The following is a 115,343-nucleotide window of genomic DNA, read 5'->3' as shown; positions in this document are numbered from 1 at the left end:
GCGGATGACCGGCCGGCAGCGGTTCCTCCGGAAAGACGTCGAGCAGGGCGCCACGCAGGTGACCGCTCTCCAGCAGGGCCTGCAGGTCGTCCAGTACCAGGCTGCTGCCACGCCCGGCGTTGATCACGACCGCCCCTTCGGGCAGGCGGCCGAGCCGCTCGTGATCGAGCAGGCCCCGGGTTTCCGGCGTGTCCGGCAGCAGGCTGAAGATCACCCGCGACTCTGCCAGCAACCGGTTCAGCCCCGCCTCGCCGTGATGACAGGTCATCCCGTCGAGCGTTTTCGGTGAGCGGCTCCAGCCCTGCACCGGATACCCCAGCGCGGCGACCCGGCGCGCGGCGACCCGGCCCAGCGTGCCCAGGCCCACGATGCCGACCGGCCACTGCGCCTTCTCTTCCAGCGGATGCTCCTGCCAGCGCTGCTCGTGCTGCTGGCGGTGGTAGTGATCCATGCCGCGGTGAAAGTGCAGCAGGCCGTAGAGCAGATAGTCGCTCATGGACTCGCCCATGCCGGCATCTTGCAGCCGCACGAGCGGGATACCGCGGGGCAGGGCGGGGTTGGCAAGCAGCGCATCGACCCCGGCACCGGTATTGAGAATGGCCCGCAGGCGTTCGTCCTGGGCCTCGAACAGCGAGCGCGGCGGCTGCCAGACCACCAGGTAATCCGCCGGCTGTTCGCCCTCCTGCTCGGTGGTCAGGAGGCTGGCGCGGGGCAGGTGGCGGGCAAGATGTTGGCGCCACTGCTCGGCGTCGGGGGCGTGAATCAGGATCTGCATCGGGGCCTCGGCTCGGTAATACCCTTGAACGGCTATCCTGGCACGGCCCCGGTCGCCGCGTCACCGCCGTGGCCGGAGCTACAGCCAGCCGCGGTGCTTGAAGTAGAGATAGGGCGAGAGTCCGGACAGGAACATCACGCCGATCGCCAGCGGATAGCCCAGCGGCCAGTGCAGTTCGGGCATCACATCGAAGTTCATGCCGTAGATGCTGGCGATCATGGTGGGCGGCAGGAAGACCACCGAGGCGATGGAGAAGATCTTGATGATCTGGTTCTGCTGAATATTGATGAACCCCTGGGTGGTATCCATCAGGAAGTTCACCTTGTCCGACAGGAAGGTGGTGTGCGACATCAGCGCATCCACATCCTGCAGCACTTCGCGGGCCTGCTCCTGCAGCTCCGGATGGCGGCGCAGATGGCGCAGCAGGAAGTGCAGCGAGCGCTGGGTATCCATCAGGCAGAGCCGGATCTTGCCGACGCTGTCCTCGACCTTGGCCAGCCGGTCGATGGCATCCTCGAGATCGGCGTCTTCCTCCTCCAGCACCAGCTGGCTGACCTGCTCGAGATCACGATGCATGTCCTCGACGCTGTCGGCGAGGTTTTCCGCCTTCTGTTCGAAGACGGTCACCATCAGCGCCGGCGGCGAATCGACCTCGATCTGGCCGTGACGGGCGCGCAGGCGCAGCAGGCGGAAATCGGCCAGATCATCCTCGCGCAGGGTGATCAGCCGCTGGCTCTGCAGGATGAAGGCCACCGTGGCGTTGCTGTGCTTGCCTTCGCTGCGCGAGAGGAACAGCGAGTGCACATGCACCCCGTCGGCATCGGCGAAGTAGCGCGCCGAGGACTCGATCTCCTCGACATCGGTACTGGCCGGCAGCTCATCGGCCAGAAAGGCATTGAGGGCCTCGCGCTCGTTCTCATCCGCTTCATGCGCATCGATCCAGGTGGCGCGGGCGAGGCGGTCGCTCAGCGGGGCGTCGGCCAGTTCCTGAATGGTCTGATGCTCGAGGATGAAGGTGCGGATCATGAGCGACTTTCCTGATACGGGTGAACGGGCGTGCCGGCTGCGCGCCGCGATGATCCCAGAGAGTGGCACGCTCTGCCAGCGCTTTTGCCAACCCGGCCTCCCGGCAGCGGCACGCCCTGCAGCCGTTGCTGCAGGGCGCGACGGGCCGCCCGGATCAGCTGCCGGCGGCTTCCGTCAGGGTGCGCGAGTCGCAGGCCGGCGCCTCGTGATGGCTCAGCAGCGAGGCCAGGTGGGCCAGACAGAGCACGGCCAGGATGCGCTGGCGCTGGCCTTCACCCAGCGCCACCAGGCGTTTCGAGCTTTCGATGGCCGGTGCCCCGGGGCGCGCATCCCCGCGCCAGCGGATCACCAGGCTGTCACGGGGGGCGTCGATATAGTCGATCAGGCGCACTTCATCGATCATGAAGCCGACCGCACTGTCGCCGCTGGACACCACCAGCACCTGGCGGGGGGAAGGCTCGGTACCGTGGCCGAGTAGCTGACGCAGATCCACCAGCGACACGGTGCGCTCAAGGTGTTGGAAGGTCCCCGTGAAGGGCCCGCCCCCGTTGAGCAGGGTCACCCGTCGGGGCATCGGCAGTACCGCATCGACCTGATTGAGCGGCGTCACATACTGCCCGGCGGCCCCATAGCTGAGAAACGCAAAGCGCTGCCACGGGCGCTCGCCGCGATTCTCCCGGGCCTGTCGGTTGAGCGAGGCATGGATATCGGCCAGCCCGCTCAATGCCTGCTGCTCCAGCAGGACCTTGTGATCGAACAGCAGCGCAGGCGTCAGCTCCCGCGGGCTCAGCAGACCGCGTACCGCGTGTACGGCCGTATCGTCCGCGGCCAGTGGTCGGCACATGTCGAGGGTGTAGTCGATCATGCGCTCGATATGAGTGATGCCGAGCGCGATGCGACCGTGCGGGCCTTCCAGCACCACGAGGCGGGCCGGGGCCGGGGCGGGGTCGCGCTGACCGAGCAGCGCATGCGGATCGAAGACCGGGATCGTCTCCTGACGCAGGCAATGGTTGCCCAGATAGCCGGGGGCCCGGGTGACCGGCGGCGCCAGGGTCGTGCACTCGGCCACCTCCCGGACCACGGCAGCGTCGATCGCCAGGCGCAGGGCGCCATGCGCGACGATCAGTGCGCGCTGACGATCCGGAGGCATTTCCAGAGCCGCGACTTCATCGGTCGAAGGGTGGCTGACGGCCGCCTCATCGAAACTCAGCAGCATGCCCTCGAGCTCGAACAGGGCGGCCAGGTCCAGCACATGAATCGGACGCTGCTCGTCGGGATGAATGAACATGCCCGGGATCAGCGCATCCGGCGAATGACGCCGGGCGCCCAGCGTCTGCAGCTGGTGCGCTGCGATGGTGACCACATCGCGCACGTGGGCAATGCGCAGCCCGAAGCGGCCGTCACGAAAGCCGACCACGGCGACATGATCACCGGCCGGTCGCGCGGTAGCGCTGTCGTCGAGGCCGAGCAGCCGCCCCAGGTCGATGGTCGGAATCAGGGCGCCGCGCAGCGTGAAGCTGCCAAGCGCCCAGGCCGGGGCCAGTGGCCGGGGAGTGAGCGTGGTCGGCAGCGCTGTCACTTCCAGCAGGTGGGAGGCGTCCAGCGCGATCTCGCTGCCGCCGAGATCGAGAATGCCGAAAACGTGCTCACTCATGGCGCGGCGCTCCGTGCGTCTGCCGGCGGCCCTGACCGGTACGGTCAGTCGCCTCGGTCAGCTGGCGGATCAGCTGATCGACATGCCCGGCGGTCTGCAGCTGGGCCTCGGTCGTGGTCGCGATGTCCTCGATCGAGCCGGTGGTCTGTTCCACGCCCTCGGCGATCCGGCCGAAGGCATCACGGGCGCGTTGCGAGATCTCGTTGCCGCTCTCGATGCGCTTGAGCGACTCGTTCAGCAGTCGGTTGATCTGGCGGGTGGCTTCGGCAGACTTCTCCGCCAGCTTGCGCACCTCGTCGGCAACCACCGAGAACCCCAGACCGTGCTCGCCGGCGCGGGCGGCTTCGATGGCGGCATTGAAGGCCAGCAGGTTGGTCTGGGAGGCGATCTCGCCGATCACGCCGACGATCTCCTCGATGTCCTCGGCGGATTTGCGGATCGCCGTCATCGCCTCGGTGGACTCCTGCAGGGCGCGGCTGCCGCCCTCTGCCTCGCGATGGGTGGTACGGGCCAGCTCCCGGGTCAGGCGGGTGTTCTCGACAATCGAGCCGATCGAGACATTGAGCTGATGGACCGACACGCTCATGGCCTCCGACTGGGCCCGGATGTGCTGCTCCAGCTCGACCTGGTCGGTGATGTCGGTGGCGAACTTGACCACCTTGTAGGGTTCGCCGTTGCTGTCGAGAATCGGATTGTAGGTGGCCTGGATCCAGATCCTGCGGTCGAACCGGCCCAGCCGCATGAAACGTCCGGAGAAGAATTCACCGCGTGCCAGCGCCAGCCAGAAGTCGCGATATTCGCTGCTGACCACATGCTCCCGGGTACAGAACATGCGATGGTGCTGACCGACGATCTCGTCGAGCTGGTAGCCGGTGGCCTGCAAAAAGTGTTCGTTGGCCTGCAGCACATGGCCCTCGAGATCGAACTCGATGACGGCCTGAGCGCGATCGATGGCGTTGACCTTGCCCTCGAAGGCCAGCTGCGCCAGCTTCTGTTCGGTGATGTCGCTGGCCATCTTGATCACCCGGCAGGGGTGGCCGGACGCATCGAAGATCGGGTTGTAGGTGGCCTGTAGCCAGATGTCGCAGCCATCCCGGGTGCAGCGCCGGAATTCACCGCCTGCAGACTCGCCGCGGCTCAGCTTTGCCCAGAAGTCGCGATAGGCGTCACTGCGGGCATGGCGCTCATCGCAGAAGATGCGATGGTGCCGGCCCACGAGTTCGTCGAGCTGATAGCCCATCAGTTCGAGGAAGACCGGGTTGGCATCGAGAATCCTGCCCTCGAGGTCGAACTCGATGACGGCATGGGTACGAACGAGGGCACTGCCCAGCAGTTCCAGTTTCTCGCTGTTGGCAGCAAGTGTGTGCGACATGACGGTTTCTCCGGATAGCGGGGCCTGCGTGATGCCGGAACAGGGACGGACAGCGCAGGCTGGCCGGACGGCAGAACAGGCACTTCCAGCAGCTATCATCGGAACCCCGGCGGATAACTTTAACCGGCGTCGCTCCGGCGCCATCCTGCAGGGCCGCCGCCGGGCGCCGGGACGGGCACAGAAAGCTTTTGACCCGGCAGCGAGCTGCGGTGCAGACTCAGAACAGGAGTGCAATAACAATCCGATCATGGTCGATCAGCCAGTGACGGCATGTCACCGACAGGTCGTGACGGCTGTGCAGGTCCTGATTCCACGCCTGTGGCGCGCGAAACCCGGATGTTGTTACCCCGGTGTGGCCGGATGCGGTCCGGCCCTTCCGAACCCGAGTGCCATGGATGCCGAGCAAACGTCGATGACGATTCCCTCTCTGCCCTTTACCCGCGAGGAGTACGCGCAGCGGCTGTCCCGCGTGCGAGCCTCGATGGCCCGCGCCGAACTGGACGTGCTGATCGTGTCCGATCCTTCCAACATGGCCTGGCTGACCGGTTATGACGGCTGGTCCTTCTATGTGCATCAGTGCGTGCTGGTCGGCCTGAGCGGCGATCCGGTCTGGTACGGCCGCCGTCAGGACGGCAACGGCGCGATCCGCACCTGCTGGATGGACCCCGAGACCAATGTCGCCTGGTATCCGGACTACTATGTCCAGAACCCCGAGATGCATCCGATGGACTATCTCGCCCAGTCGGTCCTGCCGCAGTGGGGCTGGCACCGGGGCAACATCGGCGTGGAGATGGACAACTACTACTTCTCCGCGAAGGCCTACACCAGCCTGCAGAAGCATCTGCCGGAAGGGCACCTGCAGGATGCCACCGCGCTGGTGAACTGGTGCCGGGCGATCAAGTCGCCTACCGAGATCACCTACATGCGCCGGGCGGCGCGCATCGTCGATGAGATGCATGCCTCGATTCTCGACATGATCGAACCCGGGCTGCCCAAGAGCCGGCTGGTGGCGGAGATCTACCGCGCCGGCGTGGAGGGCACCGATGGGCACGGCGGCGATTATCCCGCCATCGTGCCGCTGCTGCCGACCGGCGCTGACGCCGCGGCCCCCCACCTGACTTGGGATGACACCCCGTTTCGCAAGGGCGAGGGTACCTTTTTCGAGGTCGCCGGCTGCTACAGGCGCTATCACGCGCCGCTATCGCGCACCATCTTTCTCGGCCGGCCCTCGCGCGACTTCCTGCGCGGGGAGTCGGCACTGCTGGAAGGGATCGAGAACGGCCTGGAAGTGGCCCGCCCCGGCAACCGCTGCTGCGATATTGCCATGGCGCTGGGAGCGGCCATGGACAAGTACGGCTTCGACCGCGGCGGCGCGCGCTGCGGCTATCCGATCGGGATCAGCTATCCGCCGGACTGGGGCGAGCGCACCATGAGTCTGCGCCCCAGTGATGAAACGGTGCTCGAGCCGGGCATGACCTTTCATTTCATGCCCGGCATGTGGATGGATGACTGGGGGCTGGAGATCACCGAGTCTATCCTGATTACCGAGCAGGGCGCCGAGACCCTGTGTGAATTCCCGCGGCAGCTGTTCGTCAAGTAGTCCGCAACAGCCCGGCCGCTCGCCGGCCGGTACCCGCCGGGGAGCGTTTGCTGACCGAAGACAAGGAGCCCGTATGCGTCCCAGCCCGATTTCCGCCACGGTCGACTTCGATGCCGATGGTGTCCAGCACGGCTTTCTCAAGCTGCCGGTGTCTCATGACGAGTCCGCCTGGGGGGCGGTGATGATCCCGGTCACCGTGGTGAAGAACGGTGAGGGCCCTACCGCCCTGCTGACCGGCGGCAACCATGGTGACGAGTACGAGGGCATTACCGCGCTGCTGAAGCTGGCCCGGTCGCTGCGCGCCGAGGAGGTCAGCGGGCGGGTGATCATCGTGCCGATGATGAACCAGCCGGCGGCCATGGCGGGCCGGCGTACCTCGCCGATGGACCGGGGCAACCTCAATCGCAGCTTTCCCGGTGATCCCGACGGCGGACCGACGAAGCAGATTGCCGACTACTTCACCCGCTATCTGGTGCCGATGTGCGACTACGCGCTCGATCTGCACTCCGGCGGGCGCACCCTCGATATCCTGCCGTTTGCCGCGGCGCACCGGCTCGAGGATCGCGAGCTGGAGCGTCGCAGCCTGCAAGGCGCGATGGATTTCGGAGCGGGCACGGCCATCATGATGTATGAGCTCGATGCCGCCGCACTCTATGACACCGCGGTGGAAAACCAGGGCAAGGTGCTGGTGACCACCGAACTGGGCGGCGGCGGCACCTCGACCCCGGCCAGCATGGAGATCAGCGAGCGTGGCGTACGCAACTTCCTGATCTTTGCCGGAATCACCGAGGGCGAGCTTCAGCGGCCGGCCCGCCAGACCTTTGTCGAAATGCCGGATGCTTCCTGCTACGTGCAGAGTGAACATGCCGGCCTGCTGGAGATGACCTGTGCGCTCGGGGGCATGGTTCGCCAGGGGGAGGTCGTCGCCCGCATCCTGGATATGACCCGTACCGGGGTCGATCCGGTGGAGTATCGCGCCGGACGGGATGGCATGGTACTGGCCCGCCGCTTCCCGGCCCGGGTCGACATGGGGGATACCATCGTGGTGATCGGCGAGGTGGTGGAAACACTGGAGCGCTGATGGCAGCCGCACCGCCGCCACCTGTCATCTTCCGCTAGCTGATACCTGCGAGGCCGTGTGAAACTCGATCGCCTTGATCTGCGCATTCTCTCGATCCTGTCGCGCGACGGGCGCATCACCAAGTCGCGGCTGGCCGAGTCGATCAACCTCTCGGTCAGCCCCTGCTGGGAGCGCGTGCGGCGACTGGAGAAGGCCGGCATCATCGAAGGCTACAGCGCCCGGATCAACCCGAAGGTGCAGGTGCGGCGCACCCCGGTCTGGATCCAGATCGAGCTCGATCATCACGGTCTCGATGTCTTCGAGCGTTTCGAGCGCACCATGAAGGAGACGCCGGAGGTGACCGAATGCGTCGCCGTGGGCGGGGGCGTCGATTACCTGGTGCGGGTCGAGGCGCGCGACATCGACCAGTACCAGCGGCTGATCGATCACTGGCTGGTGAGCGATCTTGCCATCCGCCGCTACTTCACCTATATCGTGACCCGCACTGTCAAGTCCGAGCCGCCGCCGCTGGAGCTCGACGACTCGTCGGAGAAGTGATCATCCCGGGGACAGGGTGAATTGAGCGCTTCCCGCGTTTCGTTTAGACTGGCGTCCCATCCTGGTCTGCCACTCCGCGCGGGCCGTCGTTCAGCATCCGACAGGTTCCCTCCATGACGACGCGATATATCTTCGTGACCGGTGGCGTTGTGTCTTCTCTCGGCAAGGGCATCGCCGCCGCCTCCCTGGCCGCCATCCTGGAAGCGCGTGGCCTGAAGGTCACGATCCTCAAGCTCGATCCCTATATCAACGTCGATCCGGGCACCATGAGCCCCTTCCAGCACGGCGAGGTGTTTGTCACCGAGGATGGTGCCGAAACCGACCTTGATCTGGGCCACTACGAGCGCTTCATCCGCTCGCGCATGAGCCAGGCCAACAACTTCACCACCGGTCGGGTCTACGAGCATGTCCTGCGCAAGGAGCGCCGTGGCGACTACCTGGGCGGCACGGTACAGGTCATTCCCCACATCACCGACGAGATCCAGCGGCGGATCAAGGCCGGTGGCGAAGGATACGACGTGGCGCTGGTCGAGATCGGTGGCACGGTCGGCGACATCGAATCGCTGCCGTTTCTGGAAGCCATCCGCCAGCTGCGCACCGAGGTCGGGGCGAGCCGCGCGCTGTTTCTGCATCTGACCCTGGTGCCCTACATCAAGACCGCCGGCGAGACCAAGACCAAGCCGACCCAGCACAGCGTCAAGGAGCTGCGCTCGATCGGCATCCAGCCGGACATCCTGGTCTGCCGCAGCGAGGTCGAGCTGGAGCAGGGCGAGCGTCACAAGATCGCGCTGTTCACCAACGTCGAGCAGCGGGCGGTCATCCCCATGCAGGATGCCGATACCATCTATCGGATTCCGCTGATGCTGCATGATTTCGGCCTGGACGAGATCATCTGTGACAAGCTGCGCATCGAGGCGCCGCAGGCCGATCTGTCCGAGTGGGTGCGCGTGCTGGATGCCAAGCTCAATCCGCTCAAGACCATCAACATTGCCATGGTCGGCAAGTACATGGAGCTGCTGGACGCCTACAAGTCGCTCAACGAGGCGCTGATTCACGCCGGCATCCAGACCCGGGTGAAGGTCAACATCGACTACATCGACTCCGAGGATATCGAGCGCGACGGCGTGGGCCGGCTCGAGGGCAAGGATGCCATCCTGGTGCCCGGGGGCTTCGGCTCGCGCGGGGTCGAGGGCAAGATCGCCACCGCTCGCTACGCCCGCGAACACGGCATTCCCTACCTGGGCATCTGCCTGGGCATGCAGGTGGCGGTGATCGAGTTTGCCCGCCATATCGCCGGCTGGGGGGATGCCAATTCGACCGAATTCACCCATGATACCCGCCATCCGGTGGTCGGGCTGATTACCGAATGGATCACCCCGGAAGGGCGTATCGAAGTGCGCGATGAGGCGTCCGATCTCGGTGGCACCATGCGCCTGGGGGGCCAGAGCTGCAATCTGAAGGCAGGCTCGAGGGCGCATGAGGCCTACGGCTCGGAAGCCATCGTCGAGCGCCACCGGCACCGCTACGAGATCAACGAGCAGTTCATTGATGACCTCGAGCGCGCCGGGCTGGTCATTTCGGGGCGCAGCGTCGATAACGCCCTGGTCGAGATGATCGAGCTGCCCGATCACCCCTGGTATGTGGCGTGTCAGTTCCATCCGGAATTCACTTCCACGCCGCGAGACGGCCATCCGCTGTTCACCGGCTTTGTCAACGCCGCGCTGACCCATCGCGCAGCGCGCAACCAGAAGGCCCAGGGGAGGGACGATGGCTGATTCACAGGACATGAGTGCTCAGCGTGTGATCGATATCGGGGGTGTGCGCCTGGCCAATGACCAGCCCCTGGCGCTGTTCGGCGGCATGAACGTGCTGGAGTCGCGCGAGCTGGCGATCGAGGTGGCTGATGGCTGGGCCCAGGCCGCGCGGCGGCTCGGCATGCCCTGGGTGTTCAAGGCCAGCTTCGACAAGGCCAATCGCAGCTCGATCCACTCCTTTCGCGGCCCCGGCCTCGAAAAGGGGCTGGCGATCCTCGACGAGATCCGCACCCGCTTCGATGTGCCGGTCCTGACCGACGTGCATGAGCCGGCCCAGGCCGCGCCGGCGGCCGAGGTCTGCGACGTGATTCAGCTGCCGGCGTTTCTTGCCCGCCAGACCGATCTGGTGGTGGCCATGGCCGAAACCGGTGCGGTGATCAATATCAAGAAGCCGCAGTTCATCGCCCCGCACGAGATGCGTCATATCATTGCCAAGTTCAGCGAGGCCGGTAACGAGCAGCTGACGTTGTGCGAACGTGGCTCGAGCTTCGGCTACAACAACCTGGTGGTGGATATGCTGGGCTTCGCCACCATGAAGTCGACCGGCTATCCGCTGGTGTTCGACGTCACCCACTCGCTGCAGCAGCCCGGGGGGCGGGCCGACAGTGCCGGCGGTCGCCGCGCCCAGGTCGCCGATCTGGCCCGGGCCGGCGTGGCCGTCGGGCTGGCGGGACTGTTCGTGGAGGCCCATCCCGACCCCGATCAGGCGCTGTGTGATGGTCCCTGTGCGCTGCCGCTGGACCGGCTGCCGGCCTTTCTCGAGCAGATTCAGCTGCTCGATCGCACCGTGAAGGGGCTGGCACCGTTCGAGGCGGGCTGAGCCGACCCGGACAGGTCGGCAGCATCGCAGCAGGGGGGCATCGTGATCGGCGGTGCCCCCTTTCGTTGCAAGGGCCCCGGCGGCATCACGCCCGAAGTGACAGCCGAGCTCCCTTCGGCCAGGGCACCGGATTGGCGCAGGTTCGTTCACCATGACGGGCATGAGGGCGCCCGGGCGTGCTATCCTGGTCGGCGAAGGAACCCTGGCGACTGACGCGGTACGCTGTTGCTGCAACACTGTCCCGGGCTATTGTTCCGTTTCACTCAACCTCCACCAGGGACGCTCATGATGGCAGAAATTGTTGATATCCAGGCGCTCGAGATCCTCGATTCCCGTGGCAATCCCACCGTGTTCGCCGAGGTGACGCTCAAGAGTGGCGCCCGGGGGAGTGCCGGCGCACCATCCGGGGCTTCCACCGGGTCGCGCGAGGCGCTGGAACTGCGCGATGGCGACAAGTCACGCTATCTGGGCAAGGGTGTTACCAAAGCCGTTGAAGGCATCAATACCCGGATTGCCGGGCATCTCAAGGGCATGGATGCGCTGGACCAGCAGGCAATCGATAATGCCATGCGCGAGCTGGATGGCACCGACAACAAGGGGAACCTGGGGGCCAATGCCATTCTGGCGGTTTCGCTGGCAGTGGCCGTTGCGGCGTCCCGGGAGAAGGGCGTGCCGCTCTATGCCCACGTGGCCGATCTCTATGGCACGCCGGGTCAGTATTCGATGCCGCTGCCGATGATGAACATCATGAACGGGGGCGAGCATGCCGATAACAACGTCGATATCCAGGAGTTCATGATCCAGCCCGTCGGCGCCCCGACCTTTGCCGAAGGTCTGCGCATGGGGGCCGAGGTGTTTCATGCCCTCAAGAAGGTGCTGGCCGGTCGCGGGCTGTCGACTGCCGTGGGCGACGAGGGCGGCTTCGCCCCCGATCTGGATTCCAACGCCGATGCGCTGGCAGCCATCAAGCAGGCAGTCAGTGACGCCGGCTACACCCTGGATCGCGACATTACCCTGGCATTGGACTGCGCCGCCTCGGAATTCTACCGCGATGGGCAGTATCAGCTCTCCGGCGAAAACCGCAGCTATTCCAGCGAAGGCTTTGTCGAGTATCTGGAACAGCTGGTCAACGACTACCCGGTCGTGTCGATCGAGGACGGGCTGGATGAGTCCGACTGGGATGGCTGGAAGCTGCTGACCGATCGGCTGGGCAGTCGGGTACAGCTGGTCGGCGACGACCTGTTCGTCACCAATACCCGGATCCTGAAGGAAGGGATCGAAAAGGGTGTGGGCAACTCGATCCTGATCAAGGTCAATCAGATCGGCTCGCTGACCGAAACCCTGGAAGCCGTGCGCATGGCGCGCGATGCCGGCTATACGGCCATCATCTCGCACCGCAGCGGCGAGACCGAAGACACCTTCATTTCCGATCTGGCCGTCGGCACGCGTGCCGGACAGATCAAGACCGGCTCGCTGTCGCGCAGTGATCGGGTGGCCAAGTACAACCGGTTGCTGGTCATCGAGCACCAGCTGGGGGATCAGGCGCGTTATCAGGGCCGTTCCGAGATCAAGGGCCAGTAGTTTTTGATAACCTGAATCAATCTTCAATTACGGGATTTAATCCGGCCGAGCCATTCGGCCGGATTTTTTCATGATGGCGACCTGATCCCTGCTACAGCCCCCGGCTTTGCTTGACCCCCGGTCGGGCAGATACCAACATGAGCCATATCCGGAGGCGATGCGAAGTCGCTTCCCCACTTCACTCTTTCCTCTCTCAAGTCATTGATTATCAGGTTTTTTCAGGATGAAAGCCGTGATGGATGACCTTCATTCGCCAGCAGACTGACACGGCATCGGGATTCGCTCATCAGCCCTGCTGATCACCACTACTTGCCCCTGCGGGAAGGATTCCCGCCCGGACGAGGGAGAGTCCGGGAGGTCAGGACGACGATCGGGCAAAGGGATTGCAATGGCGCGCGCGGTAGCGCAGGAAGCGCGATTCCGCGCAGGGACGTCGCCAACGGATATGAGCAAAGGGAATTGCTCGACACGGACGAAGGAGGTACGGGCGGCTGCGGCCGCCCTTTTCATGTCCGGTGAATCATGTCATGGCCGGTCAGTCATGACCCGCGCATGACCAGGCAGCGTGCCGAGCGGCACTGCCGGGCCCGGTTCAGGCCGGCGGATTGCGATCGAGCTGATCGCGCTTCTCCTTCACATCCTTCCACTCATCGGCATCCGCCGGTGGATCGATGCGCTCGTTGATATTCGGCCAGCTTTCGGCCAGCTCGGCGTTGAGTTCGATGAAATCCTCCTGGTCCGCCGGCACCTCGTCCTCGGAGTAGATGGCATTGACGGGGCACTCGGGCTCGCAGAGGGCGCAGTCGATACACTCGTCCGGGTGAATGACCAGGAAGTTGGGTCCTTCATAGAAGCAGTCGACCGGGCAGACTTCCACGCAGTCGGTGTATTTGCAGCGAATGCAGCTTTCGGTCACAACGAACGTCATGTCGCAGGCTCCCTGAAGATGGTGGGTGCCGAACGCCATCGCGTCCGGGCATGCCGGAGGCAGGTTCCGGCCGCGCACAGGTGTCATCGGCCCCTGGCTGGCCCGACGACACGAAGGCATGAAAGGGGGCATATTCTAGTGGGGCCGGCCGCATTTCGACAAGCGTGCCGGCCCTCTGCAGCGCCCGTCACAGGCGATCGCGCCACTCATAGAGCAGGGCCATGGCTTCGCGCGGGGTCAGGGCGTCGAGATCGAGCTCCCCGAGGGCCTCGAGGACCGGGTGGGGGGCGGCGGAGAACAGGTCCGACTGCACCGGATCGGGAGGCGCCGTGCGGTCGCTGTGGGCTCGGGGCGCAGGTGCATGATCGAACTCCTGCGCCTCGAGCTCCGCCAGCCGGACCCGGGCCCGTTCGATGACCGCCGGTGGCACGCCGGCCAGCTGCGCCACCTGCAGGCCGTGGCTCTGGCTGGCCGGTCCGGCCTCCACCCGGTGCATGAAGATGATGTCGTGCCCGTGTTCGGTGGCGGTGAGGTGGACGTTGTCGACCCTGTCGAACTGCTCGGCCAGCGAGGTCATCTCGAAGTAGTGGGTGGCGAACAGGGTCAGGGCACCGGCCTCGATCAGGTGTTCGGCCGTGGCCCAGGCCAGCGACAGGCCGTCGAAGGTGCTGGTGCCGCGGCCGATCTCGTCCAGCAGCACCAGACTCTCGCGCGTGGCGTTGTGCAGGATGCTGGCGGTTTCGGTCATCTCCACCATGAAGGTCGAGCGGCCGCCGGCCAGGTCGTCGGAGGAGCCGATGCGGGTGAAGATGCGATCGACCAGGCCGATTTCGGCCCGCTCCGCCGGGACGAAGGCGCCGGTGTGGGCCAGCAGGGCGATCAGTGCGTTCTGTCGCATGAAGGTGGACTTGCCGCCCATGTTGGGGCCGGTGATCACCAGCATGCGGGTCTGCTCGTCCAGGCGCAGGCCGTTGGGCACGAAGGGGTGCTGGGAGACCTGTTCGACCACCGGGTGGCGGCCCACCTCGATGTTCAGTCCCGGCTCATCCCGCATCACCGGGCGGGTCAGCATCAGGCTCTCGGCGCGCTCGCCGAAGGCAGTCAGCACATCCAGGCTGGCCAGCGCCCGGGCGGTGGCCTGCAGCGGCTGCAGTTCGGCATTGAGACGCTCCAGCAGAGTGTCATAGAGCATTTTTTCGCGGGCCAGGGCCCGGGTTTTGGCCGACAGTGCCTTGTCCTCGAACTCCTTGAGCTCGGGGATGATGAAGCGCTCGGCATTCTTGAGCGTCTGGCGGCGGATATAGTCCGTGGGCGCCTCGCGCGCCTGGGCGCGGGGAATCTCGATGTAGTAGCCATGCACCCGGTTGTAGCCGACCTTGAGCCCCTGCAGACCGGTACGCTCGCGCTCGCGGGTTTCGAGCCGGACGAGATAGTCACCGGCATTTTCATGCAGCGCGCGCAGCTCATCGAGCTCGTCGTCGAACCCCTCGCGCATCACCCCGCCGTCACGGATGACCACCGGCGGGTTATCGACAATGCCGCGCGCGAGCAGATCGGCCAGTTCCGGCCAGGGCACGAGGTGATGACGCAGCTCGTCGATGGCGGTCTCCGGGGCGAAGTCGATCAGCTGCGACGCCAGTTCGGGCAGGGTGGCCAGGGCATCGCGCAGGCGGGCCAGATCGCGCGGTCGCGCGCTGAGCAGGGCCACCCGGGCGAGAATGCGCTCGACATCGCCGATGCGTCCCAGCAGCTCGCGGAAGGGCTCGATGCGGTCACCGTCGATCAGGGCGCTCACGGCCGCCTGGCGGGCCTCGATCCGGCTGCGGTCGCGCAGTGGCCGGTTGAGCCAGCGGCGCAGCAGACGTGATCCCATCGGGGTCGAGGTGGTATCCAGCACGCTGGCCAGGGTGTTGTCGCGTCCACCGCCGAGATTGGTATCGATCTCCAGATTGCGCCGGCTGGCAGCGTCGATCACCACGGCCTCGTCGCGCGCCTCCACGCTCAGCCCGGCCACATGGGGCAGGCGCGAGCGCTGGGTGTCACGGGCGTAATCGATCAGCACGCCGGCGGCGACAATCGCCCGGGTCAGATGAGCGCAGCCGAAGCCCTGCAGATCCTGAACGCCGAACTGGTCGCACAGCAGACGCTGGGCGGTCTCGTAATCGAAGTGCCAGTCATGCCAGCGCCGCAGCCCGGGACGCGATGTCAGGGTCTCGGGCAGTCGCAGCGATTCCGCCACCAGCAGTTCGGCGGGATCGAGCCGGTGGAGTTCGGCGAGCATGTCGGCTTCGCTCTCGACCTCGAGCACGTTGAACCGACCGCTGGAGAGTTCCAGCCAGGCCATGCCCCACTGGTCACCGTGGGGGTGCAGGGCCACCAGCAGGTTGTCGCGCCGCTCATCGAGCAGGGCCTCGTCATGCAGGGTACCGGGCGTTACGATGCGTACCACGCGGCGTTCGACCGGCCCCTTGGCCGTCGCGGGGTCGCCGATCTGTTCACAGATCGCGACCGATTCGCCGGCCTTCACCAGGCGGGCCAGATAGGCTTCCGCGCTGTGGTAGGGCACGCCCGCCATGGGGATCGAGGCGCCGGCCGACTGGCCGCGGGCGGTCAGCGTGATATCGAGCAGGCTGGCGGCACGCCGGGCATCCTCATAAAAGAGTTCGTAGAAATCTCCCATGCGGTAGAACAGCAGAATGTCCGGATGCTCGCGCTTGATGCGCAGGTACTGCGCCATCATCGGCGTGTGCCGGGTAAGGTCGTCCTGAGCCACGTTCAATCGGGGTTCCCGCACTGTTGATCGGTTTGCCGGAGAGCGAATGGGGCCACCGGGTCGGGCCCGGCATCGCCTCATTCCTTGCGATGGTACAAGGTTATCATGAGCGCTGAATGATCAGCAGGGGCGGTAACGGTGGCCGGGCGCAAGACACGCGGAGCGGATGAGCCGGGCTGGCGGTGGCATGGTGTAAGCCATGCAATGAACTGTATGAAAGTTCGGGGTTCTGTCTCACCCTGAAGCCGTGTCCGGACACAACAACGACTGTCGACACGAGTCGGCAGCAGCAACAGCTTTCAGGGAGACTGTCATGTCTGCACAGCAATATACCGCCAGCAATGCCCAGGTCACCGTCACCATCGAGGAAGGCGAGGCGCGGGGCGCCACCGCCCGCCTGGTGAAAAACATCGAGGCCCTGCGCCAGACCACGCCCGAAACCGCCGGCGAGCGGATCTGGGTCGAGTACCACACCGTACGCGGCTACGGGGGTGGGCTGTTCTATCACGAGCCCGATAATGCCACCGGCCGGGATGATGGCGGCTCCCTCATCGTCACTGAAAGCGGCGATCGTTTCCGGCGCGAGTGGGGCACAAAGGAAAAGGGCGATGTGCTGCTCTGGGGGGCCGATCCCACCGGGGCGACCGGCTCGGCCGATGCCGTGCAGCGGATCGTCGATTCCGGCCTGACCGGTACCATCGTCTTTCCCAACGAGGGCGTGTTCCTGATCGATCGCACGGTGAGCATGCAGCCGGTCTCTGCCGTTGCCAGTGATGGTACGGTGACGCGCCAGGGCGAGGCCCGCATGATCCTGCGTTCGCGGATGTGGTCGCACTTCGGCTACTTCCGTGACCGGGCGGCGATCAAGCCCGGTCCGGAAGTCGATGGCGCCATGTTCTCGCATGTCTACATGGCGGAAGGGCTGGCCTTCTTCGGTCCGGATGAGCAGCGCGATGGTCATGTCTATCACGCCCTGGAGCTGGACGGTTACGTCAACAAGATCACCCGCTGCTCGTTCAACATGCCCAATGACGGCATTCTGGTCTGGGCGGGGGCCAACATCGACATCGTCTACTGCCACTTCATCGGCTGCCAGAATGCCGTACGAACGCATGGCGAAGGCGAAATCGTCACCACCTATACCTTTACCGCCAACCTCTGCCAGTACGTCGGCCATCTGATGAACTGTGCCGGCCAGCTGTGGGGCTCCCAGTTCAGCAACAACACCTGGGAGGCGTGCAGCGGCTCCATGGTCGTGGCCCAGGTGATCTTCAACTGTGGTTTCGTGACCAACTGGATCGAGGGCGGTGGCAACGAGGATGACCCCGTTCGCATCATCGACAACACCACCTATCAGCAGAACCGGGAGAACTGGGCCGCCGGCAACAACTTCCACGGCGGCGGCTGGATCAATACCCTGGCCCCTTCGGATCACAAGTACGACAACCGCTTCGGCGGGGTCAACCTGGACACCAACAAGGTGATCGTCAGCGAGGCCACCGGTTCAGGGGTCGCCCTTCGAACCGACGGGCTGCAGCAGTATCTCGATGACTGGAAGGGCCGGGTGGAGCTGGCCATCAATTCCACATCCAATCGCAACGGTGGCGCCGATATCGGTCTGAATTCGAGCAATGCCGTCAACCTGCGCGCCAGCAATGGCTATATCAATATCCGCCAGGGCGACGGCGCGATCAGCAACGAGAACAACAAGCCGATCCTGAACTACCCGGTCAGCAAGCTGCGTGATCAGGAGGTGGATACCTCGCTTGAGCTGCAGCCGGATCGCATGAACATGTTCCGTGCCAGAGTGCCGGTACTGAATACCGATCCGGACAACAGCGGGCAGAAGAAGGTGCGTCGGGTGCCCTCGGCCATGCCGTTCATCATCCACTGGAGTGGTGCCTATGAAGCCGGTCAGGGGGAAGACGAAAGCGCCTACTTCGATGTCAGCGAAGTGAAGGACAATGCCATCCAGGTTTATAACAATCACATGGAAACCCGCAGCCCGCGTCTCTGGGTCACCACCAATGATACCGGGGTCGATTTCGATCACTGGGAGGTCATTGATGCCTACAGTGGTTCCTGGAGCTCCTACGGGGTCTGCAAGGGCTTTCGGCTCTACTTTCACGATCGGTCGACCGGTGAGCCGGTCATCCCCGACAGCTTCGACATGATGCTGGTCAACAGCTGGTAAGCACCGCCTGCGATATCATGTTGCCGTGGCCCCGACGGATGTCGGGGCCCTTTTGTGTCGGTCATCCTTGCGGGGCTGGCCGGGAGGCGCTGTTGTCGCCGTCGCTGTGCTAATGTATGCAGCTGTGGTTACCGGGCCATCAGCGCGGGAGTAGAGCATGACCGACGAGACGATCCGCAGCCTGGCCGTAACGCTGGGTGAGCAGTGCCGCCGCCATGACTGCCATGTGGTCACGGCCGAGTCCTGTACCGGTGGCGGGGTGGCCGAGGCGATTACCGCGGTGGCCGGCAGTTCGGGCTGGTTCGGCACCGGCTACGTGACCTATTCCAATGCGGCCAAGCAGCAACTGCTGGGCGTTTCCGCGGCCTCGCTGGAACGCTTCGGGGCGGTCAGTGAAGCTGTGGTGCGGGAAATGGTCGCCGGCGCCTGTGCCGCCAGCGGGGCCGAACTGGGCGTGGCCATCAGTGGCATTGCCGGCCCTGAGGGCGGTTCCGACGACAAGCCGGTCGGTACCGTATGGCTGGCCTGGCAGGATGGCACCGAAGCCAGAGCCGAGTGCCACTGTTTTGCCGGGGATCGCGATGAGGTTCGCCGGGCTGCCGTGATTCGGGCGCTGGAAGGCATGAGCGCACTGCTCGAGGCGCGCGGATGAAGAATTTTCACGTGGTATGCCGGCTGTGCGCCGCGCCGTTTTTGCTTTAAAATACTGGATAAGTATACAGACATGCCGAGCCGTTCGATGCCGATGGGTTCCAGTCCTGCTGCACGCATCCGGTCCTGTCGGACGACTCCCTTGCCATGAATTGACAGGAGGACTCCATGGCTCAGGATGAAAATCGCACCAAGGCGCTCAATGCGGCGCTTTCCCAGATCGAGCGCCAGTTCGGCAAGGGTGCGGTGATGCGTATGGGCGAAGCGCCGCGGGTGGCCGTACCCTCGGTGTCGACCGGTTCGCTGGGACTGGATATCGCCCTGGGGGTTGGTGGGCTGCCCTATGGCCGGATTGTCGAGATCTTCGGCCCCGAGGCGTCGGGCAAGACCACCATCACGCTGTCGGTGATCGCCCAGGCGCAGAAGCAGGGCAAGACCTGTGCCTTCATCGACGCCGAGCATGCGCTGGACCCCACCTATGCCGAGAAGCTCGGCATCAACATTGACGACCTGCTGGTGTCGCAGCCGGATACCGGCGAGCAGGCGCTGGAAATCTGCGACATGCTGGTACGCTCCGGCGGCGTCGACGTGATCGTGGTCGACTCGGTGGCTGCCCTGACGCCGCGCGCCGAGATCGAGGGCGAGATGGGGGATGCCCACGTGGGTCTGCAGGCGCGACTGATGTCGCAGGCGCTGCGCAAGGTGACGGGCAACATCAAGAACGCCAACTGCATGGTGATGTTCGTCAACCAGATCCGCATGAAGATCGGCGTGATGTTCGGCAACCCCGAGACCACCACCGGCGGCAACGCGCTGAAGTTCTACTCCAGCGTGCGTCTCGATATCCGGCGCACCGGGTCGGTCAAGCAGGGCGACGAGGCCGTCGGCAACGAGACGCGCGTCAAGGTGGTCAAGAACAAGGTGGCGCCGCCCTTCCGGCAGGCCGAGTTCCAGATCCTCTATGGCAAGGGGATCTATCATGCCGGCGAAGTGGTCGATCTCGGCGTGCAGTGCAACCTGGTCAGCAAGGCGGGGGCCTGGTACAGCTACCAGGGCAACAAGATCGGTCAGGGCAAGGCCAATGCGGCCCAGTATCTCGAGGACAATCCCGAGACCATGCAGGAGATCGAGGATGCCATCCGCGCTCAGCTGCTGGTCCAGCCCGGCCCCCGCGAGAAGGCCGAGCAGGCCGAGCAGGACAAGCAGGAGGGCGAGGTGCCGGAAGCCTCGGCCGATGCCGATGATCAGGACGAGCTGATGTAAGCGACTGTCACGGCTCCCGGCCGGGCCCGGGCAGTGACACAGCCAGAGGGGGTGTGCGCCAGAGGCGCACACCCCCTTTTGATGTATGCCAGACGCAGACGGGAGACAGGCATGAGCGAAACAGAGCGGGACCCGCGCGAGGACGCCATCGTGCTGCTGGCTCGCCGGGAGTATTCGGCTTTCGAACTGCGTGAACGGCTGGCGCGCCGCGAGCACGAGCCCGAGGTGATCGAGCAGGTGCTGAGTACCCTGCAGGCCGAAGGGCTGCAATCCGATGCGCGGTTTGCCGAGCAGTTTGTGCGCTCGCGGATCAATCGGCTGCAGGGGCCGCGCCGGATCGAGTCCGAACTGCGCCAGCGCGGCCTCGACACGGCCCTGATCGGCGAGACCCTGGCACAGAGCGCAACGGACTGGTTCGAGCTGGCCTGCCAGGCGCTGCGACGGCGCTTCGAGGGGCCCGGCAGTGATCGGCGTGAGCAGGCCAGAAGGCTACGCTTTCTGGCGTCGCGGGGTTTCGATGGTGAACAGGGGTATCATGCCCTCGACCAGGCCTGGGAAACCCCGGAAGGGCATTGATCATGACGTGAGCGAAAGCGATTGCCGGGTCGCAAGTCTCCGGCGCTTTAGTCAGGATGTGAAGTCGTTATACTGTTCGGTTGCATGGACGCTAACATGATGGCGTCACGAACGAATGGTATCCGCGAGCGCCGCTCAAGCTGCGCGCCCGGAGAAGCGTGGCCGAACATGGCACGGCGGCCACGCATCCAGCCCTTCCATCGCTCACGGAACATCTATGAAAAGCGCCGAGATACGAAAAGCCTTTCTCAACTTCTTCGAAGAGCGCGGCCACACCCTGGTACCCTCGAGCTCGCTGGTGCCGGAGAACGACCCCACCCTGCTGTTTACCAATGCCGGCATGGTGCCGTTCAAGGAGGTCTTTCTCGGTCGCGATCAGCGCCCCTATGTGCGGGCCACCTCGGCACAGCGCTGCGTGCGGGCGGGCGGCAAGCACAACGATCTCGACAACGTCGGCTATACCGCACGTCACCACACCTTCTTCGAGATGCTCGGCAATTTCAGCTTCGGGGACTATTTCAAGCGTGAAGCGATCCAGTATGCCTGGCGCTTTCTGACCGAAGTGCTCGGACTGCCGGCGGAAAAGCTCTGGGTCACGGTACACCATAGCGATGACGAAGCGGCCGATATCTGGATCAACGAGATCGGCGTGCCGGCCGAGCGCCTGGCGAGACTCGACGAGGACAACTTCTGGCAGATGGGGGATACCGGACCCTGCGGCCCCTGCTCGGAGGTGTTCTACGATCACGGCCCGGATGTCTTCGGTGGCCCGCCCGGCTCCGCGGACGAGGATGGCGATCGCTACATCGAGATCTGGAATCTGGTCTTCATGCAGTACGATCGCGACAGTGATGGCACGCTCCATCCGCTGCCCAGCCCCTCCATCGACACCGGCATGGGGCTGGAGCGCATGGCGGCCGTGGCACAGGGCGTGCACTCCAACTACGAGATCGATCTGTTCGTCAATCTGATCAAGGCCGCCGCCCGGGCCACCGGGCAGAGCGATCCCGACCAGCCGTCGCTGCGGGTGATTGCCGATCACATCCGCTCCTGCGCCTTCCTGATTGTCGATGGGGTACTGCCTTCCAACGAGGGGCGCGGCTATGTGCTGCGGCGCATCATCCGCCGTGCCGTGCGTCACGGTCACAAGCTGGGTGCCCGTGATCCCTTCTTCCACAAGCTGGTAGCCGATCTCGATGTCGAGATGGGCGAGGCCTATCCCGCCCTGCGCGAGCGGGCCGGCCAGATCGAGAAGATCCTGCTGCGCGAAGAGGAGCAGTTCGCGCGCACCCTCGACCACGGCATGCGCCTGCTGGATGAGGCCCTGAATGCGCTTTCGGGCGATACCCTCGATGGCGAAACCATCTTCAAGCTCTATGACACCTATGGCTTTCCGTTTGATCTGACCGCGGACATCGCCCGCGAGCGCGGCGTGGCGCTTGACGAGGCCGGTTTCGAGCGTGAGCTCGAGGCCCAGCGGGAGCGGGCGCGTGCGGCCAGCCGGTTCGGTGCGGACCAGGTCAGCGAACTCAACCTCGAAGGGCGTACCGAATTCACCGGGTATGACCGGTTGCGTGATGAAGCCGACATCGTGGCGCTGCTGGATGAGCACGGCGAGCGCTGCGAGCGGCTCGAGGCCGGCAGCCACGGCACCATCATCCTGTCGCAGACTCCCTTCTACGCCGAGGCAGGGGGGCAGGTCGGCGACACCGGGACGCTCGTGACCGAACAGGCCCGCTTCGAGGTCAGCGATACCCGCAAACAGAACGACCACCACCTGCATGCCGGTTGCCTGAACGCCGGTGTCCTGCGTGTAGGGGACCGGGTCACACCGCTGGTGGCTGCCGACCGGCGCCAGGCGATCATGCGCAACCACTCGGCAACCCACCTGCTGCACGAGGCACTGCGCCGTGTGCTGGGCGATCATGTGCAGCAGAAGGGATCGCTGGTCGGACCCGATCGGCTGAGATTCGACTTCAGCCATTTCGAGTCCATTTCGCCTGCGGAGCTGGCGCAGGTCGAAGCGATGGTCAACGCTGAAATCATGGCCGATACACCGGTTACCACCCAGCAGATGAGTCTTGATGAAGCGAAGGCGCTGGGCGCCAGGGCACTGTTCGAGGCCCGCTACGGCGAGGATGTCCGCGTACTCACCATGGGCACCGAACACTTCTCGATCGAGCTGTGCGGGGGCACCCATGTGCAGCGAACCGGTCAGATCGGCCCCTTCCATCTGGTGGCCGAAAGCGGCGTGGCGGCCGGTGTCCGGCGGATCGAGGCGCTCACCGGGACAGCGGCGCTGGCGCATTTCCGCGCCCGGGAGCAGCAGCTGAATGCGCTGGCGGAGCAGCTGCGGGAGCATCCCGATCAGCTCGAATCGAGACTGGACGGCCTGCTCGAGCGCAACCGCGAGCTGGAGCGCGAGCTGGAACAGCTGCGTGGCAAGCTGGCCAGCCGGGCCGGCAATGATCTGGTGGACGAGGCCGTCGAGGTGAACGGCGTCAGGGTCATCTCCCGCCAGCTCGAAGGCGTGGGCGTCCGGGACCTGCGCGGGATGCTCGATCAGCTCAAGCAGAAGCTGGGGTCCGGAGTGGTGGTGCTCGGCGTGGCCGGTGAGGGCAAGGTCAATCTGATCGCCGGGGTCACGAAGGATCTGACCGATCGGCTCAGTGCCGGCGAGCTGATCAATGTCGTGGCCGGTCAGGTGGGCGGTCGCGGTGGCGGCCGCGCCGACATGGCCCAGGCCGGTGGCAGTGACCCTGCGGCCCTGCCGCAGGCGCTGGACAGCGTGAGCGAATGGGTGAAGTCACAGCTCAGCCACAACTGAGCCAACAACAGCCGCGGCGGGATCGGTATCCGGTCGCCGAAGGGTTACCAACAGGGAGTGACGGAACAGCTATGGCGCTCTATGTACAGAAGTTCGGGGGGACATCGGTAGGTTCGGTGGACCGGATCAAGGCCGTGGCCGAAAGGGTCCAGCGCTTTCGCAGCGAGGGCCATCAGGTGGTGGTCGTGGTCTCCGCGATGAGCGGCGAAACCAACCGTCTGATCGAGCTGGCCGGTCAGATCAACGATGACCCCACCCCGCGCGAAATGGACATGCTGGTCTCGACCGGCGAACAGGTCACCATTTCGCTGCTGGCGATGGCGCTTCACCGCCTGGGGGTGGCAGCGACTTCCTACACCGGCGCGCAGGTCGGCATTCAGACCGACAGTGCCCACACCCGGGCCCGCATTCAGAAGATCGAGACCGACGACATCCGCGCCGATCTCGACGATGGTCAGGTCGTGGTGGTGGCCGGTTTCCAGGGCGTCGACGAGGAGGGCAACATTACCACCCTCGGACGGGGCGGCTCGGATACCACCGGGGTGGCGCTGGCCGCGGCCCTGGGCGCTGACGAGTGCCAGATCTACACTGACGTCGACGGTGTCTATACGACCGACCCGCGTGTCTGCAGCGCCGCGCGACGGCTGGAGACGATTACCGTCGAGGAGATGCTGGAGATGGCGAGCCTCGGATCGAAGGTACTGCAGATCCGGGCTGTCGAGTTTGCCGGCAAGTACAATGTTCCGCTGCGCGTGCTTTCCTCCTTCGAGGAGGGGCCGGGTACCCTGATCGTTGCTGAAGAGGAAGAGAGTGCCAACATGGAAGAACCGCTGATCTCCGGTATCGCCTTCAATACCAACGAAGCCAAGCTGACCGTGCTCAACACGCCCGATGTGCCGGGGGTGGCACTGAAGATTCTGGGGCCGATCTCCGATGCCGGGATCGAGGTCGACATGATCGTGCAGAACGTGGCGCCTACCGGTGACTACACCGATTTCACCTTCACGGTGGCGAAGAGCGATTTCCGGCAGACCCAGCGGATTCTCGAGCAGCAGGTGCTGCCGAGCCTCGGCAGCGGTGAAGTGCGCGGCGATGACAGGATTGCCAAGGTCTCGCTGGTCGGGGTCGGGATGCGCTCGCACGCCGGCGTGGCGACCCGCATGTTCGGGGTGCTCGGTCAGGAGGGCATCAACATCCGGATGGTGTCCACTTCAGAGATCAAGATTTCGGTCGTTATCGACGAAAAGTTTCTCGAGCTTGCAGTCAGGTCGCTGCATACCGCTTTCGGACTGGATCAGCAGAACATCCGTCAGGAAGGGTGAGCGTGCCTGTGCGACGCCGCTGGAGTGCGGCGTCGGTCGCACGGAGTGCGTCAAGGGAGCGCAATTGGTTAACCCAGGTTGGTTTGACAGGCGTAGATGACGCATAATGCGACGCTTGATTGCCAACTGTAACTCGTAATCCGTGCGCAGGAAGTATTCGTGAAAGGGAGGTCATAATGCTCATTCTGACTCGCCGTGTCGGCGAAACCCTCATGGTCGGTGATGACATCACCGTGACCGTGCTGGGGGTAAAGGGCAATCAGGTGCGTATCGGTGTCAATGCGCCACGCAATGTCTCGGTACACCGCGAGGAAATCTACCAGCGCATTCAGACCGAGAAGACCGAGGATGAAGCCGGCGACGAGGAGCGCTGAAACCCGCTTCAGCGAGCTGTTTCGTCCGGGGTATCCCCCGGTTGCCAAAGGAATTTTTATCAATCTCTGGACAGGGCGCGATCAGTTTTGTAATATGCGCGCCGTACCGATCAAGGAGAGGTGGCCGAGTGGCTGAAGGCGCTCCCCTGCTAAGGGAGTATAGGGTTAGTAGCCCTATCGAGGGTTCGAATCCCTCTCTCTCCGCCATTTCGGTATCGTTGCAGACGTCAACGTAGCAGTTGCTGACCATCAGCTATTTTGCATGCGTCTTCATGAGTAACGGTTTTCTGTTAAGCGCCCGTAGCTCAGCTGGATAGAGTACCTGACTACGAATCAGGTGGTCGGAGGTTCGAATCCTCCCGGGCGCACCATCGTGAAAACCCTGCTCAGGCCGGAAGTGGCAAGCCGAATACAGGCGTCGATCCTGCCAAAAATATCAAAAGCGCCCGTAGCTCAGCTGGATAGAGTACCTGACTACGAATCAGGTGGTCGGAGGTTCGAATCCTCCCGGGCGCACCAGATTCCGAAAACCCTGCCTCATGGCAGGGTTTTCTCGTTTCAGGGATGCCGGCCCCTGTCCGAGGCCCCGGTCAGGCTGGCTGCCGGGGCGGTGGCGTGTCCTCGGCCTGTGCCACGAGGGGAGCGCCAAGCGCTGTCAGGAAGGGCGTCAGTTCCCGAATGCGGCGGAGTTCGACAAAGCGTTCCCCGGCTTCACGATCATGCTGGCGCATGATGTTGAGCCACTGCTTCAGCAGTGAGACCACCACCTTGTCCGGTACGGCCCTGCCGGCCCGGCGGGCATATTCCTCGAGAATCGCGCAGCGATCCTGCCAGCGTGTGGCCGGCAGCACCTCGCCGGTTGCCTGCCAGTGGTGAATGCGTGCCGCCAGCAGAGGATCAGCCAGCGCTGCGCGCCCCAGCATGACGTGGCGACAGCCGGAAATGGCCCGCGCACGCTGATACTCCTCGAGTGTCCAGATATCACCGTTGACCACGGTGTCGATGCCGACCCGCTGGCGAATGCGGCGTACCCATCGCCAGTGGGCCGGCGGGCGATAGCCCTCGCGCCGGGTACGCGCATGCACCACCAGCGAGGCCGCGCCGCCCGCCTCGGCGGCCCGGGCGCAGTCCACGGCCAGCCGCTTGTCCTCGAAGCCCAGCCGGAGCTTGGCCGTCACCGGAATACCGCTGCCTTCCAGTGCCCGATGAACCCCGGCCACGGCGGCCTCGACCCGCCGTGGCGTCTGCAGCAGCGAGGCCCCGCCATCGTGACGATTGACCGTTTTGGCCGGACAGCCGAAGTTCATGTCGATGCAGGGAGCGCCGAGTTCGGCGGCATGGCGGGCATTGTCTCCCAGCTTTTCGGGATTGGAGCCCAGCAGCTGCAGATGCACCGGGGTGCCGGAAGGTGTGGCGGCGCCGGCTGCGAGTTCGGGACAGAGGCGGTGAAAGACGCGCGGCGGCAGCCGGGTGTCGGTGACCCGCACGAACTCGGTGACCACCCAGTCGAAGCCGCCCCTGGCGGTCAGCAGATCCCGGGTGATGACATCGATCACGCCCTCCATGGGCGCCAGACCGATACGGCCGACAGCAGAAGTGGATGACATGGGAGGCAACGCAGCGGCGTGAGTGGGCGTCGTGATGACGCATGATGATCCCGCGCATGATACATCAGCTGCCGCCTGCGTTCATGACCGTCAGGCGGCCCTGATGAGGGCACTGAAAAGGCCCGTCGGGTGACGGGCCAGACGGGGGGGCGCTCCGGCAGGCGGGCTCAGGCGCTGCGTGTTCGCCAGCGATGGCGCAGGGTCATCACCACCGAAATCACGGCCAGTGTCAGCAGGGCCAGGGAGATCGGGCGGGTGAAGAACAGGCTCCAGTCCTCATTGGTCATCAGGGCGCGGCGCAGGTTGGTTTCGGCAATCGGCCCCAGGATAACCCCCAGCACCAGGGGGGCCAGTGGGTAGTGCAGCTTGTTCAGGATATAGCCGAGCAGGCCGACGCCCAGCAGCAGGTAGACATCGGTCAGGCGGTTGTTGAGCGCATAGGCTCCGATCACGCAGCAGGTCAGGACCACCGGCACGATGACATACCTGGGCACGCGGGTGACCTTCAAAAAGAGGCGCATGCTGGTCATGCAGACGGCCAGCATCAGAAAGGCGGCCACGAACATGGCCAGGAACATGCCATAAACCAGGTCAGCGTGATCCATGATCAGCCGCGGGCCGATGCTGATGCCATGAATCATCAGTGACGCCATCAGTACGGCATCCACGGCGCTACCCGGAATCCCCAGCGCGATCAGTGGAATCAGTCCGCCGCCGGCGGTCGAGGAGTTGCCGGATTCCGAGGCGACCACCCCCTCGGCCGTGCCGGTACCGAATTTCTCCGGGGTCTTCGACGCCCGGCGGGCCTGATCATAGGCAATCAGGTTGGCAATGCTTCCGCCGGCTCCGGGCACCGCGCCGATGAAGACCCCGACCAGCGAGGAGCGCAGCAGCCCCAGAGGGCGCATCAGCGTTTCGCGCAGAGCATCCAGTGGGCGAAACGAGACCTGACTCGCAATCAGCGCCTTGCCATGACGCACCTGATCGGCGTCTTCCACTTCGCCGAGCAACTGACTGACAGCGAAGATGCCGATCAGCACCACCAGAAACGGAAAGCCGGCGGCCAGCAGATCGGTATCGAAGGTAAAGCGGGGGATGCCCATCATGGGGTCGGGGCCGATGCTGGCAAGCAGCAGTCCCAGCAGCCCGCTCATCAGACCCCGCAGCACCGAACGGCCCACCAGGCTGGCGACCACTGTCATGGCGAACACGATCAGGGAGAAGTACTCCCATGCCCCCAGTTTGACGGCGACCAGCGCCAGCGGTGGCGCGGCCAGGATCAGGACAATGGCACTGATGACGGCGCCGAAGAACGAGGCCCAGACACCGATGGCCAGGGCTCGGCCGGGTTCACCGTTGCGTGCCATGGGGTAGGCATCGAAGGTGGTCGCGACCGAAGAGGGGGTACCCGGTATGCCGAGCAGCGCAGCACTGATCAATCCGCCCGTGGAACCGCCGACATAGACGGCCAGCATGGTAGCGATGCCCTGCAGCGGGGGCATCTGAAAGGTCAGCGGCTGGGTCAGCACGATCGCCATGGTAATCGTGAAACCGGGAATGGCAGCCGCCACCACCCCGGCGATGACCCCGATCAGCATGGTGAGCAGGGTGCTCAGGGTGAAGAGTTGATCGATGCTGCTGAGTAGCGCATCCATTGTTGATCTCCTGGAAGCCTTGTTGTTGTCAGTGGCTTCAGCCCAGCACGCCGGCGGGCAGCATGATGCCGAAGACGTCAGCGAACACCCATGCCAGACCGAAGGAGAACACCAGCGCAATCACGCCCGCCACACCCAGGCGGCGTGGGCTGCGTGCGCCCAGCAGGATCTGGGTGGCCAGCAGAAACGAAAGCGATGCCAGCGCAAACCCCAGCCAGGGCAGGGCCAGCAGATAGAGGGTCAGCAGGGCCAGCACTGCCAGGGCCAGCCGGTGCTGCCAGAGCCACCGGCGAATGCTGCCCGGGGCGAGCGCTGAGGTGTGTGGCAGCCGCCGCAGCTGTTCCACGATGATGGCCAGGTTGAAACAGATCAGCGCTCCCAGCACCAGGCGTGGAAAACTGCCCGAGCCCAGTGGTTCCCACATGGAAGCAGGCAGATCGCCGGCCCGCCAAAACAGCAGGGCAAATCCGATCGCCAGCAGGGCATTGAAGATGACATGGGCTAGCGCGCTGCCACGCGCCCGGTCCGAATCGGACCGGGCGGTCGACGTCGGGTCGGCGCTCATTTCTTCAGCTTCCCGGAGAGCCGGTTGAAGGTGTCATCCGTTTCGGCGAGATAGTCGCCGTAGGCTTCGGGGCCCATGTATCTGACCTCGGCGCCGGCATTATGCAAGCCCTCGATGAACGCCTCGTCCTGCGACTCTCTCTTGAGTGCCTGCGCCAGTGTCTCGATACGCGCATCGGGGGTGCCTTTCGGGGCCACGATGCCGCGTACCACGTTCAGCTCGATATCCTCGCCCAGCTCCTTGAAAGTGGGGACATCGGGGGTACGTTCGAGCCGTTCGTCGCTGCCCACGGCGAGAAAGCGCAGGTCCCCGTTCCTGACGAACTCGAGCGAGGAGGAAATGTCACCGATTGCGGCATCGATATGCCCGCCCACCAGGGCCCGAATGCGCGCCCCGGTGCCTTCGAAACCGACATAATGGAACTGCAGGTTCCCGGCATCCTCGATCATGGCGGCATCCACGTGCGGGACCCCGCCCAGGGTGACGCCCATGCGGATCTCGCCCGGGTGCGCCTTCGCGTAGGTCACGAAGTCATCCCAGTTCTGCCATGGGCTGTCGGCATTGACGACCAGATACTGCGGTGATGAGGTCATCGCGGCGACCGGTGCGAAGTCATCGTGATTCAGCGCTGTCAGCCCGGTGTCATGGGAGACCAGCAGGCCTTCATGCACCTGGCCCACGGTATAGCCGTCGGCGTCCTTCCGGCTGAGCTGCTTGAGCCCCAGGGTGCCGCTGACCCCCGGCTGATTGATGATCGGCATCGGCTGGCCGAGATAGGGCTCGATGTGATTGGAGACCACCCGCATCAGGGTGTCACTGCCGCCGCCCGGCGACCACGGCACGATGAACTGCACGGCCTGACTCGGGTAGTCATCTGCCGCCTGCGCCTGGGTCGTCGGCAGTGCGGCGCCCAGTGAAAGGCCCAGGGCCAGCGCCGCGGTCAGCGGGCGTCGCCAGCGCAGCGGGGTGGCGCCGGTATTGTCATGGGGTTCTGTCCGCGTTTTCAGGGTGTTGAATCGCATGATGTTGTCCTTGTTGGTCTGGGGTGCGAAACGACCCGGCTGTCATGGCGGTCCATCAGCCGGGATCGGCAATCGGTGGTGAACGTCCTGCGGTGGACGTTGTGTTGAGCGGCCTCCCCGAGGGTTGATGAAGTGTCTGTCCGAAGGTTCACTGGCCCAGGAAAAGGGCGCCGTAGCCGAGTCCGAGGCAGACCACGAAAGCCGGATGCAGTCGCGTCCCCATCAGCAGGATCGCAGCGACGGCCCCGATCCCCAGCGTCTGCCACAGCCCCGGGCCCTGCACCCCTTCCTGAAAGAAGGACCACACCAGGGCGCCCATCAGCACCATGATCACCGGCCGGACCCACTGGCTCATCGATTTCACCTTGATCGAATCGCGAAAGCGGTAGAGCACACCGAGGGCGACCAGCATCAGCATCAGCGACGGTGCCACGGTAGCGAAGACGGCAATCAGTGCGCCGGGGGTGCCGGCCACATCGAAGCCGATGTAGCCGGCCATCTTGGTGGCGATCGGGCTGGGCAGCGCATTGCCCAGCGCCAGCGTCTGGGCGAAGTGTTCGGCACTCATCCAGCCGTAGTGCCCGACCACCTCGTTTTCGATCAGCGGAATGATCGCCGGGCCGCCGCCATAGCCGATGATGTTGGGAATGAAAAAGGCCAGAAACAGCTGCCAGTAGATCATCCGGTCGGCTCCTTCTTCCGGCGGCGCTGCGGCTCGGGCCGCAGCAGGGCAGCGATCAGCAGGGCGGCAATCACGAGCCCCGGATGAACGTCCAGTACGAAGATCAGGCCGGCGGCTGCCAGCCCCATCAGCGCGGCGAGCCACCAGCCCAGCGAGCGGCGCGCCTTCTGCCAGAAATCCCAGGTCAGCTGTACCATCATGATCATCACGACCGGCACCACGCCCTGGCCCATGCCGGCAATCCAGCGTTCGTCACGATGCACCATGTAGAGCCCGAGCAGGGCAATCATGGCGATGATGCAGGGGACCATCACGGCCAGGGTGGCATTGAGGGCGCCGAACAGGCCGCCGACCCGATGGCCGATGGTGCCGGCCATCTTGGTGGCGATCGGCCCCGGCAGGGTATTGCCGATGGCCAGCACGTCGGAGAACTCGTCCTCGTCCATCCACTGGTAACGCTTGACCGCCTCGGCATGCACCAGCGGAATCATCGACGGGCCGCCCCCGAAGCCCAGCAGGCCGATCCGCAGGAAGGCCAGGCAGAGACGGCCCTGGGTTTGCCACGCTGCACTCATGATCAGAGTACCGCGATGGCGGAGTCGGTACGCGGCTCGGTGCCACCGCAGAGAACGCCGGTCCGTGGATCGCGAATGATGATCTGGCCGCGGCCGAAGCCGGTCGGGTCGAAGGCCAGTTCCATGTCATGACCGCGGGCGGCCATCTCGCGTACCAGGTGGGCCGGATAGCCGTGTTCGATGCCGATCCGACGGCCCCCCATCCACTGCCAGCGCGGTGCATCGAGCGCGGCCTGCGGATTGAGGTGGAAATCGAGCAGGTTCATCACCACCTGCATGTGCCCCTGGGGCTGCATGAAGCCGCCCATCACCCCGAATGGGCCGAGGGCCTCGCCCTGGCGGGTGAGAAAACCCGGAATGATGGTGTGAAACGGCCTCTTGCCGGGGACGAGGGTGTTGTCGTGATCGGGGTCGAGGGTGAAGCCGTGACCGCGGTTGTGCAGGGCAATGCCGGTCTCCGGCACCACCACGCCCGAGCCGAAGCCGTGGAAGTTGCTCTGGATGAAGGACACCATGTTGCCCTCGCCGTCGGCGGTGGCGAGGTAGACGGTGCCGCCGGCTTCGGGCTCGCCGGGGAAGGGATCGAGCGCCTGTTCGCCGATCAGATTGCGCCGGGTGGCGGCATACTCCTGGCTGAGCAGGGCGGCCACCGGGGTGCGCATGTACTCGGCATGGGCGATGAAGCGATGACCATCGGTGTAGGCGAGTTTCATCGCCTCGCACTGGCGGTGCAGCACGCTTGCGTCGTCACGCCCGTGCAGGTCGTCATAGCCGCTCATGATGTTGAGCCCCATCAGCGCCACAAGCCCCTGACCGTTGGGCGGAATCTCCCAGACATCGACGCCGCGATAGTTGGTCGAGATCGGTTCGACCCACTCCGCCCGGTGGGCGGCGAGATCGCCGGCGCGCAGGTAGCCCCCGGTTTCACGTGAGAAGGCATCGATCTTCTCGGCCAGCTCGCCGCGATAGAAGCTTTCGCAGCGGGTCTGCGCCAGCGACTCCAGGGTGCGGGCGTGTGCCTCGCTGCGAAACAGCTCGCCCGGCTGCGGTGCTCGGCCGTGGGGCGTGAAGGTATCGAACCAGGCCTGGGTCGAGGCCTGGGTGAAGGCCGGGCGAAAACGGGCCTCGGCGCGCTGCCAGAGTTCGCTGATCACCGGGGAGACCGGAAAGCCCTCACGCGCCAGCCTGATGGCGGGGGCGAGCAGCTCGCTGAAATCGAGGCGGCCGAAGCGCTCCGAGAGCGCCGCCCAGGCGGAGGGCGCGCCGGGCACCGTGACCGGCGTCCAGCCGTAGAGCGGCATCTTCTCGTGTCCCTCGCCGAGCACCGCCTCGCGGGTGAGCGAGGCCGGGGCTACGCCGCTGGCGTTGAGACCGTGCAGCTGGCCGTGGCCGCTGTCATCACGCATCCAGACCAGGGCGAAGGCGTCACCCCCGATGCCGTTGCAGGTCGGTTCGACCACGGTCAGGGCGGCTGCCGTGGCAATGGCCGCATCAACGGCGTTGCCGCCACGCGCCAGCATGTCGCGGCCGGCCTGGGCTGCCAGCGGCTGGGAAGCGGCGACCATGCCGTCGCGCGCATAGGTGGCGCTGCGCTGTGAGGGGTAGGGGTTCTGCTGGGAGAAGGGCGTCACCGGGGCGGTCTCCTGGGCGATCCTGTGAGTTGTTGTCGGCGCCGGATGATCATGTATGCTGCCGACGATGCCGTGATCGATGGAATCCGGAAAATCGATTTTTCTGTCGGTTACTATGCTGAGCCCTGCTGGACGCTGTCAACGCCTGTTCACACCGCTGAGAGAGCCACTTTTCATCATGCCCGCCGAATCCGCCTCCGGTCTTTACGACGACCTGCGCCGCGATCTGATCAATGGCTGCTACGCCGCCGGTGAAAAACTGGCGATCGGGGCGCTGAAGGAGCATTACGGGGTGGGGCTGAGCCCGCTGCGCGAGACCCTCAATCGGCTGGCGGCGGTCGGGCTGCTCGAACAGTCGCATCAGCGCGGCTTTCGTGTGCCGCGCCTGACCCGGGCCGCGCTCGATGATGTCGCCACGCTCAGACGGCAGCTGGAGGGGGAAGCGCTGGAGCAGGCCATCGCGCGCGGCGATCAGGAGTGGGAGGCCGAGCTGGTGGCCGCGCTGCACCGCCTCAAGCGGCATCAGGGCGATTTCGACAGCGCCGCCCATGAGCAGTGGGAGCTGATGCATGCCCGTTTTCACCGCGCGCTGGTGGCCGGGTGCGGCTCGCCCTGGCGGCTGCGGTTTCTGGACCAGCTCTATGACCAGTTCGATCGCTATCGACGACTGGCGCCGCAGGCGGAGCGACGCCGCGAATGGCTCGATGACCAGCACGCACAGCTGGTCGATCATGCCCTGGCCCGCGACGCCGGGCGTGCACGCCTGCTGCTCGAGGCGCACATCGAGCTTTCCTGGCAGGTAGCGCTGCAGAGCTGTACCGAATAGACCGGCTCGGGAAGGGGCCGGGGGCTGCCGGTTCAGGTCGCGGCGGGGTCGTGCAGGACCAGACGCCCGCCCAGGTGGGAGGCCAGCGCGCTGAAGTCGTCATCCCCATCCTCCGGCCAGGCCACGACCAGGGTAACGCCGTCGGCACCATAATCGGCCTGCACGATGTCACCCTCGCGTTCGCCCAGCCAGCCACGCAGTCGATGCTCATCAGCGAAATCGACCTCGACCCGAAGCTCGCGACGGGGCACCTGCAGGCGGGTGGGCAGGTCGGTCAGGGTGTGGGCGACCGTCCGGGAGTAGGCCCGCGCCAGACCGCCGGTGCCCAGTTTGATCCCGCCGAAATAGCGGATGACCACGCAGGCAATCCGGCCCAGTCCGCTGCCTTCGAGCACCTGATACATCGGTCGACCGGCCGTGCCGCCGGGTTCGCCGTCATCGGCAAAACCGATGGCCTGTTGTTCGCCGGGCGGGCCGGCGATGAAGGCGAGACAGTGATGACTGGCATCGGGGTGATGGCAACGGGCCAGTTCGAGGAGCCGGCGGGCATCGTCGGGGGTTTCGGCGGCCGCGCACCAGCCGATGAAGCGGCTCTTCTGCACCTCGAGCTCTGCCATGTGGCAGTGGTCAGTGGTGATGGCGGGGGTGCGATAGCGCAAGGGGGATCACCCGGGTTCAGGCGGCGCGGCCCGGGGCCGGCTGACGCGCCACGCCCATCACCAGCCCGAGCACCTGGACATCATCGTTTTTCAGATGGATCGGAGCCATTTCGCGATTGGCCGGCTCCAGCCGAACACCGGATTTATCGATGTAGAGCCGCTTGAGCGTCACCTCCTGATTGTTGATCAGGACCACGGCCGTTTCGCCGTTCTCGGCGGACTCGAAGCGTTCGATGATGATGATGTCACCATCATGAATGTTGCAGTCGATCATCGACTCGCCACGCACCCGCAGGGCATAGGTGTTGCGACGCACCATGCGCGAGGGGATGCGAACCGTTGCGTCGTCGTGGCAGGCCTCCATCGGCAGCCCGGCCGCGACCGTACCCAGCAGGGGAATGCCCACCAGGTCGCTGGCGTCGATCTCCTCCCAGGCGTCGTCGGTCAGGGGAATGTTGGGGCGGCGGTGCAGAAAATGCGATTCGGCGTACGACATGCAGTAACTCCCTGAGACGAAAACGGGGCATCCTGCGGATGATCGACGAGGCGCATGCCTCGTATGGGCCATCGTCGCACTCCCTGACGATGGCAGGAACTCCGATTCGGCATCATAGCAGCCGCACCCGGCCGGTGGAATGTAAAAGCACAGGGGCCGCCGCTCGGGCAGGGCTGCGTGATGGCCGCCGGTCATGCGCTCGTAATGCCCCACCAGCTGCTCGTCGATGAACGGACCGATCGGACCGGGCGCGAGTCATCGAGAGCTGCTGACTGACATGATGGCTCGCCCTGCCGGAATGCAGGCTATCGCAAGCCGGGCCCCTGTCCGAATGCGCTGTCACCTCGGGGCGTGCCCGTCGGAATCAGGTTCGGCTCAACTGCTGCTTGACGCCATCGGCAACAGCGGGGAAAGTCAGGGCGCCTTGCCCGGCGCAGCAGCCGGGTGCCGGGAACGGGAATCATGCAGAGAGCAGGGGAAACGGGACGCGCATGCGCCTGACATCGATCAAGCTGGCCGGTTTCAAGTCGTTCGTCGACCCGGTCACGGTGCCTTTCGAGGCCAACATGACGGCGATTGTCGGTCCCAACGGTTGCGGCAAGTCCAACGTCATTGATGCCGTGCGCTGGGTCATGGGGGAGTCTTCGGCCAAATACCTGCGCGGCGAATCGATGGCGGATGTCATCTTCAACGGCTCGACCGGCCGCAAGCCGGTCGGTCAGGCCTCGATCGAACTGGTCTTCGACAACAGCGCCGGCAAGCTCGGCGGCCCCTATGCCGGCTATGCCGAGATTGCGGTACGCCGGGTGGTGACCCGCGACGGTCAGTCCCAGTACTTCTTCAACGGCCAGAAGTGTCGCCGGCGCGATATCTCCGATCTGTTTCTGGGGACCGGGCTGGGGCCACGCTCCTACGCCATCATCGGTCAGGGCATGATCTCGCGGCTGATCGAGGCGCGACCCGAGGAGCTGCGCGCCACCTTCGAGGAGGCCGCCGGCATTTCGCGCTACAAGGAGCGCCGGCGCGAGACCGAAAACCGCATGCGGCGCACCCAGGAGAATCTGGAGCGGCTCGATGACCTGCGCGAGGAGCTGGACCGCCAGCTCGAACGCCTCAAGCGTCAGGCCGATGCGGCGCGCCGCTATCGCGATCTCAAGGAGCGCGAATATCGGCTGCGCGGCGAGCTGGCGCTGATGCGCGGCAATGCGCTGCGCACGCAGCAGCGCGAGCAGGAGGCCCGGGTCAGCGAGCTCGAGACCGGCATCGAGCGGGAGCTGTTGAGTCTGCGCGAGAGCGAGAACCAGCTCGAGCAGGCGCGTCAGGATCACGACGCCATGAGCGAGACGCTGGATCAGCACCAGCGTGCCTTCTATGACACCGGCGCCGAGATTGCCCGGCTCGAACAGCAGCTCGAAGCGGCCCGCGCCCGCGAGCGTCAGCTCGGCAGCGATATCGACTCGGTGGTGCGCGATATCGCCGAGATCGACCGGCTGGGCAGTGATGACGAGCAGCGCATGACCCGGCTGGGCGAGCGGCTGGCCGAGCTCGACCCCGAACGGGCAGAGGCCGCGCAAACCCTGGAAACGCTGGAGGCGCAGCTCGAGGAGGCCGACGAGGTCCGCCAGAACGCCCAGCAGGCCTGGCAGAGCTTCGATGAACAGGACCGCGAGGCACGCTTTGCCGCCGAGCGGGCCCAGGGCGAGGTCCAGCGGCTGGAACGCGCCATTGGCGAGCTGACCGATCAGATCGCCCGCAACGACAGTCGGCTGGCGGAACTGCCCGAGGCGCGCGAGCTGGAGAGCGAACGTGGCGAATGCCGCGAGCAGCTGGCCGAGCTGGATGAGCAGCGCGAGGAAGTCGAGCGTGAGCGCCAGACCGAGCGTGAGCGGCAGGACGAGGCGGAGCAGGCGATCGAGACGGCGAGCGCCGAGCGTGAGCGCAGCCGGGCGCGCCGCCATACCCTGGAAGGCGAACGCGCCTCGCTGGAGGCGCTGATCCGGGCAGCACTGGAGAGTGATGACGAGACGCTGACGCACCACCTTCAGGAACATGAGCTCGATGGCCGGCCGGTACTGGGCGAGCAGCTCGAGGTCGATGAGCACTGGGCGGCTGCGGCCGATCGGGTGCTGGCCCCCTGGCTGGCAGCGCGCACGGTGACGTCCGGCGCCTCGCTTGCGCCGCTCGTCGCACTACCCGGCGGTGAGCTGAGGCTGGTGGAAGAGACGGACAGCCGCGATGCGCCGCCGCCCGGTACCCTGGCCGAATGCGTGCGCGGTGCCCCGGCCCTGGATGAGTGGCTGGGCCGCATCCGGCTGGCGTCGAGCCATGATGAAGCCCTGGCCCGGCGTGCCGAGCTGGCGCCGGGCGAGAGCGTGCTGACCCCGGATGGCCTCTGGCTGGGGCGGCACTGGGCACTGCGTCACGCCGGCGGCGAGCGCCACGACAGCGTGATTGCCAATCGTCAGCGGCGCGATGCGCTCGATACCGAGCTGGCCGAGCTCGATGAACAGCTGGCGGGCATCGACGAGCGTCTGGATGAGGCGCGCCAGCGCCGTACGGCTGCCGGCGAGGCGCTGGAGACCCTGCATCAGCGTCAGCGCGAGCTCGAAAGCCAGCGTCAGCCACTGATGGCGCGCGAGGGGCAGCTGGCCAGTCGGCTGGAGCATGTCGAGGCGCGCCGCCGGGAGCTGGTGGAGGAGCGCGAAACGCTGACCGGCACGCTGGAAGAGCGCCGCGAGGAGTTCGAGCAGGCGCGCATGACCCACAGCGAGGCCATGGCGACGGTCGAGGACAATGCCGATCAGCGTGAGCAGCTCGATGCCCGCCGGCGCGATACCCGCGAGCAGTGGGAGGCACTGTCACGCCAGCTGACACCTCAGCGCGAGACGCTCAACCAGCTCGACATGGAACGCCAGCGTCTGGTGACCGAGCGGGAAGGGATCGAGTCGCAGCGCAACCGGGCCGGTGACCAGCGCGCCCGGCTCGAGGAGAAGCGCGAACTGCTGGTGGCGCAGCGGGAAGAGGGCATCGAGCCGATCGAGGAGATGAAGGGTCAGCTCGACGAGTATCTGGAGCGTCGGGCCCGGGAGGAGCAGGCGCTCAACGAGCGGCGTGACGAAGCCAGTGAGCTCTCGGAGCGCATGCGTCAGCTCGAGAGCGGACGCCAGGGCCACGAGCGGCGCATCGAGGAGCTGCGAGGGCAGCTCGAACAGCGCCGGATGGATGTGCAGGCCCTCTCGCTCAAGGCCGATGCCCAGTTCGAGCAGCTGCAGGAGCAGGAGCACGATCCCGAGGCGCTTGCCGCCGGTCTGGCGGAGAGTGCCGAGGAGTCGACCTGGCAGCAGGAGCTGGAGTCGGTCGGCGAGAAGATCCGGCGGCTGGGGGCGATCAACCTAGCTGCGATCGAGGAGTACGATCAGCAGGCCGAGCGGCGCGACTACATCGAGGGGCAGCATCGCGAGCTGACCGAGGCGCTGGAAACCCTCGAACGGGCGATTCGCAAGATCGACGGCGAGACGCGCAGCCGTTTCCGCCAGACCTTCGATGACGTCAACGCCGGCTTCGGTGAACTCTTTCCCCGGGTGTTCGGTGGCGGCGCGGCCTGGCTGACGATGACCGGCGAGGATCTGCTCGATACCGGGGTGGCGATCATGGCGCGGCCGCCGGGCAAGAAGAACACCACCATCCATCTGCTCTCCGGTGGCGAGAAGGCGCTGACGGCGCTCTCGCTGGTGTTCGCCATCTTCCGGCTCAATCCGGCGCCGTTCTGCATGCTCGACGAGGTCGATGCGCCGCTCGATGATGCCAATGTCGGCCGCTATGCGAAGCTGGTGCGGGAGATGTCGGAGAGCGTGCAGTTCATCTATATCACCCACAACCGGCTGGCCATGGAGGCCGGTGATCGGCTGATGGGCGTCACCATGCAGGAACCCGGCGTCTCGCGGCTGGTCTCGGTCGGGGTGGAAGAGGCCGCGGCACTTGCTGATGCCTGAAGATGCCCGAATGCTTTGAACTCCGCTCCGAAGTGCTTGCATCCCGGCTTAAATGACGTTACCAACTTGGCATAGCCCGAGGGTCCGGGGATAATTGATAATGTCGACGGCACCCCACCGGGCCTCGGCGGGGTGTTTCTGGTGCATTCGGATTGATCGGGCCATGCGACGGACGGCGTGGCGCCCATATACAAGAGACAGGCAAGGTCCATGGAATTACGTGAATGGCTCATCATCCTGGGGCTGGTACTGGTGACCATCATCATCGTTGATGGTGTGCGGCGTCTGCAGCGCCAGCGTCGCGGCCTGCGCCTCGATATCTCCCGGGATATCGATCCCGAAGATCCGCCCAAGGATCCCGAGGATATCCGTCGTGAGGAGCAGGTCAGCTGGGAGCTCCCCAACGGCGGTTCCCGGGTGGTACAGCCCACGCGTGATGAGCACGATGACGACCATTACTCCCGTGCGGGAGCCGGGGAGGATGAGGCGTTCGAGCCTGCCGATCGGCGTGATCCCCGCTGGCAGGCGCACAATCGTCGCATGGAAGAGCGCTGGCAGGCGCGGGGTGAGTCCCCGGCACGGGACGAACGCGACGCCCCCCGGTTCCGCGAACGTGATGAACGTGACCGCGGGCGGGAAGAGGCGTGGGAGTTCGACGACGAGCCGCGCGGGCCGCGGCTTGCCGCCAGTCGCGATGATGATGACATGGTCGATCCGCTGGATGATCCCGACAGCCCGCCGCTGACCCGCGACAGCCGGGCTCGGCGTGCGCCGCGTGACGAGCCGGTAGCAGAGCCCGATGATTTCCGTTCGGAGCGTCGTGACGAATCGTTCGAGTACGAGGACGAGTACGATGACGATCGGAACGAGGGTCCGCGCCGGCGCCCGCTGGCCGGACTGCGTGACTGGGCGCAGTCGCAGATCGATGCGCTTGATCAGCGTCGGGCCCAGCAGTCGCAGCAGCGCGAGGACGCCACGCGCCGGCGGGATGCCGGCCGCGAGGAGAAGAGCGAACGCCGTCAGGCGCCCGCCCGTCAGTCCGGTCACGAGCGGCCGCGACAGGATGAGACGCCTTCTGCGGAGCAGGAATCCCCGCAGTGGTCATTTGCACATGACGACGAGGCCCGTGATCTGCCGCAGGATGACGAGCCGTACGGAATGGAGGACGATTTCGAGCCACCGCGCGGTGTGGCCCGTCATCCTGCCGTGGAGCGTGCCCGTCGGCATCATGTCTCGCCGGGCCGGGCCCGCAATGCGCTGGCGGATGCCGAAGAGGTGATTGTCATCAGCGTCAATGCGCGTGACGAGGAGGGCTTCAATCGTCCCGATCTGCTGCAGCTGGTGCTTGCCTGCGGGCTGCGCTACTGCGAGGAAATGGGGGTATTCCACCGGTTCGAGGCCGAAGCCGCCGACAGCGGTCTGCAGTTCTCCATGATCAACAGCCTCAAGCCGGGGACCTTCGATCTGGAGGACATGGATGATGGCACCCTGCCGAGCGTGACCTTCCTGATGCCGCTGCCCGGCGCCGAGGATGCGCCCATGGCCTTCGAGGCGATGGTGGAAACCGCCATGGTACTGGTGCGCAATCTCGGTGGTGAGCTCAAGGACGAAAACCGCAGCGTGATGACGGCACAGACCATCGAGTTTGCCCGCCAGCGGGTGCGCGATTTCGAACGTCGCTGGCGGCTCCACCGACAGGCGCACTGAGCCTCCGCCATTTTACCGCGTTGCGGTATCGAAGCATCTTCAAGGGGCCCATCAGGGCCCCTTTTGCATGTGAGGCAGGACTGCCACGGCCGCGCGCCGAATGACCTGGCCCGATGTAGCCGGCGGCGCGATTGCCTATAATGCGGGCCCGGTGTGATCAATCAACAGGATGCCGATGAGCCAGCGTGACGATGACCCGGCCCGCGAAGCTGCCCGGCTGCGACGCGAGCTGGAAGAGGCCAACTATCACTATTACGTCGAGGATGCGCCGACCATCCCTGACGCCGACTATGACCGCATGCTGCGTCGGCTGCAGGAGATCGAGGCCGCGCATCCCGAGCTGGTGACTCCGGATTCGCCCACCCGGCGGGTCGGGGCGCAGCCGGCCGAGGGCTTTGCCGAGGTGCGCCACGCGGTGGCGATGCTGTCGCTGGACAACGCCTTCGACCATGACGAGGTCCGGGCCTTTGCCCGGCGGGTGGCCGAACGGCTCGAGCGCGATCCGGAAGCGATCGACTTCTGCTGCGAGCCCAAGCTCGACGGCCTGGCGGTATCGCTGATCTACGAGCAGGGCGTGCTGGTGCAGGGGGCGACCCGCGGCGATGGTCGTACCGGCGAGGGCATCACCGCCAACGTGCGCACCCTGAAGTCGATCCCGCTGCGCCTGCGTGGCGAGCAGCCGCCCGAGCTGCTTGAAGTTCGCGGCGAGGTCTATATCTCGCACTCCGGTTTCGAGCGTCTCAACGAGCGCGCGCGCGAAAGCGGCGGCAAGGTGTTCGCCAATCCGCGCAACGCCGCCGCCGGCAGCGTGCGCCAGCTCGACCCGGGGATTGCGGCCTCCCGGCCGCTGGAGTTCTGCGCCTATCAGGTGGCCCGCATCGACGACGAGCGCTGGCAGGCCACTCATTCGGCGCAGATGGATGGCCTGCGTCACTTCGGTTTTCGTACCAGCCCGGCGATGGAAGTGGTGACCGGCGCCGAGGGCCTGATCGATTTCTGTCAGCGGCTGGGCGAGAAGCGCGAATCACTTGATTACGACATCGACGGCGCGGTGATGAAGGTGGATGACTACCGCAGTCAGCGGGAGCTGGGCTTCGTCTCGCGTGCACCGCGCTGGGCGATGGCGTTCAAGTTCCCCGCCCAGGAGCAGACCACCACCATCAATGATGTGCGCTTTCAGGTCGGCCGGACCGGGCGCCTGACGCCGGTGGCCGAGCTCGAGCCGGTGCAGGTGGCCGGCGTCACGGTCGCCAATGCCTCGCTGCACAACATGGACGAAATCGCCCGGCTCGACGCCCGTATCGGCGATACCGTGATCGTGCGGCGTGCCGGCGATGTCATTCCCCAGATCGTGCAGGTGATCATCGAACAGCGCCCGACGCGGACCCGGGCGATCGACATGCCGGCCGAATGCCCGGTCTGCGGCTCGCGGGTCGAGCGCGCCGAAGGCGAGGTCGATGCCATCTGCAGTGGTGGGCTCTTCTGTGCCGCCCAGCGCAAGGAGGCCCTCAAGCACTTCGCCAGCCGGCGCGCACTCGACATCGACGGGCTGGGCGACAAGCTGATCGATCAGCTGGTGGAGCTGGAATGGGTGAAGACGCCGGCCGACCTGTTCCGGCTCGAGGTGACGCGTCTCAGCGAGCTGCCGCGCGTGGCAGAGAAATCCGCCACCAACCTGGTCAATGCCCTCGAACGCGCCCGGCAGACCACTCTGGCGCGGTTCATCTTTGCGCTGGGCATTCCCGAGGTCGGCGAGGCCACTGCCGGGGCACTGGCAACACATTTCGGCACCCTCGAGCGCCTGATGGCGGCCGACGAGGCGGCGCTGACCGCAGTGCCGGATATCGGCCCGGTCGTCGCGGCGCACCTCCACGCCTTCTTCGCCGAGCAGCACAACCGCGAGATCATCGACGACCTGCGCCGGATGGGGGTGACCTGGGAAGAGGTCGAGGTGGCCGAACGCCCCCGTCCGCTGACCGGAGAGACCTGGGTGCTGACCGGCACGCTCGAGGCGATGACCCGCGACGAGGCGAAGTCCCGGCTGGCGGCGCTGGGCGCGAAGGTCAGCGGCAGCGTCTCGAAAAAGACCCATGCCGTGGTCGCCGGCCCCGGGGCCGGCAGCAAGCTGGAACGGGCACGTGAGCTTGCGCTGACGATTTTCGACGAGGAGGGTTTCCTGGCCCGGCTCGAACAGCTGGAGCAGGGCGGGATGCCCGGGGAGACGCACGATGAGTGAGGGACGGTTTATCGAGGTGCCGGCGCGCATGCTGCCGGCGGATACCCTGGAGCGCCTGCTGGCGGAGTTCGTGACCCGCCAGGGCTATGACACCACCGACACCGAAGAGGGCGAGCGGGGCTGGATCGACAGTGTCCGGCACCAGCTGGATCGCGGCGAACTGCTGATCGTCCATGACCTGCAGACCGAGTTCACCGAGGTCATGACGCTCGAACAGTGGCAGGGCTTCGGCCGTCAGCTGGCCGATGACGAGGAGGAGGGTGGGTAACCGGCGGTCGTGGTTGAAGGGCCTGCGCGCGCTCCGTTAGTCTGGTCATGTAACTGAACGTTAGTGTCCGGCTGCCCGGGCATGCGACGCCATCCGTTCTCCGTTCCGGCAATGCGAGTTTCATGATGCATTACCGCCGAGTCATGGCTACCGGCTGCGATCCCCGGGGCCGCATTACCCGGCTCTGCAACTTCTCCACCGGCTGGGTGCTGGTCACCGCCACCCAGGCCATCCGCGAAATCGAGACGGGCCGCTGTCAGTACTACATCCAGGATGACTGCGGCAGCTCGGACCTGATCGTGACGCGCGACCGTGAAGGCTGTCAGCTGCAGGTCGATCCTGCCGGCGCCTCGCGGATTACCCTGGTCAACCTGCTGAACTGCTGAAGGGGCCGCCGCCCGATGGCGGCTCCCTCATGAAAAAGGCCCGCCGGATGTACCGGCGAGCCTTTTGCGTTCATGCCATGAAGGCACAGGTCGCCATCAGGCGAACAGCACCGGCACCATCAAACTCGAGATCAGCAGGATCAGTGCGCCCCCCAGCCTCGAGGAGATCTGGGCAAACGGCATCAGCTGCATGCGTCCGGCGGCCGAGAGCACGGCCACGTCACCGGTGCCTCCCATGTTGGCCATGCAGAGCCCGGCGGTAATCGCCGACTCGATCGGATAGAAGCCGACCAGCCTGCCGACCAGGCCGGCGCCGAAGGCCGCACCGGCCACCACCGCAAACACGATCAGTACATAGGTGATCGAGATGGCCTCGATGACCTGGCCCAGGTCGGTATAGGCGATGCCGATGCCGAACAGCAGGGCGAAGGTCCAGTTGCGCGCCACGAAGCGGAACCACTGGGCGGCGGACTCGTTGAGCGAATCCGGCAGCAGGCCGAGGATCTTGACCAGCGCGACCAGAATGATCATCAGCGCGTAGGGGTGCAGCGGAATCACGCTGCCGATGATCTGCCCGCTGACGAAAAAGGTCAGGGCCGCGACCAGGCCGATGCCCAGCCGGCTGATTTCCGGCGTCGATTCGCGATCGTCGATCTCCACGCCCGGCATCATCTGACCGTTGCCGGTGAGCTTCGGGGCACGCTTGCCGAGCCCGTTGAGCAGCCCGCCGATGATGATGGCAAAGACGTTGCCCAGCGCCAGGGCCGGCACCAGAATCGAGATATAGTAGCTGGCGGGCTGGCCCAGCAGCTGCTCGTAGATCTGGCTCATCGGCACCGCGCCGGCGCCCATGCCGCCGCCCATGATCGGCAGGGTGATGACCACCACGGCGTCCTGTACCGAAAAGCCCAGCAGCCAGCCGACGGCGATGGCGAACAGGCAGGCAAACAGCACCGCACAGATCAGCGGCAGGGCGAAACGGGCACCGACCTTGACCAGCACCTTTGAATCCATGCCGAGAATGCTGCCGGTGATCAGCGCGGCGATGTAAAAGTTGAGAAAGCCGCCGCCCTTCATGAAGCCGGTCACGTTATCCACCACCGACTGGGGCAGCCAGTTGATGTAAACCAGCGTGGCGGCGCCGAAGATCGCCAGGATGGCGCCGCCGCCGAGATAGCTGCGAATGATCGGCAGCCGGTCGCCGATGAAGCCCAGCAGTTCCCCCAGCAGCATCATGATCAGCAGTGCACCGATCATGCCGGTCGGCAGGGTGTCGGTCACCATCGAGACGATCAGTACCCCGACGGCGATGGCAAACAGGGGCAGCGGCAGGCCGAAGATTCGGGTCGAGGCCAGACCGCCGCTAGCGGTATGCTGCGTGCTGTACGCAGCGTGAGTCGACGAATCGCTCATCACGATCTCTCCTGCATTCCGGCCGAACGAGCGGGCCGAGGATGAACCACAGTTATTGAAATGAGGGTGTGCACCGCGACTGCCGGCCGATCGCGACCATGGCCGGGCTCGCGGACTGGCGCACGTCGGCGAGGATAAGGAATCGGCGGGTCGGGAACAGGATTGGATAAATTGACAAAGTGTTTTGTAATTAAAGAAATCGAATGATTGTCAGCCACCACAACGTCTGCCCGGGTGGGAATACCACCAAGGTCTCAGCCTGTTCACGGGGGCGGGCATGAGGCTGCGCCGCAAGCGCATGCGGCTCGGGGTGCTGGCCGCGCTGCTGTCGTTTTCGATGATCGCAGCCTCGCTGCTGCTCGCCTGGTGGCTGTTCAGTGACCAGCTGTGGGATACCGCACGGCGCCTGCAGGGCGAGCGGGTGGAGAACCTGGCGACCACCCTGGCCGCCGGCGGTGAGGTGCAGCGGGCGCTGGCCGGCGCGCCCGCCTTTTCCGACGACTCGTCGCTGCAACGGCACATGGAGGGGCTGCGAAAGCGGCTGGGGGTGGATTTCATCGTGGTCATGACGCCACAGGCGCTGCGGCTGACCCATCCCGATCCCGGGCGGATCGGCCAGCACTTTCGCGGTGATGACGAGCACCGGGCGCTGGCCGGCGAGCGTTACGTCTCGACCGCGCGCGGCACCCTGGGTGCCAGCATCCGCGGCTTTGCGCCGGTGCGCGGCCCCGGGGGCGAGGTGATCGGCGCCGTCTCGGTGGGGGTGACCCAGTCCCGGCTGGCTCCGCTCAGGGCTTCCTCGCGTCAGCAGCTGCTGGTCTGGCTGGGGCTGATCCTGCTGCTGGGAGGCGGTGGCGCCGCCTGGCTGGCGCGCACCATCAAGCGCCGCCTGCTCGACATGGAGCCGGATGACATCGCCCGGCTGGTGGCCGAACGCCGCGCCATGCTCGATGCCATGCACGAGGGGGTCATCGCCATGGATGGCGAGCGCCGGGTGAGTCTGGTCAATCCGGCGGCGCACCGGCTGCTGGCCGATGCCGGGGCGGCGCCGATCGAGCCCGGCCAACAGCTCGAGCCGCCCTGGGAGGAGAGTCTCGAGGGGGAATCCGGGGTCGACGTCCGGCTGCGACTGGGCGGGGTCTCCTTTCTCGGCAGCCATCGGCCGATGCATCGTGACCGCCGTCAGGTCGGGATGGTGATGACCTTCCGCGACAGCGGCGAACTTCAGGGGCTGGCCGAGGAGCTGACCGGGGTGCGGCGCTATGCCGAGGCACTGCGCGCCAGTACCCACGAGTTCAAGAACAAGCTGCATGTAATCCAGGGGCTGGCCCAGCTGGGTGATCTGGCGGCGCTGCGGCACTACCTGCACGAACTGGTCGAGCATCGTCACGCCGCATCGGCGTCGGTGGTCGAACGGGTGCGCGAGCCGGTGCTGGCCGGCTTTCTGCTGGGCAAGCAGAGCGAGGCGCGCGAGTGTCGCATTACCCTGACGCTGGCGGCCGAGGGAACGATCCCGGCCGCCGCCGACAGTGCGACGGTGCATGCGCTGGTGAGTATCATCGGCAATGTGCTGGAAAACGCCTTCGAGGCGCTGGCGGGTCGCGCATCACCCACGGTGGCGCTGAGCATGGTGCTGGAGGACGACACCCTGTCGCTCGCCATCCAGGACAACGGCGCCGGCATGGAGGAGGCCACCCGACAGCGCATCTTCGAGCAGGGCTTCTCCACCCGGGGCGAGCAGCGGGGGCTGGGGCTGAGCCTGGTGCGCGACCAGATCGAGTCCGCCGCGGGCGAGGTGGCCATCTACTCCTCCCCGGGTGAGGGCACACTGGTGGAGCTCACCTTTCCCTATCCCACGGGCGGGGGCTGAGGCCGCAGTTCAAAAAGGGCAGTCGGTGCCGCCAAGGGCGGCACCCGGATGGACGGAAGGTATGCGGGTACTGATCGTTGAAGATGACCCCATGGTCATGAAACTCAATATCGACTATCTGGCGCGGCTGGACGGCATGCAGCTGGCCGGGCGCTGCAGTGACGTGACCACGGCGCGGGTGGTTCTCGAGCGCGAGCCGGTCGATGTGGTGCTGCTGGACATCTATCTCGGCCCGCGCAGCGGGCTGGAGCTCGTCAGCTGGCTGCGCGAGCGCGAGCTGGAGGTCGAGATCGTACTGATCACTGCCGCCTCGGAGCCCGAAACGGTGCGCGAGGCGCGTCGGCTGGGGGTGACCGACTATCTGGTCAAGCCGTTCGAGTTCCGGCGCTTTCGCGAGGCGCTGGAAACCTGTCGCCAGCGTCGGCGCACGCTGGAGGAGCTCTCCGGCGAGGTCGATCAGCGCTCGCTGGATGCGCTGTTCCGTGCCGAGGGCAGCGCCGCCTCCGGGCGCAGTGGCGGGCTGCCCAAGGGGCTGACCCTGCATACCCTGCGCCAGGTGGTGGCGGCCATCCTGAGTCTGGAGAGCGATGAGTTTTCCACCGAGACGCTGGCCGAAACCGCCGGCATGTCGCGGGTGTCGATCCGCAAGTACCTCAAGTATCTCGCCGGACGCAGCCTGCTCAGCGAATCCTTCGCCTACGGCCAGGTCGGCCGGCCTTCCTTTGCCTATCGTCGGCTCGATCCCGAGGCGCTGCGCCAGCTGCTTGCCGAGCGCAGCGCCTTCGAACGCTGATCAGCGATTGCGGATCAGGTCGCGGATCAGCCGGCGCCCCGGATGCACGTGGTCGACCAGCCCGCGCTCCAGCGGCATCGGCTCGTCACACAGCCGGGATGCCAGCAGCTCGGCGGCCAGCGGCGCACTCACCAGACCCCGCGAGCCGTGACCGGCACTCGTCCACAGCCCCGGCAGGTACGCTCCCGGGATGGCCGGGACCCGCGTGGCGTCATGGCGCAGCAGGGCGTAGTCGTGCTGCCAGCGCTCGCCATCGGGGATCGGGCCGATCCACGGCGACTTGTCGGGCGTGGCGCAGCGAATGCCCACCCGGGCCCGGGGTGCCAGCGGCTGCAGCTGGCGGGCGAGCTCCGGCAGGGCGGCGGCGAGCCGGGCGAGATTATGGCCGTGATCCGCCTCGCGAGGGGCCATCTCCCGGTCATGCGGTGCGAAACTGGCACCGATGCTCTGGATGCCGTGATGCGGCGGTGGCGTATAGCCGTCGGCGCAGACCACGCAGCGCGGCGTAGCGACCGGAGCGTTACGCTCGAGGGTGAATTCGCTGACCTGACCGCGAATGTGCTGGATCGGCAGCCATTCGGGCGAAATGAATTCATCCAGCCGGTCGGCGCAGGCGAGCACGACCTGGTCATACTCGGCCGTGGCGCCATCATCCAGCGCAAGCTGCCAGCCGGCGCCCCCCGGGGTGAGGGCGGTCACCCGGTTGTGGCGCTGCTGTATGCCCGGTGTGGTCATCAGCGTGCGGCACAGCTCGCCGGGGGCGGCCCAGCCGGCAGCGGGGTAGTAGAGCGCGCTGCGCACGCTGTCTGCCAGCGACACCCCGGCAAGCGCCTCGGCGCGCGAGCGATCGACCCGCTCCAGCAGCGTGTCGGGCAGGTTGAAGGCGTCGATGCAGCGTCGCTGGCGCTCGTCCTCGCGTGCGGAGCCGGCCAGCTGCAGCAGCCCACAGGGTTGCCACAGGGTGTGATGAGGATCGAGCCGCTCCAGAAAGCGGGTCGCATACTGCAGCGCCGCAAGGTAGAAGCGGCTCTGGACGTTGGTTTCGGCGGCCACCCGGATATAGAGTGCGCCCTGGCGATTGCCCGAGGCGCCCTGGCCGGCAGGCTGCGGGTCGAAGACGGTTACCCGGCGCCCGCGACGGGCCAGCGCATGCGCCACGGTGGTGCCGGCCAGGCCGGCGCCGATGACGGCGATCGGCGCCTCGGCGCGGGCGGGTGGCGGTGGCTGAAACCAGGGCGTGGTGGCGCGCGCCGGCTCGACCGGGGCGTCGTGGCCGGGCGTCGGGGCCAGGTGCGCCGTGAGCATTTCGCGCTTGCGCCCGAAGCCGGGCACCTTGCGACACGCGAACCCGGCTGCCGCGAGCCCGCGACGGACCTCGCCGGCGCAGGTGAAGGTGGCCAGCGTGGCACCGGGGCGGCTGGCCGCGGCCAGCGCTTCGAACAGCACCGGTTGCCACATGTCGGGATTCCTGCCCGGCGCAAAGCCATCCAGAAACCAGGCATCCACCCGCCCATCGAGCGTGGCCAGCATCTCGAGGGCTTCGCCGAAATGCAGGTCGAGGGTCACCCGCTCATCGAGCATCAGCCGGTGCACCCCCCTCACCGGTGCCGGCCACTGCCGCAGCAGGCTGTCCACCGCCTCGCCGAGCGATGGCCAGACCGACAGCGCCTGGTGCAGGGCCTCGGCCGTGAAGGGGTGCTTCTCCACCGAGACCACATGCAGTCGCGCCTCGGGCGGGGCGTGGGCCAGAAAGCAGTGATAGGCACTCAGCACGTTGAGCCCGCTGCCGAAGCCCGTCTCGCCGATCACGAAGGGCCGCTCACCGGACCAGCGGGCAAACCGTTCGGCCAGCGCGTTGTGGTGGATAAAGACATGATGGGTCTCTTCGCGGCCGCCCTCCCGGGAGAAGTAGACATCCTCGAAGTCGATGTCGAAGGGGGCCCGGTCGCGCCACTCGAGTCGGGCCGGCGTCAGCCCCATGCGCCCGTAAGGCCCGTCATGGCGGGCGCTGTCAGTGCTGTCGGTCACGTTGGCAGGTCATCACATGCAGGAAGGATTTCACGAGACTGTATAAAAAATGACCAGTTTCGGGCGGTGGCCGATTCATCACGGCTGTGCCGATATGTTCGCGCGCATTTCACAGGATTATCCACAGCAGCTGTGAGTAACCGGCGGGCGATTTTCAACAGGGCCGTTCGGTCGGCCCGGCCCGACCGGCTTCGGCCGGCCGGACCCGGCGGGCGTCAGGGCAGTACCCGCCTGAACGGCTTGACGGTGACTTCGGCGTAGACGCCGGCGGCGACGTAGGGATCGGCATCCGCCCACTGCTGTGCGGCTTCCAGCGATTCGAACTCGGCGACCACCAGGCTGCCGGTGAAGCCGGCGTCGCCGGGGTCATTGCTGTCCACGGCCGGCAGCGGACCGGCCAGCACCAGCCGGCCCTCGTCGCGCAGCTGCTCGAGGCGGGCCAGGTGCTCGGGCCGGGCCTGCTGACGCAGGGGAGTGGAGTTTTCCACATCGGTGCTGTAGATGGCGTAGATCATGACTGGTCTTCCTTGCGGGATGAGGGGCGCTGATCGCCCGGAGGGCCACTGCCGCCATCGCGGGGCAGGTGGCGTGCCAGGTAGACGCCCTGGATCACGATGAAGAGCAGGGTCAGTCCGAGCATGCCGAACAGCTTGAAGTCGACCCAGATCTCCTCACTGAAGTTCATGAACACGAAGACGTTGACCGCGCCCATGACAATGAAGAAGCCGACCCAGGCCAGGTTGAGGCGCATCCAGACCGGCCGGGGCAGGCTGAGGTTCTTTTCCATCATGCGCTGGATCAGCGGCTTGCCGCCGATCAGCGGCGACAGCAGGAAACCGGCGGCAAACAGCCAGTTGACTACGGTCGGCTTCCACTTGATGAAGGCGCCATCCCCCATCAGCACGGTCGCGCCGCCCAGCAGGATCACCAGGGCCAGGGTGACCAGGTGCATGCGCTCCACCTTGCGATAGCGCCACCAGGTGAACAGCACCTGGACGATGGTGGCCGGAATGAGGACCGCGGTGCTGATCACGATGTCCTTTGTCCACTGGTAGACGATAAAGAACACCGCAATCGGCAGGAAATCGATGAGCATCTTCATGCACGGGCTCCAGCAGAACGGGCGGTGCGAGCGTTGACCGCGAACGGGGCAGCGCGCACCATGAAGGCTTCATTCTGACAAAGACGCTCACCCGCGTCATGCCGATGCCGCCAACCGCTGCTTCCAATTCAGCCGGTGCTCAGTCCGCCACCGGTGATGCCTCGGGCTCGCTGCCCGCCCGTTTTCATGATGCAACCGGCATCGATCTGCATCTGCACTCCACCGCCTCCGATGGCCGACTCTCGCCGGATGCGCTGCTGCACCTGTGTCACCGTCGCGGGCTGCACACCGTGGCGGTCACCGATCATGACACCGTAGCCGGGCTTGCCGAGGCGCAGCAGACGGCGCGGAGCCTGGACATGACGCTACTGCCCGGTGCCGAGCTGTCATGCCGCTGGCGCGGTATCGGGATTCATGTCGTGGCGCTGCTGCCCGCGGCACCCGGGGCGGTGCTGGCCGACGGGCTGGCGCAGTTGAGCGAGGCACGCCACCAGCGGGCGGTGGAGATCGCACGCCGGCTGGAGCGGGCCGGGCTTGCGCAGGCCTTCGAACGGGCCCGGGAGGAGGCCGGCAGCGACCGCCCGCTGGGGCGGCCCGATTTCGCCCGGGCCCTGGTGACGGCCGGGCTGGTGCCCGACCTGCCGGCAGCCTTCAAGCGCTACCTGGGCGCCGGGCGACCGGGCGATGTCAAGACCCACTGGCCGGAGCTGGCGGTCGTGGTCGACTGGATCGTGCGCGATGGCGGGGTGGCGGTGCTCGCGCACCCGCTGCGCTACCGGCTGACCCGACGCAAGCTGACCCAGCTGCTCGATGACTTCACCGCCGCCGGCGGCGAGGGCGCCGAACTGGTCAGCGGCTATCAGAACGAACAGCGCACCTACGATCTGGCCGGGCTGCTCGAGCGACGCGGCCTGTATGCCTCGCTGGGCAGCGACTTTCACTACGAGGGCGGGGCGCTGGCACCCGGCACCCTGGGTCCGCTGCCGACCGGTAATGTCGTGCCGATCTGGCAGCATCCGCGGCTGAGCGGGCATGCGACCCGTTCGGCCCCTGCCTCACTGCCAACCACGGGGAGCGTGTCATGAGTCAGTTTTTCCGGATTCATCCCGAAACGCCGCAGAAACGGCTGATCCAGCAGGCGCTGGAGATCGTGCGCAACGGCGGCGTGATTGCCTATCCCACCGATTCCGGCTATGCGCTGGGGTGTTCACTGGGAGAGAAGAAGGCGATCGAGCGCATCAAGTGGCTGCGTTCGCTCGATGATCGCCACAACTTCACCCTGGTCTGCCCCGACCTCTCCGCGATCGGTACCTATGCCAGGGTCGATAACGCCGTCTTTCGCCTGCTCAAGGCGTACACACCGGGCCCCTATACCTTCATCCTCAATGCCACCAACGAGGTGCCGCGCCTGCTGCTGCACCCCAAGCGTCGCTCGATCGGCGTGCGGGTGCCGGATCACCCCATTGCCCGCGCGCTGCTGGAAGCCTGCGAGGCGCCGCTGATGAGCGTGACGCTGATTCCGGCCGGCGAGGAGTGGCCGATGACTGACGCCGAGGAAATCCGGGAGCGCTTCGGCGCCCATCTCGATGCCGTCATCGATGGCGGCGCCTGTCATCTCGAGCCCACCACGGTGGTGGATCTGCGCGAGCTGCCACCGCAGATCGTGCGCGAGGGGCGCGGCGACACCGCGCCGTTCCGCTGAGCGCCGGCCCCGGTTCGCCGGGGCCGGAGACGGCTCAGGAGCTGGGGTCATCCCCGCCGTTATGGTGCTCGTCACGCCGCGCCTGCTCGAGTGCCCGGCGCTCCTGCTTCAGCGTTTCGCTCTCCTCGCGAAGCCGCTCGCTTTCCTGCTCCAGTGACGCCCGCTCCTTCTCCTGCTCCTCGCGGTGAGGATCCTCGCTGTCCTCGTCGAGCCAGGTGCCGCACAGCCGACAGTACTTCGCATCGCGTTCGTGACCTTCATGACCGCAGCCCGGGCAGGCCTCCTCGGAGTAGCGCTCGCGGCGGATCGAACGCATCACCTCGGCGGAGAAGACCCCGGTGGGCACGGCCAGGATCGAATAGCCGATGATCATCATCAGCGCGGAGATGATCTGGCCGACGGGCGTGACCGGGGTGATATCGCCATAGCCCACGGTCGTCAGCGTGACGATGGCCCAGTACATCGAGCGGGGAATGCTGGTAAAGCCGGCCTCGTGCGGCTCGATCAGGTAGAGGATGGCGCCGAAGATGGTGACCAGCGCCATCACCGTGATCAGAAAGACCAGGATCTTCTGCCGGCTGCGCTTGAGCGCTTCCAGCAGCATGTTGCCCTCGCCGACGAACTCCATCAGCCGCAGGACCCGGAACAGCCGCATGATGCGCAGTATGCGCACCACCAGCAGGGACTGTCCGCCCGGGATCACCAGCGACAGCCAGGAGGGCAGGATGCTGAGCAGGTCGATGATGCCGTAGACGCCGCGAGCGTAGCGCAGCGGACGGTCGAGGCAGTACAGGCGCAGCAGGTACTCGAGCGTGAACAGCCCGGTAAAGGTCCATTCGATGACGGCAAACCAGAAGCCATAGCGGGCGTTGAGGTGGGGAACGCTGTCGAGCATTACCACCAGCACGCTGATCAGGATGGCGGCAATCAGGGCCAGATCGAAGCCCTTGGCCAGCGGCGTATCCGATTCGAAGATGATCTGGAAGAGCCGGGCACGCAGCGTGCGGTGTTCCGGTTCGGATGAGTCGGTCACGACATTCTCCCGGGGGGGCAGGGGCCGCCCCGAGATCGGGGCAGGCGGAATGGGTCAGCCGGCTGGGGCCGTTTGCCGCAGGTGGGCCAGCAGGGTCAGCGAGAGCGTGCCGAAGGTGCTGTCCAGCCATGCTGGCCGGTTGAGCCGGTCGGCCAGTCGCGCGGCCAGCCCCGTCAGGATCGGATCGTCATGACGGGTCAGCGAGTCGAAGGCCCGGCGAGCGGTGAAGAGATAGCGGGTTTCACCGGTGTCGTGCCACGCATCAAGGGCGGTAAAGGCGCGCTCGACGCAGTGATCGGGCGTGTCGAGGGCGCACTCCGGCAGCGGCCAGCGCTGCTCGCGCAGGGCAACGGCGCGCTCGGCCTTGCTGGTATTGGCCGGCCGCAGCGGTACCGATTCGGCCAGCGCTTCGGCGAGCTGCCAGAGCAGGGCGGGGTCACTGCCGTGCAGCTCCAGCTCGAGCTCGTAGATGGGCGTACGGTGCTCGCCGGCAAGGATTTCGCCGCGATCGAAGGCCACTTCGACGCTGTTGTCTGCATCCAGCGACAGCTGCCAGGTCCGGCGTTCGAAGTCGGTCCGATAGACCGGCACCAGGGCCTCGCGTACCGAGGCCTGCTCGAACACGGGCAGCCCGAGCCGGGCAAGGCCGTCGGTATCGAGCGTCTCCCCGTCGAGCGGCCACTCCCACTCGCCGCGTGCGTGCAGGCCGCCGTGGCCCTGGCCGGCGGTCTTGACCGTCTGTACCACCCGATCGCCGTCACGGCGCAGGCGCAGGGCCACCCGGGCCTGCTCCAGATCGCGGTCGGGGGTATCGAAATAGGTATTGGTCAGCTGATGAATGCGGGCGGTCCGGCCGGCCAGGCGAGGGTGGGCAGGCAGCAGCCGTTCGGCCTCGGGGCCCAGGGCGAGCTTGAGCTCGATCTCCCGGGGAGAGTCGGTATTCAACATGTCAATTCGATCATCGCGGACAATAAAGGTTAATTTTTCATGACGAAGGCCACACACATTTATATACTGGCGCAGCCATTTTCAACGCGACCGACGTCATCATGGTGACCTCCAACCCCTTTTCGGCACTGTTCGGTCGATCCCCGTTTCAGCCGCTGCTGGAGCACATCGACAAGACTACCGAGTGCGCCGACCTGCTGCTTGAATTCTTCGAAGCGGCACACGCCTCGGACTGGGACAGGGCCACCGAGCTGCGCAATCGCATCAGCGATGGCGAGCACGAGGCGGACGAACTCAAGACCCGGATTCGTCTCAACCTGCCCAACAGCATGTTCCTGCCGGTATCGCGCTCCGATCTGCTCGAGCTGATCAGTGTGCAGGACAAGATAGCCAACAAGATCAAGGATGTGGCGGGCATCATGCTCGGCCGGCAGATGCAGTTGCCGGAGAGCATGGTAGGGCCGATTCGGGAATACCTCCAGACCGCTGTCGCCACGGTCCATCAGACCCGCCAGGCGCTGGCCGAGCTGGATGACCTGCTGGAGTCCGGCTTCGGTCGCAATGTTTCCGATCTGCTTGATACCCAGATCCGCGAACTGCATCGGCTCGAGCATCTGGCCGACGATCAGCAGGTCGTGGTGCGTCGCCAGCTGTTCGCGCTGGAAAGCGAGCTGCCGCCGGTCGACGTCATCTTCCTTTATCAGATCATCGACTGGATCGGCGAAGTTTCCGACCGTGCCGAGCGCGTCGGTAGCCGCCTGCAGATCCTGATGGCCCGTTGAGCGTGATGCTTCACGGCAAGCAAGCTGTTCAATAAGCGAAATCCTTCATGACCATCATTGCGCAGCACGGCGATCTCTTCGTCATTCTGGCCTGTCTGTTCGGTTTCTTCATGGCCTGGGGGGTCGGTGCCAACGATGTCGCCAACGCCATGGGCACATCGGTCGGGTCCAAGGCCATTACCATTCGTCAGGCGATCGTCATCGCCGTCATCTTCGAGTTTCTCGGCGCCTGGCTGGCCGGTGGCGAGGTCACTTCCACCATCCGCAAGGGCATCATCGACCCCGACCTGCTGCAGGAAAGCCCGCAGCTGCTGGTCTACGGCATGCTGGCCTCGCTGCTGGCCTCGGCGATCTGGCTGATGATCGCCTCCCGCAAGGGCTGGCCGGTATCCACCACCCACTCCGTGGTGGGGGCCATTGTCGGCTTTGCCGTGGCCGGTCTCGGACCGGGCTCGGTGCACTGGAGCGCAATCGGCCAGATCGTCTCGAGCTGGCTGACCTCGCCGCTGCTGGCCGGCGTCATTGCCTACCTGCTGTTCCGCTCGATCCAGCGGCTGATCTTCGAAAACGACGACCCCTTTGCCGCGGCCAAGCGCTATGTGCCGGGCTACATGTTCCTGGTGGGCTTCGTCATCGCCATGGTGACCCTGCTCAAGGGGCTGAGCCATATCGGCCTGCCGCTGGGCTTCGGCGAGAGTCTGCTGCTTTCGCTGGGGATCGGTGCCGTGGTCATGCTGATCGGCATCCTGCTGGAGCGGCGCATCGGTCGCACCCGCAACAGCGATGACCGGTTCAGCTTCTCCGGGGTCGAGCAGATCTTCGGCGTGCTGATGATGTTTACCGCCTGTGCCATGGCCTTCGCCCACGGCTCCAACGACGTGGCCAACGCGGTCGGACCGCTGGCGGCCGTGGTCAGCGTGGTGGCCAACCAGGGCAGCGTCGGGGCCTCGGCCGCACTGCCCTGGTGGGTGCTGATCCTGGGCGGTGGCGGCATCGTGGTCGGGCTGGTGACCTACGGCCACCGGGTCATCGCCACCGTCGGCACCGGGATTACCGAGCTCACCCCGTCACGCGGCTTCGCCGCCACCCTGGCAGCGGCGACCACGGTAGTGCTGGCTTCCGGCACGGGGCTGCCGATCTCCACCACCCATACCCTGGTCGGGGCGGTGCTCGGGGTCGGCCTGGCGCGCGGCATGCGTGCGCTCAACCTGCGCGTGCTGGGCACCATCGTGATCTCCTGGCTGGTGACCCTGCCGGCCGGAGCGGCGCTGTCGATCGCCTTCTTCTTCATGCTCAAGGGCATGTTCGGCTGAGCGATGCCGGATGCGCGACCGCGCCCCCGCCCGGGGGCGCGGCCGGGGCGCCGGGACTGCTATAGTGGATGCCTGCCCGTCAGTAGCATCCGGAGCCTGCCTTGAACACCGCCTTCCCCTTTGCCGACTGGTTTCGCAACTCGTCTCCCTATATTGATGCGCACCGCGGCCGCACCTTCGTCATTCTGGTCGAGAGTGAAGCGCTCGAGGGGGAGGAGCAGAGCTCGCTGATCCAGGATCTGGCCCTGCTGCATACCCTCGGGGTGCGGCTGGTGCTGGTCTTCGGTGTCCGCGGCCGCGTGGCCCGGGCGCTGGAGAGTACCGGCATCGTGCCCCGGTGCCATCAGCAGCAGGTGGTGATCGACGACTCGACCATGGACGTGGTCGAGCGCGAAATCGCCCGGCTGCGACTGTTGATCGAAGCGCAGCTCTCGCCGGGGCTGCCCAACTCACCGCTGCACGGCATGGAGATCAACGCCATCAGCGGCAATCTGGTGATGGCCCGGCCGGTCGGTATTCGCGATGGTGTCGACTTTCAGCACGCCGGGGAGGTGCGCCGAGTGCGGGCGCCGGCCATTCGGGGGCTGCTCGAACAGCAGGCGGTCGTGGTGCTGCCGCCGCTGGGCTACTCCAGTACCGGTGAGGTGTTCGATCTCGATGCGGCCGAGGTGGCGCGTGACACCGCCATTGCGCTGGCGGCCGACAAGCTGATTCTGCTCGGCCGCTCGGCCGGCCTGCACGACGCCCGGGGCCGGCTCTGTCGCCAGCTGACGCCGGGGGAGGCCAATGCGCTGGCGGATGCCTCCGACTCCTCCGCTGAACTGCAGCGCCACCTCCAGATTGCCTGCGAGGCGGCACGGCAGGGCGTCGGGCGTACCCATCTGGTGAGCTGGCAGGACCGTGATGCCCTGCTCGGTGAACTCTTCACCCGCGACGGGGTGGGCACCATGATCACCCGGGAGCGCTATGAGCAGGTACGTGCTGCACGGCTCGAGGATATCGGCGGGCTGCTGGCGCTGCTGCAGCCGCTGGAAGCCCGCGGTGTGCTGGTGACGCGTTCGCGCGAGCGGCTGGAGCAGGAGATCGACGACTATATCGTGATCGAGCGTGACGGCATGGTGATCGGCTGCGCCGCGCTGCATGCCTTTACCGAGGCGGGCTGCGGTGAACTGGCCTGTGTCGTGGTGCATGACAGCTATCGCGGGGGCGATCGCGGCAACCTGCTGCTGGGGGCCATCGAGCGCGAGGCGCGCCGCCAGGGGCTGCATGAGCTGTTTGCGCTGACCACCCACACCTCGCACTGGTTCTTCGAGCACGGCTTCACCGAAGGCGATGTTGCGGCGCTGCCCGAGCGGCGCCGCAGAAGCTGGAACCCGCAGCGCAACTCCCGGGTGCTGGTCCGCTCGCTGCCGGCCGCTTCCTGAGTGTGTCGGCCATGGCGCACCCTTTCGGGAGCGCCTGTCGCTTTCGGGAGACAGCTACAGGTTGCTGATTCAGCTGACTTTTTCGGCGCCCCTGATAAATGGTGTCGCCGCAGGGCGACGCTTTGCGCCGCTGGTGGCCGCTGCAGCCGGCCTCAACCGATCCTTCCCGCCACACCCCGCGCTGCCCTGATTTTATAACATCCTGATTTTAAAATTTTTTTAAAATAGTGGCATGCGTTTCGCTATGAGGTTGGGTGAGCGCTGAAGTCTTCGAGCGTCGACTTCAGAGAGCGGTGAGAAGGTACCGAACTCCCTGTGCGTTACCGATCCCGCCGCTCACGCTCCTCGTGATGTGTACCAACGAGTGATGAGGCGTCGCCGAACAGGGCAAGGAATGACGCAACCGGGCACGGATGCCCGGGCAAGGATGCCCCACCCCTACGGGGGAGAACACGGAAGCGCCGCCGGCGGGCGACGCTTCCTGCCGAAGAAGCCTTCGGATGACGCCCGTCATCCGGGCATGGCGGAAGACCTGGCTGTCAGTTTCCGCGATGTCGGCTTCGGGTCCCCCGGGACCCACGGTGACAGGTAGCAGCTTCGGCCAGGCGAAGATGTGAATGTCACCACTTGACCCTTCAGTTCCCTGCGTACCCTGGGCCGGCACCTTTGCCGGCCCTTTTTTGTGCGCTTTCCAAAGCCTCAATAAAGCGGATAGTGTATCCCGACTCTGTTATGCTGTGTGCGTTCGTTACATTGTTTATCTCACTGCCTTCCGGAACACGCCCATGACCTCCAGGGTTTCCCGCCGATGGCGCCCTCGCTCCCTGCTGCAGCTGGTACTGGTGGCCTTTTTCATGGTCATGCTGCCGATCGCCGTGCTGATCTATCAGGCCGGCCAGGGACTCTCGGAGCTCTCCCGACTCTCCGAGGTGAGCGCCCGGCAATCCGTCGATATCACGCGTCGTGCCCGCATGATGAGCAGTCTTGCGACCGAGCTGGAGCGCAGTGCCCGCCAGTATGCCGTGGTCGGTGATGTCAGCCTGCTGGGGATCTACAGCGACAAGCTGCATCGCTACAAGGAGCTGCTCGATGAGCATGCCCGGCTGATGCCGGATGATCCCGCGATCCGGGCCATCCGGGCGCAGCTCGGCGCCATGGGCTTTCTGGCCGGTGCGCCGCCCAGCGACTGGCAGGAGCGGCTCAACGAGTTCGACTTCTTCTCCGCCAGCACCGATGCCCTGGTCGAGCAGACGCGTCAGCTGGTCGATAACCGGATCGATGTGATTCAGGCGCGTTCGCGCGATATCCGTCAGCATCTCTGGGTGCAGACCCTGGTGCTGGTCTCGCTGTCGCTGCTGCTGATCCTGTTTTTCACCTGGCGCATCATTCGGCCGATCCGTCAGCTCGAGCGGCGCATCCTGAGTATCGGCAGCGGCGACGAACCGGAGTCGCCCGAGCTGATGCCGGGGCCGGCCGAGTTGGTACAGCTGGGCGATCGGCTCTCCTGGCTGTCCGAGCGCCTGCGCGAGCTGGAGGCCCAGAAACAGCAGTTTCTACGCCACATGTCGCACGAACTGAAAACACCGCTGTCCAGTATCCGGGAAGGGGCCGGCCTGCTGGCCGACGGTATCGTTGGCGAGCTGACACCGCGCCAGCGCGAGATCGTGCTGCTGCTCGACGACAGCAGCCAGGAGCTGCAGACGCTGATCGAACAGCTGCTCGACTACAACCTGCTGCAGCACAACCGGCGGCTGACCGTGAGCCGGTTCGATGTCGCCACGGTGGTGCATGAAGTCATTTCGCGCCACCGGCTGGCGCTGGAGCAGAAGGGCGTCAGCTGGGAGGTTCGGCGGGCACCGATCTACTGGCAGGCCGATCGGGTAAGAACCAGTCGCATTCTCGACAACCTGGTCTCCAACGTGGTGGCCTACGGCGAGGACAACGGCCGGCTGTGGATCCGGATCGAGGCCGACGACGAACAGCTCTGCGTCGAAGTGGCCAATACCGGCGTCCCGATTGCCGAAAAGGATCAGCCGCACCTGTTCGACCCCTTCTATCAGGGCGGCTCGCAGCGCAAGGGGCCGCTCAAGGGATCCGGCATCGGACTGTCGGTGGCCGCCGAAAGCGCGCGCGCCCAGGAGGGCGAACTGACGCTGGTAGAGGATCCGCAGGAGCAGGCAGAGGTCTGCTTCCGACTGACACTGCCGTGGTTTCCGATCGAGGACAACAACAGTGCCGCCTCTCGCGAAGAGCCGGCCCTGTCAGACAGAGGCTGACGAGACATGAGATACCGCTTCCTGCCCTGGCTCTGCGCCGCGCTCCTGCTGCTGGGTGGCTGCCAGGCGAACCAGACGCAGCAGACAACCGGGATACAATGTTACACCCACGGTATCCCGACGCTGGTGGATAATGGCTGCATGCTGCCGACCTGGGTGGCCTTCGGGCTCAAGTCGCAGACGGCCGATGACGGCTGGCGCGATCAGGTACTGCAGTACATGGACGGCGATACGCTGCGGGAGAAACTGGTCCGGGCCACGGCACTTGCCTGGGGCGATGCCGAGCACTGGGAAGAGGCCAGCCGGCTGTTCGAGAACAACATCGATCAGGCCCCGGTCGGCATTCGCCCGCTGCTCGAGCAGTGGCAGGGCGGGCTCGCCCAGCGCCGTCACATGCAGGACAGCAGTCAGCGACAGGGCGAGGATACCGCCGAGCTGAAGGCACATATCAAAAGACTCCGCCAGGAGAACGATCGCCTCAGTGCAAAGCTTGACGCGCTGACCGCCATCGAGGAAAGCATGAATCAGCGCCGGTCCTCACCCTGATCCCGAGAGGCCCGGTCGCTGCGAGGGCCGTCAAGGAGTATTGAGTGAAAGCAGCGCACCTACTGCTGGTCGATGATGATGTCAGCCTTTTGAGGCTGTTGAGCATGCGTCTGGAGAGTCGTGGCTACCGGGTGACCACGGCGGAGAGCGGCCGGGAAGCGCTGCGCTGTTTCGAACGGGATCGTCCCGATCTGGTGCTCTCCGACCTGCGCATGGATGAAATGGACGGGCTGGCCCTGTTTCACGAGATTCAGGCCCGCCAGCCCGGCTTGCCGGTGATCATCCTGACCGCCCACGGCTCGATCCCCGAGGCCGTCAGTGCTACCCGCCAGGGCGTGTTCGGCTTTCTCACCAAGCCCATTGATCGTCAGGAGCTGTTCAATTTCGTTGATGAGGCGCTGGCCCAGACCCCCGGGGCAGCGACCGACGAGGACCGCTGGCGCGAGGAGATCATCACCCGCTCGAATACCATGGAGCAGGTGCTGAAACAGGCCCGGCTGGTCGCCGGCAGTGATGTCAGCGTGCTGGTCAGTGGCCCCTCGGGCTCCGGCAAGGAGCTCCTGGCCAATGCCATTCACAAGGCCAGCAGCCGGCGCAATCACCCCTTCATTGCCATCAACTGCGGTGCGCTGCCCGAGCAGCTGCTGGAGAGCGAGCTGTTCGGCCATGCCCGCGGAGCCTTTACCGGGGCGGTCAGTGCCCACGAAGGGCTCTTCCAGGCCGCCGATGGCGGCACCCTGTTTCTCGATGAGATCGGGGACATGCCGCTGGCCCTGCAGGTCAAGCTGCTGCGTGCACTGCAGGAGCGCCAGATCCGCCCGCTCGGCAGCACCCGCAGCATTCCGGTGGATGTGCGCATCATCTCCGCCACCCACCGCAATCTGGATGCCGCGATGAAGTCCGGCGACTTCCGCGAGGATCTCTACTACCGCCTCAACGTCGTCAATCTGCGCCTGCCGCCACTGCAGGAGCGCGCCGAGGATGTGCCGCTGCTGGTCAAGCACATGGTGAGCCGCATTGCCGAGCGCCATAACGCCTCGGTACAGGGCTTCTCGCCCGAGGCGATCAACCTGCTGGCGACCCGCAGCTGGCCGGGCAACGTGCGCCAGCTTTTCAATGTGGTCGAGCAGTGCGTGGCGCTCTCCGGCACGCCGATCATTCCCCGCGCGCTGGTCGAGCAGGCGCTGGCCTCGGACGAGAATGCGCTGCCTTCCTTCAACGAGGCGCGCGCCGGGTTCGAGCACAGCTATCTGGTCAAGGTGCTCAAGATCACCGAAGGCAATGTCACCCAGGCCGCGCGCATTGCCGGGCGCAATCGCACCGATTTCTACAAGCTGCTCAATCGGCATGATCTGGACCCGGCCTGTTTCAAGGGGCAGGGGTAGCGCGGCTACTGCTTCAGGCGCCGCTTCACTTCCAGCTTGAGCCGCCCCTCGCCCAGCCGGGCCGTGAGCGTCTCGCCCGGCCGGGTATCATGGGCGCGGCGCACCACGCTGCCATCGCCCTGTTCGATAATGGCATAGCCGCGCTCCAGCACCCCCAGCGGGCTGACCGCATTGAGCGCACGGGCGCTGGCCTGCAGCCGCTGGCGCTGGGCGCTGACGGCGCGCGTGGTGGCACCTTCCAGCCGCCGGTTCAGGGCCGCCAGCCGGGTGCGGGCTTCCTGCAGCGCACGCTCGGGCGAGTAGGCGCGCAGGCGCTGCTGATCATGGGTGAGGTGTTCGCGCTCGCGCACCAGCCGCTGGGTTATCGCCCGCCGGGCGCGCTGCTCCAGCCGTGACAGCTGCTGGCGCTGGGCCTCCAGCCGCTCGCCGGGGTGGCGCAGCCGCGCCCGGGCGTGATCGAGCCGCTGCTGGGCCTGATCGAGCTGGTAGCGTCCGGCGCGCTCGATACGCTGATTCAGCACGTTCAGGCGATGGCGCAGCTCCTGCTGATCCGGCACCAGCCGCTCCGCCGCGGCCGAAGGCGTGGGCGCGCTGGCATCCGCGGCAAGATCGGCCAGCGTCGAGTCGATCTCGTGGCCGACCGCACTCATCACCGGAATCGGGCTGGCGTGGATCGCCCGCATCAGCGCCTCATCGTTGAAGCACCAGAGATCCTCCAGGCTGCCACCACCGCGCGTCATCAGCAGGGCGTCAAAACGGCCATCCCGCGCCGCCGCCGCCAGCGCCCGGATCATTGCAGGCGCCGCCTGATCGCCCTGCACCGGCACCGGCAGCACGCTCACCGCGAGCAGCGGCCAGCGCGCCTTCAGCACGGCCAGCACATCGCGGATCGCCGCACCGCTGGCGGAGGTGATGATGCCCAGCTGGCGCGGCGGAAAGGGCAGGGGGCGCTCGTTGGTGAAGACCCCCTCGTCGTGAAGCTTCTGCTTGAGCCGCTCCAGCGCGGCCAGCAGCGCGCCGCGACCGGCCTCCTGAACCGCCTCGACGATCAGCTGGTAGTCGCCGCGCGGCTCGAACAGCGAGACCTTCGCCCGCACCCGGATGTGATCGCCCTCGCGCATCGGCGCGGCGACAAAGCGGGCACGATTGCGAAACAGCGCACAGCTGACCTGGGCGCGATCATCCTTGAGGGTGAAGTAGAGATGCCCCGAGGCCGGGCGCGAGATCCGGGAGAGCTCGCCCTCCACCCAGATCTCGCCGAAGTCGCGCTCCAGCGCCTGACGGGCCTGACGGTTGAGGTCGGAAACGCTCAGCGCGGTAGTGGCGGCTTCGGCCATGAAGGCTCCTCGGGCAACGGCAGGGACGGCGGCAGGGATCTCAAAGGGCACATTGTACGACCCGCAAAGCAGCGTTAAAATATGCGATTAACTTTCCCGCCGGCCCGTACAACTCGCTCAGTGGACGCCTGTCATATGCTGCGTATAGCCCAGGAAGCGCTTACGTTCGACGACGTATTACTCGTTCCCGGATATTCCGACGTCCTGCCGAAGAACGTCAGCCTTCGCTCCCGCCTCACCCGCAACATCACGCTCAACATTCCGCTGCTCTCCTCCGCGATGGATACCGTCACCGAAGCCCGCCTGGCGATTGCCATGGCGCAGGAAGGCGGTATCGGCATCGTGCACAAGAGCATGTCGATCGCCGCTCAGGCCGCCGAGGTCAAGAAGGTCAAGAAGCACGAGAGCGTGATCGTCAAGGACCCCGTCACCGTCAATCCGCAGGCCAAGCTGCAGGACCTGCTGGCGATGGCCGACGAGTACGGCTACTCCGGTTTCCCGGTGGTCCAGGGGGAGACCCTGGTCGGCATCGTGACCGGGCGCGACATGCGCTTCCAGCCGGATCACAGCGACAGCGTCGAGGCGATCATGACCCCGCGCGAGAAGCTGGTGACCGTGCCCGAAGGCACGCCGCTCGATCAGATCAAGTCCCGGCTGCAGGAAAACCGCATCGAGAAGATGCCGATCGTCGATGATCAGTTCCGCCTGCGCGGGCTGGTGACGGTACGCGACATCGAGAAGGCGCGCACCTACCCCCACGCCGCCAAGGACAGCGACGGCCGCCTGCTGGTGGGCGCCGCGGTGGGTACCGGCGCCGAGACGCCGGATCGCATCCAGGCGCTGGCCGAGGCCGGGGTGGACGTGATCGTGGTGGATACCGCCCATGGCCACTCCTCCGGCGTGATCGACCGGGTGCGCTGGACCAAGGCGCACTATCCCGATGTGCAGGTGATTGCCGGCAACGTCGCCACCGCTGACGCCGCGCGCGATCTGGCCGAGGCCGGCGCCGACGGCATCAAGGTCGGCATCGGCCCGGGCTCGATCTGCACCACCCGCATCGTGGCCGGGGTTGGCGTGCCGCAGATCACCGCCGTCTCCGAGGTGGCCGAGGCGCTGCTCGAGTTCGATGTGCCGCTGATCGCCGATGGCGGCATCCGCTTCTCCGGTGATATCGCCAAGGCGATCGTTGCCGGCGCCCACTGCGTGATGGTCGGTGGCCTGCTGGCCGGCACCGAGGAAGCGCCGGGCGAGGTCGAGCTCTATCAGGGCCGCACCTACAAGGCGTATCGCGGCATGGGCTCGATGGGTGCGATGTCGCAGACCCAGGGCTCCTCGGACCGCTACTTCCAGGACAAGTCCGAAGGCGTCGAGAAGCTGGTCCCGGAAGGCATCGAAGGCCGTGTGCCCTACAAGGGGCTGATGAGCGCCATCGTCCACCAGCTGATGGGTGGCCTGCGCGCCTCGATGGGCTACACCGGCTGCCACGACATCGAGGAGATGCGCACCAAACCGCAGTTCGTGAAGATTACCGGCGCGGGCTTCGCGGAGTCGCACGTGCATGATGTGCAGATCACAAAAGAAGCTCCCAACTATCGCAGTTAAGGCACTGTCCGTGCTCGATCAGGCGGTGTTGAACAGCGGCGCGAAATTGCTCATTTACACCAGTAAACCTGAGCGCAAGTCCGATCTTCTTTCGCGCCACTGTTCGCCTGGCCTGATCGTCGCACAACCAGCGCCTCGACCGTGTAGAGCCGTGTAGAAGAACTCTCCCGAGCGGGAAGCATCAGCTTCCCGCTTGCTGTTTTTATCGTCGCCGAACGTTTGCCTGCAGAGAAGAGCGCCCCATGACCGACATTCACGCCCACAAGATCCTGATTCTCGATTTCGGCTCCCAGTACACCCAGCTGATCGCCCGGCGGATTCGCGAGATCGGTGTCTATTCGGAGGTGCGTGCCTTCGATATCACCGAGGAGGAGATTCGCGCGTACAACCCCAACGGCATCATCCTCTCCGGCGGGCCGGAGTCGGTTGCCGAGCTGGATTCGCCCCGGGCGCCGGCGTGCATCTATGAGCTCGGCCTGCCGGTGCTCGGCATCTGCTACGGCATGCAGACCATGGCGGCGCAGCTGGGCGGCGGCACCGAGGGCTCCAACAAGCGCGAGTTCGGCTATGCGCAGATCAGCGTGACCGGCGAGGACCCGCTGCTCGGCGGCATCATGGATCACGTGGGCGAGCGGGGCGATGCGCTGCTGGATGTGTGGATGAGCCACGGCGACAAGGTCGCCCACGTGCCGGAGGAGTTCGAGATCACCGCCTCCACGCCGAGCTGCCCGATTGCGGCGATGAGCTGGGCGGAGAAGCGCCTCTATGGCGTGCAGTTCCACCCCGAGGTGACGCACACCGCCCAGGGCCAGCGCATTCTCGAACGCTTCGTGGTCGAGATCTGCGGCTGCGAGAAGCTCTGGACCCCGGCGCGCATCATCGAGGATCTGGCCGCCCGGGTGCGCGATCAGGTCGGCGACCGCCACGTACTGCTCGGCCTCTCCGGCGGGGTGGACTCCTCGGTGGTCGCGGCACTCCTGCACAAGGCGATCGGCGATCAGCTCACCTGCGTGTTTGTCGACAACGGCCTGCTGCGCAAGAACGAGGCCGACCACGTGATGGAGACCTTCTCCAGCCACATGGGCGTGCGGGTGATCCGCATCGACGCCGAAGACGAGTTCCTCGGCAGGCTCGAAGGCATCGACGATCCCGAGACCAAGCGCAAGCTGATCGGCAACACGTTCATCGACGTGTTCGACCGCGAGGCCGCGAAGATCGAGGGCGTGGAGTATCTTGCCCAGGGCACCATCTACCCGGACGTGATCGAATCCGCCGCCTCCAAGACCGGCAAGGCGCACGTGATCAAATCGCACCACAACGTGGGCGGCCTGCCGGAGACCATGAAGCTCAAGCTGGTGGAGCCGCTGCGCGAGCTGTTCAAGGACGAGGTGCGCAAGCTCGGCCTCGAACTCGGCCTGCCGTACGACATGGTCTACCGCCACCCCTTCCCGGGACCGGGGCTGGGCGTGCGCATTCTTGGTGAAGTGAAGAAGGAGTACGCCGATATCCTCCGGGAGGCGGATGCCATCTTCATCGAGGAACTGCACAACTTCGACTGGTACCACAAGACCAGCCAGGCCTTTGCGGTGTTCCTGCCGGTCCGCTCGGTCGGCGTGGTAGGGGACGGCCGCCGCTACGAGTGGGTGATCGCCCTGCGCGCGGTGGAAACCATCGACTTCATGACCGCCCGCTGGGCGCACCTGCCGTATGAGCTGCTGGAGAAGGTCTCCAGCCGCATCATCAACGAGATCAGTGGTGTGTCGCGGGTGACCTATGATGTGAGCAGCAAGCCGCCCGCGACGATCGAGTGGGAGTGATAGACTATTGTTGCTTAATAGTCTTAGTTTTTAATGGAATCAATGGGAAAGAATGATGGCATCTTACGATTGGTCAAAGTTGCTCAATAACAAACGGCGCAGAAGTATGGAGGCTTCTAATGAGTCTGATATATGGAGCACTCCAAGAACGGAAATTGAAAGGGATTACGATAGAGTGGTCTTTTCAGCAGCCACTAGAAGGCTGGCAAATAAAACTCAAGTTTTCCCGATGGATGAGAATGATAGTGTCAGAACGAGGTTGACACATTCAAATGAGGTTTCAAACCTGGCCAGAGGTGCCGGGGTGATGTTAAGCAATAAAAAGTTTTTGACGGACCATGTGTGTCGCGACAGACTGATAAGGGATTTGCCTTCCGTACTTGCGGCCGTGGGCTTGGTCCATGATATGGGCAATCCACCTTTCGGACATCAAGGTGAGCAGGCTATCAGGGATTGGTTTGAATCTAAGCTTAACTCTGATGAGCTATCGGGAAGATGTTTAGACGCCAAGTTTAATGATTTTAGGCGTTTTGATGGGAATGCTCAGACTTTTCGTCTAGTAAATAGGTTGCATGCTGCAGATGGGGAGTACGGTGTTGATCTGACAGTAGCTACTTTAGCATCTATGATAAAGTATCCGGTTTTCAACTCAACTAAAAACAGTAATTACACAAAAGCTGGTGTATTTGTTTCTGAAGAAGAGATAGCCAGACAGGTATGGGAAGAGTCTGGCTTGGAAGAAGGCGTTAGACATCCGCTCACTTACATAATGGAAGCCTGTGATGACATAGCCTACGCGACAATTGATGCAGAAGATACAATTAAGAAAGGTTACGCATCTTTCAATGATCTTAAAAGATGGCTTGATGATAAAGAAATCAAGAATTCATTTAATGATATTTATAATAAGATAGATAAAAAAATAAATTATTTTGCAGCTCAGCAAAAGCTTACAAACGAGGTGAGAGACGAAGTTTCGGTTGAAATATTTCGAGCTTTAGCTATAAACCAATTCCTAAATGCAGCTGTTGAGCAGTTTAGCAATGATATGGAGAATTTGGGAGGGGGTTATTTAGAAAGTCGCGAAAGTGGTTATTATGAAATAGTGGAAGAATTTCATCTTAAGAAAGAAATTAAAGCCATGAAAGATTTCACTAAGCATTATGGATTTGGTAATCATGATGTTTTAGAATTAGAGCTTAGCGGTAGGATCTATATCCAAGGTGTAATGGATTTTGTCTGGGAAGGGATAAAAGATCTTGATGAAGGCCTTTCAAGCAGCAGTCATTATAATAAGTTTATACTTTCAAAAATATCTAGAAATTATCTCAGAGAGTTTAAGAGAGCCTACAGTGAAGCTGGAGAAGACAGGGCTGAAAAGAATTATGCGCGTTTTCAGCTGCTGGTTGATTATGTGTCTGGAATGACTGAAAATTATCTTCAAAGAACATATAATGAAATAAAACCCTTTTATGAAAAGTGCTCGTTGCGTTGAGTGGTTATGAATAGAGCTAGTAGTCTCAAAAATCTTAAAAAAAGAATTGACTATTTTCTCGACGATACTGGGAGCCAACAGGCGCCTCTGGCTGAGTTTATACAAGATAATTTCGAGGGTTGTAAACCATTTCTTTTTGGCGGTGTTGTAAGAGATTTGGCTATTCACGGATTGAATGAGTTCAAGTCTGATGTTGATATTGTTTTTTTGAATGATTTTAATATTTCCGACTTTACGATTGATGTTGAAAAAAACAAGTTTGGCGGGCATAGGGCTTTTTTTGATCGTTGGATCATAGACTTTTGGAAAGCAGAAGATACTTGGTCTTTTTCTAATGGAATATTTGTCTTCGAGGGTGTCAATTCTTTGTTGAAAACGACTCATACAAATTTCGAGTCGGTTCTCTATGATATAGAAAATAAAAAAATAATATGTTGCGAAAGATATTTTGAGGACTTGGTTTCGGGATATCTTTATATAGTTAATAAGCAAACCCCAGATCAGAAGAAAACTCTGTCCAAAGTGTTTCGGTCAATATACGAGAATGGTGTCATATCCTGCGACCAAAGCGTCGCGTCTCTTGCTGTTGAGGTATTTGATACGTGTGATTTGACGGAATTTTATGATGATTATGTTGTTACGGGTATACCCTATGCATTTTACTATAAATTGGTTAAGAGACTTCTCGACTCATGGGGGGAGCTCTTGCCTGTAGACGTTTCTGACATACATAGCAATCAAAAAGAACTTTTTTAGCATTATTTTTATCTGTTTAAAATTTGCATTGCGTCCATTTTTCGGAGGCTGCGCTGAAAAAGGCAAGTGTGGAGTCTGCGTTATCATCGGCGCGAAGATAAAGGGAGATGATAAACAGGCTGCTGTTGTGCATGGGGCGTGACATACACTGCCTTATCAAATAGCCGTTTGAGACAGTGATAATCTGAAGGGAAGGCCTAAGCATCACATGCTTAGCGCCATGTGCTGTAGCAGCATGGTGGTCTTTACGTCGACCATCTCCCAGCTTGGATTATTACCAGCGGCGGTTCCAACACTCCAATATCTTCTTTTTCGTCTTCAAGTCTGCCGCCCTTGCCGGTTCTCAGGTCGTCGTCGTAGCCGGCGATAAAAAAAGAGCTTTTTCGTAATCGAGTCCGGGGTCATGAATATTTCAAATACCTTCTCGACGTGATGAATTTTATAGCCGGCCTCTTCCTCGACATTCAGATAAACAGACACTCAGCTCGCCAAGCCTAACCACACTCGCTCCTACGGCCAGCCCTACACAGGCTAATCCAGCGACAGCCATACACCACCGACGACGGCCTCTAAAGAATTGCCGAGATACCGCGCAGATTCATTGTATTAAACGCTACGACCAAGTTGGCGTCTCGCGCCATCATATCAATGCTCTGTTCTGTGGTACCTGTAACGCCCAACTACTGATTAGCCATGCGAGGTTGACTCACACAGGCGCTTCGCGCGCCAGAGGTAGCCTGTCTTCCGATGAAAGTTCAGCATCCAATGCAGTGAGCTTCGCCAGCCTGATGGGGCGCTGGCCATTGCTTTGTTTCCTGCCGGCCGCATTCCAGGCCAGTGCCCCCGGCCCGTTATAGACTACTTCGATGCTCTGGCCCTTCGGTCGGCTAAGCACCAGAAGATGCTCCTGGTTCATGCCGGATCGCGACGGTGTTTTCCTGCGTCAGCTTGATCTCGATCTTCGTGCCATCAGGCGTTATGGCGTCGTGGGCCAGGGTGGAGGCCGGTTTCAGTTCCAGATCGAACATGTAGGCTGCCACGACTTCGCCAACGCTCCCGACCAGATGCCCATCCAGCGTGAACTTGCGGCCGGGGAACAGCCCTTCGAGGGCATCTGTTGCCGTGTAAAGCTGATCGATCAGGTCACCGACCCGGGCCCAGTAAGCTTCATCCATGGATTGTTGTGCCTTTTATTCGAATACCGTGCGGTGGAGAAGGGCGGCGCCTTGCAGGGTAACCCTACTGGAATTTCTTCACCGGGGCACTCGAGTCATAGGCTCGAATGCGCTTGGCCATCATCCTCCCGAAGCAGCTCATGCTTGCGGCGCGGGCGGCCGGCGGCTCTAGTCGCAAATGCCATCATGTCCTTCCTCGGTAGACAGGTTCGCCGCTTCGATGTCGTAGTCGATTTTCCGGATTGACCGAAGAGGTGGTCATCCGGTATTCCCGGATGTTCATCAGAAGGGCTCGCATCAGAATCCGAGCAGGTGTACGTGTTTTACCAGCCCTGATCGAAGCCGGCCGCTATTCGTCATGCGAAGCATTTACCCAATTGGCGACGATCAATCCCGGCACCCGGTCAAACTCCCGTTCGTTGTTCGTCACCACTGTGAGCCCCTGGCTGCGGGCGTGGGCGGCGATCATCAGGTCAAAAGCGCCGATCGGTGTGCCTGCGCGTTCCAACCCGGCACGTATCTGTCCGAAATGGCTGGCAGCAGCATCATTGAAGTCCAGCACTGCCAGCCGCGCGGTAAAGTTCTCCACGACTGACAGGTTATGCGCTGGTTTGGCCGACTTCTCCGCGCCATAGCTCAGCTCGGCGAGCGTCACCGATGAAATGCAGAGCCTTGCTGCATTCTCGTTGAAAGTTGCGCGCAAGGCGGGCGGGCGGTTCCTGATGACGTAGATACAGATGTTCGTATCGAGCATGTAGCGCAGCATCAGAACGTCTCGCGCTGCTGCGGCTCGGGCTGGTCACGGCTCTCCATGAAGTCGGCGCTGACTGCACGACTTTCATCGGGATCAAAGAAGTCGTCCCAGAGGTTGCCGCTGGGGGTGATCAAGCGGCTCCGGCCGAGCGTGATGATCGTGACCTCCGATACCTCTTCGGGGAAGGCCACGGCTTTTGGCAAGCGCACGGCCTGACTCTTGTTGGATAGAAACAGCTTGGTATTCATGGCAGGCTCTCTCTTGGTATATCTTGAAAGTATATACCAAGAGCCATGCCGTGAGGGAAGATGCTCGGGCGAATGCAGTGACGATCTCATCAATGAAATGACACAGCTTGGGCGTCATGTGCTGATCGGCGGCATAGAGCAGGGGCATGGGGCGGGGACTGTCGTAGTCGGTCAGCAGACGCACCAAACGCTTGGGCGGATAACCCTTTGGTCAATGCAGCTTCGTAGCCAGGGAGGATGAGGGCGAGCTGGAGAAGGAACCAACTATCCGGAAATTCCGGATAGTTCGCCAGGATGGCTCGCGTCAGGTGACGCGAGCCATCGAGCATTACAATCTTGATGTGATTATTTCGGTGGGTTACCGCGTCAAGTCTCAGGCAGGAACCCGCTTTCGCCAGTGGGCGACGCGCGTCCTCCGTGAGCATCTCACCCAGGGCTGGACGCTTCATCAGCAGCGCTTCGAGGCCAATGCACGCGAGCTGGAGGCGGCGATGGCGCTGGTGCGCAAGGCGGCATACAGCCCCGCGCTGGATCTGACGGGCGGTCGCGGGCTGGTGGATATCGTCGCGCGCTATGCGCAGACGTTTCTGCTGCTGCAGCGCTATGACGAAGGGCTGCTGAGTGAGCCTGACGTGCAGGCGGGTGGTCAGCTGCCCTCATTGACAATGGCGAGAGCAGCGCTGGAAGAATTGAAAGCCGAACTGATGGGACGGGGAGAGGCGACCGCGCTGTTTGCGCAGGATCGCGGCGATGGGCTGGCCTCGCTGCTGGGTAATCTCGATCAGTCGTGTTCGGCGAGCCGGCCTATGCCAGTATCGAATCGAAAGCCGCGCATCTGCTCTATTTCGTGATCAAGAATCACCCGTTCGCCGATGGCAACAAGCGCAGTGCGGCCTTTCTGTTCGTCGACTTCCTCCACCGTAATCATCGCCTGCTGTCATCGATGGGTGAACCCGTGATCAACGATGTCGGTCTCGCGGCATTGACGCTTCTGGTGGCAGAGTCCGATCCTGCCAACAAGGAGACGATGATCCGGCTGATCATGAATATGCTGGCCGATGAAATCGCATGAATCATGAGTCACTGAAAACCAGCGCTACGGCCGTAAGCGGTAACGGCGGCCTGGCGATCTTGTGGCTGCCCGGGCCAACTCTCATCTCCTCGATTCAGCGATGCACCCAGTCCAGGTGCTCGAACGCGCGCCGGGCGTGATCCTCGCGGAACATCTCGTGATCACGGCGTAATCTGTCGGCGGCTTCGGTGGCGAAGGCCACCATGTCCTCGGTAAACAGCTCCGCCGGCTCGATGGCCTTCATGATCGCCGGTTCGATGTCGTAATCGATGCGGCCGGATTCATCGGAGAGGGCATGTACCTGGGCGAGCACGCCGCCGCAGATGCGGGCGTAATCCTTCCATTCGCTCTTGGAAAGCTCATCGAGATCGATGTCATCGCGAAAGGGGGCGCGTTCGCGTGACATGTAGCTCAGGCTGTCGAACTCGACATGACCGTAGAAGCGGTCGCCGTGGCTCAGGTGAACCGCCTGGGCGTGACTGATGCGCTCGGCGCGGGTGTCCATCTCATAGGAAGAGGGGGGCACCAGCCCGGAGAGGGCGGAGCGTCGGGCCTGCTTGTATTCGATGATCAGATCATCGCTGCCGTCGCGCCCGGGGCCTTCGATCAGCACGTAGTAGCGGTTGAGCCCCAGCGAGGCGGTGCCCTGGTCAAGTCGGATCGCCACGTCCTTCACGCGCATGCCTTTGGCGCGTTGAGGCACTTCAATATTGTTCTCCCGGATCAGCCGATCGGTGATCGCCTGGAACTCATCACGGCGTGACGAGATCGGCACCAGTTCCTTCGTGGAGCGAAAGCGGCTCTTCGTCTCGTCGAGATAGTCTTCCATCAGCCATTCGGCACGCTCTTCGTGGGCATCCCTGAACAGCTGGCGAATCAGCTTCGGCGCGTTGTCGAAGCGCATCTCCTCCTCCTGCTCGGTGCCCTCGCGCGCCAGCCGCCGCGTGCCCTCGATATACCCCTGCACGAAGTGGCGCACCACCTTGATCCGGTGCTTGCGCTTGAGCTCGCCTTCGGTTTTCGCGGCAATCATGAAGCCGACCGCGCCGCGCTTGATGTCCCAGGTGAAGGGGGCGTAATAGGCCTCGTCGAAGTCGTTGACCGAGAAGATCGGCACATTGTTGACGTTGGGCATGACGCCGAAGTTCTCGGGATGAACATCGCCTAACGCAAGTACGGTGGGCATCCAGGCATCGTCACCGGCCATGTCGCGATAGAACAGCAGCGCGGTGCCGCGAAAGAACGAATAAAGCGAATCCGAGAGCTTGTTGAACTTGCCCTCGGCCTCCTCGGAGCCTGCCGCAATGCGGGTGGCATGATCCTCGCGCAGCGTCTGGCGCACGTGGCGGCGGCGCTCGAAGCCGGTCAGGGCCCGCGGGCGCAGCACGAACTCTCCGGCCGCCACCGCCTCGGCCAGGCGGCTGAAGGTCTCATAACGGGTGGCCGCCACCGGCGCCGGCTCGCTGGCTGCAGGCTGATCGAGCGCTGCGGCCAGTTCCTCCTTGCTCATCGACGAGCGCCCCGGAATCTCCTGTTGCCGGGCCTGCTCGTAGAGGGCCTTGCGGGTCTGTTCTGTCGGGCTGGTCATGAATGTCCCCTGCCTGTCCTGAGATACCTGAGGTGGATGCCTGCTCTCCAGCATGGACGACTTGTGTGGCGGGCGCATGTGTCGCCGGAGCTTGATCTCTCGAACCTGTGATGATTGTCGAAGCCAGCTGGTGTTTTGGACGATGCAACCCCGTGTTTCGATCATGACTGATGCCGCGATGAACAAACCCCCGAGGGGACGCCCTCGGGGGTTTGAATCATGCCGTCATGAACGACCGGCCGCCTCAGGTGGCATTGGTAGCCTCGTTGCCGGATGGGGCAGGGTTGTCTGCAGCGGTTTCGCCGTTGTCCGCAGTGTCGGCTGATTCGTCTGCGGGCGCTGCAGTGGCGTCACCGTCGCTTTCGGTCGGGCTGGTGCGTGCCGTGCCACTTCCGGAGCCGGCCGCGCCCGAAGCCTGTGGCGCATCGGCGCTATCCCGCGTCACCCGCCAGATCGTATTGGAGAGATCATCGGCGACAATGACCGAGCCATCCGGAGCTACGGTCACGCCGACCGGGCGGCCGCGTGTCTTGCCATCGTCGGTGAGAAAGCCGGAGACGAAGTCAACCGGATCGCCGGCGGGCCGGCCGTCCTCGAACGGAATGAATACCACCTTGTAGCCGACGGGTTCCGAGCGGTTCCAGCTGCCGTGTTCGCCGATGAACACGCCCTGCGAGAACCGGTCACCCACGGCCTCGTTGGAGAAGTCGACGCCGAGCGGGGCCCGGTGCGAGCCGAGGCTGTAATCCGGCGCGATCGCCGATTCGACCTTCTCCGGGTTCTGCGGTCGCACGCGCGGATCGACATTCTGCCCCCAGTAGCTGTAGGGCCAGCCGTAGAAGCCATTCTCCTGTACGGAGATGAGGTAGTCGGGCACCAGGTGGGGGCCGAGCTCGTCACGCTCGTTGACCACCGCCCAGAGCTGGTCCGTCTCCGGCTGGATGGTCAGATCGGTCGGGTTGCGCAGCCCGGTGGCATATGCCTTGTGGGCGCCGGTTTCGGCGTCGATCTGCCAGATCTCGGCGCGGTCGACCTCCGCGTCCATGCCGCGCTCGGTGATGTTGCTGTTGGAGCCGATGCCGACGTAGAGCGTCTCTCCGTCGGCGCTTGCGGTCAGCGCCTTGGTCCAGTGGTGATTGATCCGGGAGGGCAGGGCCGTCACCAGCTCGGGCGGCCCGCTGGCCTGGGTCTGGCCTTCCTCGTAGTCAAAGCGCACCAGCGCATCCTGATTGGCAACATAGAGCTCGTTGCCCACCAGGGCGAGCCCGTAGGGTGCGTTGAGGTTCTCGGCGAACACCATCTGCTGCTCGTAGCTGCCGTCATCGTCGCTGTCGCGCAGCAGGGTCAGCCGGTCCCCCCCGCTCACCGAGGTCGTGCCCTTCGCCTTGATCAGACTGGCGATGAAATCCTTGGGGCGCGATTTCGGCGCGTTGCCGCCACCCTTGCCCTCGGCCACCAGGATATCGCCGTTGGGCAGTACCAGTGTCTGGCGCGGCACCTTGAGATCGGTGGCGATCGCCTGGATCGAGTAGCCCTCGGGCACCGTCGGCTTCCGATCTCCCCAGGGGGCGCGTTCGGGCACTGTCATGCTGGGCAGCAGCCCCCGCTGCGGATCGGGCAGACTGGGGTTGGGGCCATACTGCGGTTCCGGAGCGGCCGCACCGGCCGTGCCGGCCAGGAGCAGCAGCGAAAGCGGGGCAGCGTAGCGAATGCGGGAGAGAGTCATGCCTTGCCTCCGGCGCCGAGACGGGAAAAGCCGAGCCAGGCGGCCATGCCGGCCAGCACGGTGATGATGATCGAGAGCACGAAGCCGGTGGGCATCATGGCCCAGGCATCCCGGGCGTGCACCAGCGCGTTGATGAAGCCCAGCCCCCAGCAGACCAGCAGCAGCAGGAAGTAGACCGCCGCCAGGCGGCGCTGACCACTGGCGCGAAAGAAACCGAGCAGCGCACACAGCAGTGTCAGCCCGTTGAAGACGAGTCCACCGGCGATCAGCCAGGAGGCGAAGGTGCTCCACTGGATGAGATAACTGGTCGAGTAGGCGTAGTCACTCAGGGCTGCCCCGAGAAACAGCGGCAGGATACCGGCAAGCAGTATCCCGTGGAGCGGATGCAGGCCGCGCCGGGGCGTGGGTTCGGCAGTGGTGTTCACGGCGGACTCCTTGTGCTGATCAACCGGTCAGGCGCTCGGGGTCCTGCCGGATCTGAGTGTCCTGGCTATCAGAGCGGAGTGTAGTCGAGTTGTTGAATCTTCGATAAAAATCATGGCGGTCAGGGCTCGCGGGCAGGCGGTGCGCGCCCGCTGGCGGTGCCCACGGCCGGCCCCCGGGTGATGAGCACTGCGCACTGCTTGAGGGAAGGCGCTGCGTGGATTACACAGTGATCATCAACACCACTTGCCATGGAGGGTAAGCATGCAGGATTTCACGGGTAAACGGGTGCTGGTCGTGGGTGGCAGCCGAGGCATCGGGGCGGCGATCGTGACCGGCTTTGCCGGTGCCGGCGCCGAGGTACGGTTCACCTATTCGGGCTCGCGGGAAGCGGCGATGGAGCTGGCAGGGCAGACCGGGGCCACGGCGGTACACTCGGATGCCGCGGACCGGCAGGCCGTGATCGATACGGTGCGTGAGGCGGGCGCGCTGGATGTGCTGGTCTTCAATGCGGGAGTCGCGGTGCTGGGCGATCCGCTGGAGCTCGAGCCGGATGCGGTCGATCACCTGATCGACGTCAACGTGCGGGCGCCCTACCATGCGGCCGTGGAGGCGGCGCGTACGATGCCGGAAGGCGGGCGCATCATCACCATCGGCTCGGTCAACGCCGATCGCTCGCCGCTGCCGGGCTTCGCGGCCTACTCCCTGAGCAAGTCGGCGCTGCAGGGCATGACCCGGGGGCTGGCCAGGGATTTCGGCCCGCGCGGCATCACCGTCAACGTGATCCAGCCGGGGCCGACGGATACCGACATGAACCCTGCCGAGGGCGAGTTTGCCGAGCAGGTGCGAAGCCTGATGGCGACCGGGCAGTATGGCACCGCCGAAGACGTCGCCAGCCTGACGTTCTATCTGGCGGGCCCGCAGGCCCGGGGCATTACCGGCGCCATGCATACCATTGATGGCGGGTTCGGCGCCTGACCGCCCGCCGCGGGTAACGGAGCGCCCTGCCATCATCGGTGGCGCGGGCCGTCATGGTCCGCGTCCGCTTCGCTCGTGCCGCAAGGCGATCCGGCCGAGGCCGCCGGTCGCCTCGCGCCGGCCATTTCCTCCACCGTGATCATCGTCAGGGTTCCCCGCCATGGCCCACCGCAAGCCCCATCTGCCGAGCAAGCTCTGTCCCGTCTGCCAGCGCCCCTTCAGCTGGCGCAGGAAGTGGGCGCGCAACTGGGAGAGCGTGATCTACTGTTCCGAACGCTGCCGGCGTCAGGGGCGCCGGTGACCCGGACAGCACCGGGACAACACCGCGCGCCCCGCGGTTGCGGGGCGTATCGGCGCCGCGGGGCGGTCAGGACGGTGGCGGCCGGAGGGCCATTCATGAACCGGGCTCATAACACCATGCCCGGTTTTGCGATACCGCCGCTGCTATCCTGTCTGCCCGACACTCGCCGGCCGGCGTCATTCCCTTCCCGGTGATCCGGCCGCGCCGGATGCCGAACCCGGCCGGAGAGTGATCGTCCTTCCGAGTACGATAATCAAGGAATGAATCTTGTCAGACCCTCAACCGGTGAGCGGACGCTTCCGTACGCTGGCACTGCTGGCCCTGGCGGTGGGCAGCTTTGTCATCTCGACTTCCGAATTTGCCAGCATGGGACTGTTGCCGCTGTTCGCCGAAGATCTGCAGTTGTCAGTGCCCCAGGCCACTTATGGCATTACCGCCTATGCGCTGGGCGTCGTGGTGGGCGCCCCCGTGATCACCATCATGGCTGCCGGCGTCGACAAGCGCGGTCTGCTCATCGCGCTGATGGCGCTGGCGTTCGGTGCCAATCTGCTGACCGCCATCGCCAATGACCTCGATCTGCTGGTGCTGGGGCGCTTTCTCAGCGGCCTGCCGCAGGGGGCCTATTTCGGCGCCGCTTCGGTGGTGGCCGGTTATATCGTCGGCCAGGGCCGGGAGGGCAGTGCCGTGGCCCTGGTGATGTCGGGTATCACCATCTCCACCATCATCGGCGCCCCGATCAGCACGCAGCTGGGTCAGCTGTTCTCGTGGCGCATGGCCTACGGCATCATCGGCATATGCGGGCTGGGCTCGGCGGTACTGCTGTGGTGCTGTGTGCCGAGTACCCGGGCGCTGCGGGGCGGTACCGTGCGCCGTGAGCTGTCGGCGCTGCGGCGCGGCAGCGTCTGGGTGATGATGCTGGCGACCGCGCTGGCCATTGCCAGCGTGTTTTCCATCTACACCTTCGTCGATCTCTTCGTCACCCGGGTTGCCGGCATGTCGTCCAGCGTGACGCCCTATGCGCTGGCGCTGATCGGCATCGGTCTGGCCATCGGCAATGTCATCGGGGGCTTCGTGGCGGATCGCTATCCGTTCCGGGGGATCTTCTCGAGCTGGGCGGCCGTGCTGGTGGTGCTGGCCGTCATGGCGACCTTCGCCCACAATCCGGTGGTGCTGATGGTGTTCTTCGCGGTGATGGGCATCACCATGCAGATTTCCATTCCCTCCATACCGGTGCGGATGATGAAGATGGCGCCGGAGGCGCCGACCCTGATGGGCGCGCTGAACATGGCGGCCTTCAACGTGGCGAATGCGCTCGGTGCGGCGATCGGCGGTCAGGCCATCGGCGCGGGGTTCGGACCGCTGTCGCCGATCTGGACCGGTTTCATCATGACCGCTGCCGGCCTGATGGTCGCCGGTCTGCTGTACCGGCATCTGAAGAAGACGGGAAACGCGCGCGCCTTTCAGCTGTAAACGAGGCGCAGGCGCCGTCGGATCACCGGATTGCCAATGGATGGAGGAGTACGGATGCCCACCATGTCGGACACATCCCGCTGGCTGGGGTTCTGGGCGGCCTCGCTGTCGCTGATCCTGGTGTTTGCGGCCTCGGCGACGCCCATTCCCCTTTACGCCATCTATCGGGCCACCGAAGGGCTGACCTACGCCGAGCTGTCGCTGACCGCGGTGTTCTACTTCATCAGTGCGATCATTGCGCTGCTGAGCTGCGGCCGGCTGTCGAACCATGTCGGCCGTCGGCCGGTGGTGGCGCTCGCGCTGCTGCTCGCCGCACTCGCCTGCGGGGTGCTGCTCGAGGTCTCGGGGGTGGTGTCGCTGATCCTCGGGCGCGTCCTGCAGGGGTTCTCCTGCGGTCTGGCGTCCAGCGCCGCGGCGGCCTTCGTGACCGATAATGCGCCACGCCGCCCGGGCTGGCTGGCACCGGCCGTCACGAGCACCGGCACGATGATCGGCCTGACCCTCGGTGCCGTGGCCTCGGGGGCGCTGGTCGAGCATGCGCCGCTGCCCCGGATGATGCCGTATCTGGTCATCACGGTTGCTCTGCTGCTCTGCCTGCTGCTGGTGTGGCGCAGCCGGGAGACCTCGCCGCGTCATGCCGGCGCGCTCGCCTCGCTGCGCCCGCGCCTGGCGCTGCCGCAGGCGAGCAGGCCGCTCTATCCCGTGGCCTGCTGCATCTTCATTGCCACCTGGGCGCTGGGCGGCTTCTTCCAGGCCTTCGGCCCGTCACTGTCGACCGACCAGCTCGGCTCCTCCAGCGCGCTGGTGGCCGCGGTGGTGTTCGCCTCCTACATGGCACCGAGCGCGCTGGGCGGGCCGCTCGGTGGCCGGCTGTCGCCTCACGGGGCCCAGCGGCTCGGCAGCGTCGCCTTCGTCGTCTGTGTCGCCGGACTGCTGGCCTCGCTGACGGCGGGTACGATCGGCCTGTTCCTGCTCGCCAGCGCCTGTGCCGGCATCGCCCAGGGCATGGTGCTCTCCGGCAGCATCCGGGCCCTGCTGGCCAACGCCGAGCCGAGTGAACGTGCCGGGGTGTTCTCGGTGATCTTCACGACCTGCTACTGCGGTGCGGCGATCCCGTCGCTCATCGCGGGGCAGGCGGCGCGGGAGCTGAGCCTGCCGCAAGTGCTCGGCGGCTATCTGGCGCTGGCGGTGATCGCCTGCCTCGTCACGCTGATCGCCGCGCGTGATCCGGCGCGGGTCACGGCCTCGGCGCGCTAACGCAGGGCACGCACGGCCGGTGGGCCAACAGGACATGACAGACACGGGGAGTCGAACATGAAGATCGGAGTACTGGGGATCGGGCTGATGGGCAGCAAGCTCGGTGTGCTGCTGGCCCGGGCGGGGCACGAGGTGATCCTGAGCTATTCGCGCCGCACCGCGAAGCTCGAGGAGCTGGCGCGCCGAGGCGGCGCCTCGGCACGGGCCGGAACGCCGGCGGAGGCGGTTCGCGAGTCGGACGTGATCCTGCTCGCGGTGCACTGGTCACGACTCGATGACGTGCTGGCGCAGGCGGGTGATCCGAGCGGCAAGATCGTGGTCACCTGCTGCGTGCCGCTGGATGCCACGGATACCGAGCTCGTGGTGGGACATCACGATTCCGGGGCGGAGCAGATCGCCCGGCGGCTGGCGAACGCCTCGGTAGCGGCTGCCTTTCAGACCACGCCGAGCGAGAGCTTTCAGCCGGTCTTCGAGGCCCGCGAGGCGGGGCTGAAGCCGAGCTGTGTCTACTGTGGCGATGACACCCGCGCGAAGCGGGCGGCCGCCGAGATGATCGCGGCCATCGGCTTCGAGCCGGTCGATGCCGGGCCGCTGCAGGTCGCCCGCTACACCGAGCCCTTCGCGCTGCTGACCGCGCAGCTGGCCTACGGCACCGGTGACGGCCCGGACTGGACCTACCGTTTCGCACGCTTCGAGCGGCTGTTCGAGCGGTCCTGACGGAGCGGCCCGGCATGGCGCCGGGCCGCCGGGGAGGGGATTACCCGAACGGTTGCGATTTCAGCCAGCGGGCCGTTTCGGCGATGGTCGTGGGGATGTCGCGCATGGTCACGCCCAGTGCGTCGCGGCGGGTGAAGTCGAACTGCGTCGGCGGTTCGGCCGAACGCTCAGTGGCCGGTGGCATCTCGGCCCCGGGCGCCTGACGGGCGAACTCGGCGTAGAGATCGGCCCAGTCGAGGCTCTCGTAGACGGCGAAGTAGCGCCCCCGCGCTTCCGGACGCTCGTAGGCGTTGAGAAACAGGGCGGCCACGTCACCGACATGGCTGACCGAAATCGAGCCTTCCGGCACCGTGTCGTGTACGGCCCTGCCATCGCGAATCGGCGCGACCAGAAAGCGATGGCTGCCGCCTTCGAGGTGCTGCGGCATCACCACCGGCCCCAGCATCATCGTCGGCAGGAAGATGCACAGCCGCAGGTTGTGGGCGACGCAGAAATCCTGTGCCGCAGTCTCCATGACGATCTTTTCGGCGGCGGTGAACTTGCCCTGCGCCATCTGATGCTCGGCATCCGACAGGGCGGTGGCTTCGGTCTTGATCGCCAGCGGCACGGGCGGATTGGTGGAGGAGGTCGAGGAGCAGAGCATCACGCTGCCGATGCCGGCGCGCTCGGCGGCCGCCAGCACGTTGAGGCAGCCGTCTCGCACCGGCCGCACGATCTCTTCATAGCCGCGCTGGCGGTCCAGCTCCCGGGCCGGTGTGCCATCGGCGGCCCGGTAGAGGGGAGGAAAGCAGGCGATGAAGACGGCATCGCTGCCCGCCATGGCCGCATCGAAGCTGTGGCTGTCGCGGCTGTCGGCGGAGAACAGGGTCAGCCGTTCCGGGGCCCCGGGCAGGGCCATCAGCCAGCGGGTCTTCCCGGTGTCCTCGGCATCGCGCAACGTGCCGCTGACGTGATAACCGCGCTTCAGCGCCTCCCTGACGATGTTCGAGCCGACCAGTCCGCTGGCGCCGGCTACCGTGATCCGTGTCATGTTGACTCCTTGCAGGGGTCGCGCCGTGAAGGGTTGAGGCGGGCGCATCGCGGCGCCCGGCGTACACCCACTGTAGCGAATGCATCGGGATGGCGTTAAAGACCCGGGGAATGGGGGCAGGGTGCTGCTACCTCGGCGCCACCTGAATCATCGCCCCCGCACGGCTCAGCACCTTCAGCGTGCGGTCGACCTCCAGCAACCGTTCGGGGAAGTAGAATCCCGGGCGCGCAGGCGGGCTGCCGTCCTGCCCCAGCAGGGCCGAAAGCAGCAGGGCGGTACACAGTCCGGTGAGTGATGCCTGCCCCGGCCCGAACTCCAGCGTGGCGCGCAGGTGCCTGTGCGCGTCTCCCCTCATGCCTTCGATGTCGACGATGATTTCGGTGGCCATGCCATCGCCCCTGCGGCGGCTGGAGGAAACCTCACTGGTCAGATCGAAGCGGATGTTCGGGGCGCCGGTTGCGGCGTGCAGGCTGACGATATCGAAGGGGTCGAAGGCCTGGCCTGTCAGCACGCGGCCGTCGAGCGTTTCGATGGGATGACGGGTGGCATCGCCGGAGAGTCGCACGCGCTGCCCGGACTCGAAGGCCAGCGTGACCGGCGCCTCGGCCTGCAGCCGGGTCATGTCCGCCAGCGCCGCCGGGCCGACCGGTTCCTCGTCATCCAGCACCACGCCGATGCGAATGGCGTGTACCCGATCGAGGCGCCCGGCAGCATGCAGGGCAAGCAGCGTCGGAGCGCCGGCCGCCCAGTGGCTGGCCAGCACCACGGGCGAGGCCGAGGGACGATGGATGAAGTGCGCCATTTCGGCGCCCGATTCGGTCATGCCGCTGCTGATGTTGAGATAGGGCACACCGAGCTGATGGGCGAAGCTCAGCCCATACAGGGCATTATCGGGCGCCAGCATGGTCACGGCTGCCATCTCGGTATCGAGCCCCAGTCGGGGCCGATCGGGATCGAGGACAACGGCTTCGGCGTTGGCAGTGGCCCCGGCGACGGCTTCCGCCGTGGCGGCATGCCGGCCGCCGACCAGTATCGGCATGTCGGCGTGGCCCTGTCGAAACCAGTCAATGGCATGACGCCCCACGACCCCCGACCCACCCACGAAAAGAACGCCTGGTTCGCTCATGTTCGCTCCTCCGGCCTGTAATATGGACATCCTGTTTCGGAGATAAACCTACCATTGGTAGGTTTAAGCTACTCCTGGTAGGTTTGCAACAGGAAAAAGCCTCATCGTGAATGACCAGAGAAGAGACGCATGAAGAATGCAGCCGGGGCATCGGGATCGCGCAGGCTTTCGGCCGCCGAGCGGCGGCGCCAGCTGCTCGATACGGCGCTCGAGATCGTGCGCGAGGAGGGGGCGGATCGACTGACGCTGGGACATCTGGCGGCACGCGCCGGGGTTTCCAAGCCGGTCGCCTATGATCATTTCGGCACCCGCTCAGGGCTGCTGATCGAGCTGTACCGGGTGATCGACCAGCGGCAGACGACCGCGCTCAGGAACGCTTTGACCACCGGCGAGCGGGATCTCGCCGAAACCGCCGCGATGCTGGCGGCCACACATGTTCACTGCCATGCCGATACCAGCGGTGAGTGGCACGCCATCGGGGCCGCCCTGACGGGCAGCGAAGAGAAGGAGGCCGTCTATCAGGAGTTGCTCGATGGCTACGTGCAGCTGTTCGTCGCCGTACTGAAGCCCCACTGCGAGCTGGCCGAGGCCGAGCTCGAGCGGCGCTGTGTCGGGCTGATCGGCGCCGGCGATGCGATCTCGGCGGCGATGGTGCGCGGGCACTGCAGTGAAGCGGAAGCCGCCGACACCCTGACGCTGCTGATTCGCAGCGGGCTGCAGGCGTGCCCGCCCTGAACCGGTGAGGGCGCCGGCGCTGGCAGCGCTTCACAGCACCCGGTACATCTCCAGGAACACACCCGTGGCCGTGCGCTGGCCGCTGCAGACAAACAGGCTCTCCGTCAGCCAGCGCAGGCGCTCGCCGTAGACCTCGAAGGTCGGCGAGGCCCGGAAGTAGATCTCCTCGGGCGGGATGTCGCTGAAAAAGCTCATGTCCTCCTCGAACAGCCGCGCGCGCCACTCCGGCGGAATGCGCCGCAGGCCATTGTTCTCGATGTAGCAGCGGTCGCCTTCGGTGGTCTCCACCGCATAGCGCGCCGAGAGCCGGCAGAGGCCGTGACGGTCGATGATCTGGCTGTCGACGCCCCCGGGCAGAACCCGGCCTTCCAGGGCGCCGCTGACCCGACCCTCGCGAATCGGAATCAGCTGGCGCTTGCCGTGGATGGGATCATTGCTGACCTGCGTGGGGGGATCGACGGTGATGTCGATGCGAAACGCGTATGCGAGGACGGGGGACATCAGGACTCCATGACAGCGGGTTGTCGGCGAGTATCCCATACCGGCATGGGCCCTGCCTGCCCGCGAGGGTCGGGCAACCGACGCCGTGGCTGTCCGGGCCACGGCGGGGGGCCGGCAGGGTCACGCCCGGGCGGGCTGGACCAGGATCTTGACCTGTGCCTTGTCGGCGAGCAGTGCCTCGAAGCCCTGTGCCACCACGTCATCCAGCGCAATGCGCGCGGTGACGAGATCCTCGGCGCGGTAGTAGCCCTGCTGCATCAGGGCGATCACGGCCGGATAGATATGCCGATAGGCGATGATGCCCTTGACGGTGCGCTCCTGGATCACCAGGTCGTTGGGATGGACCGCCGCCTCGGATTCCCAGATGCTGACGATCACCGTCTCGCCGCCGGGATGTGTGCTGAGGATTGCCTGATTGAGTACCGCGGGGATGCCGGTGACCTCGAAGGCGACATCGAGGCCACCGCCGGTGGCCTCCTTCAGCCGCTCGACGACATCGTCCTGGCCGGGATCGAACACCGTCGCGCCCAGCTCGGTGGCGCGCTGCCTGCGGGTCTCGGACACTTCAACGGCGAAGATGCGGGCGGCCCCGGCGGCCTTGAGCGATTCGATCACCATCAGCCCGATCGGACCGGCACCGAAGACCACGGCAGTGTCGCCGGCCTTGAGCGAGCTCTGGCGGACCGCGTGCAGACCGACCGCGGCCGGTTCGACCAGGGCGCCCTGTTCGTAGGAGAGCGCGTCCGGCAGGGGGTGCACCATGTGCTCGCCGACCACGGTGAATTCGGCGAAGCCGCCACCGCCGCCGGAAAGGCCATGGAAGCCGAGCAGCGGGGTCAGGTTGTAGCGCTCCATCAGGTAGGCGCCCTCCCGGTGGGGCGAGAGAATCGGTTCGATCGCCACGCGGTCGCCGACGCTGACCCGGGTCACGGCATCGCCGATCGCGACCACTTCGCCGGCAAACTCGTGCCCCATGATGATCGGCGCCCTGTCGTGACTGAGCGGGTGCGGTGTCTCGACCGGAATGAAGATGGGGCCGGCGGCATACTCATGCAGATCGCTGCCGCAGATGCCGCAGGCCGCCACCCTGACCCTGACCTGGTGCGGGTCGGTGATGGCCGGCACATCGACGGTCTCGATGCGGATATCGTGCGCCCGGTACCAGCGGGCGGCCTTCATGTTCGGCTGACTCATGGTGTGCTCCTCAAGGGCAGGTGTGCCGGATGACATGATGAATCAGGCGTGCCGCCGGGCTCGCAAGCCTGCGGTGCGAGCCCGGTGCATGCCCGGAAGGCGCCCTTCACGCCAGGTGATGCACCTCCTGCAGGCCGTAGACCGGGGTCTCGATGCCTTCGAGCCGGGCCTTCAGCTGCAGGGCCAGATAGTGCGAATAGTGCCGGGACTGGTGCAGGTTGCCGCCGTGGAACCAGAGTGCCTCCTGCCGGGTCGGCTTCCACATGTTGCGCAGTTCGCCCTCCCAGGGGCCGGGGTCCTTCGGGGTGTCGGAGCCCATGCCCCAGCACTTGCCGACCCGGTCGGCCACTTCCTGCGAGATGATGTTCGCCGCCCAGCCGTTCATCGAGCCGTAGCCGGTGGCATAGACAATCAGGTCGGCAGGAAGTTCGGTGCCGTCGGTCAGCGTGAGCGAATGCGGATGGATGCGTTCGACACCGACGCCGCTGTGCAGCCGGATCTCGCCACTGGCGACCAGCTCGCTGGCACCCACGTCGATGTAGTAGCCGGAGCCGCGGCGCAGATACTTGAGAAACAGCCCGGAGTCGTCGGCGCCGAAGTCGAGCATGAACCCGGCCTTCTCCAGCCGGCGGTAGAAGTCGGCATCCTGCTCGCGGATGGCATCGAAGGCGGGGCGCTGGAAGTCCGGCAGCAGCCGGTAGGGGATCGAGGCGAAGATCAGGTCCGCCTTGTCGGTGGTGATGCCGCTGGCGACCGCCTGTTCGGAGTAGAGCGGGCCGAGCGCGTGTTCCATCAGGGCATCGGATCTGACGATATGGGTCGAGGAGCGCTGCACCATGGTGACGTCGGCATCGTGCTCCCACAGGGCCGCGCAGATGTCATGGGCCGAGTTGTTGGCGCCGATCACCACCACCCGCTTGCCGCGATAGGCATCCGGTCCCGGGTGCTGACTGGAGTGGTGCTGCTCGCCCTCGAAGTCCTCCGCCCCCGGGAACGACGGCAGATGGGGGACGCCGGACATGCCGGTGGCGAGGACCAGCTGCTTCGGCCTGAGGGTCACCGGCTCGCCGTCGCGCCTCACCTGCACCGTCCACTCGCCGCTGGCCTCGTCGAAGCTGGCGCTCTCGCACTCGGTATTCGACCAGTAGTTGAGCTCCATCACCCGGGTGTACATCTCCAGCCAGTCGCCGATCTTGTCCTTGGGGGCAAAGACCGGCCAGTTGTCCGGGAAGGGCAGGTAGGGCAGGTGGTCATACCACACCGGATCATGCAGGCAGAGCGACTTGTAGCGGTTGCGCCAGGCGTCACCCGGGCGCGGATGCTTGTCGACCACGATGGTCGGCACTGCCATCTGGCGCAGGCGCGCCGCCAGCCCGATGCCCCCCTGGCCACCGCCGATGATCAGACAAAACGGCTGGCGCGTGTAACCCAGCTCTTCGGCTTCGCGTTCGCGCGCCTCCCGCCAGGTCTCGCGGGCCTTGTTGGCGCCGTGCTCCGCCCCCTGCGGCCGCCGTTCGCCGCGGGGTTCGGGGTGATCCTTGAGGGCCTGCATGGTGGTCAGGAGCGTCCAGCACCGGCCGTGCTTCAGGCGCAGCAGTCCCTTGCCGGTGGCGACCGCGGTTTCGAAGGTGAACCAGGCCTCGATGACGCCGTCGGTCTCGTGGGCCTCGCCGTCGATCTGCCAGTTCGTGGGCGCGCTGCGTGCCAGGGTCGCGTCGAGCATCGCCCGGATCTCGTCGCGGCCCTCCATCGTCTTCAGATTCCAGGTGAACGCGACCAGGTCGCGCCAGAAACACTCCTCGTTGAAGAGGGCGGCAGCGCCCCGGCTGTCCCGGGCGCTCAGGGTGTGCTCGAAGTCGCTCAGCCACTGCTCGACGGTGCGGGTTGGGGTGCGGGGGGTCATCGTCGGCTTGCTCCTTGTCGGATCGGGTCGTGAATCGTGCTCGACACCCGAAACCCGGGGCAGAAAACGTGCCAGGCGGGGCTTCCCCTTTGGTCGGAGTGCCACGGGGCCCCGATGCTCCGGCGATGGGCCGGTCCGGCGCGGGCTCGGCGGCGGGCCGTGACCGGCACGCCTGCCACAGCTGTCACGCCGGAGGGCCTTTCGACTGTCACGCCGATGTGACACCTGTCACGCGCGATGCAGGGGTCTTCCGACCAAGGGGGAAGGGCGCCTTACCCGGTCCGGGGCATAGTCTGGAGCCTGTCGTCCGCCGGGCCCGAACCGGCAGACCCCTGAACCGTGCGGGGAGGTTGCCACGTCATGCATGCCCGGCTGCAGCGTCAGCACATCGAGACCGTGGTGCGATTGAGTGAAGGCCGCGCCGATCTTGCCTACCCGTGCCGCGAGGTCATCCAGCGCTCATGGCAGCGCTGCGTTGACGAGTACCGTCTCGATCCCGGTCGGCCACGGCCCGTCCGGGTGCTGACCCGGCAGGCGCTGCTCGATTGCCGGGAGCCCATCGATGAGCTGCTCTACGTGGCGCGCGCCGGCATCGACCAGCTGCATGCCCAGATCGCCCCGCTCGGCCATGTGCTGCTGCTGACGGATCGCAACGGCGTGACGGTGGATTTTCGCGGCCGGGAGGATCAGGACCGGGCGCTGCACCGGGCCGGCCTCTACCTGGGCGCGGACTGGGGCGAGCGCCACGCCGGTACCTGTGCGGTCGGCACCTGTGTTCACGAGGGCCGGGCCATTACCTGCCATCAGCGCGAGCACTTCGACGCCACGCACATCGCGCTGACCTGCACGGCGGCGCCGATCCACGACCCGCAGGGCAACGTCATCGCGGTACTGGACATTTCGGCACTGCAGTCGCCGCGCAGTCTGCAGAGTCAGAATTTCGCCCTGCCACTGGTCACGCTCTACGCCCGGATGATCGAGGATGCCTGGTTTCTGCATCGGTATCGCGACACGCCGGTCCTGCGCTTTGATGCCTCACGTTCGTTCGTGCACTTCAACGGCCGCGGGCTGATTGCCATCGGCGAGGAAGGCCGCATCCTCGCCGGCAATGGCGAAGCGCGGGCGCTGATCGAGGCGCACTGTCAGCGCTGGTCGCCCTGGGCAACCGCTGGCCTGCCGGCTGCCACCCAGCTGTTCGATGCCGAACTCGATGACCTGCTCGGCCTGGCGGTGCGGGAGCCCGATCAGCTGCGGGCCTTTCGCGTGCGCGCAACCGGCGAGACGCGCTTCGTGACGCTGATCGAGCCGTGCCGGCCGCGTGCCGCCGCCGTCACCGAGCCCGTTTCGGCGACCCCGGCGCTGGATCGGCTGGCGGGGGATGATCCGGCCATGCACCGCCTGCTGAAGCTGGCCCGGCGTCTGCGGGACGAGCCGGTCAGCGTCCTGATCAGTGGCGAAACCGGTACCGGCAAGGAGGTACTGGCCCGTGCGCTGCACGACAGCGGCCATCGCGCGCAGCAGCCCTTTGTCGCCGTCAACTGCGCGGCCATTCCGGAGTCGCTGATCGAAAGCGAGCTGTTCGGCTATCTGCCCGGCGCCTTCACCGGCGGGCGGGCCAGGGGCATGCGCGGGCTGATCCAGCAGGCGGATGGCGGCACCCTGTTTCTGGACGAGATCGGCGACATGCCGCTGGCGCTGCAGAGCCGGCTGCTGCGGGTGCTGGCCGAGCGCGAAGTGATGCCGCTGGGCGCCGATGCGCCGGTCAGGGTCGATATCCGCGTGATGACCGCGACCCACCGTGACATTGCCGCGCTGATCGAGGCGGGCGGCTTCCGCGAGGATCTCTTCTACCGGCTCAACGGCGCCCGGCTGAGCCTGCCGCCCCTGCGTGAGCGGGCTGACAGGCACTTCGTGATTCGCAGCGTCTTCGAGGCGCTGGTGGCCGAGCGCGCCGGCCGCGTCCGGCTGCGTGCCGATGCGATGAGCGCGCTGCTGGACTGTCCGTGGCCCGGCAATGTGCGCCAGCTCAAAAATGCGCTGGCCTTTGCACTGGCGACCCACGAGGGCGACGAGATTACCGTGCACGATCTGCCTGAGGAGTGCCGGGGAGGCCATGGGGTCTGGCCGACAGAGGGCGTGACCGAGCGGCGGGCGCCGGCATCGGCACGGGTGCCGGCATCGGCACGGGTGCCGGCGTGGCAGGCGGCGGGGCCCGAGGCCGAGGCGCTGCAGGCACTGCTGGCCCGCAACGGCTGGAACATTTCCCGGGTGGCGCGCTGTCTGGGCGTTTCCCGCCCCACCGTCTATCGGCGCATGCGGCGCTTCGGGCTGGTGCCGCCGAACCGGCGCGAACTGATCGACGACTGAGAAGAGAAGGGCGCGGCAGGCGCAGGGGGCGTACCGCGCCGTGGCCCGCTTCAGAGACGGCCTTCGGCGAGGCTGCCGAAGCACTCGGCGTAGATCTCTACCACCCAGTCGATGAAGACCCGTACCCGGGGGGCGAGTTGCCGCCGCTGCGGATAAACCGCCCACAGCGGCAGGGCGGGCTTGGCATGATCGGCCAGTACCTCCACCAGCTCCCCGCGCGCGAGCCGGTCGGCCACGCTGAAGCGCGGCAGCTGGATCAGCCCGCACCCTTCCAGGGCCGCCGCCACATAGCTCGAGGCATCGTTGACCGTCATCCAGCCGTCGACTTCGAAGGCGCAGGTCCGGCCCTCGAGAATGACCTCGAGGGTGTTGTCCACGGCACTGCTGCCGGAGAAGAAGCGCACCACCTGGTGCTGGCGCAACGCCTCCGGGTGGTCGGGGATGCCGACCCGGGCGAGATACGCCGGGCTGGCGCAGATCACCTGCGCCAGCTCGGCCAGCCGGCGCCCCACCAGGCTGGAATCCTCGGGAATCCCGGCGCGCAGGGCGCAGTCGATGCCTTCCCCCACCAGATCCACCCGGCGGTCGCCGCTGGTCAGCACGATGTCCAGCGCCGGATGGCGGTGGCGAAATTCCTGAATGCGCGGCAGCACGATCCGGCGGGCATGGGCGCCATGCATCTCGATTCTCAGCACGCCGCTCGGACTCTCCGGGCCGGGCCGGATGGCGGCTTCGGCCTCCTCCAGCTCCCCGAGGATGCGGACACAGCGCTCGTGGAAGATCTGCCCCTCGGGGGTGGGCCGCACCTGGCGGGTGGTACGCTCCAGCAGCCGGGTCCCCAGTCGTCTTTCGAGCCGCTGGATGGCCAGCGTGGCCGTGGCGCGGGGAATCCCCAGGCCGTTGGCGGCGCGGGTAAAGCTGCCGGTTTCGACAATGCGGATGAAGAGCGTCAGTGAGTCGAAACGATCCATGGCGCGCATTATGGCTGGCTGAATGGTGTTGTCAGTGTAGCGCCAATTATTTTTTGCAGGGGAGTCGCGATACTGGTGCTGGTGTGATCATCCATGAAAAACAGGAGCCGGATCATGAATCAGTCCAGTGAGCGAGTCGCGATTGTTACCGGTGCTTCCCGGGGGATCGGGCGCGCCGTGGCCCGAAAGCTGGCCGCCGACGGCTTTGCCGTGGTCGTCAACTATGCGGGTAATGTCGAGCTTGCCAACGACACGGTGGCCGGAATCGAAGCCGCGGGTGGCCGGGCGCTGGCGGTACGGGGGGATGTCGGCGATCCGGCGGCGGTCGAGCATCTGTTCGCCACCGCCCTGGAAACGTACGGACGTCTCGATGCGGTGGTCAACAGTGCCGGCATCATGCACATGGCCCACATCACCAGCGACAACCTCGAGATCTTCGACCGTACCCTGACCACCAACCTGCGCGGCAGCTGGCTGGTCATGGCGCGGGCCGCCGAAGCCCTGGGCCAGGGCGGGCGGATCATCGCGTTCTCCTCTTCGGTACTGGGCAAGTCCTTTCCCGGCTATGGCGCCTATATCGCCAGCAAGGCCGGCGTCGAGGGGCTGGTCCGGGTACAGGCCAACGAACTGCGGGGGCGAGGCATCACCGTCAATGCCGTCGCGCCGGGGCCGGTGGCCACCGAGCTGTTCTTCGAGGGCAAGAGTGACGAGCAGGTGCAGGCGATCGCCAACCTCTCGCCGTTCGAACGTCTCGGCAAGCCCGAGGAAATTGCCGATGCCGTGGCGTTTCTCGCCGGTCCGCAGGGGCGCTGGGTCAACGGCCAGATCCTGCGTGTCAACGGCGGCATGGTGTAAGTCGCCCCTTCAACTGCGAGTAAAGGAGGCAAGTGTCATGCCCCTTGCCAACCACAGGGTGCCCGAAGGCCTGCCCGATCATGCCCGCAGGGAGGCGATCATGCATCGCACCACCGAGATGTTCGTTGAATACTTCGGCGAGGAGGTGCGCCCCTGCACCATGGTGCGGGTGGAAGAGGTCGCCGATGGCGGCTGGGGACGCGCCGACGAGACGCTCACGCGGGAGAAGACGGGGCTGTCACTCATCGGACCGTTCTGAGGCGGGCCGATGGCAGGACAGCGCCGCCGGCACACGCCGGCGGCTTTTTTCAGGGGCGGTGATCGGGGGCGGCCCCTGCTGCGGCGTGGGAGGAATCGGAGAGTGTGGCATGGCGTGCCCGCCTCAGCTGACCGGCGGCAACGCCCGCGGCCAGCAGCCCGGCGGAGGCCCCGGCCAGCATCGCCCAGCGCGGGCCGGCATGGTCGGCAATGGCCCCCACGACGGGGGCGCCGAGCGGTGTGCCGCCCATGGTCACGGCGATGCGCAGCGCCATCACCCGGCCGCGCATGGCGGGCGTGGTGGTGAGCTGCATCAGCGCATTGGAGCCGGTCATGAAGGTCAGGGCGCTCAAGCCGGTGGCCACCAGTGCCGCGGCGAAGGTCCAGACATTGGGCATCAGCGCCGCCGCCGCGCAGCAGAGGCCGAACAGCAGCGTGGCCACGCCGAGCAGCCGCATGCTCGGCTGCTCCCGCCTGGCAGCGAGCAGGGCGCCGCTGATCGAGCCGATCGCCAGTGCCGAGGTCAGCAGTCCGTACTGATCGGCTGCCCCGTGGAAGACGCTGACCGACATGGTCGAAATGAAGATCGGGAAGTTGAAGCCGAAGGTGCCGATCAGAAACAGCATGATCAGAATCGCCATCAGGTCCGGGCGCTGATGGACGTAGCGGAAGCCTTCGAGCAGACCGCCGGGGCGGCGCCGGGTCTCCGGCATGGCATGCAGCTCGTGCACGCGCAACAGGTAGAGCGAGCCGAGCACGGCGGCAAACGAGAGCGCGTTGAGCAGAAAGACCCAGCCGGTGCCGATGGCGGCGATCAGCAGCCCGGCCACGGCCGGGCCCACCATGCGGGCGCTGTTGAACGAGGTGGAGTTGAGCGCCACGGCATTGGAGAGATAGCGCTCACCGACCAGGTCGTTGACGAAGGTCTGGCGCGCCGGGGCATCGAAGGCGGAGACACAGCCCAGACCCAGCGCAAAGGCGTAGACCTGCCAGAGTGTTACCACCCCGGTGAGGGTCACCAGCCCCAGACCCAGCGCCAGCAGCCCCTGCAGCGCCTGGGTCAGCATGATCAGCCGGCGGCGATCGAAGCGGTCGGCGGCATGGCCGGTCAGCGGCAGCAACAGCAGCTGCGGGCCGAACTGCAGTGCCATGGTGATGCCGACCGCGCTGGCGTTGTGCTCGGTCAGGATGGTCAGCACCAGCCAGTCCTGCGCCACCCGCTGCATCCAGGTCCCGATGTTGGAGATCAGGCTGCCGATCGCCCAGATGCGAAAGTTGTAGAGTCGCAGGGAACGAAACAGCCGCCGATCGCTCATCGCGCAGGCGACACCCGGCGCCCGGGCAAAACCGTCAGGGAGTTGGTCGATAACAGTAAAAAGGCGTTGATGGGCAACCCCGGCTTGATCTGGCAGGTGATGGTGTGGGCAGCCGGCATGAGTGCGGGACAAGGTCGTGCAGGCACCCACATGCCAAGATTAGCAGAGATAACGGATCGGCGACGGCTGGGCAGGTTGGCAGAAGAATCGGGCTCGCTGAACAATTGTTAACACGCTATCTTTCCCCTGCAGATGTCGGTCTGCCTGTCCGGGTACGGCCGATCCCCATGTTCGCAGAGTCAGGAGCACGCCATGAGCGAAGGCAGCGGTTATACGCCACCGAAGGTCTGGGAGCCGAAAGAGAGCGGCGGCAAGTTTGCCAGCATCAACCGACCGGTGGCCGGGCCGACGCATGACAAGGGGCTGTCGGTTGGCAAGCACCCGTTTCAGCTCTATTCGCTGGCGACCCCCAACGGGGTCAAGGCCGGGGTGATGTTCGAGGAGCTGCTGGCACTGGGCCACGGCGAGGCCGAATATGATGCCTGGCTGGTCAACATCGGCGAGGGCGATCAGTTCGGCAGCGGGTTTGTCGAGATCAACCCGAATTCGAAGATTCCGGCGATGGTCGATCACAGCGGTGACCGGCCGATCCGCGTGTTCGAGTCCGGTTCGATCCTGCTGTATCTCGCGGAGAAGTTCGGCGAGTTGCTGCCGAGCGATATCGCGACCCGCACCGAAACGATGAACTGGCTGTTCTGGCAGATGGGCAGCGCCCCCTTCGTGGGTGGCGGTTTCGGCCACTTCTACAGCTACGCGCCGGAAAAGCTCGAATACCCCATCGACCGCTACACTATGGAGACCAAGCGCCAGCTGGACGTGCTCAACCGTCGGCTGGCGGACAACCGCTATCTGGCCGGTGACGAGTACACCATCGCCGATATTGCCAACTGGGCCTGGTACGGCCAGCTGGTACTGGGCCGGCTCTACGATGCCGCCGAGTTCCTGCAGGTACATACCTACGAGCATGTGGTGCGCTGGGCCGAGGAGATCGATGCCCGTCCGGCGGTACAGCGTGGCCGGATGGTCAACCGCACCTTCGGCGAGCCGGAGACCCAGCTGCACGAGCGCCATGACGCCAGCGACTTCGAGACGAAGACGCAGGACAAGCTCGGGCACTGAGCCCGGCGTGTGCTGGCAATCAGGCCCGGCCCTGCGCCGGGCCTTGTCGTGTTACGGCCGGGTCGGTGAGGGCCGCAGCGTTGATCTGACGCGGCGCGGGCGTCGCTCGCGCGTGCGTGGCCGGTTATCCTGTCGCTGCCCGGCCGTAACACCGTCCAGGGGTTGGCGCGCCGGCCGGCATGATGAGTCGATGCAGGAGCAGGGCAATGGAAGAGCGTGCACCGGACGGTGAAGCGCAGGATCAGGAGGTCGTGGTGGTCGGCGGCGGTGCCAGCGGGCTGGCGGCTGCCCGGGTGCTGGCGCAGCGCGGCCGGCGGGTCACGCTGCTCGAGCGGGGTGCGCAGCCGGGCGGCAACATCAGCACCCGCCGCGATGGGGAATGGCAGACCGAGGTAGGGCCCAACACCCTGATCATGAAGCCACCCCTGTATCAGCTGCTCTCGGAGCTGGGGCTGCTGGAGGAAGCGCAGCCGGCCAATGCCGAGGCGAGCAAGCGTTTCGTGGCGCTCGAAGGTCAGGCGGTGGCGTTGCCGACCCGCCCGCTGAAGGCCGTGACCAATCCGCTGATCGGTGTGTCGGGCTGGTCGCAGATCGTGCGTGAGCCGTTTGTCCGGCGCTCCCGCAAGCAGGAGGAGAGCCTGGCGGATTTCATCGCCCGACGGCTGGGTCGGCGGGTGCTGGATCATATGGTCGACCCCTTTGTCTCGGGGGTCTATGCCGGTGATCCCGCTCGCCTCTCGGCGCAGGCGGCGATGCCCAGGCTGGTGGCGCTGGAGCGTGAGTACGGTTCCCTGATCGCCGGCGGGATGGCCCGCCTGTGGCAGTCCCGTCGCTCGCCCCCCGCGCTGCCGCAACAGTGGCGTGGCCGGCTGGTGAGCTTCCCCACGGGGCTGCAGCGGTTGACCGATCGTCTGGCCGAGCGGGTGCTCGCCGAGCCGGGGGGCGCCATTCACTGTCAATGCGAAGTGACGGCCGTGCATCGCCGCGATGACGGCTGGGAGGTCGAAGACGCCTCGGGCCGTCGCTGGCGGGCCCGTCAGCTGGTGATGGCGGTGCCGGCGCCGGTGGCGGCCGAGCTGCTGAGGCCGATCGACGAGCGGCTGGCCGAGCCCCTGGCGGCGATCGTCTATCCCCCGGTCAACGCCGTGGCGCTGGGCTTTCGCGCGCAGGACATCACCCATCCGCTGGATGGCTTCGGGGTGCTGATTCCGAGCGTCGAGCGGCGCCGCACGCTCGGGGCGCTGTTCTCCTCGACCATTTTTCCCGGGCGGGCCCCCGACGGCTACCGGCTGCTCAACGTCTTTCTCGGCGGTCGGCGCCAGCCCGAGGCCGCCGAGGGAAGTGATGACGCCCAGGTGGCTCAGGCCATGGCCGATCTGCGCGACCTGCTGGGCATCCGCGGTAATCCGGTGTGGCAGCAGGTCAGCCGCTGGCCGCAGGCCATTCCGCAGTACGAGCTGGGGCACGGCGATCGCATCGCGGCGCTGGATCAGGCCCTGGCGCGCCACGCCGGACTCTCGCTGATCGGCAACTGGCGCGGGGGCATTGCGGTGGGCGATTGCCTGGAGAACGGTCGGCTGCTGGGCGAGCAGCTCGCCGCCGAATTCGAATGAAGGCAGGGCGGTTTCGCGCTGCGTGACCTGCCGTGTTGACTGTCGGACAAGCGAGCCCCGGGGCCGCTGCCGGGCGACTCGAACAGGGGCTTGAACATGACATCACTCTGGCACGCCTATCTGAAGGCCTCGCTGATCCTGCGTGTCAGCATCGCGCTGGTACTGGGCGTTGCGGTCGGGCTGGTCGGGGGCGAGAGCGTGGCCGGCTGGCTGGCCCCCTTCGGTGACCTGTTGCTGCGTCTGCTGCAGTTTCTGATCGTACCGATCGTGCTGTTCACGCTGATGGTCGGGATCAACCAGGCCGAGCCGGGCAGCATGGGGCGTCGGGGCGGCCGGGTGTTTCTCTATTACCTGGTGACCACGGCACTGGCGATCGTGGTGGGGCTGGTCGTGGCCTCGCTGTTCGAGCCCGGGCAGGGGCTGTCGCTTGCCGATGACGCTCAGGTCAGCGTGCCGGAGAATCCGGGCATCGTCAGCGTCCTGCTGGGCATCGTGCCCGACAATATCGTGGCGGCCCTTGCCGAACCCAACCTGCTGGGCATCATCTTTACGGCCCTGGTGTTCGGCCTGGCACTGCTGAAGCTGCGTCACAGTGAGCATCAGCACGCGCTGGGCGAGCGGCTCTACGGGGTCATCGAGGGGCTGAACGCAGCGACCATGAAGGTCATGGCGGGCATCCTGCAGTACGTGCCGATCGGCGTCTTCGCGATCATTGCCGAAACCGTGGGCCAACAGGGGCTGGCCACCATTCTCTCGCTGGGCAACATGGTGACGGTACTCTACATCGCGCTGGCGGTGCAGCTTGGCCTCTACTGCGTGCTGATGCTGGCCTTCGGCGTACCCCTGCGCGACTTCTTTCGCGAAGCGCGCACCCCGATGGTGACCGCCTTTGCCACCCAGAGCAGTAGCGGTTCACTGCCGCTGTCGCTGGATGCCGCCCGGCGCCTGGGCCTGCCGCAGTCGCTCTATGGCTTCAGTCTGCCGCTGGGGGCGACCATCAACATGGATGGCGCCGCGATTCGCATTGCCATCTCGGCCGTGTTTGCTGCCAACGTGGTGGGGGTGCCGCTCGATCTGATGAGCATGGTCGAGATCGTGCTGATCGGTACGCTCACCTCGATCGGTACGGCCGGCGTTCCCGGCGCCGGGATCGTGATGATTGCCACCGTCTTCGCCCAGGTGGGGCTGCCGATCGAAACCGTGGCGCTGCTGACGTCCATCGATGCGCTGGTGGGCATGGGCTGCACGGCGCTCAACGTGACCGGTGATCTGACCGGTGCCGCGCTGATTGCGCGGCGCGAGGGCAGGGCCCGCGCGCCGGCCACCTCATCGGCCGGGGAGCAGCCGTAAACGAGGATCGGGTGAACCGGCCATGGGGCCGGGGCCGATCGGCCTACGGAATCATTCCCGGCAGCATGCGGGTGTACAGGTTGAACAGGATCCAGAGCGTGCCGCCGCACATGATCGCCAGAATCAGCGTGGTAAACAGGATCAGCTGCAGGTCCTCGCGCTTGTTCCGGGCCAGCGTGATGTGCAGGAAGAAGCGAAAGTGCACCACGACCTGGAGCAGGGCGCAGAGCCCGATGGTGCAGAAGAGTGCCATGCGTGAAAGTTGCGTGAAGGCGAGCAGACCGAAGGGGATCAGGGTCAGCACCAGCGCCAGAATGAATCCCGTGATGTAGCTTTTCAGCTCGGTGGCCCGCTCCCGGGCGCGCGCCGCGGAGAGTTCCCGATGGCTCATGCCAGTCCTCCCAGATAGACCAGCGAAAAGATACCGATCCAGACGATGTCCAGAAAGTGCCAGAGGATGGCCAGACGGGTCAGCGAGATCTTGACGCCGTGATCCAGCCCGTGAACGGCGATCTGGCCGAGCAGGGCGATCAGCCAGATGCAGGCCGCGGTGACGTGCAGCCCGTGCAGCGGTACCAGCGCAAAGAAGGCCGAGAGAAAACCGCTGCGGCTCGGTACGCCACCCTTGTCGAACATCCTGTGGAAGTCGAGCAGCTCATGGCCGATGAAGGCCACGCCCAGCACCAGGCTGATCAGCAGCCAGATGATCAGCCACTTCCTGTCTTCCCGATACTTGAGCGCCAGCGAGGCCATGCCGAAGGTGAAGCTGCTGACCAGCAGCAGCATCGTCTCGATGAAGGCGCCGCGCAGCTCGAACAGCTCATCCGGCCCGGGGCCGCCCGCCTGCCCGCCCAGCATGGTCGCGTAGGTGGCAAACAGCAGGCCGAAGATGATGAAGTCGCTCATCATGAAAACCCAGAAGCCGAAGACGAACTCCTCGTTGGCGCTGTGCGCTTCGGCGTGGGGCTCGCCCAGGTTGAGCCCCGGATGCCGTGACGGCTGTGTGCTCATTGAATGGCTCCCTGCTCGGGCGGTACGGCCAGCCCCCGGTTGGCACGGGTGTGCTCATGATCGCGGGTGACGGGGGTGGTGCGGGCCACGTCATCCAGCCACCGTTCGTGGGTGCGTTGCACTTCGGCGGCCGGAATGACCCGTGTGGTGTTGCGCGCATAACCTCTGGCAATCACGGCGATCAGCGCGACGGCGCCCGAGGCGATCACCAGCCACCACATGTACCAGGTCAGCCCGAAGGCCATCAGAAAGCCGGTCACGGCCGTGATGACGCCCATCGCGGTATTGGCCGGCATCGTGATGTCCGCGTACCGCTCGGGGCGCTGGTAGGCCCGGCCGCCGCTTTTCTGCTCGGTAAAGGGATCGTGGCTGTAGACCTCGGGCAGCACCGGGAAGTTGTACTCGGGCGGTGGTGCGGGTGTGGCCCATTCCAGGCTGCGGCCATCCCACGGGTCGCCGATGGGCGTGGCGTTTTCCTGGCGCAGGCGAACGCTCTGCCAGAGCTGCATGATCAGGCAGTACACGGCGAACAGGATCACGAGGGCGCCGAGTCCGGCGGCCAGGGTCCAGGGCAGATAGGCCGGGGTGAAGAAGGTAACCGTGCGCCGGGGCATGCCCAGTAGCCCCAGTGCATAGAGCGGGAAGAAGGCCAGCATGAAGCCGATGATCCAGCTGAAGGCGGCCCGGTAGCCCCAGCGCTCCTCCAGCCGGAAGCCGAAGGCCTTGGGAAACCAGTAGTTGTAGGCCGCCAGCATGCCGAACAGCAGCCCCGGAATCAGCATGTTGTGAAAGTGCGCCACCAGAAACAGCGAGTTGTGGACCTGATAGTCGACGCTCGGCGTGGCCAGGATGATGCCGGAGAGGCCACCGAGGGTAAACAGCATCAGAAAGCCGAGCGCGTAGACCATGGGGATCGAGAAGCGTACGCGCCCCCGATACATGGTGAGCATCCAGTCATAGATCTTCACCCCGGTCGGTATCCCGATCAGCATGGTGGCGATACCGAAGACCGCGTTGACGTGCGCACTCTGGCCCATGGTGAAGAAGTGGTGCAGCCAGACCGTGAAGGAGAGCACGGCGATCGCCATGGTGGCGATGACCAGGGTGGTGTAGCCGTAGAGCTGCTTGCCGGAGAAGTTGGCGAAGATCTCCGAATAGATGCCGAAGGCCGGCAGGATCAGGATATAGACTTCCGGATGGCCGAAGGCCCAGAACAGGTTGATGTAGTTCATCATGTTGCCGCCGAGATCGGCGGTGAAGAAATGGAAGTCGAGATAGCGATCCAGCGCCAGCAGGGCCGTGGCAACGGTCAGCGGGGGCATGCCGAAGATCATCAGGATGGCGGTGCACAGTGACACCCAGCAGAACAGCGGCATGCGCATCAGGTTCATGCCTCGGGTGCGCTTTTTATAGATCGTGACCGCGAAGTTGATGCCGGTCAGGGTTGAGGAGAGCGTCGAGAGCGTGACCGCCCAGATCCAGTAGTCCACACCTGCACCGGGGTTCACGGCGCTCTCGGTGAAGGGCGGATAGCCGCTCCAGCCACCGGTCGAGAAAGGGGCGAGTACCAGCGATACCATCACCAGTGCCGCGCCGGCAGCGGTCAGCCCGAGGCTGACGGTGTTCATCACCGGGAAGGAGAGATCGCGTGCCCCGATCTGCAGCGGCATCACATGGTTGATCACGCCGGTCAGAAACGGCATCGCCATGAAGAAGATCATGATGGTGCCGTGGGTGGTGAACAGCTGGCCGAAATGCTCGGGCGACAGGAAGCCACCGCCCAGCCCAAGGGCCTGCTGAGCCCGCATGATGGCGGCCTCGATAACGGCTCTGAGCAGCATCACCATGGCGATGATGATGAACATGATGCCGATCTTCTTGTGATCGGGACTGGTCAGCCAGTCACGCCACAGGATCTTCCATTTGCCATACCAGGTCAGCAGGCCAGCCACCACCAGCGCGCCGAGAATGACCATGGCGGCTGCCCCGGTCGCGATAATGCCGTTGATGATGCTGGAGGTCGTGGGGTCCTTCAGCATCTCCCAGAAGGGGAGCGCATCCCGGCCGAGCCGCCCGAGCAGGAGATCGGAAAGATGATTCATTGTGCCGTCTCCCTGTGCTGATGATCGGCTTGCGGAAGAGACGTGGCGCGCGTCGTTTGCCTGAGCGGAATGGCCCGGGCAGGCATCGTGGTCCCGGGGTGGGTTGAATCGCCATTCGTGGTCGCAGCCGGTCCAGCTCGTGGTGGTCTGGCCACCGGAGCGGCCCAGTCGGCATGGGCGCTGTTGACGATGGTCGAGAAAAGAGCGCCTGATACCCGGGAGAACCGGACCGTATCACCGTGAAGACCGAGTGCCCGGGCCACGTCCTCGCTGGTGCCTCGCCTGGAGAGCGCCGTATAGGCCTGACGACCCAGTGGCTGACCCTGCTGCTTTACGCGCTGTACGAACTCATCAAAGGCTTCGGGGCTGACGGCATCGACATCGAACTGCTGCTTGTGGAATCCCCGGCCGTTGTACTGCATGTTGCGACCCTTGAAGGTGCCGGTATGACTGGCTTTCAGATGCAACCGGGTCACCATGCGGTTCATGACATCCATCTGACTGCCGAGCGCGGGGATGAAGAAGGTCTGCATGACCGAAGCGGAGGTCAGGCGAAAGGAGATCGGGCGATCGGCCGGAATCACCAGCCGGCCCACCGTGGCGATGCCCTGGTCGGGGTAGATGAACAGCCACTTCCAGTCGAAGCCGACCACTTCCACCTGCAACGGTTTTTGCGGTCCATCAAGCGGCTTATAGGGGTCGAGTGTCGTGGTCTGCTGCCAGAGCACGACACTCATGATGGCAACCACGACGAAGGGCACGCCCCAGATGAGGGTGTCCATGACCTTCGAAAAGGCCCAGCTCGGCTTGTAAACGGCCTTGCCGTGGTATCGATAGCGCCAGGCGATGAGCGGGGTAAAAATGAAAACCGGTAATACCACGATCAGGCACATGCCGATCACGAACCAGAAGTGTTCGTATTGAGCACGAGCGATGGGGCCCTGAGGATCGAGGAAACTGATGTGGCCGTCACTACAGCCGGCGAGCAGGGTGATGCTCAGCAGAGTGATCCAGCAGCGGATCAGGCGTGTGCCCGGATTACCCCGTATACCCGTAACGGGGCCAAGGTTTGAAATGTTCATGTCGATGCCACTTCCCTGGCAGGAACAACCTTAACCATGCCTGAAGTGGCAATATAGTAATGCGCTGACATATTGCAATGCCGTCCGGGCTGACCCGGCTCGGGCGGGGCGCCCGGCCGGGAGCCGGGCGCCGGTGAGTTGTCAGCGCTCGTTCGACTCCTTCAGCTGTTCGCGGCGATATTCGCCCTGGCGTTCCAGCATCCAGCCGGGGTACTCGGGTGGCAGGGCACTGACGCGTTCCAGTTCGGCCAGCTCGGTATCACTGAGCCTCACCCGGGTGGCAGCGATGTTGTCATCGAGCTGGTCAACGCGTTTGGCACCGATGATCACGCTGGTGACCGTCTGCTGATGCAGAAGCCAGGCGAGCGCGATCTGCGCCACGCTGACACCGTGTGTGCCGGCGATGCGCTGCATGACATCGATGCAGTCAAAGGCGCGCTCGCGATCGACCGGCGGGAAGTCGAAGGTGGTGCGGCGGCTGCCGGCTTCGCCCTGCTGATCACGACTGTACTTGCCGCTCAGCAGTCCGCCGGCGAGCGGGCTCCAGACCATCAGACCGAGATTTTCACTGTTGAGCAGGGGGACCAGTTCACGTTCGAGATCACGGCCGGCCAGGGTGTAGTACGCCTGCAGCGACTCGAAGCGCGACAGACCGTGACGTTCAGCGATCCCCAGTGCCTTCATGATCTGCCAGGCCGCCCAGTTCGAGACGCCCACATAGCGCACGAAACCGTGCTCGACCAGGGTGTCGAGCGCCCGCACGGTCTCCTCGATCGGGGTGGCGGGGTCGAAGCCGTGAATCTGATAAAGGTCGATGTGATCGAGCTGTAGCCGTTTCAGGCTCTCCTTGATGCCGTGCATGATGTGATAGCGCGACGCGCCTCGCGCATTGATGCCCTGACCACGGCCGGCATCGCTGGCGGCGCCACTGCCGGTGGCGCCGAACACCTTGGTGGCGACCACCACATCATCGCGCGGCACGTCCAGATTCTTCAGCGCCTGACCGGTAATCACTTCCGCCTGGCCCTGGGAGTACACATCGGCGGTATCGATGAAGTTGATGCCGGACTCCAGTGCCCAGCCGACCAGCCGGTCGGCATCGGCCTGCTGCAGGTCACCGATCTGATTCCAGAATTCCCCTTCGCCGCCGAAGGTCATGGTCCCCAGGCAGAGTTCGGAGACGAACAGCCCGGTATTACCCAGCTTCCTGTAACGCATGCGGCACTTCTGTCGGTTGGCAAACCGACTCACCGAATGAAAATGAATCGCTGCACGGTTGAGTATGGCTTGCCAGTGCGTATTGTACTGATCCGATTCGCCATCATTTCTGCCTGATCCTGCAGGCCGGGTCGAACACGATGTCGGCCATGTGGCAATGGATCCGGAAGTGGTGTTCGAGCGGTATCGCGGCAGCCGTTGTCGCTGGCCGGCTATTTTGAGGAGTGTTGCCCCGGTGGTTACAGGGGCTGCAGTGACGATGGTATTTCATGATGATCTGAATAGTTTCCGGTTATCTATAGATTGCATGCGAAAACCATTGCCTATCGTGCGGCCGGCGGCATGGCAGCGCTGCAGGGCAGAAGCCTCTTTTGTGCCCGGCGATGAAAGGATCGCCGGCGGCGCCGACAGGCCTTTGCGCGGCACTGCGACGGGTAGACATGGCCGCACCTTTTCTTTAGATGTGTCGGGGTGCTCGCGACAGGCTGAATCCATGGGATGCCAGAAGCAATCGGCTACATGAGGAGCATGCAGGGTTCCTGCCGCTATTCGGGTAACCCGCCTGACCATGCAGCCCTGGCAGGCTGCATTGCGGATGAGCCGTCCGAGCAGAGCAGAGCGCGGTTTGGAAAACCGCGCCCACAAGGCAATGGAGGGGAACATCGTGACCAGCGATAACCGCAAGCCCACAACGACCGATGCCGGTATTCCGGTAGCCAGCGACGAGCACTCCCTGTCCGTTGGTCCGGATGGTCCGATCGTCATGCACGATCACTATCTGATCGAGCAGATGGCGAATTTCAACCGCGAGCGTATCCCCGAGCGCCAGCCGCACGCCAAGGGCAGTGGTGCCTTCGGTCATTTCGAGGTGACCGAGGATGTCAGCCGGTATACCCGGGCCGCGGTCTTCCAGCCGGGTACCAGAACCGAAGTCGCCATTCGCTTCTCCACCGTCGCCGGCGAGCGCGGCAGCCCCGATACCTGGCGTGACCCGCGCGGCTTCTCGCTGAAGTTCTATACCAGCGAGGGCAACTACGACATGGTGGGGAACAACACGCCGGTGTTCTTCATCCGTGATCCGATGAAGTTCCAGCACTTCATCCGTTCGCAGAAGCGGCGTGCCGACAACAACCTGCGTGATCACGACATGCAGTGGGACTTCTGGACCCTGTCGCCGGAATCCGCCCACCAGGTCACCTGGCTGATGGGCGATCGGGGCATCCCGAAGACCTGGCGCCACATGAACGGCTACTCCAGCCACACCTACATGTGGGCCAACGCCCAGGGCGAGAAGTTCTGGGTCAAGTACCACTTCAAGACCGACCAGGGCATCGAGTGCCTGACCCAGGAAGAGGGCGATCGGCTCTCCAGCGGTGATGGTGACTACCATACCCGTGACCTGTTCGATGCCATCCAGCGCGGCGACTATCCGAGCTGGACGCTCTACATGCAGGTCATGCCGTTCGAGGAGGCGGAAACCTATCGGATCAACCCCTTCGATCTGACCAAGGTCTGGCCGCATGAGGACTATCCGCTGATCAAGGTCGGCAAGCTGACGCTGGATCGCAATCCGACCGATCATCACACCGAGATCGAGCAGCTGGCATTCGAGCCCAACAACCTGGTGCCCGGTATCGGTACCAGCCCGGACAAGATGCTGATCGGTCGTATCTTCTCCTATGCCGATGCGCACCGCGCCCGGCTGGGGGTCAACTACAAGCAGATTCCGGTCAATGCCCCGGTCGCTCCCGTCCACAGCTACAGCAAGGACGGTGCCATGCGGGTGCAGAAGGTCTCCGACCCGGTCTATGCGCCGAACACCAAGGGTGGGCCGTCCGCCGACGGTGAACGCTATCCCACCGACTCCACCTGGCAGACCAGTGGTCAGATGGTGCGGGCGCCCTACACCCTGCGCCAGGATGACGACGACTTCAGCCAGGCCAATGACCTGATCAACAAGATCATGGATCAGCCGGCGCGCGATCGGCTGGTGTCGAACGTGGTCGGCCATCTGTGTGGCGGTGTCTCCGAGCCGGTACTGGAGCGTGCCTTCGAGTACTGGCGCAACATCGACGCCACCATCGGCCAGCGTATCGAAGAGGGTGTTCGCGCCCAGAAGGGCTGAGCACGTTCACGATCGATTCGCTGCGTAAGTGAAAAAACGGGCCCGCCCATCCTCGGATGGGCGGGCCCGTTGTCGTCGGGGCCCGGGGGCGCCATGCTGTCGGATGCTGCCCCTACGCTTCCGGAGTCCCGTAATGCGCCCTGATGAAACCGGCATTGATCTGCCTGCCGCATGGGAGCGTGCCATCGCGCACATCCTGGGCCACGGGGGTGGCCGGGTCGTGGTGCTGGGCGCCGTGGACACCGGCAAGAGCACCTTCTGCCGGGCCCTGATGGCCGCGGCTGCCCGGGCGGGATGCACGCATGAGCTGGTGGATACCGATCCCGGGCAGAAGATGGTCGGCCCGCCGGCAACCCTGACCCGCTCGCGGCTCGATGCACCGGACTGTCTGGCAAGGCTGGCGTTTGTCGGCACCCCCAGTGCGGCAGAGGCCCTGAAGGGGGTAAGGCGTGCCCTGCCGGGGCTGCTGAAGCACAACCGGGCGTCACTGACCGTGGTCAACACCAGCGGCCTGCTCGGCGGCCGGGGGCGGGCACTCAAGGCGAGCGTGATTGACGCCGTGCACCCGCAGCTGATCGTGGCACTGGGCGATGACCCGGCATTGGACGCCATCCTGCAAGGCCACGCTCGGTTTCCGGTGCTGCGGCTGGCCGCCTCGCCGCATGCCAGACGCCGGGGGCGGGGCGAACGGCGCCGGGCACGAATCGAGGCCTTCCGGCGCTATCTTGCCACCGCCGAGACACGGGAGCTGACGCTCGGTCGGTTGCGCGTGGCAGGCCACCAGACGCTCTCGAGGCGTCAGCTGGTGGGGCTGATCGACCGCCGGCGGGAGGAGGCCATGGGTGTGGTGGAGGGGGTGACAAAAACCGGCCGGGCGCGAGTGCTGACCCCCGCTTCAGCCGGAGATATCGGACTGATTCGGCCGGGGGCGCTGTGGCTGAGCGAGGCGTTCGAAGAGCGAAGGGAGCCCCCCGGGGATGACCCGGCGTCAGGCCCGGGCAGCCGCCCTTGAGCCTTCGGCGGGATCGTCCGGCCGGCCATGCGCGGGCCGGCCGCGCTCAGGCTTCGGCAAGCTCGGCGTTGTGATAGACATTCTGCACGTCGTCGAGATCGTTGAGCAGGCCGAGGAACTTTTCCATGGCGACGGCATCCTCGCCTGCCAGCGGCGTGGTGGTCTGGGCGACGAACTGGATCTCGTCCACCTCGAAGTCGAGCTCGCCAAGGGCATCGATCAGCGCCTGTTTGGCCCTGGCATATTCGGTATGCGGAGCAAACACGGTCAGCCGGCCCGCTTCGCTTTCGATGTCGGTGACATCGACATCGGCGTCCATCAGCGCCTCCAGCACGGCGTCCTCGTCCTCGCCGGCAAAGGCCAGAATGGCGCAGTGGTCGAACATGTGGCTGACGCTGCCGGGCGTACCGATCCTTGCCTTCATTTTGGTGAAGCAGCAGCGCACGTCACCGAAGGTACGATTGGGATTATCGGTGAGGCACTCGACGATCACCATGCAGCTGCCCGGGCCGAAGCCTTCGTAACGGGCCGGGGAGAAGTCCTCGCCGCCCCCGCCGCGCGCCTTGTCCAGTGCCCTGTCGATCACGTGCGTGGGCACCTGGTCCTTGCGGGCGCGCTCGATCAGCCCGCGCAGGGTCAGATTGCCCGCCGGATCGGCACCGCCGGATTTGGCACTGACGTAGATCTCCCGGCCGTACTTGCTGTAGACCTTCGTCTTGGCGTCAGCCGTTCTGGCCATGGAAACCTTGCGGTTCTGATAAGCCCTGCCCATGTCGTCGCTCTCACGTCTATCGGGAACCGGCGCATCTTACTCAACCCTGCGGTCGCCTGGTAGTTTTATTCGGGCCACGGCCAGTGCAGGCGCTCATCGGTGGCGAGCGGCCATGCGACGGCGCAGCCGATCGCGCCAGCCCAGCAGATGGCCCGATGACACGCCGTGGAAGAGCACCGACACCAGCACCACGAAGCCGACCAGTGTCCAGACTTCGTCGATTCGCTCGAACTGGCCGTGACTGACGGCGTAGGCGAGATAATAGAAGGAGCCGATGCCGCGGATGCCGAACAGGCTGACGATGCCCCGATCGGAAGTGGGCATGCTGGAGCCGAGCAGTCCCAGCCAGCCGGCCAGCGGCCGTATGAGAAAGAGAATCAGCAGCCCCACGATCGCCATCGGCCAGGAGAGACCGTCGAGCAGGTCGCCGGCCAGAAAGCCGCCGAACAGCAGCAGCAGCGTCATCATCAGCAGATGCTCGATCTCCACGCTGAAGTCGTGCAGGCGGATATGAAAGTCGTGCTCATCCTCCTGGATGCGCAGCATCATGGCGGCAACAAAGACCGCGATGAAGCCGTAGCCATGAATGATCTCGGCACCGGTATAGGCCACGAAGGTCACCCCCAGGGCGGCAAATCCGGGCCCCTTGCGGGCCAGGGCGATCCGGCTGCGATGGAACATCATGGCGCCCAGCACCCGACCGATCAGCCAGCCGGCGCCCACCCCGGCCGCGACCCGCCACAGCACGTCAACACCCACCCAGCTCCAGAGCCAGCTGCCGAGTTCACCCTGATGCGCGGCCAGGGCGATGGCGAGATAGACAAAGGGAAAGGCCAGGCCGTCGTTGAGACCGGCCTCGGACGTCAGGCTGAAGCGCACTTCATCACGCGGCCCCGAGCGGGGCGGTCCGACCTGCACATCGGCTGCCAGCACCGGATCGGTGGGGGCAATCACGGCGCCGAGCAGCAGGGCCGTTGCCCAGGGCATGCCCAGCATGATGACTGCCAGCAGGGCAATGGCGGCAATCGTAAGGGGCATGGTGAGTCCGAGCAGCCGGGCCGTATTGGTCCACTCACCCGGAATCAGGCGGCGATCGATGCGCAACCCGGCGCCTGCCAGCGAGATGATCACCGTCAGCTCGGTCAGGATCTGGGTAATACGCGGAAAGGCATGAGGATCAAGATCGGGGATGCCCAGCCAGCTGAAAACGCCGAAGCCGATCAGGATACAGAGAATCGGCAGCGACAGCGGCACGTTTCGCAGCAGGATCGGCATCCAGGCTACCAGCAGGATCAGCAGGCCCAGTCCGCCCAGTATGGTGATATGAGGCTCCATGCAGCACCACTTGCCGGCCCCCGAACCCGGGGGCGTTGTCGATACGGGCCATACATCCCTGATGGCCGTCGCGATAAGTTAGCAGTGTTCAGTGACAGGGCCAGTAGTGAAGGCGTGATCAATGCGATTTTGGTATCAGTACCACTGCATGGCCCGGCAGCCGGTGTCGAGAGTGGTAGGTGTCAAGGCTGGTAATGACCCGGGGGAGGCGGCAACAACGCTGCTACAAAAGTGCAATGGGCTCGCAGGTATGATGTATGACATCTTCCAGGGACCATGAACGCAGCGGTGCTGGCCTGTCGTGCCGATGAAGCCGGAGGCAACAGACCCCGTCCTGCCCGCCGTTCATGCGGGAAAATTCGCGATCATTCATGCCATTTGACCGTGAATGATCCGCGAATACGGATGCTCCCATTGCATGACAGGTGATGAAATGCCCATCAGGAATATCGCAGTGAAACTGGGAAGTGTCCTGATAGCCGCCGTGCTATCGGCCACGACAGCCACTGCTGCCATGGCGGAAAGTGGCGCACTCAGGGGAAATGTCAGAATCGTGATCGGCTCCACCTCGACTGGTGGTGATACCTATCAGATCTCCAATATCGTGGCCAGGCAGCTGAAGAGAAGCTGGATCTGAACATCAAGGTGGATGCCGTGGGCGCCAGTTCGGCGTTTCGCATTCTCTCCCGCGACTCCCGGGGCAATACCCTGATGATCTTTCACGACCAATCCTATCTGGGCAACCTGTATGGGGTGCCGGGTTATTTCGATATCTTCGAGAATTACCGGATCGGCCCGACACTGGCGACCAACCCCGGCAACGCCTATCTCGTGCCGCGCGATTCGCCCTACCAGAGCATGAATGATGTCATGCAGGCCGTGGCCAACGACCAGCGGGTCAGGGTCGCCATCCAGCCGGGCGGGGTCTCGGAAATCGGATTCAGTGCCATGAAGAATGCCGTCAGGATGCAGCACCCCGGCAAGCAGGACAATCTGGTCGCGATCAATACCGGCTCCCAGTCCGACAAGAACCAGCAGCTGTTCAATGATCAGGCCGACATGATCAACGGCTCCGTACAGGCCAATGGCCAGTTCACCCATCTGCCGGCGGACGATCAGAAGGCCATGCGCTTTCTCTGGCTGACGGCCAATCACGACACCATTGCCCAGGCTCCCGAGAGCGGCTACGGCAAGACTTCCCGTGAAGAGCTGCTCAGGCATGTCGAGCCCGAGGTCACCGTGGCCATGGGCAATGATCGGAACTTCACTTTCGACAAGGAGTTCTTCTTTCTCTACAACAAGGGCATGAATCCCGCCATTGCCGATGAAATCGATCAGGCCCTGCAGGAGATCTATCAGCAGGGTGATATTCAGAAGATCGAAAAGAAGGCCTTCTTCATTCCCTCCTTTCGCCCCTCGGCTGAAGCCGAAAAGCATCTGAAGCAGAAAAGGGCGGAATACGAGCAGGTTATCAGCAATATTCAGTAAAACCCCGAGACAGCCGAGCATCCTTCCATGAGTTTCGGCTGTCTTTTCGGTGGTACTCCGCCCCCGAGCGGTCATGTCCCAGGTTACGAATGGTGGGTGGCTCATGTCGAACGGACTTTATTCCCTGTTTGATATTTCCGTGGATTTTGATCAGTCCCACCTTTTCTTTCCCCGGCTGGTGAGCTGGGCACTGGTCATCGTATTCCTGCTCATCCTGATCACCCGAGCCAGGCCGATCCTGCAGGCGTTGACCGATCGCAGCCGGGGCGTGATCTTCGACAGGCACACGGATCGTTTCCGTTTCGCGGGGACGATGGTGCTGCTGGTGAGCTACTTCATTGCCATGCAGGCGCTGGGTCAGCTGTGGCCCTATACCGGCTACGGTTTCCTGTTCGGATCGATGGTCTTCATCCTGCTGCTCTCGCTGCTCTACCTGCACGAGCGGACCCGCCGCAACCTGAGCGTGATCGGCCTGAATGCCGTGATCGCGCCGCTGATGGCGTGGCTGATTCTCGCCGGGCTGTTCAATATCACCCTGCCCTGATACCGGAGTGATCGATATGGAGTTCGTCTCCCAGCTGGATATCAGCTTTTTCCTGCTGGCCTCTCTGGGGGCCGCTGTCGGAATCTTCTTCGGGGCCATTCCGGGCATGACGGCTACCATGGCCGTGGCTGTCTGCCTGCCCCTGACCTATGCACTGGACATCAACCATGGCCTGGCGCTGCTGCTGGGGCTGTATGTGGGGGGCATTTCCGGCGGCATGGTACCGGCCGTGCTGCTCAATATTCCCGGTACGCCTTCCTCGATCACCACCACCTTCGATGGCTATCCGATGGCGCAGAACGGGGAGGGCGAGCGTGCCCTGAAGATCGGTATCGTCTCCTCCATCTTCGGCGGCCTGGTCAGTGCCGTCATTCTGTTCTTCTTCGCCCCGGTGCTGGCCGATCTTTCGATCAGGTTCTCCTATGTGGAGAAGTTTCTGATCATCTTCCTGGCGCTGACCGTCATCGCGGCGCTGAGCCGCAACCTGCTGATCGGCATATTCAGTGGCCTGCTGGGCGTCTGGTTCAGCCTGATCGGGGCCTACAGTATTTCCGATGGGGGTAACGGTCATACCCGGCTGATGTTCGATTTCCTGGACCCATGGCTTCACGAAGGGTTTGCACTGCTGCCGGTACTGATCGGTCTGTTCGGTATTGTCACCATCCTGTCGGAAGCCGCAAAGGGCGTTCGTAACGATCTTTCAGGCGCCAGTGTCAATTTCGGCAAGGGCCAACGATTCAGCTTCTCGCAACTTCGTGGGCAACTGACCAATCTGACACGATCTTCGGTGATCGGGACCTTCGTCGGTATTCTGCCCGGGGTGGGTGGCAGTGCAGCCTCGGTTCTCGCCTATACCCAGGAAAAGAACTTCTCGCGTGATGCTTCGCAGCTCGGCAAGGGCGCACCACAGGGGGTGGTAGCCTCCGAATCGTCCAACAACGCGTTGACCGGCGGGGCACTGATTCCGCTGCTGTCGCTGGGCATCCCGGGGGATTCGACAACCGCTGTACTGATCGGGGCCTTTACCCTGCAGGGCATCCAGGTGGGGCCGCTGTTCATCGGCGACAATACCGATACCTGGCATCTGATGATGGTGGCGCTGGTGACCGCCAACTTCATCATGTTTGCGGTAATGTTCCTGGCGATTCGCCATATCGCACGTATCGTCATGGTACCCAAACATATTCTCTACCCCATCATCGTGATGATGTGCGTGGCCGGCGCCTATGCCATCAACTACGGCATCATGTTCGATGTCTGGACCCTGCTGATCATCGGGGTGCTCGGTTTTCTGATGACCCGGATCGGCCTCGAGACCGCACCGTTCGTGATCGGCTTCATTCTGGGGCCGAATGCCGAGGTCTATTTCGTCAAGACCATCGAGTCCTACGGCAACCTGACCGTGTTCTTTACCAAGAGTTCGATTGCGGTCCTGCTGTGGATACTGATTGCGCTTTCGGTGTTCTTCTCGGTCTATCTGCATGTCAAAAACAGGAGAAAGCAGCATGCCGACGCTGCATGAGCGATCTGTCGCGAATGCGCCGGGTAGCGGGCCGGCGTGTTCGCTCCGGCGCGACCAAAGTACACCTGGGCCGCCGCTGAATTACCGATAGTCTGAAGAGGACTTTCGCGGCCGGAGTGCAGGCGATGCGTGACTATCGACGTTCGGATGGCGAGACCATCCATCTGGCACTGGGCCCCTTCAAGGTACGTCTGCCGTTCATTCACTATCGTTTCGAGTGGCCGGACTACTTCCAGGGGCTCTTGATGTGTGCTGTCGATCTGGCAGCCATCCCGCTGATGACCGAACTGCTCGGCATGCCGTTCGAGGTGGCACTGGCCGTGGTGCTGCTCAACGGTTTTCTCTATCTCACCCACCATCTGCTCGGGGATCCCGTGGTGCCGGGCTGGATCACACCGGCCATCCCCCTGCTGATGGCGTACTGCCAGACCTTTCCGGAGGGGCCCGAACGCATCCATGCGCTGATTGCCTTTCAGCTGATGCTGGGCCTGTTCTGCATCGGGCTGGGGGGGACCGGACTGTCGCGCCGGGTCGTGCAGCTGGTGCCGCCGGCGATCCGGGCCGGCGTGATCATCGGCGCCGGGATCGCCGCGGTCATTACCGTGTTCGAGGCCGGAGGGCGTTTCGACAGCTTCCCCTGGACCATTTCGATCGCCATCGGCGCGGCCTTCTACATCATCTTTTCGCGTCACTTTGCGCGGCTGAAGGCGAACCATGCGAGCTGGTATACCCTGGGCAAGCTGGGTATCTTTCCCATCATCGTGCTGGCCATCATCATCGCGCCGCTGTTCGGCGAGGCGCCCTGGCCATCGATCGAGTGGGGCATTACATCGCCGGATTTTGCCACCCTGTGGAGTGACTACACCGTCTTCGGTCTCGGCATGCCGCCGCTGATCATGTTCCTGCAGGCCATCCCCACCGTGCTGGCGGCCTACATCGTGCTGTTCGGGGATGTCCTGCAGGGCAAGGCGCTGCTGGATGAAGCCGATGACGTACGCCGGGATGAACACATTGACTACGATCCCGATCGCGCGCATCTGATCTTCGGCGGGCGCAATACCACCATGAGCCTCATCGGCCCCGATGTCGCCATGTGCGGCCCGCTCTGGGCGGCCATGCATGTGGTGATCGTCGAGCGCTTCAAGGAGGGGCGCAAGGCGATGGACTCCATCTTCGGTGGCGCCGGTTCCTTCCGCTGGGGCACCAATACCGGTCTGCTGCTGCTGCCGATCGTCAGTCTGGTTCAGCCGATCCTGGGGATTGCGCTGGCGCTGACACTGCTGATCCAGGGCTATGTCAGCGTGCGCATCGGGGTGCTGGCCGCCCGCAGTCAGCGCGATCTCGGCATCGCCGGGGTGATCGCGGCGGTACTGGCCACCCGGGGTGCCACCTGGGCCTTTGCCGTCGGGGTGGTGCTGTGCCTGCTGATCTACGGTCGCCACTTCTTTACCGTCGAAAACGACCGGACCTTTCGCCATACTGACGATGAGCAGGAGGGTGACCCGGACTGATTCCTGCGTCTTCAAAAGGCGCGCCACCCATTGCCAATCGTCGGAACCGCATCAGGGAGAAGCTGCATGAAAACCCGCGCCGCCGTACTGCGTGAAATGGCCCTGCCCCGGCCCTACGCCCGGTCGCAGCCACTGTCGATCGAGGAGGTCGAACTCGACGAGCCCGGGCGTGACGAGGTGCTGGTACGCCTGCGCGCCGCCGGGCTGTGTCACTCCGATCTTTCCACCATCAACGGTGATCGGCCGCGGCCGATGCCGCTGGTGATGGGTCACGAGGCCGCCGGTGAGGTGGTCGAAGTGGGGGCGGGCGTGACCGACCTCGCCCCCGGCGATCACGTGGCGTTCTCGTTCGCGCCCACCTGTGGCGCCTGTCCGGCCTGCCTCAACGGCCGTGCCACGCTGTGCGAGCCGGGTGCGGCGGCCAACAAGGCCGGCGAACTGCTGGGAGGCGCGGTGCGCTTCCATCAGGGCAGTGACACGGTCCATCACCATATCGGTGTCTCCGGGTTCAGCGAATATACCGTGGCGTCGCGCCGTTCGATCATTCGCATCGATCCCGAGCTGCCGTGGCATATCGCGGCGCTGTTCGGCTGTGCCGTGCTCACCGGGGTCGGCGCCGTGGTACAGACCGCCAACCTGCAGCTGGGCCAGTCGGTGCTGGTGGTCGGGTTGGGCGGCGTCGGGCTGTCCGCGGTACTGGGCGCACTGGGTGGCGGGGCACGTCAGGTGATTGCGGCCGATATCGATGATGACAAGCTCGAGACCGCCCGCTCCTTCGGCGCCACCCACACCTTCAACACCGGCGATCCGCAGGCGCTGGAGCAGCTGCGTGAGCTCACCGGCGGTGGCGTGGATATCGCCGCCGAGTTCGCCGGGGTCGCCGCGGCGCTGGAGTTCGCCTTCGAGGCGACCGGGCGCGGTGGCACTACCGTTACCTCGGGGCTGCCGCATCCCGATGTGCGGCTGGCGATCAGCCCGACCCGGATGGTGGCCGAGGAGCGCCGGCTGGTGGGCTCCTATCTGGGCGGCCATGTGCCGGCGCTGGACATTCCCCAGTACATCGCCCTTTACCGCAGCGGCCGGCTGCCGGTCGATCGACTGCTGACGCATCGCCTGAGGCTGGAGGAGATCAACGAAGGGTTCGACCGGCTGGCGGACGGGCAGGCCATCCGCCAGGTGATCGAATTCACGGACTGAGCCGGCGCCGGGAGAGGGCCCTGAGCGCGCCGGCGCTCAGTGTGCCGGGGGCGCGTCCTCGGGCGCTTCGGTGTCATCCAGACCGAGCTCCAGCTGGGTTTCCTCGTGAGCGGCTTCCTCGGTCCAGGCGCTGCCCAGCGGTGCGGTTTCCGAAGGCACGACCACATAGTGGCCCTGTTCGGTCGAGGCATTGGTGGGGTGGCGGCGGATGCAGTAGAGGCCGAACAGCACCATCACCACATGCATCAGTACCAGATCCCAGAGGAAGCCGTCGGGGCCGAGCCACTCCATCAGCAGTCCGGCACTGAACGGACCGAGGATGGCGCCGATGCCCAGTGCCAGCACCAGGCTGGCACTGGCGGCAATGGTCTGGCGATCGGTCAGGAAGTCGTTGGCGCAGGCCAGAAAGATCGAGTAGAGCGTCAGCGTGGTGCCCCCCAGCAGGGCCCCCAGCGCCGTCAGCGCCCAGGCGGACCAGTCGCTGATGAGGGCCCCGGCCAGCGCCAGGGCGGTGGCAATGCTCGCCACGATCACGATCACCCACTGGCGATCGGCCTTGTCGGAGAGCTTGCCCAGCGGCCACTGCAGTACGGCGCCGCCGAAGATGAAGGCACTCATGAAGGCCGCGACCTGGGTCACGCTCAGCCCGCTGTTGGTGGCAAAGACCGCGCCCATGCCGAAGACCGCGCCGTTCGTCACGCCGGTCATGAAGCAGCCCGCGGTGCCGAGCGGGGAGATGCGATAGAGCTGACGCAGGCCCATGGCCTCGGGCTGAGTGCTGTCCGGCTGCGGCGTATAGCTCAGCAGGATGGGGACCAGCGCCAGCGACACCAGCATCGATACCAGCAGAAAGAGGGTGTAGCCACCCGGGTCGGCGGCGTTCAGCAGCAGCTGGCCGCCGCCCATGCCGAGATAGCTGATCACCATGTAGATCGCCAGCAGCCGGCCGCGCAGGCGATTGGAAGCGTAACCGTTGAGCCAGCTTTCGGCGACCACATAGAGCCCGGCATAGGTGAAGCCGGTAACGAAGCGCATCGCCCCCCAGGTCCAGGGGTCGACGAAGATGGCCTGGATCAGGATGGCGACCGAGGTAATCGAGGCCAGGGCGGCAAACACCCGCACATGGCCGACCTCGCGCAGCTTGCGTGGCGTCAGGGTCGAGCCCAGCAAAAAGCCGACGAAGTAGGCCGACATCACCACCCCGGTGATGGTATTGCCGA

Annotated in this window: 99 protein-coding genes and 3 tRNA genes (2 of these 102 cut by a window edge); 58 read left to right on the top strand and 44 right to left on the bottom strand. The window is 64.9% G+C overall.

Annotation, left to right across the window (positions count from 1 at the left end; all coding sequences use genetic code 11):
• The 4 genes from C7446_RS03860 to C7446_RS03845 all read right to left on the bottom strand — a co-directional run.
• A protein-coding gene (locus C7446_RS03860; RefSeq protein WP_121171444.1) for a 2-hydroxyacid dehydrogenase crosses the window boundary here: on the bottom strand, positions 1–775 show its 5' portion. 146 nt of this gene lie to the left of the window's left edge; the window shows 775 of its 921 coding nt (coding positions 1–775); it begins with the start codon at positions 773–775; its stop codon lies off the left edge, out of view.
• A 78-nt stretch (positions 776–853) separates the two neighbouring features.
• Positions 854–1,801, bottom strand: coding sequence for a magnesium/cobalt transporter CorA (gene corA, locus C7446_RS03855; protein ID WP_121171442.1), 948 nt, complete (start codon positions 1,799–1,801; stop codon positions 854–856).
• 154 nt (positions 1,802–1,955) lie between these two features.
• Positions 1,956–3,455, bottom strand: coding sequence for a chemotaxis protein CheW (locus C7446_RS03850; RefSeq protein WP_121171440.1), 1,500 nt, complete (start codon positions 3,453–3,455; stop codon positions 1,956–1,958).
• Positions 3,448–4,827, bottom strand: coding sequence for a methyl-accepting chemotaxis protein (locus C7446_RS03845; protein WP_245977656.1), 1,380 nt, complete (start codon positions 4,825–4,827; stop codon positions 3,448–3,450). Before C7446_RS03845 ends, C7446_RS03850 begins: the two co-directional genes overlap by 8 nt.
• Before the next feature lie 412 nt (positions 4,828–5,239).
• Between C7446_RS03845 and doeA the strand changes: the two genes are divergently transcribed.
• The 6 genes from doeA (at position 5,240) to eno (ending at position 12,260) form a co-directional block, all read left to right on the top strand.
• Complete coding sequence (doeA, locus tag C7446_RS03840; RefSeq protein ID WP_121171807.1) at positions 5,240–6,427, top strand: ectoine hydrolase DoeA; 1,188 nt, start codon at positions 5,240–5,242, stop codon at positions 6,425–6,427.
• 73 nt (positions 6,428–6,500) lie between these two features.
• A complete protein-coding gene (gene doeB, locus C7446_RS03835) occupies positions 6,501–7,508 on the top strand; it encodes a N(2)-acetyl-L-2,4-diaminobutanoate deacetylase DoeB (protein ID WP_121171436.1) in 1,008 nt (335 codons plus the stop codon).
• Positions 7,509–7,565: 57 nt separating this feature from the next.
• Positions 7,566–8,045, top strand: coding sequence for an Lrp/AsnC family transcriptional regulator (locus C7446_RS03830; protein WP_121171434.1), 480 nt, complete (start codon positions 7,566–7,568; stop codon positions 8,043–8,045).
• Between the two features lie 113 nt (positions 8,046–8,158).
• Positions 8,159–9,820, top strand: coding sequence for a CTP synthase (locus tag C7446_RS03825; RefSeq protein WP_121171432.1), 1,662 nt, complete (start codon positions 8,159–8,161; stop codon positions 9,818–9,820).
• Between the two features lie 10 nt (positions 9,821–9,830).
• Entirely contained in the window at positions 9,831–10,679 is an 849-nt protein-coding gene (gene kdsA / locus C7446_RS03820) for a 3-deoxy-8-phosphooctulonate synthase (RefSeq protein ID WP_425454104.1), read from the top strand.
• Positions 10,680–10,967: 288 nt separating this feature from the next.
• Positions 10,968–12,260: a phosphopyruvate hydratase gene (gene eno / locus C7446_RS03815; protein ID WP_121171428.1), complete on the top strand. Its 1,293-nt coding sequence runs from the start codon at positions 10,968–10,970 to the stop codon at positions 12,258–12,260.
• Positions 12,261–12,852: 592 nt separating this feature from the next.
• Here the strand turns inward: eno and fdxA are convergent.
• Both fdxA and mutS read right to left on the bottom strand, forming a co-directional pair.
• Positions 12,853–13,188 carry a ferredoxin FdxA gene (fdxA, locus tag C7446_RS03810; protein ID WP_121171426.1) on the bottom strand — a complete coding sequence of 112 codons (336 nt, stop codon included), beginning with the start codon at positions 13,186–13,188 and terminating at the stop codon, positions 12,853–12,855.
• 187 nt (positions 13,189–13,375) lie between these two features.
• Positions 13,376–15,928, bottom strand: coding sequence for a DNA mismatch repair protein MutS (gene mutS, locus C7446_RS03805; protein WP_121171806.1), 2,553 nt, complete (start codon positions 15,926–15,928; stop codon positions 13,376–13,378).
• A 346-nt stretch (positions 15,929–16,274) separates the two neighbouring features.
• On the opposite strand from mutS, the gene C7446_RS03800 reads away from it, so the two are divergent.
• The 10 genes from C7446_RS03800 (at position 16,275) to C7446_RS03755 (ending at position 25,687) form a co-directional block, all read left to right on the top strand.
• Positions 16,275–18,155, top strand: coding sequence for a hypothetical protein (locus C7446_RS03800; RefSeq protein WP_121171424.1), 1,881 nt, complete (start codon positions 16,275–16,277; stop codon positions 18,153–18,155).
• A 157-nt stretch (positions 18,156–18,312) separates the two neighbouring features.
• Complete coding sequence (locus tag C7446_RS03795) at positions 18,313–18,807, top strand: CinA family protein (RefSeq protein ID WP_121171422.1); 495 nt, start codon at positions 18,313–18,315, stop codon at positions 18,805–18,807.
• A gap of 167 nt (positions 18,808–18,974) precedes the next feature.
• Positions 18,975–20,069, top strand: a complete 1,095-nt coding sequence (gene recA, locus C7446_RS03790; RefSeq protein ID WP_121171420.1) for a recombinase RecA — start codon at positions 18,975–18,977, stop codon at positions 20,067–20,069.
• Between the two features lie 111 nt (positions 20,070–20,180).
• Positions 20,181–20,645: a regulatory protein RecX gene (locus tag C7446_RS03785; RefSeq protein WP_121171418.1), complete on the top strand. Its 465-nt coding sequence runs from the start codon at positions 20,181–20,183 to the stop codon at positions 20,643–20,645.
• 217 nt (positions 20,646–20,862) lie between these two features.
• Entirely contained in the window at positions 20,863–23,472 is a 2,610-nt protein-coding gene (alaS, locus tag C7446_RS03780; protein ID WP_121171416.1) for an alanine--tRNA ligase, read from the top strand.
• Positions 23,473–23,543: 71 nt separating this feature from the next.
• Positions 23,544–24,794, top strand: coding sequence for an aspartate kinase (locus C7446_RS03775; RefSeq protein WP_121171414.1), 1,251 nt, complete (start codon positions 23,544–23,546; stop codon positions 24,792–24,794).
• A gap of 176 nt (positions 24,795–24,970) precedes the next feature.
• Entirely contained in the window at positions 24,971–25,168 is a 198-nt protein-coding gene (gene csrA / locus C7446_RS03770; protein ID WP_121171412.1) for a carbon storage regulator CsrA, read from the top strand.
• A gap of 114 nt (positions 25,169–25,282) precedes the next feature.
• Positions 25,283–25,375 (top strand) — tRNA-Ser (locus tag C7446_RS03765).
• Between the two features lie 87 nt (positions 25,376–25,462).
• Positions 25,463–25,539 (top strand) — tRNA-Arg (locus C7446_RS03760).
• A 71-nt stretch (positions 25,540–25,610) separates the two neighbouring features.
• Positions 25,611–25,687 (top strand) — tRNA-Arg (locus tag C7446_RS03755).
• Positions 25,688–25,758: 71 nt separating this feature from the next.
• Here C7446_RS03755 and C7446_RS03750 read toward each other — a convergent pair.
• The 7 genes from C7446_RS03750 to C7446_RS03720 all read right to left on the bottom strand — a co-directional run bounded on the left by C7446_RS03750 (position 25,759) and on the right by C7446_RS03720 (position 32,839).
• On the bottom strand, positions 25,759–26,775 hold the full coding sequence (locus C7446_RS03750) for a tRNA dihydrouridine synthase (protein ID WP_245977654.1): 1,017 nt from the start codon (positions 26,773–26,775) through the stop codon (positions 25,759–25,761).
• Positions 26,776–26,942: 167 nt separating this feature from the next.
• Positions 26,943–28,430, bottom strand: coding sequence for a tripartite tricarboxylate transporter permease (locus C7446_RS03745; protein ID WP_121171408.1), 1,488 nt, complete (start codon positions 28,428–28,430; stop codon positions 26,943–26,945).
• A 37-nt stretch (positions 28,431–28,467) separates the two neighbouring features.
• Entirely contained in the window at positions 28,468–28,995 is a 528-nt protein-coding gene (locus C7446_RS03740; RefSeq protein ID WP_121171406.1) for a tripartite tricarboxylate transporter TctB family protein, read from the bottom strand.
• The gene (locus C7446_RS03735; RefSeq protein ID WP_121171404.1) at positions 28,992–30,017 is read right to left on the bottom strand and encodes a Bug family tripartite tricarboxylate transporter substrate binding protein; all 1,026 of its coding nucleotides are present in this window, start codon (positions 30,015–30,017) and stop codon (positions 28,992–28,994) included. Before C7446_RS03735 ends, C7446_RS03740 begins: the two co-directional genes overlap by 4 nt.
• 148 nt (positions 30,018–30,165) lie before the next feature.
• On the bottom strand, positions 30,166–30,699 hold the full coding sequence (locus tag C7446_RS03730) for a chromate transporter (protein ID WP_121171402.1): 534 nt from the start codon (positions 30,697–30,699) through the stop codon (positions 30,166–30,168).
• On the bottom strand, positions 30,696–31,274 hold the full coding sequence (locus C7446_RS03725) for a chromate transporter (RefSeq protein WP_121171400.1): 579 nt from the start codon (positions 31,272–31,274) through the stop codon (positions 30,696–30,698). Before C7446_RS03725 ends, C7446_RS03730 begins: the two co-directional genes overlap by 4 nt.
• A gap of 2 nt (positions 31,275–31,276) precedes the next feature.
• Entirely contained in the window at positions 31,277–32,839 is a 1,563-nt protein-coding gene (locus C7446_RS03720; protein WP_121171804.1) for a gamma-glutamyltransferase family protein, read from the bottom strand.
• 244 nt (positions 32,840–33,083) lie between these two features.
• Between C7446_RS03720 and C7446_RS03715 the strand changes: the two genes are divergently transcribed.
• On the top strand, positions 33,084–33,731 hold the full coding sequence (locus tag C7446_RS03715) for a GntR family transcriptional regulator (RefSeq protein ID WP_121171398.1): 648 nt from the start codon (positions 33,084–33,086) through the stop codon (positions 33,729–33,731).
• A gap of 32 nt (positions 33,732–33,763) precedes the next feature.
• Here C7446_RS03715 and C7446_RS03710 read toward each other — a convergent pair whose 3' ends face one another.
• Positions 33,764–34,390 carry an IMPACT family protein gene (locus C7446_RS03710; protein ID WP_245977652.1) on the bottom strand — a complete coding sequence of 209 codons (627 nt, stop codon included), beginning with the start codon at positions 34,388–34,390 and terminating at the stop codon, positions 33,764–33,766.
• A gap of 16 nt (positions 34,391–34,406) precedes the next feature.
• Positions 34,407–34,886 (bottom strand): LexA family protein, encoded by a 480-nt coding sequence (locus tag C7446_RS03705; RefSeq protein WP_121171396.1) that lies wholly within the window; start codon positions 34,884–34,886, stop codon positions 34,407–34,409.
• A gap of 491 nt (positions 34,887–35,377) precedes the next feature.
• Between C7446_RS03705 and smc the strand changes: the two genes are divergently transcribed.
• The 5 genes from smc (at position 35,378) to C7446_RS03680 (ending at position 43,475) form a co-directional block, all read left to right on the top strand.
• On the top strand, positions 35,378–38,878 hold the full coding sequence (smc, locus tag C7446_RS03700; RefSeq protein WP_121171394.1) for a chromosome segregation protein SMC: 3,501 nt from the start codon (positions 35,378–35,380) through the stop codon (positions 38,876–38,878).
• A gap of 210 nt (positions 38,879–39,088) precedes the next feature.
• Entirely contained in the window at positions 39,089–40,585 is a 1,497-nt protein-coding gene (locus C7446_RS03695) for a cell division protein ZipA C-terminal FtsZ-binding domain-containing protein (protein WP_245977650.1), read from the top strand.
• 175 nt (positions 40,586–40,760) lie between these two features.
• Positions 40,761–42,821 (top strand): NAD-dependent DNA ligase LigA, encoded by a 2,061-nt coding sequence (gene ligA / locus C7446_RS03690; RefSeq protein WP_121171392.1) that lies wholly within the window; start codon positions 40,761–40,763, stop codon positions 42,819–42,821.
• Complete coding sequence (locus tag C7446_RS03685) at positions 42,814–43,089, top strand: YheU family protein (protein ID WP_121171388.1); 276 nt, start codon at positions 42,814–42,816, stop codon at positions 43,087–43,089. Before ligA ends, C7446_RS03685 begins: the two co-directional genes overlap by 8 nt.
• A gap of 122 nt (positions 43,090–43,211) precedes the next feature.
• Entirely contained in the window at positions 43,212–43,475 is a 264-nt protein-coding gene (locus C7446_RS03680; protein WP_147408721.1) for a hypothetical protein, read from the top strand.
• A 96-nt stretch (positions 43,476–43,571) separates the two neighbouring features.
• Here C7446_RS03680 and C7446_RS03675 read toward each other — a convergent pair whose 3' ends face one another.
• Positions 43,572–44,888: a 2-hydroxycarboxylate transporter family protein gene (locus tag C7446_RS03675; protein ID WP_121171386.1), complete on the bottom strand. Its 1,317-nt coding sequence runs from the start codon at positions 44,886–44,888 to the stop codon at positions 43,572–43,574.
• A 277-nt stretch (positions 44,889–45,165) separates the two neighbouring features.
• On the opposite strand from C7446_RS03675, the gene C7446_RS03670 reads away from it, so the two are divergent.
• Positions 45,166–46,758: an ATP-binding protein gene (locus C7446_RS03670; RefSeq protein ID WP_121171384.1), complete on the top strand. Its 1,593-nt coding sequence runs from the start codon at positions 45,166–45,168 to the stop codon at positions 46,756–46,758.
• Positions 46,759–46,819: 61 nt separating this feature from the next.
• A complete protein-coding gene (locus C7446_RS03665) occupies positions 46,820–47,551 on the top strand; it encodes a response regulator (protein WP_121171382.1) in 732 nt (243 codons plus the stop codon).
• Here the strand turns inward: C7446_RS03665 and mnmC are convergent, their stop codons facing one another.
• The 3 genes from mnmC to C7446_RS03650 form a co-directional block, all read right to left on the bottom strand.
• Positions 47,552–49,579, bottom strand: a complete 2,028-nt coding sequence (mnmC, locus tag C7446_RS03660) for a bifunctional tRNA (5-methylaminomethyl-2-thiouridine)(34)-methyltransferase MnmC2/FAD-dependent 5-carboxymethylaminomethyl-2-thiouridine(34) oxidoreductase MnmC1 (RefSeq protein WP_147408720.1) — start codon at positions 49,577–49,579, stop codon at positions 47,552–47,554. It lies immediately after the preceding gene.
• Positions 49,580–49,794: 215 nt separating this feature from the next.
• Positions 49,795–50,094: a YciI family protein gene (locus tag C7446_RS03655; RefSeq protein ID WP_121171378.1), complete on the bottom strand. Its 300-nt coding sequence runs from the start codon at positions 50,092–50,094 to the stop codon at positions 49,795–49,797.
• The gene (locus tag C7446_RS03650) at positions 50,091–50,681 is read right to left on the bottom strand and encodes a septation protein A (protein WP_121171376.1); all 591 of its coding nucleotides are present in this window, start codon (positions 50,679–50,681) and stop codon (positions 50,091–50,093) included. Before C7446_RS03650 ends, C7446_RS03655 begins: the two co-directional genes overlap by 4 nt.
• A 104-nt stretch (positions 50,682–50,785) precedes the next feature.
• On the opposite strand from C7446_RS03650, the gene C7446_RS03645 reads away from it, so the two are divergent.
• Entirely contained in the window at positions 50,786–51,766 is a 981-nt protein-coding gene (locus C7446_RS03645) for a PHP domain-containing protein (protein WP_121171798.1), read from the top strand.
• The gene (locus C7446_RS03640) at positions 51,763–52,383 is read left to right on the top strand and encodes an L-threonylcarbamoyladenylate synthase (protein ID WP_121171374.1); all 621 of its coding nucleotides are present in this window, start codon (positions 51,763–51,765) and stop codon (positions 52,381–52,383) included. Before C7446_RS03645 ends, C7446_RS03640 begins: the two co-directional genes overlap by 4 nt.
• A gap of 34 nt (positions 52,384–52,417) precedes the next feature.
• Here C7446_RS03640 and C7446_RS03635 read toward each other — a convergent pair whose 3' ends face one another.
• Complete coding sequence (locus tag C7446_RS03635; protein ID WP_121171372.1) at positions 52,418–53,416, bottom strand: ion transporter; 999 nt, start codon at positions 53,414–53,416, stop codon at positions 52,418–52,420.
• A gap of 54 nt (positions 53,417–53,470) precedes the next feature.
• Positions 53,471–54,364, bottom strand: a complete 894-nt coding sequence (locus tag C7446_RS03630; RefSeq protein WP_121171370.1) for a CYTH domain-containing protein — start codon at positions 54,362–54,364, stop codon at positions 53,471–53,473.
• Between the two features lie 101 nt (positions 54,365–54,465).
• Here C7446_RS03630 and C7446_RS03625 point away from each other — a divergent pair, with 101 nt between their 5' ends.
• The 6 genes from C7446_RS03625 (at position 54,466) to glrR (ending at position 62,090) form a co-directional block, all read left to right on the top strand.
• Complete coding sequence (locus tag C7446_RS03625; protein WP_121171368.1) at positions 54,466–55,146, top strand: TIGR00153 family protein; 681 nt, start codon at positions 54,466–54,468, stop codon at positions 55,144–55,146.
• Positions 55,147–55,193: 47 nt separating this feature from the next.
• Positions 55,194–56,459 (top strand): inorganic phosphate transporter, encoded by a 1,266-nt coding sequence (locus tag C7446_RS03620; RefSeq protein WP_121171366.1) that lies wholly within the window; start codon positions 55,194–55,196, stop codon positions 56,457–56,459.
• 101 nt (positions 56,460–56,560) lie between these two features.
• Complete coding sequence (gene argA, locus C7446_RS03615) at positions 56,561–57,883, top strand: amino-acid N-acetyltransferase (protein WP_121171364.1); 1,323 nt, start codon at positions 56,561–56,563, stop codon at positions 57,881–57,883.
• 785 nt (positions 57,884–58,668) lie between these two features.
• Entirely contained in the window at positions 58,669–60,159 is a 1,491-nt protein-coding gene (locus C7446_RS03610) for a HAMP domain-containing sensor histidine kinase (protein WP_121171362.1), read from the top strand.
• 6 nt (positions 60,160–60,165) lie between these two features.
• The gene (locus tag C7446_RS03605) at positions 60,166–60,705 is read left to right on the top strand and encodes a hypothetical protein (RefSeq protein ID WP_121171360.1); all 540 of its coding nucleotides are present in this window, start codon (positions 60,166–60,168) and stop codon (positions 60,703–60,705) included.
• Positions 60,706–60,749: 44 nt separating this feature from the next.
• On the top strand, positions 60,750–62,090 hold the full coding sequence (glrR, locus tag C7446_RS03600; protein WP_121171358.1) for a two-component system response regulator GlrR: 1,341 nt from the start codon (positions 60,750–60,752) through the stop codon (positions 62,088–62,090).
• A 5-nt stretch (positions 62,091–62,095) separates the two neighbouring features.
• Here glrR and xseA read toward each other — a convergent pair whose 3' ends face one another.
• Positions 62,096–63,427, bottom strand: a complete 1,332-nt coding sequence (gene xseA, locus C7446_RS03595; RefSeq protein ID WP_121171356.1) for an exodeoxyribonuclease VII large subunit — start codon at positions 63,425–63,427, stop codon at positions 62,096–62,098.
• 135 nt (positions 63,428–63,562) lie between these two features.
• Between xseA and guaB the strand changes: the two genes are divergently transcribed.
• The 4 genes from guaB to C7446_RS16260 all read left to right on the top strand — a co-directional run bounded on the left by guaB (position 63,563) and on the right by C7446_RS16260 (position 69,097).
• Positions 63,563–65,029, top strand: a complete 1,467-nt coding sequence (guaB, locus tag C7446_RS03590; RefSeq protein WP_121171354.1) for an IMP dehydrogenase — start codon at positions 63,563–63,565, stop codon at positions 65,027–65,029.
• A 242-nt stretch (positions 65,030–65,271) separates the two neighbouring features.
• Entirely contained in the window at positions 65,272–66,846 is a 1,575-nt protein-coding gene (gene guaA, locus C7446_RS03585; RefSeq protein WP_121171352.1) for a glutamine-hydrolyzing GMP synthase, read from the top strand.
• Positions 66,847–66,901: 55 nt separating this feature from the next.
• Complete coding sequence (dgt, locus tag C7446_RS03580; protein ID WP_170149994.1) at positions 66,902–68,341, top strand: dGTP triphosphohydrolase; 1,440 nt, start codon at positions 66,902–66,904, stop codon at positions 68,339–68,341.
• A 6-nt stretch (positions 68,342–68,347) separates the two neighbouring features.
• Positions 68,348–69,097: a hypothetical protein gene (locus C7446_RS16260; protein WP_147408719.1), complete on the top strand. Its 750-nt coding sequence runs from the start codon at positions 68,348–68,350 to the stop codon at positions 69,095–69,097.
• Positions 69,098–69,803: 706 nt separating this feature from the next.
• On the opposite strand, the gene C7446_RS16890 is transcribed toward C7446_RS16260, so the two are convergent.
• The 4 genes from C7446_RS16890 to vapB all read right to left on the bottom strand — a co-directional run bounded on the left by C7446_RS16890 (position 69,804) and on the right by vapB (position 71,274).
• Positions 69,804–70,013, bottom strand: a complete 210-nt coding sequence (locus C7446_RS16890) for a DUF6998 domain-containing protein (protein WP_425454103.1) — start codon at positions 70,011–70,013, stop codon at positions 69,804–69,806.
• Entirely contained in the window at positions 69,985–70,272 is a 288-nt protein-coding gene (locus tag C7446_RS16540; protein WP_211327842.1) for a DUF6998 domain-containing protein, read from the bottom strand. The genes C7446_RS16890 and C7446_RS16540 overlap by 29 nt, the downstream gene beginning before the upstream one ends.
• 349 nt (positions 70,273–70,621) lie before the next feature.
• Positions 70,622–71,038: a type II toxin-antitoxin system tRNA(fMet)-specific endonuclease VapC gene (gene vapC / locus C7446_RS03570; RefSeq protein WP_121171348.1), complete on the bottom strand. Its 417-nt coding sequence runs from the start codon at positions 71,036–71,038 to the stop codon at positions 70,622–70,624.
• Positions 71,038–71,274, bottom strand: coding sequence for a type II toxin-antitoxin system VapB family antitoxin (gene vapB / locus C7446_RS03565; protein WP_121171346.1), 237 nt, complete (start codon positions 71,272–71,274; stop codon positions 71,038–71,040). Before vapB ends, vapC begins: the two co-directional genes overlap by 1 nt.
• A gap of 248 nt (positions 71,275–71,522) precedes the next feature.
• On the opposite strand from vapB, the gene rhuM reads away from it, so the two are divergent.
• Positions 71,523–72,125, top strand: a complete 603-nt coding sequence (gene rhuM / locus C7446_RS03555) for a RhuM family protein (protein ID WP_211327859.1) — start codon at positions 71,523–71,525, stop codon at positions 72,123–72,125.
• A complete protein-coding gene (locus tag C7446_RS16535; protein ID WP_211327841.1) occupies positions 72,062–72,346 on the top strand; it encodes a type II toxin-antitoxin system death-on-curing family toxin in 285 nt (94 codons plus the stop codon). The genes rhuM and C7446_RS16535 overlap by 64 nt, the downstream gene beginning before the upstream one ends.
• Positions 72,347–72,440: 94 nt before the next feature.
• On the opposite strand, the gene C7446_RS03550 is transcribed toward C7446_RS16535, so the two are convergent.
• From C7446_RS03550 to C7446_RS03540, 3 genes are all read right to left on the bottom strand, one after another.
• Complete coding sequence (locus C7446_RS03550; RefSeq protein WP_121171344.1) at positions 72,441–73,934, bottom strand: DUF2252 domain-containing protein; 1,494 nt, start codon at positions 73,932–73,934, stop codon at positions 72,441–72,443.
• A 244-nt stretch (positions 73,935–74,178) separates the two neighbouring features.
• Positions 74,179–75,660 (bottom strand): PQQ-dependent sugar dehydrogenase, encoded by a 1,482-nt coding sequence (locus C7446_RS03545; protein WP_121171342.1) that lies wholly within the window; start codon positions 75,658–75,660, stop codon positions 74,179–74,181.
• On the bottom strand, positions 75,657–76,085 hold the full coding sequence (locus C7446_RS03540; protein ID WP_121171340.1) for a DUF2231 domain-containing protein: 429 nt from the start codon (positions 76,083–76,085) through the stop codon (positions 75,657–75,659). Before C7446_RS03540 ends, C7446_RS03545 begins: the two co-directional genes overlap by 4 nt.
• A gap of 262 nt (positions 76,086–76,347) precedes the next feature.
• Between C7446_RS03540 and bdcA the strand changes: the two genes are divergently transcribed.
• From bdcA to C7446_RS03515, 5 genes are all read left to right on the top strand, one after another.
• Positions 76,348–77,061, top strand: coding sequence for an SDR family oxidoreductase (gene bdcA / locus C7446_RS03535; protein ID WP_121171338.1), 714 nt, complete (start codon positions 76,348–76,350; stop codon positions 77,059–77,061).
• Between the two features lie 160 nt (positions 77,062–77,221).
• Positions 77,222–77,362 carry a DUF2256 domain-containing protein gene (locus tag C7446_RS03530; protein ID WP_121171336.1) on the top strand — a complete coding sequence of 47 codons (141 nt, stop codon included), beginning with the start codon at positions 77,222–77,224 and terminating at the stop codon, positions 77,360–77,362.
• Positions 77,363–77,629: 267 nt separating this feature from the next.
• Positions 77,630–78,832, top strand: coding sequence for an MFS transporter (locus tag C7446_RS03525; RefSeq protein WP_211327840.1), 1,203 nt, complete (start codon positions 77,630–77,632; stop codon positions 78,830–78,832).
• Between the two features lie 63 nt (positions 78,833–78,895).
• Complete coding sequence (locus tag C7446_RS03520) at positions 78,896–80,089, top strand: MFS transporter (protein ID WP_121171795.1); 1,194 nt, start codon at positions 78,896–78,898, stop codon at positions 80,087–80,089.
• Positions 80,090–80,146: 57 nt separating this feature from the next.
• The gene (locus C7446_RS03515; RefSeq protein WP_121171334.1) at positions 80,147–80,806 is read left to right on the top strand and encodes an NADPH-dependent F420 reductase; all 660 of its coding nucleotides are present in this window, start codon (positions 80,147–80,149) and stop codon (positions 80,804–80,806) included.
• 40 nt (positions 80,807–80,846) lie between these two features.
• Here C7446_RS03515 and C7446_RS03510 read toward each other — a convergent pair whose 3' ends face one another.
• Positions 80,847–81,836, bottom strand: coding sequence for an NAD(P)H-binding protein (locus tag C7446_RS03510; protein ID WP_121171332.1), 990 nt, complete (start codon positions 81,834–81,836; stop codon positions 80,847–80,849).
• Positions 81,837–81,963: 127 nt separating this feature from the next.
• Entirely contained in the window at positions 81,964–82,962 is a 999-nt protein-coding gene (locus tag C7446_RS03505) for a hypothetical protein (protein ID WP_121171330.1), read from the bottom strand.
• Between the two features lie 129 nt (positions 82,963–83,091).
• On the opposite strand from C7446_RS03505, the gene C7446_RS03500 reads away from it, so the two are divergent.
• Entirely contained in the window at positions 83,092–83,697 is a 606-nt protein-coding gene (locus C7446_RS03500) for a TetR/AcrR family transcriptional regulator (RefSeq protein ID WP_121171328.1), read from the top strand.
• 30 nt (positions 83,698–83,727) lie between these two features.
• Here C7446_RS03500 and C7446_RS03495 read toward each other — a convergent pair whose 3' ends face one another.
• The 3 genes from C7446_RS03495 to C7446_RS03485 all read right to left on the bottom strand — a co-directional run bounded on the left by C7446_RS03495 (position 83,728) and on the right by C7446_RS03485 (position 87,295).
• A complete protein-coding gene (locus C7446_RS03495) occupies positions 83,728–84,198 on the bottom strand; it encodes a DUF3237 domain-containing protein (RefSeq protein ID WP_121171326.1) in 471 nt (156 codons plus the stop codon).
• A gap of 120 nt (positions 84,199–84,318) precedes the next feature.
• Positions 84,319–85,392: a 2,3-butanediol dehydrogenase gene (locus tag C7446_RS03490; RefSeq protein WP_281272329.1), complete on the bottom strand. Its 1,074-nt coding sequence runs from the start codon at positions 85,390–85,392 to the stop codon at positions 84,319–84,321.
• Positions 85,393–85,498: 106 nt separating this feature from the next.
• Positions 85,499–87,295: an NAD(P)/FAD-dependent oxidoreductase gene (locus tag C7446_RS03485; protein ID WP_121171324.1), complete on the bottom strand. Its 1,797-nt coding sequence runs from the start codon at positions 87,293–87,295 to the stop codon at positions 85,499–85,501.
• 360 nt (positions 87,296–87,655) lie between these two features.
• Between C7446_RS03485 and C7446_RS03480 the strand changes: the two genes are divergently transcribed.
• On the top strand, positions 87,656–89,662 hold the full coding sequence (locus tag C7446_RS03480; RefSeq protein WP_121171322.1) for a sigma-54-dependent Fis family transcriptional regulator: 2,007 nt from the start codon (positions 87,656–87,658) through the stop codon (positions 89,660–89,662).
• Between the two features lie 50 nt (positions 89,663–89,712).
• On the opposite strand, the gene C7446_RS03475 is transcribed toward C7446_RS03480, so the two are convergent.
• A complete protein-coding gene (locus tag C7446_RS03475) occupies positions 89,713–90,633 on the bottom strand; it encodes a LysR family transcriptional regulator (RefSeq protein WP_121171790.1) in 921 nt (306 codons plus the stop codon).
• Positions 90,634–90,747: 114 nt separating this feature from the next.
• Between C7446_RS03475 and C7446_RS03470 the strand changes: the two genes are divergently transcribed.
• Positions 90,748–91,488, top strand: a complete 741-nt coding sequence (locus tag C7446_RS03470) for an SDR family oxidoreductase (protein ID WP_121171320.1) — start codon at positions 90,748–90,750, stop codon at positions 91,486–91,488.
• Positions 91,489–91,525: 37 nt separating this feature from the next.
• Positions 91,526–91,747 (top strand): tautomerase family protein, encoded by a 222-nt coding sequence (locus C7446_RS03465; protein ID WP_121171318.1) that lies wholly within the window; start codon positions 91,526–91,528, stop codon positions 91,745–91,747.
• A 49-nt stretch (positions 91,748–91,796) separates the two neighbouring features.
• Here the strand turns inward: C7446_RS03465 and C7446_RS03460 are convergent, their stop codons facing one another.
• On the bottom strand, positions 91,797–93,062 hold the full coding sequence (locus C7446_RS03460; protein WP_121171316.1) for an MFS transporter: 1,266 nt from the start codon (positions 93,060–93,062) through the stop codon (positions 91,797–91,799).
• 312 nt (positions 93,063–93,374) lie between these two features.
• Between C7446_RS03460 and yghU the strand changes: the two genes are divergently transcribed.
• The 3 genes from yghU to C7446_RS03445 all read left to right on the top strand — a co-directional run bounded on the left by yghU (position 93,375) and on the right by C7446_RS03445 (position 97,204).
• On the top strand, positions 93,375–94,241 hold the full coding sequence (gene yghU, locus C7446_RS03455) for a glutathione-dependent disulfide-bond oxidoreductase (protein WP_121171314.1): 867 nt from the start codon (positions 93,375–93,377) through the stop codon (positions 94,239–94,241).
• A gap of 206 nt (positions 94,242–94,447) precedes the next feature.
• Complete coding sequence (hemG, locus tag C7446_RS03450) at positions 94,448–95,854, top strand: protoporphyrinogen oxidase (protein WP_121171312.1); 1,407 nt, start codon at positions 94,448–94,450, stop codon at positions 95,852–95,854.
• A gap of 96 nt (positions 95,855–95,950) precedes the next feature.
• A complete protein-coding gene (locus tag C7446_RS03445; RefSeq protein ID WP_121171310.1) occupies positions 95,951–97,204 on the top strand; it encodes a dicarboxylate/amino acid:cation symporter in 1,254 nt (417 codons plus the stop codon).
• A 43-nt stretch (positions 97,205–97,247) separates the two neighbouring features.
• Here C7446_RS03445 and cyoD read toward each other — a convergent pair whose 3' ends face one another.
• The 5 genes from cyoD to C7446_RS03420 form a co-directional block, all read right to left on the bottom strand.
• On the bottom strand, positions 97,248–97,595 hold the full coding sequence (cyoD, locus tag C7446_RS03440) for a cytochrome o ubiquinol oxidase subunit IV (RefSeq protein ID WP_121171308.1): 348 nt from the start codon (positions 97,593–97,595) through the stop codon (positions 97,248–97,250).
• Positions 97,592–98,215 carry a cytochrome c oxidase subunit 3 gene (locus tag C7446_RS03435; RefSeq protein WP_121171306.1) on the bottom strand — a complete coding sequence of 208 codons (624 nt, stop codon included), beginning with the start codon at positions 98,213–98,215 and terminating at the stop codon, positions 97,592–97,594. Before C7446_RS03435 ends, cyoD begins: the two co-directional genes overlap by 4 nt.
• Positions 98,212–100,317 (bottom strand): cbb3-type cytochrome c oxidase subunit I, encoded by a 2,106-nt coding sequence (locus C7446_RS03430; RefSeq protein WP_121171304.1) that lies wholly within the window; start codon positions 100,315–100,317, stop codon positions 98,212–98,214. The genes C7446_RS03435 and C7446_RS03430 overlap by 4 nt, the downstream gene beginning before the upstream one ends.
• The gene (locus C7446_RS03425) at positions 100,314–101,399 is read right to left on the bottom strand and encodes a cytochrome c oxidase subunit II (protein WP_121171302.1); all 1,086 of its coding nucleotides are present in this window, start codon (positions 101,397–101,399) and stop codon (positions 100,314–100,316) included. The genes C7446_RS03430 and C7446_RS03425 overlap by 4 nt, the downstream gene beginning before the upstream one ends.
• A gap of 141 nt (positions 101,400–101,540) precedes the next feature.
• The gene (locus C7446_RS03420) at positions 101,541–102,617 is read right to left on the bottom strand and encodes an aldo/keto reductase (protein WP_121171300.1); all 1,077 of its coding nucleotides are present in this window, start codon (positions 102,615–102,617) and stop codon (positions 101,541–101,543) included.
• Between the two features lie 664 nt (positions 102,618–103,281).
• Between C7446_RS03420 and C7446_RS03415 the strand changes: the two genes are divergently transcribed.
• On the top strand, positions 103,282–104,742 hold the full coding sequence (locus tag C7446_RS03415; protein ID WP_211327839.1) for a catalase: 1,461 nt from the start codon (positions 103,282–103,284) through the stop codon (positions 104,740–104,742).
• Positions 104,743–104,875: 133 nt separating this feature from the next.
• Positions 104,876–105,754, top strand: a complete 879-nt coding sequence (locus C7446_RS03410) for a Clp1/GlmU family protein (RefSeq protein WP_170149992.1) — start codon at positions 104,876–104,878, stop codon at positions 105,752–105,754.
• 46 nt (positions 105,755–105,800) lie between these two features.
• Here the strand turns inward: C7446_RS03410 and C7446_RS03405 are convergent, their stop codons facing one another.
• Positions 105,801–106,526, bottom strand: coding sequence for a YebC/PmpR family DNA-binding transcriptional regulator (locus C7446_RS03405; protein ID WP_121171294.1), 726 nt, complete (start codon positions 106,524–106,526; stop codon positions 105,801–105,803).
• 93 nt (positions 106,527–106,619) lie between these two features.
• Entirely contained in the window at positions 106,620–107,861 is a 1,242-nt protein-coding gene (locus tag C7446_RS03400; RefSeq protein WP_121171292.1) for a cation:proton antiporter, read from the bottom strand.
• A 454-nt stretch (positions 107,862–108,315) separates the two neighbouring features.
• Between C7446_RS03400 and C7446_RS16625 the strand changes: the two genes are divergently transcribed.
• From C7446_RS16625 to C7446_RS03375, 6 genes are all read left to right on the top strand, one after another.
• Positions 108,316–108,498, top strand: a complete 183-nt coding sequence (locus C7446_RS16625) for a hypothetical protein (RefSeq protein WP_245977646.1) — start codon at positions 108,316–108,318, stop codon at positions 108,496–108,498.
• A 17-nt stretch (positions 108,499–108,515) separates the two neighbouring features.
• Positions 108,516–109,349, top strand: a complete 834-nt coding sequence (locus C7446_RS03395) for a type 2 periplasmic-binding domain-containing protein (protein WP_245977645.1) — start codon at positions 108,516–108,518, stop codon at positions 109,347–109,349.
• Between the two features lie 103 nt (positions 109,350–109,452).
• Positions 109,453–109,893, top strand: a complete 441-nt coding sequence (locus C7446_RS03390; RefSeq protein ID WP_170149991.1) for a tripartite tricarboxylate transporter TctB family protein — start codon at positions 109,453–109,455, stop codon at positions 109,891–109,893.
• A 16-nt stretch (positions 109,894–109,909) separates the two neighbouring features.
• Positions 109,910–111,415, top strand: coding sequence for a tripartite tricarboxylate transporter permease (locus tag C7446_RS03385; RefSeq protein ID WP_121171288.1), 1,506 nt, complete (start codon positions 109,910–109,912; stop codon positions 111,413–111,415).
• A gap of 125 nt (positions 111,416–111,540) precedes the next feature.
• Positions 111,541–112,926 (top strand): hypothetical protein, encoded by a 1,386-nt coding sequence (locus C7446_RS03380; protein WP_121171286.1) that lies wholly within the window; start codon positions 111,541–111,543, stop codon positions 112,924–112,926.
• A gap of 66 nt (positions 112,927–112,992) precedes the next feature.
• A complete protein-coding gene (locus C7446_RS03375) occupies positions 112,993–114,123 on the top strand; it encodes a zinc-dependent alcohol dehydrogenase family protein (RefSeq protein ID WP_121171284.1) in 1,131 nt (376 codons plus the stop codon).
• Between the two features lie 36 nt (positions 114,124–114,159).
• Here C7446_RS03375 and C7446_RS03370 read toward each other — a convergent pair whose 3' ends face one another.
• Positions 114,160–115,343: the 3' portion of an MFS transporter gene (locus C7446_RS03370; RefSeq protein ID WP_121171282.1), read on the bottom strand. The gene runs 142 nt beyond the window's last position; only the last 1,184 of its 1,326 coding nucleotides appear in the window; the start codon falls outside the window, past its right edge; it ends in the stop codon at positions 114,160–114,162.

The organism is Kushneria sinocarnis (assembly GCF_003633775.1).
In the GTDB taxonomy this organism is placed as follows: Bacteria; Pseudomonadota; Gammaproteobacteria; order Pseudomonadales; family Halomonadaceae; genus Kushneria; species Kushneria sinocarnis.
The sequence above is the reverse complement of the archived record's forward strand: the minus strand, read 5'-3'. Positions and strand labels throughout refer to the sequence as shown.

Bases quoted from the DNA above. Each gene is read 5' to 3' on its own strand.
- C7446_RS16890 (WP_425454103.1), bottom strand. From the start codon at position 70,013: ATGAACCAGGAGCATCTTCTGGTGCTTAGCCGACCGAAGGGCCAGAGC.
- C7446_RS03655 (WP_121171378.1), bottom strand. From the start codon at position 50,094: ATGATCTACGCCATCTACAGCACCGATGTGGAAAACTCCACTCCCCTG.
- C7446_RS03665 (WP_121171382.1), top strand. From the start codon at position 46,820: ATGCGGGTACTGATCGTTGAAGATGACCCCATGGTCATGAAACTCAAT.
- C7446_RS03695 (WP_245977650.1), top strand. From the start codon at position 39,089: ATGGAATTACGTGAATGGCTCATCATCCTGGGGCTGGTACTGGTGACC.
- C7446_RS03435 (WP_121171306.1), bottom strand. From the start codon at position 98,215: ATGAGCACACAGCCGTCACGGCATCCGGGGCTCAACCTGGGCGAGCCC.
- C7446_RS03850 (WP_121171440.1), bottom strand. From the start codon at position 3,455: ATGAGTGAGCACGTTTTCGGCATTCTCGATCTCGGCGGCAGCGAGATC.
- vapB (WP_121171346.1), bottom strand. From the start codon at position 71,274: ATGAATACCAAGCTGTTTCTATCCAACAAGAGTCAGGCCGTGCGCTTG.
- C7446_RS03795 (WP_121171422.1), top strand. From the start codon at position 18,313: ATGACCGACGAGACGATCCGCAGCCTGGCCGTAACGCTGGGTGAGCAG.
- cyoD (WP_121171308.1), bottom strand. From the start codon at position 97,595: ATGAGCCATCGGGAACTCTCCGCGGCGCGCGCCCGGGAGCGGGCCACC.
- C7446_RS03380 (WP_121171286.1), top strand. From the start codon at position 111,541: ATGCGTGACTATCGACGTTCGGATGGCGAGACCATCCATCTGGCACTG.
- C7446_RS03410 (WP_170149992.1), top strand. From the start codon at position 104,876: ATGCGCCCTGATGAAACCGGCATTGATCTGCCTGCCGCATGGGAGCGT.
- C7446_RS03530 (WP_121171336.1), top strand. From the start codon at position 77,222: ATGGCCCACCGCAAGCCCCATCTGCCGAGCAAGCTCTGTCCCGTCTGC.
- corA (WP_121171442.1), bottom strand. From the start codon at position 1,801: ATGATCCGCACCTTCATCCTCGAGCATCAGACCATTCAGGAACTGGCC.
- C7446_RS03465 (WP_121171318.1), top strand. From the start codon at position 91,526: ATGCCCCTTGCCAACCACAGGGTGCCCGAAGGCCTGCCCGATCATGCC.
- C7446_RS03745 (WP_121171408.1), bottom strand. From the start codon at position 28,430: ATGGATGCGCTACTCAGCAGCATCGATCAACTCTTCACCCTGAGCACC.
- C7446_RS03495 (WP_121171326.1), bottom strand. From the start codon at position 84,198: ATGTCCCCCGTCCTCGCATACGCGTTTCGCATCGACATCACCGTCGAT.
- C7446_RS03705 (WP_121171396.1), bottom strand. From the start codon at position 34,886: ATGTCGTACGCCGAATCGCATTTTCTGCACCGCCGCCCCAACATTCCC.
- C7446_RS03685 (WP_121171388.1), top strand. From the start codon at position 42,814: ATGAGTGAGGGACGGTTTATCGAGGTGCCGGCGCGCATGCTGCCGGCG.
- C7446_RS03610 (WP_121171362.1), top strand. From the start codon at position 58,669: ATGACCTCCAGGGTTTCCCGCCGATGGCGCCCTCGCTCCCTGCTGCAG.
- fdxA (WP_121171426.1), bottom strand. From the start codon at position 13,188: ATGACGTTCGTTGTGACCGAAAGCTGCATTCGCTGCAAATACACCGAC.
- doeA (WP_121171807.1), top strand. From the start codon at position 5,240: ATGACGATTCCCTCTCTGCCCTTTACCCGCGAGGAGTACGCGCAGCGG.
- C7446_RS03470 (WP_121171320.1), top strand. From the start codon at position 90,748: ATGAATCAGTCCAGTGAGCGAGTCGCGATTGTTACCGGTGCTTCCCGG.
- C7446_RS03675 (WP_121171386.1), bottom strand. From the start codon at position 44,888: ATGAGCGATTCGTCGACTCACGCTGCGTACAGCACGCAGCATACCGCT.
- C7446_RS03845 (WP_245977656.1), bottom strand. From the start codon at position 4,827: ATGTCGCACACACTTGCTGCCAACAGCGAGAAACTGGAACTGCTGGGC.
- C7446_RS03715 (WP_121171398.1), top strand. From the start codon at position 33,084: ATGCCCGCCGAATCCGCCTCCGGTCTTTACGACGACCTGCGCCGCGAT.
- C7446_RS03510 (WP_121171332.1), bottom strand. From the start codon at position 81,836: ATGACACGGATCACGGTAGCCGGCGCCAGCGGACTGGTCGGCTCGAAC.
- vapC (WP_121171348.1), bottom strand. From the start codon at position 71,038: ATGCTGCGCTACATGCTCGATACGAACATCTGTATCTACGTCATCAGG.
- mutS (WP_121171806.1), bottom strand. From the start codon at position 15,928: ATGATGGCGCAGTACCTGCGCATCAAGCGCGAGCATCCGGACATTCTG.
- C7446_RS03785 (WP_121171418.1), top strand. From the start codon at position 20,181: ATGAGCGAAACAGAGCGGGACCCGCGCGAGGACGCCATCGTGCTGCTG.
- C7446_RS03420 (WP_121171300.1), bottom strand. From the start codon at position 102,617: ATGCGTTACAGGAAGCTGGGTAATACCGGGCTGTTCGTCTCCGAACTC.
- C7446_RS03550 (WP_121171344.1), bottom strand. From the start codon at position 73,934: ATGACCAGCCCGACAGAACAGACCCGCAAGGCCCTCTACGAGCAGGCC.
- C7446_RS03625 (WP_121171368.1), top strand. From the start codon at position 54,466: ATGGTGACCTCCAACCCCTTTTCGGCACTGTTCGGTCGATCCCCGTTT.
- C7446_RS03650 (WP_121171376.1), bottom strand. From the start codon at position 50,681: ATGAAGATGCTCATCGATTTCCTGCCGATTGCGGTGTTCTTTATCGTC.
- C7446_RS03385 (WP_121171288.1), top strand. From the start codon at position 109,910: ATGGAGTTCGTCTCCCAGCTGGATATCAGCTTTTTCCTGCTGGCCTCT.
- doeB (WP_121171436.1), top strand. From the start codon at position 6,501: ATGCGTCCCAGCCCGATTTCCGCCACGGTCGACTTCGATGCCGATGGT.
- C7446_RS03445 (WP_121171310.1), top strand. From the start codon at position 95,951: ATGACATCACTCTGGCACGCCTATCTGAAGGCCTCGCTGATCCTGCGT.
- C7446_RS03605 (WP_121171360.1), top strand. From the start codon at position 60,166: ATGAGATACCGCTTCCTGCCCTGGCTCTGCGCCGCGCTCCTGCTGCTG.
- guaB (WP_121171354.1), top strand. From the start codon at position 63,563: ATGCTGCGTATAGCCCAGGAAGCGCTTACGTTCGACGACGTATTACTC.
- C7446_RS03390 (WP_170149991.1), top strand. From the start codon at position 109,453: ATGTCGAACGGACTTTATTCCCTGTTTGATATTTCCGTGGATTTTGAT.
- C7446_RS03405 (WP_121171294.1), bottom strand. From the start codon at position 106,526: ATGGGCAGGGCTTATCAGAACCGCAAGGTTTCCATGGCCAGAACGGCT.
- C7446_RS03375 (WP_121171284.1), top strand. From the start codon at position 112,993: ATGAAAACCCGCGCCGCCGTACTGCGTGAAATGGCCCTGCCCCGGCCC.
- C7446_RS03460 (WP_121171316.1), bottom strand. From the start codon at position 93,062: ATGAGCGATCGGCGGCTGTTTCGTTCCCTGCGACTCTACAACTTTCGC.
- C7446_RS03825 (WP_121171432.1), top strand. From the start codon at position 8,159: ATGACGACGCGATATATCTTCGTGACCGGTGGCGTTGTGTCTTCTCTC.
- C7446_RS03775 (WP_121171414.1), top strand. From the start codon at position 23,544: ATGGCGCTCTATGTACAGAAGTTCGGGGGGACATCGGTAGGTTCGGTG.
- recA (WP_121171420.1), top strand. From the start codon at position 18,975: ATGGCTCAGGATGAAAATCGCACCAAGGCGCTCAATGCGGCGCTTTCC.
- C7446_RS03725 (WP_121171400.1), bottom strand. From the start codon at position 31,274: ATGAGTGCAGCGTGGCAAACCCAGGGCCGTCTCTGCCTGGCCTTCCTG.
- C7446_RS03750 (WP_245977654.1), bottom strand. From the start codon at position 26,775: ATGTCATCCACTTCTGCTGTCGGCCGTATCGGTCTGGCGCCCATGGAG.
- bdcA (WP_121171338.1), top strand. From the start codon at position 76,348: ATGCAGGATTTCACGGGTAAACGGGTGCTGGTCGTGGGTGGCAGCCGA.
- alaS (WP_121171416.1), top strand. From the start codon at position 20,863: ATGAAAAGCGCCGAGATACGAAAAGCCTTTCTCAACTTCTTCGAAGAG.
- csrA (WP_121171412.1), top strand. From the start codon at position 24,971: ATGCTCATTCTGACTCGCCGTGTCGGCGAAACCCTCATGGTCGGTGAT.
- C7446_RS03680 (WP_147408721.1), top strand. From the start codon at position 43,212: ATGATGCATTACCGCCGAGTCATGGCTACCGGCTGCGATCCCCGGGGC.
- guaA (WP_121171352.1), top strand. From the start codon at position 65,272: ATGACCGACATTCACGCCCACAAGATCCTGATTCTCGATTTCGGCTCC.
- C7446_RS03720 (WP_121171804.1), bottom strand. From the start codon at position 32,839: ATGGTCGCCGCTTCCCAGCCGCTGGCAGCCCAGGCCGGCCGCGACATG.
- C7446_RS03645 (WP_121171798.1), top strand. From the start codon at position 50,786: ATGCCGCCAACCGCTGCTTCCAATTCAGCCGGTGCTCAGTCCGCCACC.
- C7446_RS03620 (WP_121171366.1), top strand. From the start codon at position 55,194: ATGACCATCATTGCGCAGCACGGCGATCTCTTCGTCATTCTGGCCTGT.
- smc (WP_121171394.1), top strand. From the start codon at position 35,378: ATGCGCCTGACATCGATCAAGCTGGCCGGTTTCAAGTCGTTCGTCGAC.
- C7446_RS03740 (WP_121171406.1), bottom strand. From the start codon at position 28,995: ATGAGCGCCGACCCGACGTCGACCGCCCGGTCCGATTCGGACCGGGCG.
- C7446_RS03500 (WP_121171328.1), top strand. From the start codon at position 83,092: ATGAAGAATGCAGCCGGGGCATCGGGATCGCGCAGGCTTTCGGCCGCC.
- yghU (WP_121171314.1), top strand. From the start codon at position 93,375: ATGAGCGAAGGCAGCGGTTATACGCCACCGAAGGTCTGGGAGCCGAAA.
- C7446_RS16260 (WP_147408719.1), top strand. From the start codon at position 68,348: ATGAATAGAGCTAGTAGTCTCAAAAATCTTAAAAAAAGAATTGACTAT.
- C7446_RS03425 (WP_121171302.1), bottom strand. From the start codon at position 101,399: ATGAACATTTCAAACCTTGGCCCCGTTACGGGTATACGGGGTAATCCG.
- C7446_RS03485 (WP_121171324.1), bottom strand. From the start codon at position 87,295: ATGACCCCCCGCACCCCAACCCGCACCGTCGAGCAGTGGCTGAGCGAC.
- C7446_RS03505 (WP_121171330.1), bottom strand. From the start codon at position 82,962: ATGAGCGAACCAGGCGTTCTTTTCGTGGGTGGGTCGGGGGTCGTGGGG.
- ligA (WP_121171392.1), top strand. From the start codon at position 40,761: ATGAGCCAGCGTGACGATGACCCGGCCCGCGAAGCTGCCCGGCTGCGA.
- C7446_RS03730 (WP_121171402.1), bottom strand. From the start codon at position 30,699: ATGATCTACTGGCAGCTGTTTCTGGCCTTTTTCATTCCCAACATCATC.
- C7446_RS03630 (WP_121171370.1), bottom strand. From the start codon at position 54,364: ATGTTGAATACCGACTCTCCCCGGGAGATCGAGCTCAAGCTCGCCCTG.
- C7446_RS03515 (WP_121171334.1), top strand. From the start codon at position 80,147: ATGAAGATCGGAGTACTGGGGATCGGGCTGATGGGCAGCAAGCTCGGT.
- C7446_RS03520 (WP_121171795.1), top strand. From the start codon at position 78,896: ATGTCGGACACATCCCGCTGGCTGGGGTTCTGGGCGGCCTCGCTGTCG.
- C7446_RS03640 (WP_121171374.1), top strand. From the start codon at position 51,763: ATGAGTCAGTTTTTCCGGATTCATCCCGAAACGCCGCAGAAACGGCTG.
- C7446_RS03545 (WP_121171342.1), bottom strand. From the start codon at position 75,660: ATGACTCTCTCCCGCATTCGCTACGCTGCCCCGCTTTCGCTGCTGCTC.
- kdsA (WP_425454104.1), top strand. From the start codon at position 9,831: ATGAGTGCTCAGCGTGTGATCGATATCGGGGGTGTGCGCCTGGCCAAT.
- C7446_RS03480 (WP_121171322.1), top strand. From the start codon at position 87,656: ATGCATGCCCGGCTGCAGCGTCAGCACATCGAGACCGTGGTGCGATTG.
- eno (WP_121171428.1), top strand. From the start codon at position 10,968: ATGGCAGAAATTGTTGATATCCAGGCGCTCGAGATCCTCGATTCCCGT.
- hemG (WP_121171312.1), top strand. From the start codon at position 94,448: ATGGAAGAGCGTGCACCGGACGGTGAAGCGCAGGATCAGGAGGTCGTG.
- C7446_RS03400 (WP_121171292.1), bottom strand. From the start codon at position 107,861: ATGGAGCCTCATATCACCATACTGGGCGGACTGGGCCTGCTGATCCTG.
- C7446_RS03670 (WP_121171384.1), top strand. From the start codon at position 45,166: ATGAGGCTGCGCCGCAAGCGCATGCGGCTCGGGGTGCTGGCCGCGCTG.
- C7446_RS03490 (WP_281272329.1), bottom strand. From the start codon at position 85,392: ATGAGTCAGCCGAACATGAAGGCCGCCCGCTGGTACCGGGCGCACGAT.
- C7446_RS03475 (WP_121171790.1), bottom strand. From the start codon at position 90,633: ATGGATCGTTTCGACTCACTGACGCTCTTCATCCGCATTGTCGAAACC.
- dgt (WP_170149994.1), top strand. From the start codon at position 66,902: ATGGCATCTTACGATTGGTCAAAGTTGCTCAATAACAAACGGCGCAGA.
- C7446_RS03430 (WP_121171304.1), bottom strand. From the start codon at position 100,317: ATGAATCATCTTTCCGATCTCCTGCTCGGGCGGCTCGGCCGGGATGCG.
- C7446_RS16540 (WP_211327842.1), bottom strand. From the start codon at position 70,272: ATGGATGAAGCTTACTGGGCCCGGGTCGGTGACCTGATCGATCAGCTT.
- C7446_RS03735 (WP_121171404.1), bottom strand. From the start codon at position 30,017: ATGCGATTCAACACCCTGAAAACGCGGACAGAACCCCATGACAATACC.
- C7446_RS03800 (WP_121171424.1), top strand. From the start codon at position 16,275: ATGTCTGCACAGCAATATACCGCCAGCAATGCCCAGGTCACCGTCACC.
- xseA (WP_121171356.1), bottom strand. From the start codon at position 63,427: ATGGCCGAAGCCGCCACTACCGCGCTGAGCGTTTCCGACCTCAACCGT.